Annotated in this window: 86 protein-coding genes, 10 tRNA genes and 1 pseudogene (1 of these 97 only partly in view); 74 read left to right on the forward strand and 23 right to left on the reverse strand. The window is 57.9% G+C overall.

Annotated elements, in window-relative coordinates:
- The 3 genes from AACY07_RS05620 to AACY07_RS05630 form a co-directional block, all read left to right on the forward strand.
- Nucleotides 1-1,885: the 3' portion of a hypothetical protein gene (locus tag AACY07_RS05620; protein ID WP_339473814.1), read on the forward strand. Its footprint begins 155 nt before the window's first position; only the last 1,885 of its 2,040 coding nucleotides appear in the window; its start codon lies off the left edge, out of view; the stop codon is at nt 1,883-1,885.
- A 135-nt stretch (nt 1,886-2,020) separates the two neighbouring features.
- On the forward strand, nt 2,021-3,172 hold the full coding sequence (locus tag AACY07_RS05625) for a TDT family transporter (protein ID WP_326425639.1): 1,152 nt from the start codon (nt 2,021-2,023) through the stop codon (nt 3,170-3,172).
- A gap of 135 nt (nt 3,173-3,307) precedes the next feature.
- Entirely contained in the window at nt 3,308-5,182 is a 1,875-nt protein-coding gene (locus AACY07_RS05630) for an MFS transporter (RefSeq protein ID WP_339473816.1), read from the forward strand.
- 108 nt (nt 5,183-5,290) lie between these two features.
- On the opposite strand, the gene sugE is transcribed toward AACY07_RS05630, so the two are convergent.
- The 3 genes from sugE to rdgC all read right to left on the reverse strand — a co-directional run bounded on the left by sugE (nt 5,291) and on the right by rdgC (nt 7,757).
- Nucleotides 5,291-5,605, reverse strand: coding sequence for a quaternary ammonium compound efflux SMR transporter SugE (gene sugE, locus AACY07_RS05635; protein ID WP_133075723.1), 315 nt, complete (start codon nt 5,603-5,605; stop codon nt 5,291-5,293).
- Nucleotides 5,606-5,723: 118 nt separating this feature from the next.
- A complete protein-coding gene (locus tag AACY07_RS05640; RefSeq protein WP_133075722.1) occupies nt 5,724-6,689 on the reverse strand; it encodes a bile acid:sodium symporter family protein in 966 nt (321 codons plus the stop codon).
- Between the two features lie 147 nt (nt 6,690-6,836).
- On the reverse strand, nt 6,837-7,757 hold the full coding sequence (rdgC, locus tag AACY07_RS05645) for a recombination-associated protein RdgC (protein ID WP_095037579.1): 921 nt from the start codon (nt 7,755-7,757) through the stop codon (nt 6,837-6,839).
- A gap of 160 nt (nt 7,758-7,917) precedes the next feature.
- Here rdgC and AACY07_RS05650 point away from each other — a divergent pair.
- The 4 genes from AACY07_RS05650 (at nt 7,918) to AACY07_RS05665 (ending at nt 8,478) form a co-directional block, all read left to right on the forward strand.
- Nucleotides 7,918-7,993 (forward strand) — tRNA-Val (locus AACY07_RS05650).
- Nucleotides 7,994-8,012: 19 nt separating this feature from the next.
- Nucleotides 8,013-8,089, forward strand: a tRNA-Asp gene (locus tag AACY07_RS05655).
- 217 nt (nt 8,090-8,306) lie between these two features.
- Nucleotides 8,307-8,382: transfer RNA gene (locus AACY07_RS05660), tRNA-Val, on the forward strand.
- Nucleotides 8,383-8,401: 19 nt separating this feature from the next.
- Nucleotides 8,402-8,478: transfer RNA gene (locus AACY07_RS05665), tRNA-Asp, on the forward strand.
- Nucleotides 8,479-8,631: 153 nt separating this feature from the next.
- Here the strand turns inward: AACY07_RS05665 and AACY07_RS05670 are convergent.
- The 8 genes from AACY07_RS05670 to rloA form a co-directional block, all read right to left on the reverse strand.
- Complete coding sequence (locus AACY07_RS05670; protein ID WP_339473820.1) at nt 8,632-11,070, reverse strand: TonB-dependent siderophore receptor; 2,439 nt, start codon at nt 11,068-11,070, stop codon at nt 8,632-8,634.
- A 76-nt stretch (nt 11,071-11,146) separates the two neighbouring features.
- Complete coding sequence (locus tag AACY07_RS05675) at nt 11,147-12,133, reverse strand: FecR family protein (protein WP_339473822.1); 987 nt, start codon at nt 12,131-12,133, stop codon at nt 11,147-11,149.
- Nucleotides 12,134-12,140: 7 nt separating this feature from the next.
- Nucleotides 12,141-12,659 carry a sigma-70 family RNA polymerase sigma factor gene (locus AACY07_RS05680; RefSeq protein ID WP_339473823.1) on the reverse strand — a complete coding sequence of 173 codons (519 nt, stop codon included), beginning with the start codon at nt 12,657-12,659 and terminating at the stop codon, nt 12,141-12,143.
- 168 nt (nt 12,660-12,827) lie between these two features.
- On the reverse strand, nt 12,828-13,562 hold the full coding sequence (locus tag AACY07_RS05685; RefSeq protein WP_339473824.1) for a phosphoadenylyl-sulfate reductase: 735 nt from the start codon (nt 13,560-13,562) through the stop codon (nt 12,828-12,830).
- A gap of 68 nt (nt 13,563-13,630) precedes the next feature.
- A complete protein-coding gene (gene pabB / locus AACY07_RS05690; RefSeq protein WP_339473825.1) occupies nt 13,631-14,974 on the reverse strand; it encodes an aminodeoxychorismate synthase component I in 1,344 nt (447 codons plus the stop codon).
- Between the two features lie 179 nt (nt 14,975-15,153).
- Nucleotides 15,154-16,137 carry an alpha-L-glutamate ligase-like protein gene (locus AACY07_RS05695; protein WP_339473826.1) on the reverse strand — a complete coding sequence of 328 codons (984 nt, stop codon included), beginning with the start codon at nt 16,135-16,137 and terminating at the stop codon, nt 15,154-15,156.
- The gene (rloB, locus tag AACY07_RS05700) at nt 16,137-17,669 is read right to left on the reverse strand and encodes an osmotic stress tolerance membrane protein RloB (RefSeq protein ID WP_133075715.1); all 1,533 of its coding nucleotides are present in this window, start codon (nt 17,667-17,669) and stop codon (nt 16,137-16,139) included. The genes AACY07_RS05695 and rloB overlap by 1 nt, the downstream gene beginning before the upstream one ends.
- A gap of 5 nt (nt 17,670-17,674) precedes the next feature.
- Complete coding sequence (rloA, locus tag AACY07_RS05705) at nt 17,675-18,211, reverse strand: retropepsin-like aspartic peptidase RloA (RefSeq protein WP_133075714.1); 537 nt, start codon at nt 18,209-18,211, stop codon at nt 17,675-17,677.
- 281 nt (nt 18,212-18,492) lie between these two features.
- Between rloA and AACY07_RS05710 the strand changes: the two genes are divergently transcribed.
- The 6 genes from AACY07_RS05710 to prpD all read left to right on the forward strand — a co-directional run bounded on the left by AACY07_RS05710 (nt 18,493) and on the right by prpD (nt 26,993).
- Nucleotides 18,493-19,215: a GntR family transcriptional regulator gene (locus AACY07_RS05710; RefSeq protein ID WP_339473829.1), complete on the forward strand. Its 723-nt coding sequence runs from the start codon at nt 18,493-18,495 to the stop codon at nt 19,213-19,215.
- Nucleotides 19,212-20,099, forward strand: coding sequence for a methylisocitrate lyase (gene prpB, locus AACY07_RS05715; protein WP_133075712.1), 888 nt, complete (start codon nt 19,212-19,214; stop codon nt 20,097-20,099). Before AACY07_RS05710 ends, prpB begins: the two co-directional genes overlap by 4 nt.
- Nucleotides 20,100-20,259: 160 nt before the next feature.
- The gene (gene prpC / locus AACY07_RS05720) at nt 20,260-21,387 is read left to right on the forward strand and encodes a bifunctional 2-methylcitrate synthase/citrate synthase (protein ID WP_326425647.1); all 1,128 of its coding nucleotides are present in this window, start codon (nt 20,260-20,262) and stop codon (nt 21,385-21,387) included.
- A 158-nt stretch (nt 21,388-21,545) separates the two neighbouring features.
- On the forward strand, nt 21,546-24,137 hold the full coding sequence (gene acnD, locus AACY07_RS05725; protein ID WP_339473832.1) for a Fe/S-dependent 2-methylisocitrate dehydratase AcnD: 2,592 nt from the start codon (nt 21,546-21,548) through the stop codon (nt 24,135-24,137).
- Nucleotides 24,138-24,184: 47 nt separating this feature from the next.
- On the forward strand, nt 24,185-25,375 hold the full coding sequence (prpF, locus tag AACY07_RS05730; RefSeq protein WP_339473834.1) for a 2-methylaconitate cis-trans isomerase PrpF: 1,191 nt from the start codon (nt 24,185-24,187) through the stop codon (nt 25,373-25,375).
- Nucleotides 25,376-25,508: 133 nt separating this feature from the next.
- Nucleotides 25,509-26,993, forward strand: a complete 1,485-nt coding sequence (gene prpD / locus AACY07_RS05735; RefSeq protein ID WP_339473836.1) for a 2-methylcitrate dehydratase — start codon at nt 25,509-25,511, stop codon at nt 26,991-26,993.
- 120 nt (nt 26,994-27,113) lie between these two features.
- On the opposite strand, the gene ppsR is transcribed toward prpD, so the two are convergent.
- Complete coding sequence (gene ppsR / locus AACY07_RS05740; protein WP_133075707.1) at nt 27,114-27,932, reverse strand: posphoenolpyruvate synthetase regulatory kinase/phosphorylase PpsR; 819 nt, start codon at nt 27,930-27,932, stop codon at nt 27,114-27,116.
- Between the two features lie 176 nt (nt 27,933-28,108).
- Between ppsR and ppsA the strand changes: the two genes are divergently transcribed.
- From ppsA to AACY07_RS05785, 9 genes are all read left to right on the forward strand, one after another.
- Nucleotides 28,109-30,484 carry a phosphoenolpyruvate synthase gene (ppsA, locus tag AACY07_RS05745; RefSeq protein ID WP_219260696.1) on the forward strand — a complete coding sequence of 792 codons (2,376 nt, stop codon included), beginning with the start codon at nt 28,109-28,111 and terminating at the stop codon, nt 30,482-30,484.
- A gap of 102 nt (nt 30,485-30,586) precedes the next feature.
- On the forward strand, nt 30,587-31,531 hold the full coding sequence (locus AACY07_RS05750; RefSeq protein ID WP_339473839.1) for an alpha/beta fold hydrolase: 945 nt from the start codon (nt 30,587-30,589) through the stop codon (nt 31,529-31,531).
- A gap of 49 nt (nt 31,532-31,580) precedes the next feature.
- Nucleotides 31,581-32,072 (forward strand): ribonuclease E activity regulator RraA, encoded by a 492-nt coding sequence (gene rraA / locus AACY07_RS05755; RefSeq protein WP_133075704.1) that lies wholly within the window; start codon nt 31,581-31,583, stop codon nt 32,070-32,072.
- Between the two features lie 24 nt (nt 32,073-32,096).
- Nucleotides 32,097-33,092: a CorA family divalent cation transporter gene (locus AACY07_RS05760; protein ID WP_133075703.1), complete on the forward strand. Its 996-nt coding sequence runs from the start codon at nt 32,097-32,099 to the stop codon at nt 33,090-33,092.
- A 63-nt stretch (nt 33,093-33,155) separates the two neighbouring features.
- Complete coding sequence (locus tag AACY07_RS05765; protein ID WP_019827671.1) at nt 33,156-33,401, forward strand: hypothetical protein; 246 nt, start codon at nt 33,156-33,158, stop codon at nt 33,399-33,401.
- 2 nt (nt 33,402-33,403) lie between these two features.
- Nucleotides 33,404-34,228, forward strand: coding sequence for a mechanosensitive ion channel family protein (locus AACY07_RS05770; RefSeq protein WP_016779913.1), 825 nt, complete (start codon nt 33,404-33,406; stop codon nt 34,226-34,228).
- Between the two features lie 91 nt (nt 34,229-34,319).
- Nucleotides 34,320-34,910 (forward strand): RNA polymerase sigma factor SigX, encoded by a 591-nt coding sequence (sigX, locus tag AACY07_RS05775; protein ID WP_029611289.1) that lies wholly within the window; start codon nt 34,320-34,322, stop codon nt 34,908-34,910.
- 106 nt (nt 34,911-35,016) lie between these two features.
- Entirely contained in the window at nt 35,017-35,994 is a 978-nt protein-coding gene (locus AACY07_RS05780) for an OmpA family protein (RefSeq protein WP_048358833.1), read from the forward strand.
- A 122-nt stretch (nt 35,995-36,116) separates the two neighbouring features.
- Entirely contained in the window at nt 36,117-37,142 is a 1,026-nt protein-coding gene (locus AACY07_RS05785) for a quinone-dependent dihydroorotate dehydrogenase (RefSeq protein WP_133075702.1), read from the forward strand.
- 116 nt (nt 37,143-37,258) lie between these two features.
- Here the strand turns inward: AACY07_RS05785 and rmf are convergent, their stop codons facing one another.
- Nucleotides 37,259-37,474 carry a ribosome modulation factor gene (gene rmf / locus AACY07_RS05790; RefSeq protein ID WP_095003125.1) on the reverse strand — a complete coding sequence of 72 codons (216 nt, stop codon included), beginning with the start codon at nt 37,472-37,474 and terminating at the stop codon, nt 37,259-37,261.
- Between the two features lie 540 nt (nt 37,475-38,014).
- Here rmf and rlmKL point away from each other — a divergent pair.
- Nucleotides 38,015-40,285: a bifunctional 23S rRNA (guanine(2069)-N(7))-methyltransferase RlmK/23S rRNA (guanine(2445)-N(2))-methyltransferase RlmL gene (gene rlmKL / locus AACY07_RS05795; protein WP_133075701.1), complete on the forward strand. Its 2,271-nt coding sequence runs from the start codon at nt 38,015-38,017 to the stop codon at nt 40,283-40,285.
- A gap of 82 nt (nt 40,286-40,367) precedes the next feature.
- Here rlmKL and dacB read toward each other — a convergent pair whose 3' ends face one another.
- Nucleotides 40,368-41,834, reverse strand: coding sequence for a D-alanyl-D-alanine carboxypeptidase/D-alanyl-D-alanine endopeptidase (gene dacB, locus AACY07_RS05800; RefSeq protein ID WP_339473844.1), 1,467 nt, complete (start codon nt 41,832-41,834; stop codon nt 40,368-40,370).
- A gap of 232 nt (nt 41,835-42,066) precedes the next feature.
- Here dacB and AACY07_RS05805 point away from each other — a divergent pair, with 232 nt between their 5' ends.
- Nucleotides 42,067-42,411, forward strand: a complete 345-nt coding sequence (locus AACY07_RS05805) for a YggL family protein (RefSeq protein ID WP_019827656.1) — start codon at nt 42,067-42,069, stop codon at nt 42,409-42,411.
- Nucleotides 42,412-42,629: 218 nt separating this feature from the next.
- Here AACY07_RS05805 and AACY07_RS05810 read toward each other — a convergent pair whose 3' ends face one another.
- Entirely contained in the window at nt 42,630-43,388 is a 759-nt protein-coding gene (locus tag AACY07_RS05810; RefSeq protein WP_339473846.1) for a hypothetical protein, read from the reverse strand.
- Nucleotides 43,389-43,720: 332 nt separating this feature from the next.
- On the opposite strand from AACY07_RS05810, the gene AACY07_RS05815 reads away from it, so the two are divergent.
- The 9 genes from AACY07_RS05815 (at nt 43,721) to AACY07_RS05855 (ending at nt 47,393) form a co-directional block, all read left to right on the forward strand.
- A tRNA-Glu gene (locus AACY07_RS05815) sits at nt 43,721-43,796 on the forward strand.
- Between the two features lie 2 nt (nt 43,797-43,798).
- Nucleotides 43,799-43,874, forward strand: a tRNA-Gly gene (locus tag AACY07_RS05820).
- Between the two features lie 101 nt (nt 43,875-43,975).
- Nucleotides 43,976-44,051, forward strand: a tRNA-Glu gene (locus tag AACY07_RS05825).
- A 5-nt stretch (nt 44,052-44,056) separates the two neighbouring features.
- Nucleotides 44,057-44,132, forward strand: a tRNA-Gly gene (locus AACY07_RS05830).
- 101 nt (nt 44,133-44,233) lie between these two features.
- Nucleotides 44,234-44,309 (forward strand) — tRNA-Glu (locus tag AACY07_RS05835).
- 5 nt (nt 44,310-44,314) lie between these two features.
- Nucleotides 44,315-44,390, forward strand: a tRNA-Gly gene (locus AACY07_RS05840).
- A 280-nt stretch (nt 44,391-44,670) separates the two neighbouring features.
- Nucleotides 44,671-45,693 carry an ABC transporter substrate-binding protein gene (locus AACY07_RS05845; RefSeq protein ID WP_339473848.1) on the forward strand — a complete coding sequence of 341 codons (1,023 nt, stop codon included), beginning with the start codon at nt 44,671-44,673 and terminating at the stop codon, nt 45,691-45,693.
- Nucleotides 45,694-45,714: 21 nt separating this feature from the next.
- A complete protein-coding gene (locus tag AACY07_RS05850) occupies nt 45,715-46,566 on the forward strand; it encodes an ABC transporter permease (protein ID WP_339473850.1) in 852 nt (283 codons plus the stop codon).
- Nucleotides 46,563-47,393 (forward strand): quaternary amine ABC transporter ATP-binding protein, encoded by an 831-nt coding sequence (locus AACY07_RS05855; RefSeq protein WP_339473851.1) that lies wholly within the window; start codon nt 46,563-46,565, stop codon nt 47,391-47,393. The genes AACY07_RS05850 and AACY07_RS05855 overlap by 4 nt, the downstream gene beginning before the upstream one ends.
- 14 nt (nt 47,394-47,407) lie before the next feature.
- Here AACY07_RS05855 and AACY07_RS05860 read toward each other — a convergent pair whose 3' ends face one another.
- Complete coding sequence (locus AACY07_RS05860; RefSeq protein WP_339473852.1) at nt 47,408-48,034, reverse strand: alanyl-tRNA editing protein; 627 nt, start codon at nt 48,032-48,034, stop codon at nt 47,408-47,410.
- An 87-nt stretch (nt 48,035-48,121) separates the two neighbouring features.
- On the opposite strand from AACY07_RS05860, the gene AACY07_RS05865 reads away from it, so the two are divergent.
- Nucleotides 48,122-49,078 carry a LysR family transcriptional regulator gene (locus AACY07_RS05865; RefSeq protein ID WP_339473853.1) on the forward strand — a complete coding sequence of 319 codons (957 nt, stop codon included), beginning with the start codon at nt 48,122-48,124 and terminating at the stop codon, nt 49,076-49,078.
- Nucleotides 49,079-49,130: 52 nt separating this feature from the next.
- Here the strand turns inward: AACY07_RS05865 and AACY07_RS05870 are convergent, their stop codons facing one another.
- On the reverse strand, nt 49,131-49,547 hold the full coding sequence (locus AACY07_RS05870) for a PA2817 family protein (protein ID WP_339473855.1): 417 nt from the start codon (nt 49,545-49,547) through the stop codon (nt 49,131-49,133).
- Between the two features lie 63 nt (nt 49,548-49,610).
- Nucleotides 49,611-52,058: an acyl-CoA dehydrogenase gene (locus tag AACY07_RS05875; RefSeq protein ID WP_339473858.1), complete on the reverse strand. Its 2,448-nt coding sequence runs from the start codon at nt 52,056-52,058 to the stop codon at nt 49,611-49,613.
- 151 nt (nt 52,059-52,209) lie between these two features.
- On the opposite strand from AACY07_RS05875, the gene AACY07_RS05880 reads away from it, so the two are divergent.
- The 3 genes from AACY07_RS05880 (at nt 52,210) to AACY07_RS05890 (ending at nt 54,678) form a co-directional block, all read left to right on the forward strand.
- Nucleotides 52,210-52,836 (forward strand): glutathione S-transferase family protein, encoded by a 627-nt coding sequence (locus tag AACY07_RS05880; RefSeq protein ID WP_339473860.1) that lies wholly within the window; start codon nt 52,210-52,212, stop codon nt 52,834-52,836.
- Nucleotides 52,837-52,969: 133 nt separating this feature from the next.
- The gene (locus AACY07_RS05885) at nt 52,970-53,902 is read left to right on the forward strand and encodes an ABC transporter ATP-binding protein (protein WP_339473862.1); all 933 of its coding nucleotides are present in this window, start codon (nt 52,970-52,972) and stop codon (nt 53,900-53,902) included.
- Complete coding sequence (locus AACY07_RS05890; RefSeq protein WP_339473864.1) at nt 53,899-54,678, forward strand: ABC transporter permease; 780 nt, start codon at nt 53,899-53,901, stop codon at nt 54,676-54,678. Before AACY07_RS05885 ends, AACY07_RS05890 begins: the two co-directional genes overlap by 4 nt.
- 89 nt (nt 54,679-54,767) lie before the next feature.
- Here AACY07_RS05890 and AACY07_RS05895 read toward each other — a convergent pair whose 3' ends face one another.
- The gene (locus tag AACY07_RS05895; protein ID WP_339473866.1) at nt 54,768-55,283 is read right to left on the reverse strand and encodes a DUF2062 domain-containing protein; all 516 of its coding nucleotides are present in this window, start codon (nt 55,281-55,283) and stop codon (nt 54,768-54,770) included.
- Between the two features lie 133 nt (nt 55,284-55,416).
- Here AACY07_RS05895 and AACY07_RS05900 point away from each other — a divergent pair, with 133 nt between their 5' ends.
- The 7 genes from AACY07_RS05900 (at nt 55,417) to murB (ending at nt 61,775) form a co-directional block, all read left to right on the forward strand.
- Nucleotides 55,417-57,633, forward strand: a complete 2,217-nt coding sequence (locus tag AACY07_RS05900; protein ID WP_339473868.1) for a DNA internalization-related competence protein ComEC/Rec2 — start codon at nt 55,417-55,419, stop codon at nt 57,631-57,633.
- Between the two features lie 83 nt (nt 57,634-57,716).
- Entirely contained in the window at nt 57,717-58,352 is a 636-nt protein-coding gene (locus AACY07_RS05905) for a MotA/TolQ/ExbB proton channel family protein (RefSeq protein ID WP_339473933.1), read from the forward strand.
- Entirely contained in the window at nt 58,349-58,777 is a 429-nt protein-coding gene (locus tag AACY07_RS05910; protein WP_326398312.1) for an ExbD/TolR family protein, read from the forward strand. The genes AACY07_RS05905 and AACY07_RS05910 overlap by 4 nt, the downstream gene beginning before the upstream one ends.
- Nucleotides 58,777-59,787 carry a tetraacyldisaccharide 4'-kinase gene (gene lpxK / locus AACY07_RS05915; RefSeq protein WP_339473870.1) on the forward strand — a complete coding sequence of 337 codons (1,011 nt, stop codon included), beginning with the start codon at nt 58,777-58,779 and terminating at the stop codon, nt 59,785-59,787. The genes AACY07_RS05910 and lpxK overlap by 1 nt, the downstream gene beginning before the upstream one ends.
- Nucleotides 59,788-59,812: 25 nt before the next feature.
- Nucleotides 59,813-59,998 (forward strand): Trm112 family protein, encoded by a 186-nt coding sequence (locus AACY07_RS05920; RefSeq protein ID WP_019827923.1) that lies wholly within the window; start codon nt 59,813-59,815, stop codon nt 59,996-59,998.
- The gene (kdsB, locus tag AACY07_RS05925; protein WP_339473872.1) at nt 59,995-60,759 is read left to right on the forward strand and encodes a 3-deoxy-manno-octulosonate cytidylyltransferase; all 765 of its coding nucleotides are present in this window, start codon (nt 59,995-59,997) and stop codon (nt 60,757-60,759) included. Before AACY07_RS05920 ends, kdsB begins: the two co-directional genes overlap by 4 nt.
- Entirely contained in the window at nt 60,756-61,775 is a 1,020-nt protein-coding gene (gene murB, locus AACY07_RS05930) for a UDP-N-acetylmuramate dehydrogenase (protein WP_339473874.1), read from the forward strand. The genes kdsB and murB overlap by 4 nt, the downstream gene beginning before the upstream one ends.
- A 79-nt stretch (nt 61,776-61,854) precedes the next feature.
- Here murB and rne read toward each other — a convergent pair whose 3' ends face one another.
- Nucleotides 61,855-65,100, reverse strand: a complete 3,246-nt coding sequence (gene rne, locus AACY07_RS05935) for a ribonuclease E (RefSeq protein WP_339473875.1) — start codon at nt 65,098-65,100, stop codon at nt 61,855-61,857.
- A 721-nt stretch (nt 65,101-65,821) separates the two neighbouring features.
- Between rne and rluC the strand changes: the two genes are divergently transcribed.
- The 3 genes from rluC to AACY07_RS05950 are packed head-to-tail and all read left to right on the forward strand — an operon-like array spanning nt 65,822 to nt 68,443.
- The gene (gene rluC / locus AACY07_RS05940; RefSeq protein ID WP_019827927.1) at nt 65,822-66,781 is read left to right on the forward strand and encodes a 23S rRNA pseudouridine(955/2504/2580) synthase RluC; all 960 of its coding nucleotides are present in this window, start codon (nt 65,822-65,824) and stop codon (nt 66,779-66,781) included.
- Nucleotides 66,768-67,433, forward strand: a complete 666-nt coding sequence (locus tag AACY07_RS05945) for an HAD-IA family hydrolase (protein WP_339473877.1) — start codon at nt 66,768-66,770, stop codon at nt 67,431-67,433. The genes rluC and AACY07_RS05945 overlap by 14 nt, the downstream gene beginning before the upstream one ends.
- Nucleotides 67,434-67,453: 20 nt before the next feature.
- Nucleotides 67,454-68,443 carry a S49 family peptidase gene (locus tag AACY07_RS05950; protein WP_133075681.1) on the forward strand — a complete coding sequence of 330 codons (990 nt, stop codon included), beginning with the start codon at nt 67,454-67,456 and terminating at the stop codon, nt 68,441-68,443.
- A gap of 210 nt (nt 68,444-68,653) precedes the next feature.
- On the opposite strand, the gene AACY07_RS05955 is transcribed toward AACY07_RS05950, so the two are convergent.
- Entirely contained in the window at nt 68,654-69,232 is a 579-nt protein-coding gene (locus tag AACY07_RS05955) for a Maf family protein (RefSeq protein WP_339473879.1), read from the reverse strand.
- Between the two features lie 105 nt (nt 69,233-69,337).
- Between AACY07_RS05955 and AACY07_RS05960 the strand changes: the two genes are divergently transcribed.
- From AACY07_RS05960 to AACY07_RS06080, 25 genes are all read left to right on the forward strand, one after another.
- Nucleotides 69,338-69,865, forward strand: coding sequence for a YceD family protein (locus AACY07_RS05960; protein ID WP_019827935.1), 528 nt, complete (start codon nt 69,338-69,340; stop codon nt 69,863-69,865).
- A 13-nt stretch (nt 69,866-69,878) separates the two neighbouring features.
- Nucleotides 69,879-70,061, forward strand: coding sequence for a 50S ribosomal protein L32 (gene rpmF, locus AACY07_RS05965; RefSeq protein WP_003442519.1), 183 nt, complete (start codon nt 69,879-69,881; stop codon nt 70,059-70,061).
- Nucleotides 70,062-70,065: 4 nt separating this feature from the next.
- On the forward strand, nt 70,066-71,076 hold the full coding sequence (gene plsX, locus AACY07_RS05970; protein ID WP_133075679.1) for a phosphate acyltransferase PlsX: 1,011 nt from the start codon (nt 70,066-70,068) through the stop codon (nt 71,074-71,076).
- A 126-nt stretch (nt 71,077-71,202) separates the two neighbouring features.
- Nucleotides 71,203-72,141: an ACP S-malonyltransferase gene (gene fabD / locus AACY07_RS05975; RefSeq protein WP_133075678.1), complete on the forward strand. Its 939-nt coding sequence runs from the start codon at nt 71,203-71,205 to the stop codon at nt 72,139-72,141.
- Nucleotides 72,142-72,157: 16 nt separating this feature from the next.
- Nucleotides 72,158-72,901, forward strand: coding sequence for a 3-oxoacyl-ACP reductase FabG (gene fabG / locus AACY07_RS05980; RefSeq protein WP_133075677.1), 744 nt, complete (start codon nt 72,158-72,160; stop codon nt 72,899-72,901).
- 191 nt (nt 72,902-73,092) lie between these two features.
- Nucleotides 73,093-73,329, forward strand: coding sequence for an acyl carrier protein (gene acpP, locus AACY07_RS05985; RefSeq protein ID WP_016779952.1), 237 nt, complete (start codon nt 73,093-73,095; stop codon nt 73,327-73,329).
- 111 nt (nt 73,330-73,440) lie between these two features.
- Nucleotides 73,441-74,685, forward strand: coding sequence for a beta-ketoacyl-ACP synthase II (fabF, locus tag AACY07_RS05990; protein WP_133075676.1), 1,245 nt, complete (start codon nt 73,441-73,443; stop codon nt 74,683-74,685).
- A complete protein-coding gene (pabC, locus tag AACY07_RS05995; RefSeq protein ID WP_339473884.1) occupies nt 74,685-75,503 on the forward strand; it encodes an aminodeoxychorismate lyase in 819 nt (272 codons plus the stop codon). Before fabF ends, pabC begins: the two co-directional genes overlap by 1 nt.
- Before the next feature lie 3 nt (nt 75,504-75,506).
- Nucleotides 75,507-76,601 carry an endolytic transglycosylase MltG gene (gene mltG, locus AACY07_RS06000; protein ID WP_326398306.1) on the forward strand — a complete coding sequence of 365 codons (1,095 nt, stop codon included), beginning with the start codon at nt 75,507-75,509 and terminating at the stop codon, nt 76,599-76,601.
- Nucleotides 76,602-76,613: 12 nt separating this feature from the next.
- The gene (tmk, locus tag AACY07_RS06005; protein WP_219262524.1) at nt 76,614-77,246 is read left to right on the forward strand and encodes a dTMP kinase; all 633 of its coding nucleotides are present in this window, start codon (nt 76,614-76,616) and stop codon (nt 77,244-77,246) included.
- Nucleotides 77,239-78,225 (forward strand): DNA polymerase III subunit delta', encoded by a 987-nt coding sequence (locus AACY07_RS06010; protein WP_339473886.1) that lies wholly within the window; start codon nt 77,239-77,241, stop codon nt 78,223-78,225. The genes tmk and AACY07_RS06010 overlap by 8 nt, the downstream gene beginning before the upstream one ends.
- A gap of 32 nt (nt 78,226-78,257) precedes the next feature.
- A complete protein-coding gene (locus AACY07_RS06015; RefSeq protein ID WP_339473887.1) occupies nt 78,258-79,049 on the forward strand; it encodes a TatD family hydrolase in 792 nt (263 codons plus the stop codon).
- A 431-nt stretch (nt 79,050-79,480) separates the two neighbouring features.
- Nucleotides 79,481-80,122, forward strand: a complete 642-nt coding sequence (locus tag AACY07_RS06020) for a TetR/AcrR family transcriptional regulator (RefSeq protein ID WP_019827947.1) — start codon at nt 79,481-79,483, stop codon at nt 80,120-80,122.
- Between the two features lie 125 nt (nt 80,123-80,247).
- Nucleotides 80,248-81,216: a GTP 3',8-cyclase MoaA gene (locus AACY07_RS06025; RefSeq protein WP_133075643.1), complete on the forward strand. Its 969-nt coding sequence runs from the start codon at nt 80,248-80,250 to the stop codon at nt 81,214-81,216.
- 101 nt (nt 81,217-81,317) lie between these two features.
- Nucleotides 81,318-81,923 (forward strand): DUF4823 domain-containing protein, encoded by a 606-nt coding sequence (locus AACY07_RS06030; RefSeq protein ID WP_219262522.1) that lies wholly within the window; start codon nt 81,318-81,320, stop codon nt 81,921-81,923.
- Nucleotides 81,924-81,938: 15 nt separating this feature from the next.
- On the forward strand, nt 81,939-82,499 hold the full coding sequence (locus tag AACY07_RS06035; RefSeq protein WP_339473889.1) for a DUF1285 domain-containing protein: 561 nt from the start codon (nt 81,939-81,941) through the stop codon (nt 82,497-82,499).
- A 254-nt stretch (nt 82,500-82,753) separates the two neighbouring features.
- Nucleotides 82,754-83,572, forward strand: coding sequence for an SDR family oxidoreductase (locus AACY07_RS06040; protein WP_219262521.1), 819 nt, complete (start codon nt 82,754-82,756; stop codon nt 83,570-83,572).
- Nucleotides 83,573-83,632: 60 nt separating this feature from the next.
- On the forward strand, nt 83,633-84,637 hold the full coding sequence (locus tag AACY07_RS06045) for a substrate-binding domain-containing protein (protein WP_133075639.1): 1,005 nt from the start codon (nt 83,633-83,635) through the stop codon (nt 84,635-84,637).
- Nucleotides 84,628-86,148 (forward strand): L-arabinose ABC transporter ATP-binding protein AraG, encoded by a 1,521-nt coding sequence (araG, locus tag AACY07_RS06050; protein WP_339473891.1) that lies wholly within the window; start codon nt 84,628-84,630, stop codon nt 86,146-86,148. The genes AACY07_RS06045 and araG overlap by 10 nt, the downstream gene beginning before the upstream one ends.
- Before the next feature lie 25 nt (nt 86,149-86,173).
- Nucleotides 86,174-87,142 (forward strand): L-arabinose ABC transporter permease AraH, encoded by a 969-nt coding sequence (gene araH / locus AACY07_RS06055; protein ID WP_339473894.1) that lies wholly within the window; start codon nt 86,174-86,176, stop codon nt 87,140-87,142.
- A 257-nt stretch (nt 87,143-87,399) separates the two neighbouring features.
- Nucleotides 87,400-88,389, forward strand: coding sequence for a 2-dehydro-3-deoxygalactonokinase (locus AACY07_RS06060; RefSeq protein WP_339473896.1), 990 nt, complete (start codon nt 87,400-87,402; stop codon nt 88,387-88,389).
- Nucleotide 88,390: 1 nt separating this feature from the next.
- Entirely contained in the window at nt 88,391-89,020 is a 630-nt protein-coding gene (locus AACY07_RS06065) for a 2-dehydro-3-deoxy-6-phosphogalactonate aldolase (protein ID WP_339473898.1), read from the forward strand.
- Nucleotides 89,021-89,060: 40 nt separating this feature from the next.
- Nucleotides 89,061-90,209: a galactonate dehydratase gene (gene dgoD, locus AACY07_RS06070; protein WP_019827958.1), complete on the forward strand. Its 1,149-nt coding sequence runs from the start codon at nt 89,061-89,063 to the stop codon at nt 90,207-90,209.
- 147 nt (nt 90,210-90,356) lie between these two features.
- Nucleotides 90,357-91,667, forward strand: a complete 1,311-nt coding sequence (locus tag AACY07_RS06075; protein WP_133075634.1) for an MFS transporter — start codon at nt 90,357-90,359, stop codon at nt 91,665-91,667.
- Nucleotides 91,668-91,730: 63 nt separating this feature from the next.
- Nucleotides 91,731-92,516, forward strand: a complete 786-nt coding sequence (locus AACY07_RS06080; protein ID WP_339473900.1) for an IclR family transcriptional regulator — start codon at nt 91,731-91,733, stop codon at nt 92,514-92,516.
- A 10-nt stretch (nt 92,517-92,526) separates the two neighbouring features.
- On the opposite strand, the gene AACY07_RS06085 is transcribed toward AACY07_RS06080, so the two are convergent.
- Complete coding sequence (locus AACY07_RS06085; RefSeq protein WP_339473901.1) at nt 92,527-93,591, reverse strand: NAD(P)-dependent alcohol dehydrogenase; 1,065 nt, start codon at nt 93,589-93,591, stop codon at nt 92,527-92,529.
- Nucleotides 93,592-93,770: 179 nt separating this feature from the next.
- On the opposite strand from AACY07_RS06085, the gene AACY07_RS06090 reads away from it, so the two are divergent.
- Entirely contained in the window at nt 93,771-94,676 is a 906-nt protein-coding gene (locus tag AACY07_RS06090; RefSeq protein ID WP_339473902.1) for an AraC family transcriptional regulator, read from the forward strand.
- Nucleotides 94,677-94,816: 140 nt separating this feature from the next.
- On the opposite strand, the gene AACY07_RS06095 is transcribed toward AACY07_RS06090, so the two are convergent.
- Complete coding sequence (locus AACY07_RS06095) at nt 94,817-96,481, reverse strand: electron transfer flavoprotein-ubiquinone oxidoreductase (RefSeq protein ID WP_339473904.1); 1,665 nt, start codon at nt 96,479-96,481, stop codon at nt 94,817-94,819.
- Nucleotides 96,482-97,028: 547 nt separating this feature from the next.
- Between AACY07_RS06095 and AACY07_RS06100 the strand changes: the two are divergent.
- Nucleotides 97,029-97,206, forward strand: a pseudogene (locus AACY07_RS06100) (electron transfer flavoprotein subunit beta/FixA family protein); the annotation flags it as partial.

Genomic DNA, 97,206 nt, shown 5'->3' on the forward strand with positions numbered 1-97,206 from the left:
CCGCTTCTTATTGTTGGGGGCTGATGACGATATTGAGATCCATGAAAATGGTGTTCGGCTGAGCAAGGCTTATGTAACGGGTATTCTCGACTTAAGGTATGCGACTGTCGATTATATTTTCAGTCTTGGTGCATCTACGCTTGAGAGAATTACAGTTTTTTCAAATGTGCAGTTCAAACAGGCTGTGAGCCTGGCGGGGTCGCGTTTAAAGGGGCTTAAGGCGCGGGGCATGTCTGTGCGCGGTGATTTCAAGGCAACTAAAATTCAATCCAGTCACCCTGTCGACCTTAATGGTATATCGGTTAGAGGTGGTGTGGATTTCTCTGGCGCTGTTCTCCAGAGTAGTTCCACACATTCCTTGACGGCCATTGACGCAAAAATACAAGGTGGTTTGTTTTTTGCGGACGGTTTCACGGCCGAGGGTCTGGTTAGAGTGGTGGGCGCGGAAGTAGGAGGGCAGTTCAACTGCCGGGGCGGAGCGTTTTTGAATGACGAGAAGTCTTTGGATGCAGGCAACATAAAGGTCGGTAGAGGTGTCTTCCTGATTGGTGGGTTCAAGTCTTGCGCAGAAGTTTCATTTATTGCTGCCACCGTAAAAGCCCAATTCTGCGTGCAAAACGCCACGCTGTCCTGCAAGAAAGGCGTAACGCTCACCGCGGACAGAATTCGTGTGAATGGCAATTTGTATATGGACAAAGGCTTTGTCAGCGAAGGGTGTGTGTCGTTGAATGGCGGTGAAATCCTTGGGCAGTTGAATTGTGCAGGAGCCAGATTTGTCGGGAAACAACCATTCTCCTTGGCCGGTAATAACTTGCACGTTACAGGGGCCGCTAACTTGGGCGGTGGTTTTTCCTGTGAAGGAATTGTCAGCTTTCATGCCGCGAAATTTGAGAGTGACCTCAGTTTTAGTGGGGCTGAGAGTATCGCTGAACTAAGAGCTAATCGTGCCTGTATAAAAGGTGCTCTTATTATTTCGAAAGTAAAAAAAACCGTGCATAAAGTTTCGTTGGCGGGCGCCTATGCTACCGCGCTTAACGATGATGCCAGCTCTTGGGGCAAGCAATTGGTGCTTAATGGTTTTGTGTATGACTTTCTGGATGTGCACAACACCATGTCGGTGAGCGAACGTGTTAAATGGCTTAAAAAGCAGTGGGTGAAATCGCCCCGTCCAAATACTGAAAATCCTAGTGTGCCGACGGCATTCGTACCGCAGCCATGGTTGCAACTCAAGAATGTTCTGGAGAGCATGGGCCGTGCAGAAGAGTCCCGCGAAATTGGCATTGAATACGAACGCCATCGTGCAAAATGCGGACAGATAGGGTTGAGCCCTGCCACGTGGAACCCTGTGCGTCGTGGTCTCAATTGGGCCGTCGCGAATGCTTTGCATATTAGCTATGGCAAATTGATCGGTTACGGCTATCGTCCCTTGCAGCTCCTGCCGTGGTTTTTAGGGGTATGGTTTCTCACTACCGCACTTTATTGGTACGCCGCCATCCAAGGCGCGGTATTTGCCCCCAGCGACCCGTTGATTTTTCAAAATCAGGCTTATATGACGTGTCAGCCTTCCAGTGATGAAACCTTCGAGCCTGCTCCCGGGACTGGCAATTGGTATCTGTGCAACGCTCTGCCCCAGGAGTACACAGGTTTCAGCCCCGTAGCGTTTTCTCTTGATCTGTTGCTCCCCTTGGTGGATCTGCATCAAGAGAAGGACTGGGCGCCCTTGATCGAAACCCCCAAGGCGAATATTGGCGAGGAAATGTTGGGCATCCTTACTCTCAAACGCTTTGTGCGGTTCATCATGTGGTTTGAAATTTTAGCGGGGTGGGTGTTCAGCCTGTTGTTTGTGGTCATCGTGTCCGGCCTGGCGCGTCGCAAGGAGCAATAGCGGGTCCGAATCCTTGAACTGTGCAAGTCGTTCAATATCTGTAAAGTAGATAACAGTTAGAGAAATTACCCGTTATATAGATATTCGATTTGGTTCTACTCTAGTCCTACCTCACTTGAGGAACAGGAGGAACCCATGACTTGCCCTAACAAAGCCAATGCCGGTTTTCGGCCATTCAGCCACTTGCAGCACCCTCGCGAAGTGATCCGCCAGTTCACCCCGAACTGGTTTGCCGCGACCATGGGGACGGGGGTGTTGGCGTTGGCCCTGGCCCAGTTGCCGGTGCATATCCCTGGCCTGCGTGCCTTTGCCGAGGGGCTATGGCTGTTCAATATCGGTTTGTTCATTCTGTTCAGCGTGCTGTATGGCGCGCGCTGGATGCTTTACTTCGACGAGGCGCGACGTATTTTCGGGCACTCCACGGTGTCGATGTTCTTCGGCACCATCCCTATGGGCCTGGCGACCATCATTAACGGCTTTCTGGTGTTCGGCGTGCCGCGCTGGGGCAGCGAGATGGTGCAGGTGGCCGAGGTGCTGTGGTGGATTGATGTGGCCATGGCGCTGGGCTGCGGCGTGCTAATCCCTTATCTGATGTTTACCCGCCAGGATCACAGCATCGACCAGATGACCGCTGTCTGGCTGTTGCCGGTAGTCGCAGCAGAGGTCGCGGCGGCCAGTGGCGGGCTGTTGGCGCCCTATCTGACGGATACCGCCGCGCAGTTCCACGTGCTGATTACCAGCTATGTGCTGTGGGCATTTTCGGTGCCGGTGGCGTTCAGTATTTTGACCATTTTGATCCTGCGCATGGCGCTGCATAAGTTGCCCCACGAGAGCATGGCGGCTTCCAGCTGGCTGGCTTTGGGGCCCATTGGCACCGGCGCCCTGGGCCTGTTGCTGCTGGGGGCCGATGCTCCGGCGATTTTTGCCGCCCATGGCCTGGCGCGGATCGGTGAAATCGCGGAAGGTCTGGGGCTGATCTCAGGGGTTATTTTGTGGGGCGTTGGCTTGTGGTGGATCGTTATCGCGGCGCTGATCACGATTCGTTACTTCCGCTCGGGTATCCCGTTCAATCTGGGCTGGTGGGGCTTTACCTTCCCGCTGGGGGTGTACTCGCTGGCCACCTTGCGCCTGGGCAGCATGTTGCAGCTGACCTTCTTTGATGTGGCCGGTTGTGTGCTGGTGGTAGCGCTGGCGCTGATGTGGCTGCTGGTAGGGACTCGCACGGTGCAAGGCGCTTATCGTGGTGAGCTATTTGTGTCGCCGTGTATTGCAGGCTTGAAGAAGTAAAACGTGTGCTCGGGTTCTGTGGGGAAACGCTGAAAAAGGTGTAGCCGCAAACAGAACCCGAGCAAGGTTGTGTCCTGAGTGTTACAACGGCCCTCCAAAGAGAAAGCCTATCAGCGCAACGTGAGTACATGGACGATGAGCCACCCCTCGCAATTCAGTTTGCTAAGCAAGCGCCGCTTCCTGCCTTTCTTCGTGACCCAGTCCCTGGGCGCTCTCAATGACAACCTGTTCAAGCAATCCCTGATTCTGGCCATCCTTTATAAGTTGAACATCGAGGGTGATCGGGGAATTTGGGTCAACCTCTGTGCGCTGCTCTTCATCGTGCCGTTTTTTCTGTTCTCGGCGCTGGCTGGCCAGTTCGGTGAAAAATACCCCAAGGACCGCCTGATTCGTCTGATCAAGTTGGGTGAGATTGCGATCATGATCGTCGCGGCCATAGGGTTTGCCTTCGATCATCTGGTCCTGATGCTGATTGCCCTGTTTGCGATGGGCACACATTCGGCACTGTTCGGACCTGTGAAGTATTCGATCCTGCCGCAAACCCTACGTGAAGAAGAGTTGGTCGGGGGGAATGGCCTGGTCGAGATGGGCACTTTTCTGTCGATTCTGGCGGGCACCATAGGGGCCGGGATCATGCTGTCGTCGAGCAATTACACCGTGGTTGTTTCAGGGGTGATCATTGCCGTGGCGGTGCTGGGCTATGTGGCCAGCCGCGGTATTCCGCCCGCGCCGGCGGATACACCACAACTGCGGCTGAACTGGAATATCTTCAGCGAATCATGGGCGACGTTGCGCATGGGGCTAAATCAGACCCCAGCCGTGTCGCGTTCTGTAGTGGGTAACTCGTGGTTCTGGTTTGTCGGTGCGATTTACCTGACGCAGATCCCGGCCTATGCCAAAGACTGGCTGTATGGCGATGAGACCGTGGTGACGCTGATCCTCACGGTGTTCTCGGTGGGCATCGCTCTGGGATCGCTGCTGTGCGAGAAACTGTCGGGGCGCAAGGTCGAGATTGGTCTGGTGCCCTTCGGCTCATTTGGCCTGACAGTGTTCGGTCTGCTGCTGTGGTGGCATTCGGGGCAGATGCCGCAAAACATTCAGGCCAACGATTGGCTGGGTGTCCTGGGGTTCAGCCAGGCCTGGTGGGTGCTGTTCGATATTCTCGGGCTGGGGGTGTTTGGTGGTTTCTATATAGTGCCGCTGTACGCGCTGATTCAGTCGCGCACCTCGGAAAGTGAGCGGGCGCGGGTCATTGCCGCCAACAACATTCTCAATGCGCTGTTTATGGTGGTGTCGGCGCTCGTCACCATCCTGTTGCTCAGTGTGGCCAAGCTGACGATTCCCGAGTTGTTTCTCGTGGTGTCGTTGATGAATATCGCGGTCAACACTTACATTTTCAAAATCGTTCCTGAATTCAGCATGCGTTTCATGATCTGGCTGTTGAGCCACTCTATGTACCGCGTGCAGCACAAACATCTGGAACTGATCCCCGATGAGGGGGCGGCATTGTTGGTCTGCAACCATGTGTCATTTGTAGATGCCTTGCTGATAGGCGGGGCGGTACGTCGTCCAATTCGCTTTGTGATGTATTACAAAATCTACAATCTGCCGGTGCTCAACTTTATCTTCCGCACTGCAGGCACGATTCCCATTGCCGGGCGTGCTGAAGACGAAGCTATTTATGAGAAGGCGTTCGACAAGATTGCCCAATATCTGAACGATGGCGAACTGGTGTGCATCTTCCCGGAGGGCAAACTCACTACGGATGGGCAGATCAATGAATTCAAGGCGGGAGTGAAGCTCATTCTGGAGCGCACGCCGGTGCCGGTGATTCCGATGGCGTTGCAGGGGTTGTGGGGCAGCTTTTTCAGTCGCGACCCGAACAAGGGGTTTTTCCATCGACTGTGGTCGCGGGTAACGCTGGTTGCCGGTGCACCGATAGCGCCCGGTGACGCCACGCAAAAACTGTTGCGTGAACGGGTGATGGCGTTGCGCGGGGCGGTCAAATAGGGAACACAAATGTGGGAGCGGGCTTGCTCGCGATGCAGGCGCTGCGGTTTGTCAGTAAAACCGCGTCGATTGCTATCGCGAGCAAGCCCGCTCCCACAGTTTATTGCGTTATGCGCTGATCTTGAGGCCAACCAGGCCGGCAATGATCAGTGCAACACTGGCCAGTCGGAACAGCGCCATCGATTCACCAAACAGGATGATTCCTGCGATGACCGTACCGACTGCGCCTACACCCGTCCAGATTGCGTAGGCAGTGCCCAGTGGCAGTTCTTTCATGGCCAGGCCCAGCAAGCCAAGGCTGATAATCATGGCGCCGACGGTCAGGGTTGTAGGTAGCGGGCGGGTAAAGCCTTCGGTGTATTTCAGGCCGACGGCCCAGCCAACTTCAAACAGGCCGGCGAAAAACAGAATGATCCAGGACATGGTTATCTCCATCAACTGACGGGGTCGTCCCCAGAATAATCACTCGATGAGTCGCGAGGTCGTCCTCGCAGTGCGCAGTATATTGCACATGATTAATCCGTCAGGCAACCCCGAAATTTCACTCAGTTGCAGCCTTGGCTGCTGCCAGGCGATCTTCTTTCTCGCTCATGCGACGGAAATACGTCGACAGCAACGCCCCCGAAATGTTGTGCCATACACTGAACAGCGCGCTGGGTACGGCCGCCAGCGGTGAGAAGTGTGCGCTGGCCAGTGCCGCGCCCAGCCCGGAGTTCTGCATACCGACTTCCAGGGCCAGGGATTTACGCTGGGCCAGCGGCAGCTTGAACAGACGACCGGTAAAGTAGCCGAGCAAATAGCCGAAGCTGTTATGCAGCATGACCACGGCCATGATCAGCAATCCTGACTTGGCGATCTGAGCCTGACTGGCCGCTACGACGGCGGCGACGATGATCACGATGCTGACCACCGAGACCAGGGGCAGTACGTCGACGGCAAAGCGCACCCGTGCGCCGAGCAAGCGTTGGGCCAGTACCCCCAGCACAATGGGTAGCAGCACAACTTGCAGGATCGACCAGAACAACTCCATAAATGAAACCGGCAACCAGGCGGAAGCCAGCAACCAGATGAGCGCCGGGGTCAGCAATGGTGCGAGGAGGGTGGTCACGGCGGCAATCGCAACAGACAGTGCAAGATCGCCGCGTGCCAGCCAGGTCATGACGTTGGACGATGTGCCGCTTGGGCAGCAGCCGACCAGAATCACGCCAACGGCGATTTCGGGTGGCAAGTGGAACACTTGGCAGAGCAACCACGCCACGCCGGGCATGATCACGAAATGAGCGACCACGCCCAGTGCCACGCGCCACGGATGGCGGGCGACTTCTGCGAAGTCTTCGAGTTTGAGTGTCAGCCCCATACCGAACATCACGACACCCAACAGGGGCACGATGTAGCCTTTAAGGCCGACAAACCAGGCAGGTTCAAGAAACGCCAGCACGGCGAAAATCAGCACCCAGTAAGCAAAGGTATTACCGACAAAGCGGCTTAAAGCAGCAAGTGCGCGCATGGTGGTCCTTTTTATAGTTGTGTTGAACCTGTAGTCGCTGCCGCAGGCTGCGATGGTTTCGAAGCGACACCCCGCTTCCATTTATAGAAAGCGAAGGTCCTTCGGCCCTTTTCGCAGCCTTCGGCAGCTGCTACGGGAGGAGAGCTATTAGATCCCTTGTGGAATCTCTTCGCCGCCCAATGCTTCGAACAGCTGCGGCAAGAACTCGCCGAAGGTCAGCATCATCAAGGTGAAGCTGGCGTCCTGCTGGCCCAGATCGTCGTCACCGCCGTCCTGTTCAGCCTGGTCTTGCAGCAAGTCTTCGAACTTGAGGCGTTTGACCACCAGTTTGTCGTCCAGCACGAACGACAGTTTGTCCTGCCACGCCAGCGACAGTTGGGTAACCACTTTACCGGTGCTCAAGTGCAGCTGGATTTCGTCGCTGGTCAGGTCCTGACGCTTGCAGCGAATGATGCCGCCGTCTTCATGGGTATCGCGCAGCTCGCATTCGTCGAGGACGAAGAAGTTGTCGGCGGCTTTTTGGGTCTTGACCCATTCGGTCATAACGGCGCTAGGTGCGATTTTGACTGCGAGAGGGCGAACGGGCAGCGAGCCGATCACTTCACGCAAGGTAGACAGCAGGTCTTCCGCGCGTTTTGGGCTTGAAGCGTTGACCAGGATCAGGCCCTGCTTGGGAGCGATGGCGGCAAAGGTCGCCGAGCGGCGAATAAAGGCACGCGGCAGAAAAGCCTGGATGATTTCATCCTTGAGCTGATCGCGCTCCTTCTTGTAGACCTTGCGCATTTGCTCGGCTTCGATCTCTTCGACCTTCTCCTTCAAAGCATCACGTACAACGCTGCTCGGCAGGATACGTTCTTCTTTACGGGCGGCGATCAGCAGGAAGTCCTGGCTGACGTGAACCAGTGGCGCGTCTTCGCCTTTGCCGAACGGGGCAACGAAACCGTAGGTGGCTACTTCCTGGCTTGAACACGGGCGGGCCAATTTGGTGGCCAGTGCAGTTTCCAGCACCTGCGCATCAAAAGGCAGATCTTGGGTCAGGCGATAGATAAGCAGGTTTTTGAACCACATGGGGTGAATCACTCCTTTATACAAAGACGCATTATTCGCTTGATAGCCTTAATAGGCCAACCCTGCGCTAAGCCTTTGTCACCGTTAGAAAAATTATTTTAAAAAGTGCTTGCCAGACTATAGGTCGCTACGTAGAATGCGCGCCACACCGAGAGTGAAAGGGTGATTAGCTCAGCTGGGAGAGCATCTGCCTTACAAGCAGAGGGTCGGCGGTTCGATCCCGTCATCACCCACCATTCGCTCACAGTGTTACGCGCAGCGGTAGTTCAGTCGGTTAGAATACCGGCCTGTCACGCCGGGGGTCGCGGGTTCGAGTCCCGTCCGCTGCGCCATTTTTTGTACCACAAGCCCCTTGAACGCTTGTGGTTGGGTAAGCTCGCTGAATGCAGGCTTTCCTGAAAGGCTTCGATTTTGCAGTTCGCTGCAAAATCAAAGATGCAGGGCGTTGGAAACGGAAGTTTTTACCGGGTTTTGAAAAAAACTTGAATAAAAACAACCACTTACACAAAAAGTGTGAGAGAATGCGCCCCGCAACGAAAGTGAAGTAAAGGGTGATTAGCTCAGCTGGGAGAGCATCTGCCTTACAAGCAGAGGGTCGGCGGTTCGATCCCGTCATCACCCACCACTTACTTTCAATGTTACGCGCAGCGGTAGTTCAGTCGGTTAGAATACCGGCCTGTCACGCCGGGGGTCGCGGGTTCGAGTCCCGTCCGCTGCGCCATATTTTGAACACAAGCCCCTTGAACGCTTGTGATCAGCAAGAAGCCTGCCTAGTGCAGGCTTTTTTGTGCGTGTGTGTTTTTGTTGAAGGTCAAAAACCCGTAGCAGCAGCCTCGTTCCTACGGCAGCTGCTACGAAAATTGCATTTGCCCTCTTAGAAATCCCAGCGCGTTGTCACCATGACGTTGCGCGGGTCTCCGTAGTACGACGAGTTGTAAAAACCGATGTTGGTGTAATACGCCTTGTCGAACACGTTGTTGAGGTTGACGGTAGTCGAAAGATTTTTTGAAATCTGATAGCGCGCCATCAAATCAACCAGCCAGTACGGATCCTGGGAAAACTTTTCCTCGACGCCGCCTTTGTTCCAGTTGGTCAGCACCTGCCAGCCCGTGCTTTGCCACCGAACGCCGCCGCCCAGGGTCAATTTGTCGAGATCACCGGTCAGCTTGTAGCTGGTGTACAGGTTGATCTGGTCCTCAGGCTCCCATGTCGAAACCTTTTTCCCGCTCTGGTCACGCACCACCTTGTGTGTGTAGCCCGCCTGCAACTGCCAGCCCGGCATCAGCTCCCCGGAGATTTCTGCTTCGTAACCCTTGGTCGTGGCTTTGATGCCTTTATAGGCGTAGTCAATGTCCGGGTTGGTTGGATTGCCGTTGTAGGCCGTATCTGCTTCAGGGCGGTTGTCCTGATGCACTTCGAAATACGCGAGGCTTGAGTTCAGGCGGCCATCAAAGAATTCGCCTTTCAGCCCCAGCTCGTAGTTGGTGCCTTCATCGGGTTCAAGCATCTTGTTGTCGCGATTGCGGTAGTACGACTGTGGCAAGAAGATTTCTGTATAGCTTGTGTAGGCAGAAATAGTGTCGTTGATGTCGTAGATCAAGGCGGCATATGGAAGCACTTTGCCAGTGTCTTTGGCGTGGCTGGTACCGGTCAGTGTGTAGTTGGCCACGCGGGTGCCCAGCATCAGCTTCAAGTCGTCGGCCAGGCTGAAGCGGCCGGTCATGTAGGTGCCGACCTGGCGCGTGGTTTCATCATTGTATGAAGTCACGTTGCGCCAGTCCGGTTCAGGCGCGTCGCCTTTCCAGTTGTAGTAGTCGTAGGCGTTGTTGCCCATGTTGGCATTGGTGTAATCCTTGCCGGTCCAATGGGATCTGGATACCGAGCCGCCGACCACCAGTTCGTGCTCGCGCCCCAGCAGGCTGAAAGGGCCGGTGGCAAAGAGGTCGCCGCTGTCGCTGACGTATTCGCCGGTGTACTTGCGCGCAAGGATCGGCGCCAGGCCGGTGGTGGCGTCCGGGTCGAGCAGTGCGCCCAGTGGAGCGTTATAGCCGTTGATCTGGTGGTTGTACTGACCTTTGACGACCCAGCCATTGTCGAAATTGTGCTCCAGGGTCGAGAACACGGTGCGGGTGTACTGCTTCCAGCTGCTCCATTTGGTGCCGTTGTTGAACGAGCGTGGGGTGCTGATGCGATCCCCTTTGGAGTTGAACAGCGATGCGCTGCCCGACCAGCTCGAGCCTTTTGGGTTGTTGTCCTGATAGTCGGCGCCAAGGGTCAGTAAGGTGTCAGGGCTCAGATCTACCTCAAGAATCCCGTAGTAGACCTCGCTGTCGCGCTTGTAATGGTCCATGAGCGAGTGTTTGTCCTGATAGGCCGCCACAGCCCGGCCACGGACATTGCCGCTCTCGGTCAAAGGGCCGCTGACATCGATCTCGGAGCGGTAGTTGTTCCAGGAGCCAGCGCCTACGTCGATGTGTGCCTTGAATTCCCGGGTGGGTTTTTTGCGCACCATATTGATCGTGCCGCCCGGCCCTCCAGCGCCAGTGAGCAGTCCGGTTGCCCCCTTGAGGATCTCGACCCGGTCATAGATCGCGGTGTCGGTCAGGGTGTGCCCGGCTGAATATTGCGGGTCTTGCAGAATCGGGATGCCATCGTATTGAAAGTTCTTGATCGCAAAACCGCGGGAGTAATAGCTGGTGCGATCACTGTCGTAGGTGGCCACGGTGATGCCGGGGGTGTGGCGCATCACATCATCGATCGAGTTGAGGCCAAAGTCGTCCATTGCCTGGCGCGTCACCACGGAAATCGACTGCGGTGTTTCTCGCGGTGTCAGCACCATGCGTGTTGCGGTGGCGATGGAGCCTGGGGTGTAGGAACCGGAACCTTCGGTAATAGTGCCCAGCTGATTGGCGCTGACCTGTGTGGCGCCCAACTCCAGCGAGCCGCCTGCAGCCGGTAGAGCGTCGAGCATATAGCCATTGGCGCTTTTAACCGCGGTGTAGCCGCTGCCACGCAACAATGCTTCGAATCCGCTTTGTTCGTTGTAGGCGCCATGCAGGCCGGGAGTCGACAGGCCTTCCAGGTTGCTTGACTGAAAAATGATTGCCACACCGGCCTGTTGCGCGAAGCGATTGAGCGCGTTGCTCAGTGGGCCGGCTGGAATGTCATAGGTTTGCACGGCCGCCGATTGTGCCTGAGCGGTCGAGGTGCAGAGCACTCCGGTCGCCGAGGCGACAATCAAGTGAATTGCCAGGGCCAGCGGCGTGCAGGTACGCGGGCCAAAGCGCCCGCGCAGGTTGGAGGAAGTCAGCATGGAAAGCGCAGTCCTTTATGAGTCGTTGTACCTACCTTGACGGCTGACTCGGAAAAAGCGGAACGAATGGGAATTATTATTTTTTAGGCGGCTGCAGCTGGCTGATCACAATGAGCCACGGGGTATAGGTCTTTATCTGCAGGGGCAGGGTTTCGGCGATCAGTTGCAGTGCCTGGTCGGTATCGTCCAGAGGCAGCACGGCCGAAACGCGCAAGCTGGCCAGGGCCTTGCGATCAAACTGGAGATGGCCCCGTCGATGGCGGGAAATTTCGTCAAGAACCTGGGGCAGGGGCTGGTTTTCAACCACCAGTTGATGGCGCTCCCAGGCTTGATTGATGCTCGCGGCAGAGACCGTTCCCGAGAGCTCGACCGAGTCGCTGCGAATCAATGCCCGGGAACCGGCACCCACTTCCAGGGTTTGCTGCTCGTTTGCGCTCTGCGCTGCGACTCTCGACTGCAACATGCTCAAGACGGTGGTATCACCCTGGCGTTTGACCACGAAGCGGGTGCCCAGTGCGCGCATGCTGCCTTGAGCCGTCTGTACGAAAAAGGGGCGGGCGCTGTCGTGCGCAACGTCGACCAGTACTTCACCCTGCAGCAATTCAATACGCCGCTCTTGACCATCGAAATGCACGTTGACCGCGCTGGTGCCGCTGAGGGTAAGGGTCGAGTTGTCGGCAAGGCGCTGGGTCTTCCAGTCGTTGGGGCCGGTGCTGATATCGGCCATCCATTGTTCGGGATAAGGGCTTTTCATGACCAGCGTGACGGGGACTGCCAGGCAGCCGGCAATCAGCAGTGCGCGCAGGACCTGCTTGCGTTGGGTTGCAGGTTTGCGCCGGTTGAACCCTGCGTTGAGGGCCGCTTTTGCCGGAGCCGAGTGTTCGCGCAAGGACTGCAGGCGGTTGATCACATCCTGCATGCGCAGGGCGGCGCCAGCGTGTTTCGGGCTTTGTTGCTTCCAGCGCTCGAACTCCAGGCGCAGCGATTCACTGAAGCCTTCTTCGTGCAGGCGCAAAATCCATTCGGCGGCTTGCTCGTCTATCGTCTGGCGCGGCTCTGGCATGGCGGTTTCAGGTATCCAGGCTGTGACTGCAGTGCAGCAGGGCCTGGATCAGATACTTGCGCACCGTACGATCAGATAACCCCAGTTGTCGGGCAATCTCACACTGGGTCAGGCCGTCCAGGTAATACAGCACAAACGCCTGGCGCGCCTTGTCTTGCATGCCCTCAAGGATAAACGCTATCTGCTCGAGGGCTTCCAGGGTGGCAAGGATCTGCTCGGGTGACTGAAAGTTCTCGAGTGTTTCTGCCGTAAGGGCCAGCTCCTGGAGGTAGGCGTTCTCTATTTGTTTGCGGCGCACTTGATCGATGATCAGTCGGCGTGCCGTAGTGCTCAAGAAGGCGCGGGGCTCACGCAGGGTCGCCACCGACTCGCGGGCATTGAGAATTCGGCTGAAGGTGTCCTGTGCCAGATCCGCCGCATTGTGCGCGCAACCAAGCTTTCTGCGCAGCCAGCCAAACAGCCAGCCGTGATGTTCGCAGTACAGCTCGGTAATAGTTGCCTGGTAAGGGGGTTCACCCGAAGACATAGGACTTTGCCCAAACGTTATTGAGAATAATTACCAATTCTTAACGAAAGTCTGGGGTAAACGCAAGGTGGACGGCAGAAGATGTAGTCGCTGCCGCAGGCTGCGAGCTTTTGACTCAATCACCCAATCAAAAGCTCGCAGCCTTCGGCAGCGACTACGGGAAGCGGATCAATTCTTGGCGATCAAATTGCCGGCATGCAGCCCGCATTCTTTCTGCGTGGCTTCTTCCCACCACCAGCGGCCTTCGCGCTCGTGCTGGTTGGGCAGGACCGGACGGGTGCAGGGTTCGCAGCCGATGCTGATAAAACCGCGCTCATGCAGGCTGTTGTATGGCAGTTCCAGCATGCGGATATAGCCCCAGACCTCTTCGCTGGTCATCTGTGCCAGCGGGTTGAACTTGTACAGGGTGCGTTCCGGCGTCGAGAACGCGCCGTCGATTTCCAGTGCTGCGACCTGGCTGCGGGTACCCGGGCTCTGGTCGCGGCGCTGGCCGGTCGCCCAGGCTGTGACTGTCGACAGTTTGCGGCGCAACGGCTCGATTTTGCGCACGCCACAGCATTCGCCATGCCCGTCCTTATAGAAGCTGAACAGGCCTTTTTCCTTCACGAACGGTTCAAGCCTGGTTTGATCCGGCGAGATCAGCTCGATCTGAATCTTGTAGTGATCGCGCACTTGCTCGATGAACCGGTAGGTCTCGGGGTGCAGGCGGCCGGTGTCGAGGCTGAAAACCTTGACGTTCTTGTTGAGTTTCCAGGCCATGTCCACCAGCACCACGTCTTCGGCGCCGCTGAAGGAAATCCAGAGTTCGTCGCCAAAGTGTTCGAAGGCGAGTTTGAGTATGTCTTGCGGGGACTTGCTGGCGTATGTCGCGGCGAGTTCAGCGACGTCGAACGGATGGCTCATCAGGCGGCTTCCTACAGTAAATGGCGCTTGGCGCTCTCTAGTGACGCGATCTTAGCAAAAAGCGCGGGCTACAGGGTTCGCAGCGTATCGAGCAGTACCTTCACTTTGGTGATGGATTCCTGGTACTCGTCCTGCCAGTCGGAGTCGGCAACGACTCCGCCGCCGCCCCAGCAGCTGACCCGTCCGTCCTTGATCAGCAGGCTGCGGATTGCGATGGAGCTGTCCATTTCTCCGCGCACATCGAGGTACAGCAGTGAGCCGCAGTAAATGCTCCGGCGCGTAGGTTCCAGCTCATCGATGATTTGCATCGCGCGGATCTTCGGGGCCCCGGTAATCGAGCCGCCCGGGAAGCTGTCGCCGATCAGGTCCAGGGCGTCTTTGCCGTCAGCCAGCTCGCCGATGACGCTGCTCACCAGGTGGTGGACATTGGGATAGCTTTCGAGGGTAAACAGCTGCGGCACGCTCACTGAACCGGTACGGCACGTGCGCCCCAGGTCATTGCGCAACAGGTCGACGATCATCAGGTTTTCTGCGCGATCCTTGGGGCTGGCGAGCAGTTCGGCGGCGTTCGCAGCATCTTCGGCGCTGTCTTTGCCCCGTGGGCGGGTGCCTTTGATCGGGCGCGTTTCCACATGATTGTGGCTGACACGTACAAAGCGTTCGGGGGACAGGCTCAAAATGGCGTTGCCGTCAGGCAGGCTCGCAAACCCGGAAAAAGGCGTTGGGCAGGCAGCGCGCAAAGCGCAATAGGCGGTCCAGGCATCGCCCTCGCACTGGGCGCTGAAACGTTGGGTGTAATTGACCTGGTAACAGTCGCCGGCCTGAATGTAGCGATGGATGCGGGCCAGGGCCTGCTCGTACTGGCTGGCGCTGATGTCAGGCTGCATCGGTGTTTTGAGCGAAAACGGGCCGTTGTGTAACGCTGCGGGCTGAGAGAACAGCTGGATCAGATGTTCACGCTCCAGAGGCTCGCAGCCTGGGTGAAACACCAGTTGGCTGGTGGATGCCTGATGGTCGCTGATCAGTGCCCAGGTATACAGGCCCAGTCGCGCATCTGGCAGGTTCAGGTCGTCAAGGGCGTGGGCGGGCAGCTGTTCGAGCTGTCGGCCAAAGTCGTAGCTCAAGTAGCCGATTAACCCGCCGGCAAAAGGCAGGTCGTATTCGGGCGGGAGTGTGGCATTGCCCATTTGCGTGAGGTTGTCACGCAGGCGCTGTAAGAAAGCGCGCCCTGATTCGCCGGGTTGCAGGGTCAGTTCTGCCTGTGGCCGGGCACTCATCAGGTCGTAGCGTCCGCGGTCTGCGGTGGGGCGGCCACTGTCGAGCAGTACGGCGCCAGGCGCATGACGAATCACCGCGAAATAGTCAGCGGGATTGGCGAGATAGGGCAGCGGGTGTACAGAACAGGTCAACATGCGAAGCAAATCAGCCATCGGAGCGAGGTGCCGATTGTAGTCCTGTGCAGGACTGCAAATCTATGTGGCTTGTGGGAACTGTGGGAGCGGGCTTGTTCGCGATGGCGTCGATGCGGTCTGTCAGGCAAACCGAGTTGATAGCATCGCGAGCAAGCCCGCTCCCACAGGTTTTGAAACGCTTATTCGGGCTGGTGAATATGCCCGAACAGTTCCTGGGCAAAGCGCACGCGCTCTTCCGGGGTTTCCTTGATGCCTTTGGCTGCCAGCTCTTCTAGACGAGCCTCGACCGCATGGGTACGCAGGGTCAGGCCACAGTCGTTGGCGATCTGGATATTCAGGCCCGGGCGGGCGTTGAGCTCCAGAATCAGCGGGCCTTTGTCCTGGTCAAGCACCATGTCGACACCGATGTATCCCAGGCCGCACAGCTCGTAACATCCGGCCGCCAGTTTCATGAAACCGTCCCAGTTGGGCAGTTGCACGCCATCCACCGCATTGGTGGTGTCGGGGTGTTTGCTGATGATGTTGTTCAGCCAGGTACCGCGCAGGGTCAGGCCAGTGGCCAGATCCACGCCCACACCGATGGCGCCCTGGTGCAGGTTGGCCTTGCCGCCCGATTGACGGGTCGGCAAACGCAGCATGGCCATCACCGGATAGCCCATCAGTACGATGATGCGGATATCCGGCACACCTTCGTAGCTGATGCTTTTGAAGATCTGGTCCGGCGTAACACGGTACTCGATCAGCGCCCGGTCACGGTGGCCGCCCAGGGAGTAGAGGCCGGTCAGGATGCTGGAGATCTGATGCTCGATTTCTTCATGGCTGATGATCTTGCCCGAGACCGTACGAAAACGGTCTTCGAAACGATCGGCGATCACCAGAATGCCATCACCGCCCGCACCTTGTGCAGGCTTGATCACGAAGTCGCTGCGATCACCGATGATTTCATCGAGCTTGTCGATTTCTTTCTCGGTGGAAATCACGCCGTACATTTCGGGCACGTGAATGCCCGCTTTGATGGCGCGTTCCTTGGTGATGATCTTGTCATCCACAATCGGGTACAGGCTGCGTTTGTTGTACTTGAGTACGTAGTCCGCATTGCGCCGATTGATGCCCATGATGCCCTTGGCTTCCAGGGCCTTCCAGGTCTTCCAGAAGCCGAACATCAGGAGTCAGCCTTCAAGAACGCTTTGAAACGCACCAGCTCGGTCAGGCGGTAGCCGCGATAGCGACCCATTGCCAGCATAAAGCCAACCATGATCAGCAGGACTGCCGGGAAGGTAAACACGAAGTAGACCAGTTCCGGAATGCTCATCACCAGGTACGCCAGTGTGGCGGCGAACAGTGTGCCGATTGCGACTTTCATCGCATGCCCGCCCCCTCGTTCTTCCCATGTGATCGACAGGCGCTCGATGGTCATTGTCAGAATCACCATCGGGAACAGTGCCACGGAAAGTCCGCGCTCCAGGCCCAGCTTGTGGCTGAACAGGCTGATGGCTGCGATCAATATCACCACGAACGTCAGCACCACTGACAGGCGCGGCAGCATTTGCAGTTTCAAGTGTTCAAGGTAGGAACGCAGCGTCAGCCCGAGTGCGGTGATCACTGTAAACAGGATGATCCCGAAGCCCAGCTGGGTTTCGCGGAAGGCTAGGGCGATCAGTACCGGGGTAAATGTACCCAGGGTTTGCAGGCCGATCAGGTTGCGCAGAATCAGGATCACCAGCACGCCAATCGGGATCATCACCATGATCATGAAGGTTTGCTGGGTCTGCAGCGGCAAGCCGTAGAGCGAGTACTCAAGGAAGTTGGCGTCGGTGTTTTCGTCTGTCAGCTTGGCCAGGCGAATGGCGTTCATTTCGCTGTTGTTCAGGCTGAAGGTGACGTTGGGTTTTTTACCGCCATCGACCGTGACCATCGGCTCGTCACCGATCCACCACAACAGGCGGTCATTCGGCAGGCCTTGCTCGCCGGTCTCGGGGTTGAAGTACAGCCAGTCGTTGCCGTTAAAGCTGCGCAGCCACAATTCCGGGTTTTGCGGCTGATCGGCCACCAGGCGGATGGTGTGAACCTTTTCCATCGGTACGTGGGCAATCGACAGCAGCAACTCGATGACCTGAGCCTTGTGTGCGGTCGACGGATCGCCAGCCAGCAGCAGCTTTACATTGTCATCATTGGGGTTGCTGACGCGCTTGATGGTCTCGCTGATAAAGGTTTCGACATCGGCAGAGTGCTGGCGGATCGGTGCGAGCAATGCTTCGGCAGCGATTTTTTCCGGGCCTTCCACGGCAATGCTGTCGCGGAATACCGGCCCTTTGATCTTGGTCTTGTCGCCCGAGTAACGCTTGGTCAGCACCAGGCGATAGTAGAGGGTCTGCTTGCCACTGACCCGGCGTGCGGACCAGGTAACTTTGCGGTTGCCATCAACCCGGTTGACGCTCACCCCGTAGTTGTTGGAGATGAAACTCTCGTTGAGGCTGACGTAGTCGCGGTTCAGCGGCGGTACGAACATCTGGATCTTGACCGGGTCCTTGGAGCTGGCAACGAATTCGACCTTGGCGTCGATGTTCCAGAGGTCATCCGTAGCATCCTCGGTCACAGGAATGCCGAGGGCAAAAATCTGGTAGGCCGTAATCGAAATGCCCAGCACCACAAGGATGGTGATCAAGATTTTCAGGTGAAGGGTAAGAGCGCGCATTTCAATTACTCTGCGGTTTGAGCGTTAGCGGCGCAGGCAGGTTTGCCAGCAGCATATTTAAGACTTGGGTCAACCAGCGCATCAAAGCGTTTCAACGCTTCGGAGCCGATCAGCAGCGGGTATTGGAACGCACTTCTATCGGTCAAGTTCACTTCGATGGTGCGTAAAGCCTTGCCCATGCAGATTTCCAGGGAAATGACCGGGCGTGAGGTGTAGTTCTTGTCGGCCTGCGGGTCGTAGTCGCCAGAGCGGCGCTTGATCTTGCTGACCCGGGCCAGCGGGCGTTCGATGGGGTGCGAGTGAGCATCATCGATGGCCAGGTAAAAGCGTACCCAGCTCTCTCCGTCACGCTTGAAACGCTTGATGTCCCGTGCGCTGAGAGACGCGGTCTTGGCGCCGGTGTCGAGTTTGGCAGCCACCTGCAAGTTGATGCCTGCGAGTTCGGCGTATTCATTGAGGCCGTACACTGTTTTTTCGGCGCCAAGGCTCAAGCCCGGTACGCACAGCAGGCAAGCGAGGATGTAGATGGTGGGAAATTTCATAAATCGGGGCACGTCTCTTGCAATCTTCAGTTCAAGGCACTGGCAGTACAGAGCAAGTTTCCTCGTGCGGCTGCCCGGTGGATGGGGGCAGGGCTGATGCGGTCGGCATTCTAACATGATGGTTTTATGGCGCCAGCGCCGGGGTGCTTTGAACCGGGGGCAAGTCCTGTCGATTAAACCAAGGTCGTATTAGACGATTGTCGACAATATCTATTTATTCTTTGACTCCTTGCGGCTAAATGGCTAATTTTGGCGCTATTGATTTGCAAGGTGTCGACAATATGCTGCAAGCACTGGAACCTGTCCCGATCACCCAAGACGACTCGGAAACCCTCTCCGAGAACGTGTTTCGGCGTATTCAGGCGGCTATTGTCAAAGGCGAGATCGCCCCGGGCAGCAAGATCTCCGAGCCTGAACTGGCACGCACCTACGGCATCAGCCGTGGGCCATTACGTGAAGCCATTCATCGTCTTGAAGGCCAGCGTTTGCTGGTACGCATCCCCCATGTAGGTGCGCGGGTCGTGTCGCTGAGCCACGCCGAGCTGATCGAACTCTACGAAATTCGCGAGTCCCTTGAAGGCATGGCCTGTCGACTGGCCGCCGAGCGCATGAGCGATGAAGAAATCGCCGACTTGCGCCGGGTGCTCGAAACCCATGAGCGCGATGAAGCGTTTCAGGCGGGTGTCGGCTACTACCAGCAGGAAGGCGACTTCGATTTTCATTACAAGATCATTCAGGGCAGCGGCAACCGCACCCTGACGCAAATGCTCTGCGGCGAGTTGTATCAATTGGTGCGCATGTACCGCATCCAGTTTTCAACGACGCCCAATCGCCCGCATCAGGCGTTTGCCGAGCATCACCGCATTCTCGATGCCATTGCCGATCGCGACGGCGAACTGGCCGAGTTGTTGATGCGCCGACATATCGGCGCCTCGAAACGCAATATTGCGCGTCACTACCAAGACGACGCCCAGCAGACAGCCACTCCACGAGGTGAGTCATGAGCAATAAGAACAGTCCAGGCCAGCGTTTCCGTGATGCAGTCGCCAGCGAACATCCCTTGCAAGTGGTGGGCGCAATCAATGCCAACCACGCGTTGCTGGCCAAGCGTGCCGGCTTCAAGGCGATCTACCTGTCGGGTGGCGGCGTCGCTGCCGGGTCCTTGGGCGTGCCGGACCTGGGTATTACCGGCCTGGACGATGTATTGACCGATGTTCGCCGCATTACCGATGTATGCGACCTGCCGCTGCTGGTGGATGTGGACACCGGTTTCGGCTCCTCATTCTTCAACGTGTCGCGCACCGTGAAGTCGATGATCAAGTTTGGCGCGGCGGCGATTCATATCGAAGACCAGGTTGGCGCCAAGCGTTGCGGCCATCGTCCAAACAAGGAAATCGTCTCGCTGCAAGAGATGGTCGACCGTATCAAGGCCGCCGTCGATGCCCGCACTGATGACAGCTTTGTGATCATGGCGCGCACCGATGCACTGGCCGTTGAAGGTCTGGAGTCTGCCCTGGAGCGTGCAGCGGCCTGCGTTGAAGCGGGCGCGGACATGGTGTTCCCCGAAGCCATCACCGAACTGGACATGTACAAGCTGTTCGCCAACCGGGTGAAGGCGCCGATTCTGGCCAACATCACCGAGTTCGGCGCGACACCGCTGTACACCACAGAGCAGTTGGCTGGCGCTGATGTCTCGCTGGTGCTGTACCCGCTGTCGGCATTCCGGGCGATGAACAAGGCGGCAGAAAACGTCTACACCGCCATCCGCCGCGACGGTACCCAGCAAAACGTGATCGACACCATGCAAACCCGCATGGAGCTATACGACGCCATCAACTATCACGAGTTCGAACAGAAGCTCGATGCGTTGTTTGCCTCAAAGAAATAACAAGACGCTGTGATCCTGTGGGAGCGGGCTTGCTCGCGACAGGGTCAGCGCAATGATTCAGGCAAACCGTGTTGCCTGAATCGCGAGCAAGCCCGCTCCCACCTGTACATTGAATAAAGAACTTGCCGAATCCCTAACAAATTCAAGATTGGAGAGCGCAATGGCCGAAGCAAAAGTATTGAGTGGTGCCGGATTACGCGGCCAGGTTGCCGGGCAAACAGCCCTGTCCACCGTAGGTCAAGAAGGTGCGGGCCTCACTTATCGTGGTTATGACGTACGTGAACTGGCAGCCGATGCCCGCTTCGAAGAAGTGGCTTACCTGCTGCTGTACGGCGAACTGCCAAGCCAAACCGAGCTGGCTGCCTATACGGCCAAGCTGCAAAAGCTGCGTGATTTGCCTCAGGCATTGAAAGAGGTGCTGGAACGCATCCCTGCCGACGCCCACCCGATGGACGTGATGCGCACCGGTTGCTCTTTCCTGGGCAATATCGAGCCGGAGAAGGACTTTTCCGAGCAGCACGACAAGACCGACCGTCTGCTGGCAGCCTTCCCGGCGATCATGTGCTACTGGTACCGCTTCAGCCACGACGGCAAGCGCATCAACTGCGTAACCGACGAAGAGTCCATCGGCGGCCACTTCCTGCACTTGCTGCACGACAAGAAACCGAGCGAGTTGCACGTCAAAGTGATGAACGTGTCGCTGATTCTCTATGCCGAGCACGAATTCAACGCTTCGACCTTTACCGCACGGGTGTGCGCATCGACCTTGTCCGACCTGTATTCGTGCATCACGGCGGCCATCGGCTCGCTGCGCGGCCCGTTGCACGGTGGTGCAAACGAAGCAGCGATGGAAATGATCGAGCGCTTCGGCTCGGCGCAAGAAGCGGTCGAAGGCACCCTCGGCATGCTGGCGCGCAAGGACAAGATCATGGGCTTTGGCCACGCGATCTACAAAGACAGCGACCCGCGTAACGAAGTGATCAAGGGCTGGTCGAAAAAACTGGCTGACGAAGTGGGCGACACCGTGCTGTTTCCGGTCTCCGAAGCCATCGACAAAACCATGTGGGAGCAAAAGAAGCTGTTCCCCAACGCCGATTTCTACCATGCCTCGGCGTACCACTTCATGGGAATCCCGACCAAGCTGTTCACTCCGATCTTTGTCTGCTCACGCCTGACCGGCTGGGCGGCGCATGTGTTCGAGCAGCGTGCCAATAACCGCATCATCCGTCCGAGCGCCGAATACATCGGCGTAGAACAGCGCAAGTTCGTGCCAATCGAGCGTCGCTGATCAAGCAGGCAGAGAGCCGACTGAAGGGTGGGAGCGGGCTTGCCCGCGATGGAATCAACGCGGTTTGACTGATAAACCCAGCGTCGGCATCGCGAGCAAGCCTGCTCCCACATAAGTCCTTTGCCCTTTTGTAACTACCGTGATCGAGTCCTGCGCCAATGAATACTGAATTTCGCAAAACACTACCGGGCACCCGGCTGGATTATTTCGACACCCGTGAGGCAGTCGACGCGATCAAGCCCGGTGCTTACGACACACTGCCTTATACCTCTCGCGTACTGGCCGAAAACCTGGTTCGCCGCTGCGATCCTGCCACCCTGAATGCATCGCTGAGCCAGTTGATTGATCGCAAGCGCGATCTCGACTTTCCATGGTTCCCGGCACGTGTGGTGTGCCACGACATTCTGGGCCAGACCGCGCTGGTTGACCTTGCCGGCCTGCGTGACGCCATCGCCTTGCAGGGCGGTGATCCGGCCCAGGTCAATCCGGTCGTGCCGACCCAGCTGATCGTTGACCACTCGCTGGCTGTCGAGTGCGGTGGTTACGACCCCGAGGCGTTCGAAAAGAACCGCGCCATCGAGGACCGTCGTAACGAAGACCGTTTCCACTTTATCGAGTGGACCAAAAAAGCGTTCAAAAACGTCGATGTGATCCCGCCGGGCAACGGCATCATGCACCAGATCAACCTGGAGAAAATGTCTCCGGTGATCCAGGTGCGCGACGGTGTGGCATTCCCGGATACCTGCGTGGGCACAGACAGCCACACGCCTCATGTGGATTCACTGGGCGTAATCGCCATCGGTGTGGGCGGCCTTGAAGCCGAAAGCGTGATGCTTGGCCGTGCGTCGTGGATGCGTTTGCCGGAAATCGTCGGCGTGGAGCTGACCGGCAAGCTGCAGCCGGGCATTACCGCCACCGATATGGTGCTGGCGCTGACCGAGTTCCTGCGCAAGCAAAAAGTAGTGGGTGCCTGGCTGGAGTTCTTCGGCGAAGGCGCTGCGGCACTCACCCTGGGCGATCGCGCGACGATCTCCAACATGGCCCCGGAATACGGCGCCACGGCCGCGATGTTCTACATCGACCAGCAAACCATCGACTACCTCAAACTGACTGGCCGTGAAGACCAGCAAGTGCAGTTGGTGGAGAACTACGCCAAGGTCAGCGGCCTGTGGGCAGACAGCCTCAAGGGCGCGCAATACGAGCGCAGCCTGAGCTTTGACCTGTCATCGGTCGTGCGCAACATGGCTGGCCCGAGCAATCCTCACGCCCGTGTGGCCACCACTGACCTTGCCGCGAAGGGCATTGCCGGACAGTGGGACGAAGTACCAGGTCAAATGCCCGACGGTGCGGTCATCATCGCGGCCATTACCAGTTGCACCAACACCAGCAACCCGCGCAACGTGATTGCGGCGGGGCTGATGGCGCGCAACGCCAACAAGCTCGGCTTGAGCCGCAAACCGTGGGTCAAGACCTCTCTGGCACCGGGCTCCAAAACCGTTGCCCTTTACCTCGATGAAGCCGGTTTGACTCACGAACTGGAAAAATTGGGCTTTGGCGTCGTGGCGTTTGCCTGCACGACCTGCAACGGCATGTCCGGTGCGCTGGACCCTGCCATTCAGCAGGAAATCATCGACCGCGACCTGTACGCCACTGCCGTACTGTCGGGTAACCGCAATTTTGACGGGCGTATTCACCCTTACGCCAAACAGGCGTTTTTGGCCTCCCCGCCGTTGGTGGTGGCCTACGCGATTGCCGGAACCATCCGTTTTGATATCGAAAAAGATGTGCTGGGCCTGGATGCCCAAGGCAAGGAAATCCGCCTGAAAGATATCTGGCCCAGCGACGAAGAAATCGACGCGGTGGTCAAGGCAGCGGTCAAGCCCGAGCAGTTCCGTCAGGTTTACATTCCGATGTTTGCCATTCATGAAGACACCGGCCCGAAAGTCGAGCCGCTGTATGACTGGCGCCCGCAAAGTACTTACATCCGTCGTCCGCCCTATTGGGAAGGTGCGTTGGCCGGTGCGCGTCCACTCAAAGGCATGCGCCCGCTGGCGGTGCTGCCGGACAACATCACCACTGACCATTTGTCGCCGTCCAACGCCATCATGCTCGACAGCGCCGCGGGTGAATACCTGGCGAAAATGGGCTTGCCGGAAGTCGACTTCAACTCCTATGCGACTCACCGTGGCGACCACCTGACGGCACAGCGGGCAACCTTCGCCAACCCGAAACTGTTCAACGAGATGGTGATCGAGGACGGCAAGGTCAAACAGGGGTCGCTGACCCGTCTCGAGCCGGAAGGCCAAGTGATGCGCATGTGGGAAGCCATCGAGACCTACATGGACCGCAAGCAGCCGCTGATCATCATCGCCGGTGCCGACTATGGCCAGGGCTCGTCCCGCGACTGGGCTGCCAAAGGTGTGCGTCTGGCGGGTGTCGAGGCCATTGCTGCCGAAGGCTTTGAGCGTATTCACCGCACCAACCTGGTGGGTATGGGTGTATTGCCGCTGGAGTTCATGCCGGGTACCAACCGTAAAACCCTGCAGATCGACGGCAGTGAAATTTACGATGTGATCGGCGAGCGCACCCCGCGAGCCACCCTGACACTGGTGATCACCCGCAAAAATGGCGAGCGCGTCGAAGTCCCCGTGACCTGCCGCCTGGATACCGCTGAAGAGGTCTCGATCTATGAGGCGGGTGGCGTGTTGCAGCGCTTTGCCCAGGACTTCCTGGAATCAGCCACCGTTTGATCACTGCGCCGGGGTCACGCGCCCCGGCCTCAACAGGACTGTGTGTTATGGCCTATGCAGCGCAAATCAGAATTCCCGCGACTTATATGCGTGGCGGCACCAGCAAGGGCGTGTTCTTCAGCCTCCTGGACCTGCCTGCCGCGGCTCAGGTGCCGGGTGCAGCCCGTGATGCCTTGCTGCTGCGAGTGATCGGCAGCCCCGACCCGTACGAAAAGCAGATCGACGGCATGGGGGCTGCCACCTCCAGCACCAGCAAGACCGTGATCGTGAGCAAAAGCCTGCACGCCGATCACGACGTGGATTACCTGTTCGGCCAGGTCGCCATCGACAAGCCATTTGTGGACTGGAGCGGCAACTGCGGCAATCTGTCGGCGGCCGTGGGTTCGTTCGCCGTCAGCAGTGGCTTGGTGGATACGGCACGCATTCCCGATAACGGCACGGCCGTGGTGCGTATCTGGCAGGCCAATATCGGCAAGACCATCATTGCCCATGTGCCGATCACCGACGGTGCCGTGCAGGAAACCGGCGATTTCGAGCTGGATGGCGTGACCTTTCCGGCGGCTGAAGTTCAGCTGGAGTTTCTCAATCCGGCAGCGGATGAAGAGGGGGCGGGCGGCTCGATGTTCCCGACCGGCAATCTGGTGGACGACCTTGAAGTACCGGGCGTTGGCACCTTGAACGTGACGATGATCAATGCCGGGATCCCGACGATTTTTGTTAACGCACGGGACATTGGCTACACCGGTGCGGAGCTGCAAAACGACATCAACAGTGACCCAAAAGCCCTGGCCATGTTCGAAACCATCCGCGCCCACGGTGCATTGCGAATGGGACTGATCGACACACTTGAAGACGCCGCCAAGCGTCAGCACACGCCCAAGGTCGCCTTCGTTGCGCCGCCTGCGGCGTATGTGTCGTCCAGTGGCAAGCCGGTGGCTGCGCAGGATGTGGACTTGCTGGTACGGGCCTTGTCGATGGGCAAATTGCACCACGCGATGATGGGAACCGCAGCCGTTGCCATTGGTACGGCGGCGGCGATTCCGGGCACGCTGGTCAATCTGGCGGCGGGTGGTGAATTGCGCAGTGCCGTGCGTTTCGGCCATCCCTCGGGCACCTTGCGTGTGGGTGCGCAGGCGCGCCAGGTCAACGGCGAATGGACCGTGACCAAAGCAATCATGAGCCGCAGTGCGCGGGTGTTGATGGAAGGCTGGGTGCGGGTGCCGGGCGACTCGTTCTAAACCCGGTTGGGGCGGGCCTGCCCGCTCCCACTGACTGACATCAGTATTTCAGAGCAGGCATTCAGATCTGCCATGCAACGACCCTGACCCTGAGGATGGAACACGACACCTACCCACTCTTTGGAGACACCCCATGAGCGCCAACGTCGACCTCAACAACCGCCCCGACTATGACCGGGTTTTGCAGGACATTGCCGATTACGTCCTGACCTACACCATCTCCTCCCCCGAAGCCCTGAATACTGCGCGTAACTGCCTGATGGACACCCTGGGCTGCGGCCTGCTGGCGCTGCGTTTTCCGGAATGCACCAAGCACCTGGGGCCCATCGTCGAGGGCACCGTGGTGCCGTTTGGCGCTCGCGTGCCGGGTACGTCGTATCGTCTCGATCCGGTCAAGGCAGCGTGGGACATCGGCTGCATCGTGCGTTGGCTGGATTACAACGACACCTGGCTGGCGGCTGAGTGGGGTCATCCTTCGGACAATCTGGGCGGCATCCTGGCGGTGGCCGATCACCTGTCGCAAAAGCGTATTGCTCAGGGTGAAGCGCCGCTGACGGTACGGACTGTGCTGGAAGCCATGATCATGGCTCACGAGATTCAGGGGGTGATTGCCCTGGAAAACTCCTTCAATCGTGTCGGGCTGGATCATGTGTTGCTGGTCAAGGTCGCTTCTACAGCGGTATGCGCCAAGTTGATGGGCGCCAATCGCGAACAGTTGCTGTCGGCGCTGTCCCACGCCTTTGTGGATGGGCAGGCGCTGCGCACTTATCGTCATGCGCCGAATGCGGGGTCGCGAAAGTCCTGGGCGGCAGGGGATGCATCGAGCCGTGGCGTGCGTCTTGCCGATATTGCGCTGCGTGGCGAGATGGGCGTTCCCGGCGTACTCACGGCACCGCAGTGGGGTTTTTATGATGTGCTGTTCAGCCATACCAACAAGGATCTGGCGCTCAAGCCCGAAGGTCAGCGCGAGTTCAGCCTGAGTCAGCCTTACGGCACCTATGTGATGGAAAACGTGCTGTTCAAGATCAGTTTTCCGGCTGAGTTCCATGCGCAAACCGCATGCGAAGCTGCAGTGACACTGCATCCGCAGGTCAAGGATCGGCTGCATGAAATCGAAAAAATTGTGATTACAACCCATGAATCAGCGATTCGGATCATTTCCAAGCAAGGCAAATTGGCCAACGCGGCTGATCGCGATCACTGCATTCAATACATGACTGCAGTGCCGCTGGCATTTGGCAACCTGGTAGCGGAGCAATACGAAGATGACTTCCACGCCGCGAACCCGATCATCGATCAGTTACGGGAAAAAATGGTAGTGGTCGAAGACCCGCGCTACACGCGTGAATACCTGGAGGCTGACAAGCGCTCGATTGCCAATGGGATTCAGGTGTTTTTCAGTGATGGCACCCATACCGGGCACGTGGTGGTGGAGTACCCGATTGGCCATCGTCGGCGTCGGGCAGAAGGTATTCCGTTACTGGAAGACAAGTTCAAGGCCAATCTGGCGACGCGCTTTGCAGGCCAGCGTTGTACCGAGATTTTTGCGCTGTGCAAGGATCAGGCAGCGCTGGAAGCAATGCCGGTTAACAAGTTTGTGGATTTACTGGTGATCTAGGGTTTTGTAGTCGCTGCCGAAGGCTGCGATCGAGCGCGAAGCGGTCGCGCGCTCAGGGCCGCCGAAGGCGCTGCGGTCCTTATCGCAGCCTGCGGCAGCGACTACAGGTTGATGCAGAACTTACTTGAACCGGCGCTCCACGCCTTTTTCGACCAGGATCTTGGCCGAGATTTCTTCAACCGAGAAATGCGTGGAGTTGATGTGCGGGATGTTTTCGCGCTGGAACAGGCGTTCGACTTCTCGGACTTCAAATTCGCACTGGGCAAAACTGGAGTAGCGGCTGTTGGGCTTACGTTCGTTGCGAATGGCGGTCAAACGGTCCGGATCGATCGTCAGGCCGAACAGCTTGTGTTTGTGTTCACGCAGGGCCGCAGGCAGCTTGAGGCTTTCCATGTCGTCATCGGTCAGCGGGTAGTTGGCCGCGCGGATACCGAATTGCATGGCCATGTACAGGCATGTAGGGGTTTTGCCGCAGCGCGACACGCCCACCAGAATCAGGTCGGCCTTGTCGTATTTGTGGGTGCGGGCGCCGTCGTCGTTGTCGAGGGCGAAGTTCACCGCCTCGATACGCTCCATGTAGTTGGAGTTGTGGCCAATGGAGTGGGATTTGCCCACCGAATACGAGGAATGCTCACCCAGTGCCTGCTCCAGCGGGGCCAGGAAGCTGGAGAAGATGTCGATCATGAAACCATTGGACGTGGCGAGGATCTCGCGAATGTCCTGATTGACGATAGTGTCGAAAATTATCGGGCTATAACCGTCTTTTTCGGCGGCGATATCGATTTGTTGTACCATTGCCCGCGCTTTGTCCACGCTGTCTATATAAGGGCGCGTGAACTTGCTGAAGGTCACATTTTCGAATTGAGCCAACAAACTTTGGCCCAGGGTTTCGGCAGTTATGCCCGTGCCATCGGAGATAAAGAAAGCAGATCGTTTCATTTGCGCCTGGGGCCTTAAGCTGGTGACGATTCTTGGATATGATAGGCGCGCTTTTGTCGCGCTACATGACAGGCAGTGTCACTTATTTTCCGGGTCCAGGCCACAATCGCTGCGATGACTCATGATGAGTATTCAGCGCCCTGAGCTTTTCCAACACAGTTAGTGGAGAGATCACCTTGGTAGAGTACGTAGTTTCCCTCGATAAGCTCGGCGTCCATGATGTAGAGCACGTAGGGGGCAAGAACGCATCCCTCGGCGAGATGATCAGTAATCTTGCAGGCGCTGGTGTTTCAGTTCCAGGTGGCTTCGCCACTACTTCTCAGGCATATCGTGATTTTCTTGAACTGAGCGGTTTGAACGACCAGATCCATGCTGCGCTGGATGCGCTCGATGTTGATGACGTTAATGCCCTGGCCAAAACCGGTGCCCAGATCCGTCAATGGATCATGGAAGCCGAGTTCCCGGAGAAGCTTAACGCCGAAATTCGTACCGCCTTTGCTGCTCTGTCCCAGGGCAATCCGGACATGGCCGTTGCCGTGCGTTCCTCGGCCACCGCCGAAGACTTGCCGGACGCGTCCTTTGCCGGTCAGCAAGAAACCTTCCTGAACATCCGTGGCGTTGAAAACGTGATTCGTGCGGCCAAGGAGGTTTTTGCCTCCCTGTTCAACGACCGTGCGATTTCCTACCGCGTGCATCAGGGCTTTGACCATAAACTGGTCGCTCTGTCGGCCGGCGTACAGCGCATGGTGCGCTCTGAAACCGGCACTGCAGGCGTGATGTTCACCCTGGACACCGAGTCGGGCTTTCGCGATGTAGTGTTCATTACCGGCGCCTACGGCCTGGGTGAAACCGTCGTACAAGGCGCGGTAAACCCGGATGAGTTCTACGTTCACAAGCAAACCCTCGAAGCTGGCCGCCCTGCGATTTTGCGTCGCAACCTGGGCAGCAAAGCCATCAAGATGATCTACGGCGACGAAGCCAAGGCCGGCAAGTCGGTCAAGGTGATCGACGTTGATAAAGCCGACCGCGCACGCTTCTGCCTGACCGACGCTGAAGTCAGCGAACTGGCCAAGCAAGCGATGATCATCGAGAAGCACTACAAGTGCCCGATGGACATCGAGTGGGCCAAAGACGGCGATGACGGCAAGCTGTACATCGTTCAGGCACGCCCTGAAACCGTGAAGAGCCGCAGCGCCGGCAATGTCATGGAGCGCTACCTGCTCAAGGAAACCGGTACCGTACTGGCTGAAGGCCGTGCCATTGGCCAGCGTATTGGCGCGGGCAAGGTTCGCATCATCAAGGACGTGTCGGAAATGGACAAAGTCCAGCCAGGCGACGTGCTTGTTTCGGACATGACCGACCCGGACTGGGAACCCGTGATGAAGCGCGCAAGCGCCATCGTGACCAACCGTGGCGGTCGTACCTGCCATGCGGCGATCATCGCTCGCGAACTGGGTATTCCGGCCGTGGTGGGTTGCGGCAACGCCACCCAACTGCTGAAAGACGGCCAGGGCGTTACCGTGTCGTGTGCTGAAGGCGATACCGGGTTCATCTTCGAAGGCGAACTGGGCTTCGATATCAAGAAGAACTCCGTGGATGCCATGCCGGATCTGCCGTTCAAAATCATGATGAACGTCGGTAACCCGGACCGCGCCTTTGACTTCGCTCAGCTGCCGAACGCCGGTGTGGGCCTGGCCCGCCTGGAGTTCATCATCAACCGCATGATCGGTGTGCACCCTAAAGCGCTGCTGAACTACGATGGCCTGCCTCAGGAAATCAAGGACAGCGTCGACAAGCGCATTGCGGGCTACAACGATCCGGTTGGCTTCTATGTAGAGAAGCTGGTTGAAGGCATCAGCACCTTGGCTGGCGCGTTCACACCGAAGAAAGTGATTGTGCGTCTGTCGGACTTCAAGTCCAACGAATACGCGAATTTGATTGGCGGCAAGCTGTACGAGCCGGAAGAAGAAAACCCGATGCTGGGCTTCCGCGGTGCTTCGCGTTACATCAGCGAAAACTTCCGTGATTGCTTTGAACTCGAGTGCCGTGCGCTCAAGCGTGTGCGCAACGAGATGGGCTTTACCAACGTCGAAATCATGGTGCCGTTCGTACGTACCCTGGGTGAAGCGAGTCAGGTCATCGACCTGCTGGCTGAAAACGGCCTCAAACGCGGCGAAAACGGCCTGCGCATCATCATGATGTGCGAACTGCCGTCCAACGCGATTCTGGCTGAAGAGTTCCTCGAGTTCTTCGACGGTTTCTCCATTGGCTCCAACGACCTGACTCAGCTCACCCTGGGCCTGGACCGCGACTCGGGTGTGATCGCGCACCTGTTTGACGAGCGCAACCCTGCCGTCAAAAAGCTGCTGTCCAACGCCATTCAGGCGTGCAACAAGGCTGGCAAATACATCGGTATTTGCGGTCAGGGCCCATCCGATCACCCGGATCTGGCGCTGTGGTTGATGGAGCAGGGCATCGAAAGCGTGTCGCTGAACCCGGACTCCGTGCTGGAAACCTGGTTCTTCCTGGCAGAAGGCCAAGCTCAGGCTTGAGTCGTTGAGCGAGGAGCAGGGTAGCCGTCAGGGCTGCCCTGCTCTTTATAGGCGGTAGGGCGAGTTCCTGTGTGAAGTCGCCCTTTTTTGTGCAAGAGCATTATGCAAAGCAGCAGTCTCCTTTTTCCCGTTGCCCTGATCAGCGCTGAGCGTCGGGGCGATCTGAGCGAAGATGTTTATCGCTTGAAGCCTGCCAACAGCCCGGATATTTCCGTTGAGCTGGTGGTCACTCGACTGGGCATGGCCGACGACACTCAGGTGCGTGGTGTGCCGGTCATCCTGTTACATGGCAGCTTTTCCAATCGGCGTTTTTGGTACTCGCCCAAAGGCGTAGGGTTGGGGGCATTTCTGGCCCGTGCCGGTTTTGATGTATGGCTGCCTGAAATGCGCGGTCACGGCCTTTCGTCGCGCAATATTGCCTGGAACAAGAACCGTGTTGCGGACTACGCCCGGTACGATTTGCCGGCCATTGCAGCGTTTGTCCGTGAACAGAGCGGGCAAGTTGCGCACTGGATCGGCCACTCCCAGGGCGCCATCAGTTTGGCGGCAGCCCTTGGCGGACAGTATCTGGGCGATAAGGACGTCGCGTCGGCAGCGTTTTTCGGCTGTCAGATCAATCGTCGTTATTGGTCGCTGAAAATCCCGCCGGTGCAGTGGGGGGCTTATTTGTTGTTGAAGCGATTTGCGCAACTGTCGGGCACACGACTCAAGCGTGGCCCGGAAGACGAGCCGATCAGCATTGCCCTTGAAACACTGCGCTGGAACGGCTTTATGGGGCGTTTCAAGGACGCCGAGCGAGATTGGTGGGCCGGGCTGGCCGAAGTTCAGATCCCGTCGCTGGTGGTGGCAGCCGTGGGCGATCGGCAAACGCCGCAATGGGCTTGCCGCAAATTGTTCGATCAGTTGGGTGGCGAGCAGCGCAGGTTCGTGGCGCTTGGCCGCGAACATGGCTTCAGCTCTGACTTCAGCCATGTTGAAATGCTGGTCAGCCAGCCTGCCCAGCAGGAAGTGTGGCCGTTGGTGCGCAGTTGGTTGAACGAACTTTAGTGCTATCGTTGTTCTCTCTGCTGTGCCCACTCTGAACAGGAGCTTTCTCGTGAATCACTACATCACTCCCGATCTGTGCGATGCCTACCCTGAGCTAGTGCAAGTGCTTGAACCGATGTTCAGCAACTTTGGCGGGCGCGACTCCTTTGGTGGCGAGATCGTGACCATCAAGTGCTTCGAGGACAATTCGCGCGTCAAGGAGCAGGCCGAACTCAACGGGCAGGGCAAAGTACTGGTAGTTGATGGCGGTGGTTCTCTGCGCCATGCCTTGCTGGGCGACATGATTGCCGAGAAAGCCGCGAAAAATGGCTGGGAAGGGATCGTGATTTACGGCTGTATCCGCGATGTCGATGTGCTCGCGCAAACCGATCTGGGCGTGCAGGCTCTGGCCAGTCACCCGCTCAAGAGCATCAGGCGCGGTGTGGGGGATGTGAATGTGCCGGTCACGTTTGCCGGTGTCACGTTCCGCCCCGGAGAATTTATTTATGCCGACAACAATGGCGTTATCATTTCGCCCACGGCTCTGAAAATACCGGCCTGAAGGCAATACCACTAAGGATCACGGATGTTCGAGGACGAAAACGCTCAATGGGGGCTGGTGCATGCACTGGTATTGGATGGGGAAGGTGGTGCGCGGCCGATTGCACGTACCGAGCTGAACGATCTGCAGTTGCAGGCCCACGAAAGCATCTGGTTGCACTGGGATCGCAGTCATCCGCAGACCCAGAGCTGGTTGCGTGATTCGAGTGGTTTAAGTGATTTCAGCTGTGACTTGCTGCTTGAGGAAAACACCCGTCCGCGTTTAGTGCCTGTCCCCAACAATGAGCTGCTGCTGTTTATGCGCGGGGTCAACCTGAATCCGGGTGCCGAGCCTGAAGACATGGTTTCGCTGCGTATCTTTGGCAGCGCGCAGCGGGTGATCTCGCTGCGCATGCGTCCACTTCGGGCCACTGATGAACTGCTCGGTGAATTCTCCCAGGGCGAAGGTCCGAAAACCCCCTCTGAACTGATTCTTTATCTGGCACAGCACCTGACGTTAAAGGTGCAGGATTTGATCGGAGATCTGTCAGAAATCGTCGATGACGAAGAAGATAAGATAGATGCCGACGAACGGTATACCCCTGACCACAACTCCATTTTGCAGGTTCGACGACGGGCTGCCGCCTTGCGTCGTTTTCTGGCCCCGCAGCGGGATATTTTCGGTCAGCTCACGCGTACCAAATTACCGTGGTTCAGCGCCGATGATGCCGACTACTGGAACGAACTGAACAACAGCCTGACCCGTTATCTGGAGGAGCTTGAACTGACCCGCGAGCGCGTGGGGCTGGTGCTTGAGTCCGAAGACCGACGTTTGAACGTGCGCATGAGCCGCATCATGTATCGCTTCGGCGTGCTCACCGGGATCTTTCTTCCGATCACGTTTATTACCGGTTTGCTGGGGATCAATGTGGGGGGCGTTCCGTTCTCCAATGACTCTTATGGGTTTGCTGTGACGTGCGGTGTGATGCTGCTCATCGGGGTGGGGCAGTGGTGGTTTTATCGCCGATTGCAGTGGCTGTGAGTGAGCCTGATGTGACCTCGATAAATGTGCCTTCGTCTTTTACTGACTTACCGAGAGGTGCTTATGCACGATCCGTTTGAACAGTCCTTACGTGAAATGCTCAAGGCTCCTACGTCCAATCGTGACGACGACGCCTGCCTGGGTCGCGTACTGAAAACCGCCAACCGTCAGGTCGGTGCGGGAGATCTTTTCAGTCTGCTGGGGCGCTGGATGCAAGCACTGATGATTGCTTTGAATAGCGGTTCAGCTCATATTGCGCCCGTTTCGCGGCGCAAACCTGCTGCTCGCCCTGTTGATAAGGCTGATTGAACATGGAATTGAATGTCTGGACCCAGAGCCTGGTCGCGGCAATGACTGCCTTGTGGACTAAGATTGCGAACTTCATTCCCAACCTCTTCGGGGCGTTGGTGGTAGTACTGCTGGGCTTCGTGGTTGCAAAACTGCTCGATGCCCTGCTGTCCAAGCTGCTTGCCAAATTGGGCCTTGATCGCCTGATGGGTGGCACGGGCCTGACCAAAATATTGGCACGGGTCGGGATTCAAGTGCCGATCTCGACGCTGATCGGCAAGATCGTGTACTGGTTTGTGCTGTTGGTGTTCCTGGTTTCGGCGGCTCAGTCGCTGGGTCTTGATCGCGTTTCATCTGCGCTTGACCTGCTGACAGTGTATCTGCCCAAGGTGTTTGGTGCGTTGCTGGTCCTGTTGGCCGGCGTGCTGCTGGCACAGGTACTTAACGGCCTGGTTCGTGGCGCTGCCGAAAGTGTCGGTTTTGATTACGCCAGCGGGCTGGGCCGGGTGACTCAAGGCCTGGTCATTATCATCAGTATTTCGGTTGCCATCAGCCAGCTGGAGGTCAAAACCGACCTCCTGAACCATGTGATTGTGATTGTGTTGATTACCGTTGGTCTGGCCATTGCCTTGGCAATGGGGCTGGGCAGTCGGGAAATCGCGGGGCAGATACTTGCCGGCATCTATGTGCGTGAGCTGTATCAAGTTGGGCAGGAAGTCCGTGTGGGCGAGGTTGAAGGGCAGATCGAAGAGATTGGCACGGTTAAAACCACGTTGCTGACCGATGAGGGTGAGCTAGTCTCCATCTCGAATCGGATCTTGTTGGAGCAGCACGTAACCAGTCGCTGAGGCGGCAAACCCTGCTAATGTACGCCGCCGCAAAAAAGCCATGATTGATAGGCTGCGGCGGACATTGACCTGACTGCTGGCACAACTCGTTTTGAATAAAGCCCAATCGCTATCCATGCGCTACGATCCCCGCGAGCTCTCTGATGAGGAGCTGGTGGCGCGCTCGCATGATGAGTTGTTTCACGTGACGCGTGCTTATGAAGAGCTGATGCGGCGCTATCAACGTACTTTGTTCAACGTTTGTTCAAGGTATTTAGGGAACGATAGGGACGCTGATGATGTCTGTCAGGAAGTCATGCTGAAAGTGCTGTACGGTTTGAAGAATTTTGAAGGGAAGTCGAAATTCAAGACATGGCTATATAGCATCACTTACAACGAATGCATTACACAGTATCGGAAGGAACGGCGAAAGCGTCGCTTGATGGACGCATTAAGTATTGACCCCCTCGAGGAAGCGTCCGAAGAAAAGGCGCCGAAACCTGAGGAAAAGGGCGGACTTGATCGCTGGCTGGTGCATGTAAACCCGATTGATCGGGAAATTCTCGTGCTGCGTTTTGTCGCAGAACTGGAATTTCAGGAAATCGCGGACATAATGCATATGGGTTTGAGTGCGACAAAGATGCGTTACAAGCGCGCTCTAGATAAATTGCGTGAGAAATTTGCAGGTATTGCTGAAACTTAGTTCAGCGCAAATGGCTCTACGTGTAGGCAAGGTCTGATAGACTTGCCGCCGAGTTGTCCCCCGGTATGTGGGACTGCTTTACAATCACCAGATGGGGATTTAACGGATGAAACTGAAAAACACCTTGGGCATTGCCATTGGTTCCTTTGTAGCCGCAACTTCGTTCGGTGCCCTGGCACAAGGCCAAGGCGCGGTCGAGGGTGAACTGTTCTACAAAAAACAGTACAACGACAGCGTCAAGCACGTAGAAGACGGCTACAACCCAGGCGCATCGATCGGTTACTTCCTGACCGACGACGTTTCGTTGAACCTGACCTACGACAAAACCAACCACACCCGTTCGAATGACGGCACTGGCAACCAGAAAATCAAAGGCGACAACTTTGGTCTGAACGCTCAGTACCACTTCGGCACCGTAGGCGACGCTCTGCGTCCATACGTTTCCGGCGGTGTTGCTCACAAGAGCATGACCAACGTGATCGCAGACGGCCACAGCGGTCGTGACCAGTCGACTTTCCTGACTGCAGGCGCTGGTGTTAAGTGGTACATCACTGACAACCTGTTCGCCCGTGCTGGCGTTGAAGCTGACTACAAACTGGACAACGGCAAGTGGGACTACGCTCCTACCGTTGGTCTGGGTGTGAACTTCGGCGGCAACGGCGGTAAAGTCGCTCCTGCTCCAGTTCCAGCTCCAGCACCAATCGCTGAGCCAGAACCAGAAGCTCCAATCGCTGAAGTTGTTCGCGTTGAACTTGACGTGAAATTCGACTTCGACAAATCCAACGTTAAGCCGCAGTACGCAGCTGATATCAACAACGTTGCTGATTTCATGAAGCAGTACCCAGCTACTACCACCACTGTTGCTGGTTACACTGACAGCGTTGGTACCGATGCCTACAACCAGAAACTGTCGCAGCGTCGTGCTGACGCCGTTCGTGCAGCCCTGGTTAACCAAGGTGTTGCAGCTAACCGTGTAGACGCTGTCGGTCACGGTAAAGCCAACCCAGTTGCAAGCAACGCAACTGCAGAAGGCCGTGAACTGAACCGTCGCGTAGAAGCGACCGTTCAAGCAGAAGCTAAGTAATTATTTAGCTCGGCTGTTCAGAAAAACCCGGCTTAGGCCGGGTTTTTCTTTGCCTGTGATTTAGCGGTCCGCGCAGCTATAATCGCGCACTCTTCAAGTACCCCTTTGAGTCCAATCAGCCCATGTATAACCTGGCCCGCCAGTTGCTCTTCAAACTCTCCCCTGAAACCTCTCACGATTTGTCTCTGGACTTGATCGGTGCGGGTGGCCGTCTTGGGCTCAACGGTTTGTTGTGCAAGGCGCCAGCAAGGCTGCCAGTGAAGGTCATGGGGCTCGATTTTCCGAACCCGGTCGGGCTGGCCGCAGGTCTGGACAAAAACGGTGCAGCCATTGATGGTTTTGCGCAGTTGGGTTTTGGATTTGTCGAGATCGGCACGGTGACGCCGCGCCCTCAGCCAGGCAATCCCAAGCCACGCATTTTCCGACTGCCTGAAGCGCAGGCAATCATCAACCGCATGGGTTTTAACAACCTTGGGGTTGATCATTTGCTGACGCGGGTTCAGGCGGCCAAGTACACCGGTATTCTGGGGATCAACATTGGCAAGAACTTCGACACGCCGGTAGAGCGCGCGGTCGATGACTACCTGATCTGCCTGGATAAGGTGTATGCCCACGCCAGTTATGTCACCGTAAACGTGAGTTCGCCCAATACTCCAGGCCTGCGCAGCCTGCAATTTGGCGATTCGCTCAAGCAGTTGCTTGAAGCCCTACAAGTGCGTCAGAACGAACTGACACAGCGCCACGGTAAACGCGTACCGCTGGCAATCAAGATCGCACCTGACATGACCGACGAAGAAACCGTGCTCGTGGCTCAGGCGCTGCTTGAGACGGGTATGGACGCGGTCATTGCGACCAACACTACCCTGAGTCGCGTAGGTGTTGAGGGCATGGAGCATGGCGACGAGGCTGGCGGCCTGTCGGGCGCGCCGGTGCGTGACAAGAGCACCCATACCGTGAAGGTGCTGGCAGGAGAGCTGGCAGGTCGTATGCCGATCATTGCGGCGGGCGGAATCACCGAAGGCAAGTACGCGGCTGAGAAAATCGCTGCGGGTGCGAGCCTGGTGCAGATTTACTCGGGTTTCATCTACAAGGGCCCGGCCTTGATTCGCGAATCCGTCGATGCCATTTCCGCCTTGGCGCGGTCATAAATCGGCAGGCAATAAAAAGGGCTCCCTGAGGAGCCCTTGGGCCGGAGCCCGCCGCCCGGATAGGACGGCATGGTTGAGTCATTGCATCTTCGAGGTGATGTCGGATTTGCCCAGAGTTAGCCGACGGCGTGAAGTTCGTTGAGTCTGTGGATGCCCGCAGTGCCAGTCATACCGTCCCAGTTGTCGCCGCGTCCTTCGCGCCAGCCGTTAATCCAGGCTTGGCGTACCGACGGTAGAGTAAAAGGGCAAAGCTCGCGGGATTTTCCATTAACACCGTATTGATATCCGCGTAAGAAAGCTTTTTCCAACGGATCACGCTTAAGTCTTCTCATAGGGTATTGCCCTCACTTGTTGACTGTTTTATTTAGCGTCGACCTTCTGAAGGTCGGGGCAGAGTGTTCTGCCGTTGGTGTGCTCGCTGCCGGCGTGGCGAGCATTTCGTTATGGCCTGTGCGGCGATAACCTGAGTTGAGTTCTAACCAATGCGCCAAGGCGTGTGAATGATCGTTTTGTCATAAGCACGTAACGATATTGGTGTTATGGCCATAAGTAAGGTCGCTTTTCTGCTGCGAAATGCGACCAAAGCCTGTCAGGGCGAGTGTTTACAAATATGATGCGTTTCATTCTCCGCTGCGAATATCCCCCTGTTTTGCTGGGGCACTATTCGACGAAGGGTCTGAATATGACCAATTGTTTCTCGATGAATGACCTGCCTCTGCGTCTAAACTCTTCGTGCCTCAGGGCATGAAAAACGCATCGGTGGAACGGCACATTTTCGTGCCACACGAGCGCTCTTCAAGAAAAGCGCTTGATTGAAAACGGAGCAGGCAATGCGTTGCCTCTTCACTGATAGCTAAAAGCTCAGGAATCCCATGTCGGATCGTTACGAACTCTTCCTTACCTGCCCTAAAGGCCTTGAAGGCCTTCTCCTCGAAGAGGCCACCGGCCTTGGCCTTGAGGAAGCTCGCGAGCACACCTCGGCCATTCGTGGCATGGCAGATATGGAAACTGCCTACCGCTTGTGTCTATGGTCGCGCCTTGCCAACCGTGTGTTGCTGGTGCTCAAGCGTTTTCCGATGAAAGATGCGGAAGACCTGTATCACGGCGTTCTGGACATTGACTGGCATGACCACATGGTCCCGGATGGCACGCTGGCTGTTGAATTCAGCGGTCATGGTTCGGGTATCGACAACACGCACTTTGGTGCGTTGAAAGTAAAAGACGCAATCGTCGACAAGTTGCGTACGCCGTCTGGCGAGCGTCCGTCCATCGACAAGATCAGCCCGGACATTCGTATCCACCTGCGACTGGATCGCGGCGAAGCCATTCTGTCCCTGGACCTGTCAGGTCACAGCTTGCACCAGCGTGGCTACCGTCTGCAGCAAGGTGCTGCACCGCTGAAGGAAAACCTCGCGGCTGCCATCCTGATTCGTTCGGGCTGGCCACGTATGGCAGCCGAAGGCGCTGCCTTGGCTGACCCGATGTGTGGTGTGGGTACGTTCCTGGTTGAAGGCGCAATGATTGCTGCCGACATGGCGCCTAACCTGAACCGCATTCACTGGGGGTTTGATGCCTGGCTGGGTCACGTGCCGGCTATCTGGAAAAAACTTCACCAGGAAGCCACTGAGCGTGCAGAAGTCGGCATGGCCAAGCCACCTCTGTGGATTCGTGGTTATGAAGCCGACCCGCGCCTGATCCAGCCTGCGCGCAATAACATCGAGCGCGCCGGTCTGAGCCACTGGATCAAGATTTACCAGGGTGAGGTTGCGACCTTCGAGCCGCGTCCGGACCAGAACCAGAAAGGCCTGGTGATCTGCAACCCTCCGTACGGTGAGCGTCTGGGCGACGAGGCGAGCTTGCTCTATCTCTACCAGAACCTCGGCGAGCGTCTGCGTCAGGCTTGCTTGAACTGGGAGGCCGCGGTGTTTACCGGTGCTCCGGATCTGGGCAAGCGCATGGGAATTCGCAGCCACAAGCAGTACTCGTTCTGGAACGGCGCGTTGCCGTGCAAGCTGCTGTTGATCAAGGTTGTGCCGGATCAGTTTGTGACGGGTGAGCGACGTACGCCTGAGCAGCGTCAGATTGATCGCGAGCAGGCTGAGTCCGATCTGCCGTCGAACATCGAAGCGCCAGGTAAATACGAGAAGTTCAACAAGAACGGCAACCCGATCAAGCCAGTGCCGGTGGTGATCGAACAGCCGCGCTTGAGCGAGGGCGGGCAGATGTTTGCCAACCGCCTGCAAAAAAATCTCAAGGCGCTGAGCAAGTGGGTCAAGCGTGAAGGGATCGATTGCTATCGAGTCTACGACGCCGATATGCCGGAATATGCGATGGCGATCGACCTGTACCACGACTGGGTTCACGTTCAGGAGTATGTGGCACCGAAATCCATTGATCCTGAAAAAGCTTCGGCGCGCATGTTCGATGCCTTGGCAGCCATTCCCCAGGCGCTGAACATCGACAAGAGTCGTGTGATCGTCAAGCGTCGTGAGCGCCAGAGCGGCACCAAGCAGTACGAGCGTCAAAGTGCCCAGGGCAAGTTCACCGAGGTCAATGAAGGCGGTGTGAAGCTGCTGGTGAACCTCACGGACTATCTGGATACCGGTCTGTTCCTGGATCACCGCCCAATGCGCATGCGCATTCAGAAAGAGGCTGCAGGCAAGCGCTTCCTCAATCTGTACTGCTACACCGCGACCGCCAGCGTCCATGCTGCCAAGGGCGGTGCTCGCAGCACCACCAGCGTCGACTTGTCCAAGACTTATCTGGACTGGGCGCGCCGTAACCTGTCTCTGAACGGTTTTTCGGACAAAAACCGCCTGGAGCAGGGCGATGTGATGGTGTGGCTGGATGCCTGTCGTGAAGAGTACGACCTGATCTTTATTGATCCGCCGACCTTCTCCAACTCCAAGCGCATGGAAGGGATCTTCGATGTGCAGCGCGATCACGTGCAGTTGCTGGATCTGGCCATGGCGCGTCTGGCGCCGGGTGGGGTGCTGTACTTCTCGAACAACTTCCGCAAATTCATCCTCGATGAAAATCTGGAAGCGCGTTATGCCGTGGAAGAAATAACCGCCAGCACCATCGATCCGGACTTTGCCCGCAACAGCAAAATTCACCGTGCCTGGAAAATCATGGCCCGGTAATACCGGTGCTGTAAGCCCGCCCCCATAAAAAAACGCCCCTGATCGCAAGATCAGGGGCGTTTTTTATTGCCTGGTCAACGCCTTACTGGGCTATGGAGACCGCACTGTTGGGGACTTGTGGCTGGCGATACAGATCGAGTAGCACTTGATCGAGAATGGCCGAGGCGCCCCACGGGCGAGGGTCGTTGAGGATGGCGACCACCGCCCAGGTATTGCCGTTGCTGTCGCGGCTAAACCCGGAAATGGCGCGCACTGTATTGAGTGTGCCGGTCTTGATGTGAGCCTGGCCGTTCATGGCGGTGGTTTTCAGGCGTTTGCGCATGGTGCCGTCTTTGCCGGCAATCGGCATGGAGCTGATGAATTCGGCAGCGTAGGGGCTTTGCCAGGCGGCCTGGAGCATCTGCGCCATTTCACGTGCGCTCACGCGTTCGGCCCGGGACAAGCCGGAACCGTTTTCCATGACCAGATGGGGTGCGGTGATGCCTTTTTTGGCCAGCCATTGGCGTACTACACGCTGTGCAGCTTTGGCATCGTCACCGTCGGCGTCGTTGCGAAACTGTGCGCCCAGGCTCAGGAACAGCTGCTGGGCCATGGTGTTGTTACTGTATTTGTTGATGTCGCGAATGATTTCGGCCAGATCCGGAGAGAATGCCCGTGCCAGCAGTTTCGAGTTCTTCGGCACGCTGGCCTGACGGTCCTGGCCTTGAATGGTGCCGCCCAGCTCTTTCCAGATGGCGCGTACAGCGCCGGCGGTGTAGGTCGCGTGATCAAGCAGGGACAAGTAGGTTTGCGAGTTGCAGCCGTCGGCCAGCTGTCCGCTCACGGTGACGAGTACCGAGCCGTCGGCTTGGGGTACCGGGTTGTAGCGCACGTCACCTGTGCATTGCTTGGCATTGACGGCCTTGACCTGATTGTCGATTTTGATGCTGGCAATCGGTGGTTCGACTGATATCAGAACTTTGCCCCCGTCGTTGCGGGCCACGAAGCGCAAGGCTTTAAGGTTGACCAGCAGCGAGTCGGGCTTGACCAGGAAGGGTTTGTTTTTATCGTTGCCGTCGTCGTTGAAGACGGGCAATTGCGGTTGATTGAAGAAGTTGCGATCAAGTACCAGGTCGCCGGTTACCTGTTGCACGCCATTGGCGCGCAGGTCGCGCATCAACAGCCATAGTTTTTCCATGTTCAGCTTGGGATCGCCGCCGCCCTTGAGGTAAAGGTTACCTTGCAGGATGCCGTTGTTCAGGGTGCCATCTGTGTAGAACTCGGTTTTCCACTGATGGGTGGGGCCGAGCATTTCCAGGGCCGCGTAAGTAGTCACCAGCTTCATGGTGGAGGCCGGGTTCATGGATACATCGGCATTGAATACGGTTGGAATGCCCGGGCCGTTGAGCGGCAGAAGGACCAATGACAGTGCATCGTTCTGCAGTTTATTGGTTTTGAGTGCTTGCTGAACTTTGGGCGAGAGCGTTGTGTTGACAGGGGCGGCGTTGGCGCCGAAGGCCAGTGGCAAAAAAAGACTGGCAAGAAGCAATGGCCGTAAAGATTTGATCATAAGAAGTAAAACCCTGCAGGCGAGGGAAAAAAATAAGAGGGATGATGAAAAGTTCCCTCAATGGTCTTAAAAGTGTTGGCATTATGCCCCAAGGTTGTTGGGCTTGTGCATCCACCTGTAACAGGGTTTGGCGGATTAAGTATAGAAAACGATGAACCGTTCACACGGAACCGGGCAAGCGTTGCCTTAAGCTGCTAAAGTGCCGCCCGTTATTACTTAAGAGGATTGTTCAATGGCTACTAATCGTTCCCAGCGTCTGCGCAAAAAACTGTGCGTTGATGAATTTCAGGAGTTGGGTTTTGAGCTGAACCTGGATTTCAAAGAAGACCTGTCGGAAGAGGCTATCGATGCATTCCTGGCAGACTTCCTGGCGCAAGCCATGGAAGCTAACGGCCTGGGTTATGTTGGCGGCGACGACTACGGTCTGGTTTGCCTGCAGAAGCGCGGCTCGGTCAGCGAAGAACAGCGTGCAGCTGTTGAATCCTGGTTGAAAGCGCGCCCAGAGCTGAGCAGCGTTGAAGTTAGCCCGCTGTTGGACGTGTGGTACCCGGAAAAGCCAATCAATCCGGTAGCCTGACGTCAAACGCAAAGGCGGCCCGAGCGGCTGCCTTTGTGTGTTACGCCCTCTGACCCGTCCCGGGTTTTGCAGCACATCCTTCCACTTTATTGCCCGCACTGATCTGCGTGATTTTTCGTGGGTGCCATTAACGTGTTCGGTCAGACACGTCGCCTCGCTTTTGATCGCGAGCAAGCCCGCTCCCTCAAGAGCGGTATTGATCACCCATTTTGGGTGCCTCAGTCGTAAATGGCTTTCTTCTTCCAGTCAGCATCCGCTTCGTCGGTTTTCAAGCCTTCAGTCAGTTCATTGACTTCACCCGTGGTCGGCTCAAGTGCGTTGAGCACCTGTGCGTTGGCGCGTGCAAGCTGGGTCTCGAAGTCCTTGATTTGTGCGTTGTACATGGCGGGTACCGGCTGCTTGCGCAAGTACTGCACCGCGCGTTCAAAAGCCAGGCGCGCCTGTGCGGGCTGATTCTTTTGCAGGGCGAGCTTGCCCAGGTTGTTGAAAAATTCGATATGCAGCACGACCAGCAAATTTCGAATCTCTTTGATCCACTGCTTGGCTTCGTTGGTCGGTAAAAAACCATCCTGGGCCGCCCGGGTAATTTGCCCGTGCAGGGTTTCAAGCAAAAAGCGCACGTCTTTGGCTTTTGCTTCGGTCAGGACAGGGTTTGGCGGGTTGTTGACGGGGATAGACTCGCCTTTGGCAATCAGCCCGTTAAGCTCTGCAACTTGTGCCTTTAAAGCTGCACTGGATTTTTGCAGGAGCAGCAGGCGTTGCGTGGCATTGAGCTCAAGGCGCGTGAGCAGCAGCTTGAGGGCAGGGAACATCAGCTGGCCGGGAAAGGTCTCGTTGACTTCGCTGCAGCGACGTATGCGGTCGTTGAGTTCGACCTTGAGTCGGGCTTTTTCCAGTTTATTGTTTTCCACTACATGGTTCATGTAGACGATTGCGATCAGCAGTGCGATCCCGACGACGACAAGCAGGGCGATCATGGAGGGCGTCAACGTTAAAACCTCTTCTGAATGTGGGTGCGCTGTCTCGGTGAGGTCGGCGTGCCTGTCTATATAGAGAGGCTGGGAATAGGCGGGCAGCAATCTGCCATCACTGAGGTCGGGCCATCATAACCCCTTGTAGGGTGACGGAATATAGGCGCCAAGAGTTGGTCGACATACTGCGTAGGAAAGCGCCGAGAGAAGAGGGAAGTCATTGATTTCAATATATTTTCATATTGGGGTTGACGACTTTCAAATCCATCCCTAGAATGCGCGCCAATTGCAGCGTAAAGCGAACAGCTAAACGCATGTAACCAGTGAAGTTGTAGCGTGTCCCCTTCGTCTAGTGGCCTAGGACACCGCCCTTTCACGGCGGTAACAGGGGTTCGAGTCCCCTAGGGGACGCCATTGCGGGAATAGCTCAGTTGGTAGAGCACGACCTTGCCAAGGTCGGGGTCGCGAGTTCGAGTCTCGTTTCCCGCTCCATTTTTAAGCAGCTTCGCTTTCGGGCGGAGTTGAGTGAAAGCCAAGACATTAGCGTTAGTTAGTGATCTGGCACTGAAATGTACGTGTACATTTCGGGCAACGTCCCCTTCGTCTAGTGGCCTAGGACACCGCCCTTTCACGGCGGTAACAGGGGTTCGAGTCCCCTAGGGGACGCCATTATTGCGGGAATAGCTCAGTTGGTAGAGCACGACCTTGCCAAGGTCGGGGTCGCGAGTTCGAGTCTCGTTTCCCGCTCCATTTTTAAGCAGCTTCGCTTTCGGGCGAGGTTGAGTGAAAGCCAAGACATTAGCATTAGTTAGTGATCTGGCACTGAAATGTACGTGTACATTTCGGGCAACGTCCCCTTCGTCTAGTGGCCTAGGACACCGCCCTTTCACGGCGGTAACAGGGGTTCGAGTCCCCTAGGGGACGCCATTATTGCGGGAATAGCTCAGTTGGTAGAGCACGACCTTGCCAAGGTCGGGGTCGCGAGTTCGAGTCTCGTTTCCCGCTCCAAATTTTGTTTTTTGGAGCTACGCAGTTTCAAAAAACACTCAGAAAGCAGCCCTAGGGCTGCTTTTTGCGTTTCCGGGTTTTGATTTCTGGCCCGCCCCTCGCAATACATCTGCAACAAGGCTACGACCCGCATCCGTGGGAATGTTTGTGCCGCTCTCTTGAATTCAGCAGCTACGCTGAAAACATCGCAACTCATATTTTCTCCGGCATTAAGCACTCTCGCAGGGAGGCGACAGGCAAATTGCGTGCTCGGCGGCCCCTCCACAACCAGAGAATGCATATGTACAACCTTAAAAAGTGGCTCGTTGGATCACTGCTGGCATTTGGACTTGTTACCCAGCCAGTCTTGGCAAACAACTCGGGCGATCCCGTTCACTTTGGTGATATCACTTGGGAAAGCGGCAGCTTGATCACCGAAGTACTGCGTCTGATCACCGAAAAAGGCTACGGCGTAGCAACCGACACCTTGCCTGGCAGCACCGTAAGCCTGGAGGCTGCGCTGGCCAAGAATGATATTCAAGTGATCGGCGAAGAGTGGGCAGGGCGAAGCCCCGTGTGGATCAAGGCGGAGGCCGAAGGCAAGGTTTTCGGTCTGGGCGATATCGTCAAAAACGCCAGTGAAGGCTGGTGGGTGCCCGAGTATGTGATCAAGGGTGATCCGGAAAAAGGCATCAAGGCATTGGCCCCGGACCTGAAGTCGGTCAGCGATCTGGCCCGCTATAAAGAGGTGTTCCGTGATCAGGAAGATCCGACTCGTGGCCGCTTCCTTAACAGCCCCAGCGGTTGGACCTCCGAGACCGTCAACAGCCAAAAGCTCAAGGCCTATGGCCTGGACAAGGACTTCGTTAACTTTCGCACCGGCTCGGGCGCTGCGCTGGATGCCGAGATCAGCTCCTCGATCCGTCGTGGCAAACCGGTGCTGTTCTATTACTGGTCACCGACTCCGCTGATCGGGCGCTACAAGCTGATCAAGCTTGAAGAGCCGCCTTTTGATGCCGAAGCCTGGAAGACCCTGGCTGACGCCAATAACCCTGCTCCAAAGGGTACGCGCTCATTACCGGCAAAACTGGCCATTGGCGTATCGGCACCTTTCAAAGCCCAATACCCGCAGTTGGTCGAGTTCTATGAAAAGGTCGATTTTCCTATCGATTTACTCAACACCACCTTGGCCCAAATGAGCGAAAAACGCACCGAGCCGCGAAAGGCTGCTGAGGATTTCTTACGTGAGCAGCCGCAAATCTGGCATGCCTGGGTGACCCCGCAAGCGGCTGAAAAAGTCGATGCAGCGCTCAAATCCAAATAACTCACGGAGTACGGGCATTGCATGTTTCCTGACAATCTGACGTTTTCCATCGCAGGGTGGGTCAATGACGGGGTTGATGCACTGGTCAGCAACTACGGTGATGTGTTCCGGCATATCTCCGAGACCCTGCTGTGGGCCATCATCCACCTTGAGAACCTGCTGCGCATCACGCCGTGGTGGCTGATGCTGGTCATCGTTGGGGCAATTGCCTGGCATGCCACACGCAAGATCCTCAGCACTCTGTTGATCGTCGGCCTGCTGTTTCTGGTAGGAGCAGTTGGGTTGTGGGACAAGCTGATGCAAACCCTGGCGCTGATGATGGTGGCCACGGTTATTTCGGTATTGCTGGGCATTCCCCTCGGGATTTTGGCCGCGCGCAGCAATCGCCTGCGCTCGGTGTTGATGTCGCTGCTGGATGTGATGCAGACCATGCCCAGTTTCGTGTACCTGATTCCTGTCCTGATGTTGTTTGGCCTGGGCAAGGTTCCGGCGATTTTTGCCACGGTCATTTATGCCGTACCGCCGCTGATCCGCTTGACCGATCTGGGCTTGCGTCAGGTTGATCGCGAGGTGATGGAGGCGATCAACGCATTCGGTGCCAACCCCTGGCAGCAACTGTTTGGCGTGCAATTGCCACTGGCCATGCCCAGCATCATGGCCGGTATTAACCAGACCACCATGATGGCATTGTCGATGGTAGTGATCGCTTCGATGATTGGTGCCCGGGGCTTGGGTGAGGATGTGCTGGTGGGTATTCAAACGCTCAATGTCGGCAAAGGCCTGGAAGCCGGACTGGCCATTGTCATTCTGGCAGTGGTGATCGACCGTATCACTCAAGCCTATGGCCGGCCTCGGCGCGGAGGCCCGGAATGAGTGAGGTGGTGATCAACAAGATCGAAGTACGTCATGTATTCAAGGTGTTTGGCGGCCGTGATATAGAAGTGATGGCTCTGATTCGTGAGGGTCGGACCAAGGACGAAGTCCTGGCAGCAACCGGTTGCGTTATCGGTATCAACGATCTGTCGTTGTCGATCCGAGCCGGTGAAGTGTTCGTCATCATGGGGTTGTCCGGCTCGGGCAAGTCCACTCTGGTGCGCCACCTAAACCGCTTGATCGACCCTACCAGCGGGCAGATTCTGGTGGATGGCGAAAACATCCTTGAGTACGGCATGACTGCCTTGCGCCAGTTTCGTCGGCAAAAAATCAGTATGGTGTTTCAAAATTTCGGCCTGTTACCCCATCGCAACGTGATCGAGAACGTCGCTTATGGTTTGAAGGTGCGGGGCGAGAGCAAGGTGCAATGCGAGGGGCGAGCCCGGCACTGGATCTCGATGGTCGGGCTGGAAGGCTATGAGCAAGCCTTTGTTCATCAACTGTCGGGGGGGATGCGCCAGCGTGTCGGGCTGGCCCGGGCGTTGGCGACGGATACCGACATTATTCTGATGGACGAAGCTTTCAGTGCCCTCGATCCGCTGATCCGTGCCGAGATGCAGGACCAGTTGCTGGAACTGCAACGCACGCTGCAAAAAACCATCGTGTTCATCACCCATGACCTGGACGAGGCGTTACGTATCGGAAATCGCATCGCCGTGCTCAAGGACGGGCGCTTGATTCAGGTCGGCACCCCCCGGGAAATCCTGCAGTCCCCTGCGGATGACTACGTGGACCGCTTCGTCCAGCGCCGTCGCACCCGCATTTAGGCTGCTTGAAACGATCAGTTCAGATCGTAACGCACGGACAGCACGCCTTTCTTGAGGGTGACAGAAAGCACGTTGACCGCCACTAACTCGCCCAGAGAGCGAACATGGGTGCCGCCGCACGGATAGCTTGGCAAGTTTCCAAAGCCGACGGCGCGTTGACTGGCGTCCAGATGAAGCTGGCGGGGTAAATCGGCATTGATCCAGTGCTCCAGTTGTTGCTGGATCGCTGGGGCTTCCAGTGGTTGGGCATCATCGCCGGGTGTGAAGCTGACCCGGCATTCGCCCGGCCAGTGATGTGCCTTGGTCGGCAGCCAGCCGGCCTGTTCACCGATCACTCCAATCAAGTGCCCGGCGCTATGCAGCCGTGCGTTGAGATGGCGGCGCGACGGGTCCACTTGCGCACGGGCAGGGCCAGGAGCAATGGCCCGGGTGACGTAATGCACGATGTTGTCTTGTTCTTGCAGCACCTTGACCACTTCACTGTCACCGATCAGGCCCAGGTCGCACGGCTGACCGCCGCCTTGCGGGTGAAAAGGGGTCGCTTGCACGGTAACGGCAAATCCGTCCTCGTGGGCGATGCAACTGATCACGTTAATGTCTGCAGTCAGTGCGTCATCGGTAAAAAAGAGGCGTTGGGTCATTGCGGTGTCCTGGTCGGTGTCTTTTTTTAGTATAGAGTTGCGCCTTGGTCGTGATAATCCGCCTGAATTTCAATGGACCTGTGCGCTGTGAGCATAAATCTGCCGTTATCGTTGTTGGCCGAAATGGTGATGTTTGTGAAGGTAGTCGAGGCCGGGAGCTTCTCGGAAGTGGCGCGCCAGCTCGGCACCTCACCTTCTGCGGTCAGTCGCAGCGTATCGCGTCTGGAAAAAGCCCTGGCGATCCGCTTGCTGCAACGCACCACACGCAAATTACGTTTGAGCGATGATGGCGAAGAAGTATTCAAGCGGTGTTGTGAGGTGGCGGGTGCTGCCCAATCGGTGATGGATCTGAGCGGGCGTTTTACCCGCAGCGCCGAGGGCTTGATTCGGGTCAGTGTGCCCAAGGCCGTTGGGCGTTATGTGATTCATCCGCACATGCCCGAGTTTTTACGGCGCTACCCACAGGTCGATGTTCAGTTGATTCTGGAAGACCGCTATGTCGACCTGATTGATGACAACGTTGACCTGAGTATTCGTATCACTGACCAGCCACCACCCGGCCTGGTGGGGCGTCAACTGTTCCCGATCGAGCATGTGTTGTGTGCCACGCCTGCTTATTTGGCGGAGCACGGCACGCCGGCGCAGCCCGAGGATTTGCGTGGGCATAGCTGTATTTATCTGGGAGAGACACCTGCCGATGCGCGGTGGAAATTCAAGCAAGGCGCCAGGTCGGTGACCGTTGGAGTGCGTGGGCGCTATGCGGCCAATCACACCGGGGTACGGCTGGATGCGGTGTTGCAGGATATCGGGATTGGTAGCCTGCCGTATTTCACGGCGCGTCAGGCTCTGGACCAAGGGCTGGTTGTTCGCGTATTGCCGGAATGGAGTTTTATTGCTTCGTACCATGGCGGTGCGTGGCTGTTGCATGCCCCGTCGCGTTATTTGCCGCCAAAGATTCGTGTATTCATCGATTTTTTGGTCGAGCGACTGGCCCGGGAGCCGACCCTGGACATGTGGCAGGCACAGGATTCTGGCCACTCATAAAAAAGCCCGCCAGGTAAACCGGGCGGGCCTTAAGTATTATTGTGCGTAGGAATCAGTGCTGTGTGCTGTCGTCGGACACAGGCATCGCCATCAGTTGTTTTTCCTGATTCCAGTCGAACGGTTCGTCGTTCATTTCTGCTTCATGACGACGCTCTTCCAGCGCCTCATACATGTCCAGCTCTTCATCCGACAGGAAGTTGAAGCACGCACCGCCGAAGTACCAGAGCAGGTCACGCGGGACCAGGTGAGCGATCTGCGGGTAGCGCTCGATGACCTGGCACATGAGGTCCTGGCCCAGATACTGGCTATTGATGGGGTCAACCGGCAGCGATTTGCGCATGTCGTCAAAGCGTTCCAGAAACAGGGCGTGGCTTTCCTCGGGGATCTGCTCAGCGTCACCGACAGCAACCAGGATGCTGCGCAGAATGTCGAGCAAGACAAGGTTGTGGTTCAGATCATTGGTGGCCATTGCGGGTGTCCTCTAGAGCAAAACGGGCGCGGGAGTATAAAGCCCCCGGCGCCCGCTGTCCCGTTATCGAATCTTTCCCTCGCTGTGGGTGAGTTCCTCTTTGGAGAAGTCATCCACATCAATCACCTTGCGTCGGGCAGCTTCAGCGGTGTGTAGCGCGTGTGCCTCGGCCGGTTGCAGTACACCGGCTTGCAGTGCGGCATCGATTGCCGATTCTCCCGCCCCCGGTTTGACCTGACCGCTTTTCAAGCCTTCATGGAGTTTTTTGTGCAGCGCACGTGCTTCGTTCAGCAGGTCGCTGGCATGTTGCAGGGCGCCCACGGCGTCGTCTGGCGATTGCGGGCGATAGCAGCCCGCAAGCACTGCCTCGAGCGTTGGGTCACCCTTGGCGCGACCCAAGACTGCGGCAACTTCGGCATCCAGCGCGTCCGACGGCCCGGTGTGGCGGCGGCCGAACGGGAACACGACGCCGCGCAGCAAAAAGCCCAGCGCGCGGCTCGGGAAGTTCTTCAGCAGTTCGTCCAGGGCGCGTTCGGCGTGGCCCAGGCTTTCTTCCATGGCCCATTTGAACAATGGGTTGAGGTGCTCCGGTGAATCCAGATCGTGATAACGCTTGAGCGCGGCGCTGGCCAGGTACATATGGCTCAGCACATCACCCAGGCGCGCCGACAGGCGCTCGCGACGTTTCAGTTCGCCGCCCAGCAGCATCATGCTCAGGTCGGCCAGCAGGGCAAAGGCTGCCGCCTGGCGGTTCAATGCCCGGAAGTAGCCCTGGCTCAGGGCATTGCCCGGCACATGCTCAAACCGCCCAAGGCCCAGGTTCAATACAAAGGTGCTGGCTTTATTGCTGATGGCAAAACCGATGTGCTTGAGCAACAGGTCGTCAAACTCCAGCAGCGCCTGATCCTTGTCTTCACGGCTGGCCAGGGCCATTTCCTTGAGTACAAAGGGGTGGCAGCGAATGGCGCCCTGACCGAAGATCATCAGGTTGCGCGACAGGATGTTCGCGCCTTCCACGGTGATGAAAATCGGCGCCCCCTGCCAGTTGCGCCCCAGGTAGTTGTTGGGCCCCATGATGATGCCCTTGCCGCCATGAACGTCCATGGCGTGGCTGATGCATTCACGGCCGCGCTCGGTCAGGTGGTACTTGAGTATCGCTGACAGTACCGAAGGTTTTTCCCCCAGGTCCACCGCGTTGGCGGTGAGCATGCGCGCGCTGTCCATCAACCAGGCGTTGCCGCCAATGCGCGCCAGTGCTTCTTGAATGCCTTCGAAGGCGGCCAGTGGCACATTGAATTGTTCGCGCACCTGGGCGTACTGCCCGGTCACCAGGCTGGTGAACTTGGCTGCGCCGGTGCCGACGGCCGGTAACGATATCGAGCGCCCGACCGACAGGCAGTTCATCAGCATCATCCAGCCCTTGCCGAGCATTTCCTGACCGCCAATCAGGTAATTCAGGGGGATAAATACGTCTTTGCCCGAGTTCGGGCCGTTCATGAACGCTGCGCCCAAAGGCAGGTGGCGGCGGCCAATCTCAACCCCGGGGGTGTCGGTGGGGATCAGCGCCAGGCTGATGCCAAGGTCTTCCTTGTCGCCCAGCAGGTGTTCCGGGTCGTGGGCCTTGAAGGCCAGACCAAGCAGGGTGGCGACGGGCCCCAGGGTGATGTAGCGCTTCTCCCAGTTCAGGCGCAGGCCGATCACTTCTTCGCCTTGCCAATGACCTTTGCAAATGATCCCGGTGTCGGGCATTGCCCCGGCATCGGAACCAGCCAGTGGACCCGTCAGGGCAAAGCAGGGGATGTCATCGCCACGGGCCAGGCGTGGGAGGTAGTGGTCACGTTGCTCGTCGGTGCCGTAATGCAGCAGCAGCTCGGCGGGGCCGAGGGAGTTGGGCACCATCACGGTGGAGGCGAGGTCGCCGCTGCGAGTGGCCAGCTTCATTGCGACCTGGGAGTGGGCGTACGCCGAGAAGCCCTTGCCACCGTAGGCTTTGGGGATGATCAGGGCGAAGAAACCGTGTTCCTTGATGTGCGCCCAGGCCTGCGGCGGCAAATCCATGGCTTGGCCGATCTCCCAATCGCTGACCATTGCGCACAGCTCTTCGGTGGGCCCGTCAATAAAGGCTTGTTCTTCTTCCGTGAGCTGAACTTTGGGATAGGCCAGAAGCTGATTCCAGTCGGGGCGGCCGCTGAACAATTGGCCATCCCACCATACTGTGCCAGCGTCGATGGCATCACGCTCGGTTTGCGACATGGGGGGCAAGGTCTTCTGGAACCACTTGAACAGCGGAGCGGTAAACAGTTTGCGCCGAAGGTCTGGCAACAGCAGCAGGGCAGCAGGCGCTGCCAGCAACAGCCAAAGGATTGCCAGCAACCAGCCGGGCACATGGCCGATGACCCCCATGGCCAACAGGTAAACCGCGACAACAGCCAGGGTCGTCAGAGGGGGGATGCGGCGATGGGCCATATAGGCGATGCCAACAATCAGAACCAGTATCCACAACAACAGCATATTTAATCCTCCATGAAGCCAGGGGCGATAACTCTTGTGAGCTTAGTCGCAACTTCCGATCAAGGTTGTAAGGATAGTGACCTTGCGCTGGAGGCAGAGTTCGACATCCCGGCGTAGACTCCTTCGGCGTCTATCAACCAGGAGCCAGATCATGCTGAAAGTGTGGGGTCGCAAGAATTCGTCAAACGTGCGCAAGGCGTTGTGGTGTGTCGAAGAGTTGGCGTTGCCGTATAGCCGCGTAGAGGCGGGCGGTGCATTTGGAGTGGTCGACAGTCCTGAGTATCGATCGCTGAATCCTAATGGCCGGGTACCCATGATCGAAGAGGACGACGGCTTTGTGCTGTGGGAATCAAACGCCATCGTGCGTTACCTCACTGCCAGATATGGGTCAGACACGTCCTGGTATCCAACCGATGCCCGTGTGCGGGCTCAGGCTGACAAGTGGATGGACTGGACCAGTACCTCGTTTGCGGTCGAATTCCGTGCCGTGTTCTGGGGCGTTCTACGCACGCCTGCCGAGGAGCAGGACTGGGTGAAGATCAACGCGGCAATTAAAGCCTGCGATCAATTGCTGGCTGTTGCGGATCAGGCGCTGGCTGAAAAACCCTACCTGTCGGGTGATGAAATCGGCATGGGTGACATCCCGCTGGGTTCCTTTATCTATGCCTGGTTTGAAATGCCCATTGAACGTGCGCACCTGACGCACTTGAGTGCCTGGTATGAGCGCTTGAAGCAGCGTCCGGCCTATCGAAATGCAGTGATGACTGCGTTGACTTAATAGCCACTATTAATACGGGCGACTGTACTTGTGCGGCGAGGCCAAGCACCATAAGGCCTTGTCGGACTTGCCCTACAGGTAGTTCGCCCTTACTTATACCTCCCTATTTCCCCATCTTGGTGCGTAATCCGATATGAGTTCCGCTCTGTCCATACGGCAGCTAACCAAAACCTACGGCAACGGTTTCCAGGCCCTGAGTGGTATCGATCTGGATGTTGCTGAAGGTGACTTTTTTGCCTTGCTGGGCCCTAACGGCGCCGGCAAATCCACGACCATCGGCATTCTCTCGACCCTGGTAAACAAAACCAGCGGTACGGTGAATATCTTTGGCCATGACCTTGATCGCAATCCGGCAGCCCTTAAGCGCTCGATTGGCGTGGTGCCGCAGGAGTTCAATTTCAACCAGTTTGAAAAGACCTTCGATATCGTCGTGACCCAGGCGGGTTACTACGGCATTCCGGCCAAAATCGCCAAGGAACGCGCTGAAAAGTACCTGACGCAGTTGGGGCTTTGGGATAAGCGCGACACACCTTCGCGCTCGTTGTCCGGTGGCATGAAGCGCCGCCTGATGATCGCCCGGGCCTTGGTGCATGAGCCGCGCCTGTTGATTCTTGATGAGCCTACTGCTGGCGTGGATATTGAGTTGCGTCGCTCGATGTGGAGTTTTCTCACCGAGCTGAACGAGCAGGGCACGACCATCATCCTCACCACTCACTATCTGGAGGAGGCTGAGCAGTTGTGTCGCAACATCGGGATCATCGATCACGGCACCATTGTTGAAAACACCAGCATGCGCCAGTTGCTTGGGCAACTGCATGTCGAGACCTTTTTACTCGACCTGAAGTACCCATTGCAGGCGGCCCCGCAGTTGATCGGCTATCCGAGTCAATTGCTCGACGCCAGTACGCTGGAAGTACAGGTCGACAAAGCCGTGGGCATTACCGGTCTGTTCACTCAATTGGCTGCGCAAAACATCGAAGTGGTGAGCCTGCGCAACAAAACCAATCGCCTTGAGGAGTTGTTCGTGTCGCTGGTCGAGAAAAATCTGGCAAAGGTGGCGATATGAGCTCGGAGCTGCGCCCCAATCTGATCGCGTTGAATACCATCGTTTACCGCGAAGTTCGCCGCTTCATGCGGATCTGGCCGCAGACACTGCTACCGCCTGCGATCACCATGGTTCTGTACTTCGTGATCTTCGGTAATCTGATCGGTCGACAAATCGGTGATATGGGTGGTTTCACCTATATGGAGTACATCGTTCCGGGCCTGATCATGATGTCAGTGATCACCAACTCCTACGGTAACGTGGTCTCAAGCTTTTTTGGTGCCAAATTCCAACGCTCGATTGAAGAGCTGATGGTGTCACCGGTATCGCCCCACACCATTTTGATCGGCTTTACCGTGGGCGGGATTTTGCGCGGGTTGATCGTGGGCTTGATCGTAACCTTGCTGTCGCTGTTCTTCACCCACCTGCAAGTCCACCATTTGGGCCTGACCATCGTGGTCGTGGTGCTGACGGCGACGATCTTTTCGTTGCTGGGGTTTATCAACGCCGTATTTGCACGCAACTTCGACGATATTTCAATTATCCCGACTTTCGTGCTGACGCCGCTGACGTACCTGGGCGGTGTGTTTTATTCGATCACACTGCTGCCGCCGTTCTGGCAGAGCGTATCGCTGGCCAACCCTGTGCTGCACATGGTCAACGCATTCCGCTACGGCATTCTTGGGGTTTCGGACATCAAGATCAGCGTGGCCCTGACCTTTATGGTCGTGGCAACCATCGTGCTGTACTTCGGCTGTGCGAAGTTGCTGGTTAGCGGTCGAGGCATGCGTCAGTAGCATCCTGCCGCTGACGAGGTGCCAGGCTGCGAAATGGCCGAAGGACCTTCAGTGTCAGCTCATAAGAAAGGCCCCTTTTGGGGCCTTTTTTATGGGTGCTTGTTTTTGCGTCCCTTCCATTTACGGCTGACCCACCAGCGCCAATAGAGCATGGTCAGGCAGTAGGCCAGCGCCCCCAGCACCACTCCGCACACCACAGAACCCAATAGAAAGGGCTGCCATACGGTCGACAATTGGCCGCTGATCCATTCCCAGGTCAGCTCATCCGGCAGGGTGCGTGCCGGTATGTTCATCAGCCAGGCACCTGTCTTGTAGGTGATGTAGAACACCGGCGGCATCGTGATCGGATTGGTCAGCCATACCAGGCCCACTGATATCGGCATATTGGCGCGCGCGTTTACCGCCAGAAAAGCTGCAAGCAGCATTTGAAACGGCATGGGGATAAAAGCTGCAAAAATCCCTACGGCCATTGCTCGGGCCACGGAGTGACGATTGAGGTGCCAGAGGTTGGGGTCATGCAGTAAAGTCCCTAAAAATCGTAAGGACTTGTGTTCCCTGATCAGGGCCGGATCTGGCATGAAACGTTTGATTAAACGCCGTGGCATGGGCCTCTCCCTAGGTCAAGAGGGCAGTATGCCCAAATTCGACAGGATGCCTATTCAGACTTTGTGACAATTTCTTAAGCGCGGGTCCCCAATAACAACTAATCCGAGTCAAAGGGATAAGTTGAGTATAGGCATGTACACAGGGATGTTTGCGTTGGCGACGGGGCTTATTGCACTGCGGTTTTTACCCGTGTTGCCGTCGCCGGGGTGGTTGCTGCTGATGTTCATGGCGGGGCTGTTGCTGTTGGCTATTCGTGCCTGGCCGGTGGGGCTTTTTGTGCTTGGGCTGACGTGGGCTTGCGTCCAGGGACAAAGGGCGCTGGATGATCGCTTGCCGGCCGCGTTCGACGGCAGGACGCTTTGGGTCGAAGGGCATGTCGTCGGATTACCGCAGCAGACTGACAACGCCGTACGTTTTGAATTGCAGGATGCACGCTCGCGCCACGGCGCATTACCCACGACCATCAGGTTGAGCTGGTATGGCGGGCCGTCGGTCAAGAGTGGGGAGCGCTGGCGGCTAGCGGTCAAGCTCAAGCGCCCCAAGGGCTTGCTCAACCCTCAGTCGTTTGATTACCAGGCCTGGCTGCTGGCGCAACGCATCGGCGCGACGGGCGTGGTCAAGGAGGGTCAGTTACTGGCTGCGGCGAGTCATGCCTGGCGCGATGGCTTGCGTCAGCGTCTGTTGCGTATCGATGGCAATGGCCGGGAACCGTGGCTGGCGGCGCTGGTCATGGGTGACGGCTCTGGTTTGAGCCGTGATGACTGGACGCTGCTGCAGACAACCGGAACCGTGCATCTGCTGGTGATTTCGGGGCAGCACATAGGGTTGTTTGCCGGATTGATCTACGGGTTGGTCGCCTTGCTGGCGCGCTATGGCCTGTGGCCGCGCTACTTGCCGTGGCTGCCTTGGGCCTGCGGCCTGGCGTTTGCGGGGGCCACGGGATATGGCCTGCTCGCCGGTTTTGAAGTGCCGGTGCAACGCGCGTGCGTGATGCTGGGGCTGGTGCTGATCTGGCGCTTGCGGTTTCGTCATATGGGGGTGTGGTTGCCATTCCTGCTGGCGCTCAATGCGGTGCTGATTGTGGAGCCACTGGCGAGTTTGATGCCGGGGTTCTGGTTGTCGTTCAGCGCCGTGGCGGTGCTGATTTTCACCTTCGGCGGTCGTCTTGGGGCCTGGGGGTGGAGGGCCGCGTGGCTGCGCCCCCACGGGCTGATCGCCCTGGGTTTGTTCCCGGTGATGTGGATTCTCGGACTGCCCATCAGCCTGACGGGGCCGTTGGCCAATCTGGTTGCCGTGCCCTGGATCAGCCTTTTGGTGTTGCCGACGGCATTGCTGGGAACGCTGCTGCTGCCCATGCCCTGGCTTGGGGAAAGCCTGTTGTGGCTGTCGGGCGGTTTGCTCGATCTGTTGATCAAGGGGTTGGCCCTGCTGGCCGATGTTTTCCCGCCCTGGCTGCCCCCGGTCGTGCCGATTTACATATGGCTGTTGAGCGCGCTTGGGGCGCTGATCCTGCTGCTGCCAGCCGGGATGGTGCTCAGACCGCTGGGGTGGCCGCTGGTACTGCTGGCTGTCTTTGTGCCCCGCGAACAGGTCCCCCACGGCGAGGTTGAGGTGCTGCAGCTGGATGTCGGGCAGGGGCTGGCGATTGTCTTGCGCACCCGTAACCACACGCTTTTGTATGACGCAGGCCCCAAGGTCCGGGATTTTGATCAGGGTGAACGGGTGGTGGTGCCTGTGTTGCGTTCATTGGGAGTTAGCGAGCTGGATGTCATGTTGCTGAGCCACGCCGACTCGGATCATGCGGGCGGTGCGCTGGCGGTTAAGCGGGCAGTCCGCGTTGCACGGGTGTTTGGTGGCGATGTGGCGGGGTTGCCAGAACCGTTGCGGGCGCAGCCGTGTGCGAGCGGGGAGGGTTGGGAGTGGGGCGGCGTGAAATTCTCACTCTGGCAGTGGCCGGGGGCGAGCAATAGCAATCAGAAGTCCTGCGTACTGCAGGTGCAAGCACGGGACGAACGGCTACTGTTGACGGGGGATATTGATACCCATGCCGAGCGGGCATTGCTGCAAAGTCCGCTGGCCGTTCCTGTCCGCTGGTTGCAATCGCCCCATCACGGCAGCAAGACGTCGTCGTCGATGGCTTTTCTCAAGGCGCTGGCGCCTGAAAACGTGCTGATTTCCCGTGGGCACGGTAATAATTTTGGTCACCCGCACCCGCAGGTCATGTCGCGTTATCAAGCCTTGGGGGTGCAGGTGTGGGATAGCGCCGAGCAAGGGGCTGTGTGGTTTCGTTTAGGGGCGTCGGCACAGGTTGAGAGCATGGGTGGCCAGCGTCGGTTCTGGCGCGATTGATAGTGCTTGCGCAGGCGTTGGCCCCACAAGGTTCAGGGCAATCCTGTGGTAGAGTGGCGCACTTTTTCGAGGGGATTGTCACTGTGTGGGAACTGGTCAAATCAGGTGGCTGGATGATGCTGCCGATCATTCTGAGCTCTGTTGCCGCGCTGGGCATTATTGTCGAGCGCCTGTGGACCCTGCGTGCCAGTCGCGTAACCCCGGAACATTTGCTCGGGCAGGTCTGGGTCTGGATCAAAGACAAGCAGATGGACAATGAAAAACTCAAGTTGCTGCGCGCCGACTCGCCGCTGGGTGAGATCCTGGCCGCGGGCCTGGCCAACTCCAGGCATGGTCGCGAGATCATGAAGGAGTGCATCGAAGAGGCCGCTGCCCGTGTGATTCATGAGCTTGAGCGGTATCTCAATGCGCTGGGTACGATTGCGGCAATGGCCCCGTTGCTGGGCCTGCTGGGTACCGTACTGGGCATGATCGATATTTTCAGCGCCTTCATGGGGACGGGCATGACGACCAATGCTGCCGTGCTTGCAGGCGGTATTTCCAAAGCACTGATCACTACCGCCGCCGGTCTGATGGTGGGTATTCCGGCAGTCTTCTTCCATCGCTTCCTGCAACGTCGTGTCGACGAGCTGGTGGTCGGGATGGAGCAGGAAGCGATCAAGCTGGTTGAGGTGATACAAGGCGACCGTGAAGTCGATATGGTCGGGAGCAAAGCGTGAAATTTCGCCGCAAGCCTCGGGAAACGGTTGATATCAACCTCGCGTCATTGATTGACGTGGTGTTTATCCTGCTGCTGTTTTTTGTCGTGACCACGACCTTTACCCGCGAAACCCAGTTGCGCGTTGATCTGCCAGAGGCTGTCAGCGGTTCGCCCAGCGAGGATCAAGGCGCCAGGCAACTGGACATCGCCATCAGCGCGGACGGAGTGTTTTCGGTGAACAACCAGTTGTTGCCGAAGAATGATCTGGCGAGCCTGATGGAGGCTCTGCAGAAAGAGTCTGGCGGCGATACCCGCTTGCCGCTGTCGATCAGCGCCGATGGCAAAACCCAACACCAGGCGGTCATCACCGCAATGGATGCGGCCGGGAAACTCGGCTTCAGCCATTTGCGCATGACCACTGTCGAGGCGCAGGCAGCTCCCTGATGGCCATGTCCGATCGCCTGTTGCGCGCCTGGTATGCCGGGCATCCGCTGCTGATCCTGTTGCGCCCGCTGGAGTGCCTTTACCGTCGAGTGGTTGAGCGCAAGCGGGCGCGTTTTGTGGCAGGGGAAGGCGAGATTTATCGTGCGCCGGTGCCGTTGATTGTCGTGGGCAACATCACCGTGGGCGGTACCGGCAAAACGCCTTTGATCCTGTGGCTGATTGCGCATTGCCAGCAGCATGGCCTGCGGGTCGGCGTGGTCAGTCGTGGCTATGGCGCTTCCCCCCCTCAATTTCCGTGGCGCGTGAACGCTGAGCAAAGTGCCGCGCAGGCGGGGGATGAGCCCTTGCTGATTGTGCAGCGCACCGGCGTACCCTTGATGATCGATCCGGATCGCAGTCGTGCGGTCAGGGCCTTGCTGGCCAGCGAGCAGCTGGACCTGATTCTGTCCGATGACGGCATGCAGCATTACCGCCTGGCCCGGGATCTTGAGCTGGTCCTGATCGACAATGCCAGAGGCTTGGGTAATGGTCGCTGCCTGCCGGCCGGGCCGCTGCGTGAGCCGGCTGAGCGCCTGCAGAGTGTCGATGCGGTGCTGTATAACGGCGCTGCCAGCGACCCCCAGGGCGGTTTTGCCTTTCAGTTGCAGCCCACTGCGCTGGTCAATTTGATCAGCGGTGAGCGTCAGGCGCTGGACTATTTTCCTGCTGAACAAGCGCTGCATGCGGTCGCCGGGATCGGCAATCCGCAGCGTTTCTTCACGACCCTTGAAACGCTACACTGGCGGCCAATCGCCCATGCTTTTGCCGATCACGCGCCCTACAGCGCCGAGGTGCTGAATTTTACGCCGCCCTTACCCGTGGTCATGACTGAAAAGGATGCGGTGAAGTGCCGTGACTTTGCGTCACCCGACTGGTGGTATCTGGCCGTTGATGCAGTACCCTCAGAGGCCTTTGTCCTGTGGTTTGATCAACAGTTGCTGGGTCTTTTGCCCGATCGTCTTTTGACTTGATCCATCTTTATCCAGGGGAACCCTAATGGACACCAAATTGCTCGATATCCTTGCTTGCCCTGTTTGCAAAGGCCCGCTCAAGCTCAGCGCCGACAAGACTGAGCTGATCAGCAAGGGCGCAGGTCTGGCCTACCCGATCCGCGATGGCATTCCAGTGATGCTGGAAACCGAAGCCCGTACCCTTTCTGCTGATGAGCGTCTGGATAAATGATTCCGGTTTTTACAGTCGTTATTCCGTCGCGCTTTGCCTCAACCCGTTTGCCAGGCAAGCCGCTGCAAATGATTGCCGGCAAGCCAATGGTCCAGCACGTCTGGGAGCAGGCCTGTAAAAGCAGCGCGCAGCGTGTGGTGGTTGCCACTGACGATGCGCGTATTGTCGACGCCTGCAAGGCGTTCGGCGCCGAGGTGCTGTTGACCCGTGCCGATCACGAGTCAGGCACCGACCGTCTGGCCGAAGTTGCCACGCAACTGGGTTTGGCCAGTGACGCCATCGTGGTCAATGTTCAGGGCGACGAACCCATGATCCCGCCACAGGTGATCGATCAGGTTGCCGTCAACCTGGCCGCCCACAGTGAGGCGAGCATGGCGACCCTGGCCGAGGCGATCGATGATGTCGAGACGCTGTTCAATCCCAATGTGGTCAAGGTCGTCAGTGACATCAACGGGCTGGCGCTGACATTCAGCCGGGCCACGTTGCCGTGGGCGCGGGATGACTTCGCCAGTGCCCCTGACACCTTGCCGGCGGGCATACCTTATCGCCGCCATATTGGCATCTACGCCTATCGTGCAGGCTTCCTGCATGACTTCGTGAGCTGGGGCCCTTGCTGGCTCGAAAATACCGAGCGCCTTGAGCAGCTTCGGGCGCTATGGCATGGCGTGCGCATTCACGTGGCGGATGTGCTTGAAGCTCCGCCAGCCGGCGTTGATACCGTTGAAGACCTTGAACGCGTTCGGCGTTTGCTGGAGTCATGAGTTTGGACGTGCAGGTCAATGCGTCGCTTAAACCGTTCAACAGCTTTGGCGTTGATGTTAAGGCGAGCCTGTTTGCGCAAGCCCACAGCGATGCCGATGTGCGTGAGGCGTTACTGTGCGCGGTTGAGCACCAGTTGCCGTTGCTGGTCATTGGTGGCGGCAGTAATTTGCTGCTGACCGGTGATGTTTCAGCGCTGGTTTTGCGCATGGCCAGTCGCGGCATCCGTTTGCTGGCGGATGACGGCGACCGGGTTGTTGTCGAGGCCGAGGCGGGGGAGGTATGGCATGCCTTTGTGCTGTGGACTCTGGAACAGGGTTTGTCGGGGCTTGAAAACCTCAGCCTGATCCCCGGCACCGTTGGGGCTGCCCCGATGCAGAATATTGGCGCCTACGGCGTTGAGATCAAGGACGTATTCGCCGGGCTTACGGCCCTTGATCGACAGACTGGCGAGTTGCGTGAATTCAGCCTTGCAGAGTGCAACTTCGCCTACCGCGACAGTCTCTTCAAGCAGCAGGCCGGGCGTTGGTTGATTCTGCGGGTGCGGTTTGCCCTGAGTCGTGCCACACGTCTGCATCTGGAATACGGCCCTGTACGTCAACGTCTTACCGAGCAGGGCATTGACCGGCCGACGGCCAGCGACGTCAGTCGGGCGATCAGCAGTATTCGCAGTGAAAAGCTGCCAGACCCGGCGGTGCTGGGCAATGCCGGCAGTTTTTTCAAAAACCCGTTGGTATCGGCTGATCAGGCTGATGAGTTGCGCCTGGCTCACCCGGGGTTAATTGGCTATCCGCAAGCGGATGGCCAGGTGAAGCTGGCGGCAGGCTGGTTGATTGAAGCGGCGGGCTGGAAAGGCTTCCGGGAAGCCGACGCAGGCGTGCACCGTTTGCAGTCGCTGGTGCTGGTCAATCATGGCTCGGCCACCGGCCTGGAGTTGCTGGCACTGGCGCAGCGCATTCAGGCCGATATCCTGCAGCGCTTTGCCGTAGAGCTGGAGATGGAACCCAACGTTTACTGACGTATCAACCGGTTATCAAGCTCCATAAAAAAAGCCCCGCCAGTTCAGAACTGGCGGGGCTTTTTAGTGGCCTTGGGAATTAGGCGAGAGGTTTAGACTCGTGTTCCTCTTCCTGGGCTACGGCTTCGCTTGCAGGTGCAGGTGCATGAGCTGCAGCAGCGGCGGCTGCAGCAGCCTCTTCACGCTTGCGACGACGGACTTCGCGCGGGTCGTTAGGAGCACGACCGTTGCTTGGAGCGCTGACAACCGGGGCAGCAATCACGACTTCAACCACTTCAGACGCCACAACAACTTCAGCTTCAACTGGAGCCGGTTGTGCGGTGACTACGGTCTCGACTACAGCTTCAACCGCTACCACTTCAGGGGTGGCTGGTTCTGCTGCAGGCGCTGCTTGAACAACGGCAGGCTCGGCAACTGGCTCGCGAACAACTCGGACTTCCTTGGCAGGCTCCGGTGCTTTTTCGAAAGCAGGTGCTTCGACTGCTGGCGTCTCAACGACCGGGGTTTGCGCCACGACTTCGACTACAGGCTCTGGAGCCGCTACAACTGGCTCGGCAACAACCTGGACTTCAGGGTGTGCTTCTTGAGCCGGTGCAACTTCAACTTCCGGTGCCTTGATCGCTTCGATCGGCGTTACGGCTTCGACAACCGGTGCTTCTGCAACTGGCGTTTCAACAACCGTTGCTTCTACAGCGGCGGTGGCTTCAACCACTGGAGCTGGAGCGGCAGGTGCTTCTACAACAGCCACTTCCTGCGCAGCTTCAACGGCAACCACGGTTTCAGCCGGGGCCGATTCCTGGGTTGCTTCAGTCGCACGCTCTGCCTGTTGGTGAGCCTGGGCTTCAGCGGGGGCGCTGATGACCGAGCTGGCAACGGCTTCTGTCACGGCCAGACCGGCAGCGATTTCAAGGGTGGTAGCAGGAGCGTTTTGGGCGTTGCCTTCTTCGCTGTTTTCTTCCGAGCCTTCAATCACGTTGCCGTTTGCATCACGCTGACGTTCACGACGGTTGCTGCGACGACGCTGACCACGGGAGCGGCGACGTGGACGATCGCCTTCGGCGTTGTCCTGTGTCTCGTCCTGGGATTGCTCTTCGCTGGACAGCACTTCTTCGTCTTCAGCAGCAGCCACAACTTGCTCTTCACGTGGAGCGCGTTCTTCGCGAGGGGCGCGAGGCTGGCGTTCTTCACGAGGCGGGCGGGCCGGGCGTTCTTCGGCTACGACTGCAGCTGCGGCGCCGGCAACGACAGCAGGCGCTGCGTCCAGAGGCTCACGCAGTTCGCGTACGCGCTCTTCACGGCCTTCGCCACGAGGTTTGCGGTCTTCACGCGGTGCGCGTGGAGCGCGCTCTTCACGAGGTGGACGCGGTGCGCGCTCTTCGCGAGGTGCTTGAGCAACAACCGGAGTTTCTTCGCGGGATGTACGTTCTTCACGAGGTTCACGAGCAGCACGTTCTTCACGTGGTGCGCGCTCTTCGCGTGGCTTGCGTTCTTCGTCACGACGACCGTTGCGGTTACGGCTTTGCTGGCGGCCGTTGCGACGCTCTTCGTTGCGTGCAGGGCGCTCAGGGGTGGCTGGCTTCTCTACCACGGTCGGAGCAACAGGCTCTTCCTTGGAGGCGAACAGGCTCACCAACGACTTGACCAGACCTTTGAACAGGCTTGGCTCGGAGATGGTTGCCGCGGGTGCAGGTGCGGCCGGGGCAGCTACGGCTTCGGCAGGAACCGGGGCCGAGGTGCGTGGCGGTGCAGTTTTAACCGCGGCTTCCTGGCGAACCAGAGTGCGGGTAGCAGCAGCAGGCTGGACTTCTTCCACTTCAGCGGCAGCGGCAGCAATTTCATAGCTGGACTGGTTGGTGTGGGCTTCCGGGCTGTCATCACGCAGGCGCTGAACTTCGAAGTGCGGCGTTTCGAGGTGGTCGTTCGGCAGGATGACGATGCGGGCACGGGTACGCAGTTCGATCTTGGTGATCGAGTTGCGTTTTTCGTTGAGCAGGAATGCAGCAACCGGGATTGGCACCTGGGCGCGTACTTCGGCAGTACGGTCTTTCAGGGCTTCTTCTTCGATCAGGCGCAGGATGGCCAGCGACAGCGACTCAACGTCACGGATGATGCCGGTGCCGTTGCAGCGTGGGCAGACGATGCCGCTGCTTTCGCCCAGGGATGGACGCAGGCGCTGACGGGACATTTCCAGCAAGCCGAAGCGCGAGATACGGCCGACTTGTACGCGGGCACGGTCTGCTTCCAGGCATTCGCGGACTTTTTCTTCCACAGCGCGCTGGTTTTTGGCAGGGGTCATGTCGATGAAGTCGATGACGATCAGGCCGCCGATGTCGCGCAAGCGCAACTGACGGGCGATTTCTTCAGCCGCTTCAAGGTTGGTTTGCAGTGCGGTTTCTTCGATATCGCTGCCTTTGGTGGCGCGGGCCGAGTTGATGTCGATGGACACCAGGGCTTCGGTCGGGTCGATAACGATGGAGCCGCCGGAAGGCAGTTCAACGACACGCTGGAAGGCGGTCTCGATCTGGCTTTCGATCTGGAAACGATTGAACAGCGGAACGCTGTCTTCGTAGAGTTTGATTTTGCTGGCGTACTGCGGCATCACCTGGCGAATGAAAGTCAGGGCTTCGTCCTGGGCTTCAACGCTGTCGATCAGTACTTCGCCGATGTCCTGGCGCAGGTAATCACGGATGGCGCGGATGATCACGTTGCTTTCCTGGTAGATCAGGAATGGCGCGGAGCGATCCAGCGAGGCTTCTTTAATGGCGGTCCACAGTTGCAGCAGGTAGTCGAGGTCCCACTGCATTTCTTCGCTGCTGCGGCCCAGGCCGGCAGTGCGTACGATCAGACCCATGTCGGCAGGGGCAATCAGGCCGTTCAGCGCTTCACGCAGTTCGTTGCGCTCTTCGCCTTCAATGCGACGGGAGATACCACCGGCACGCGGGTTGTTCGGCATCAGAACCAGGTAACGGCCGGCGAGGCTGATGAAGGTGGTCAGGGCTGCGCCCTTGTTGCCACGTTCTTCTTTCTCGACCTGCACGATAACTTCCTGGCCTTCGCTCAGGACGTCCTTGATGTTTACGCGGCCTTCGGGAGCCTTCTTGAAGTACTCGCGGGAGATTTCCTTGAGGGGCAGGAAGCCGTGGCGCTCGGAGCCGAAATCGACAAAGGCAGCCTCAAGGCTTGGTTCGATGCGAGTAATACGGCCTTTGTAGATGTTGGCTTTCTTCTGCTCGCGTGCACCCGACTCGATGTCCAGGTCGTAGAGGCGTTGGCCATCTACCAGTGCAACGCGCAACTCTTCAGGTTGAGTTGCGTTAATCAGCATTCTTTTCATGTTGTACCGTCGGTTTCCGGGCTACCGGAAACGGCGTTCGGCACACACGACTTCTCATGGTCGGTGTCAGGTGCGTCAGGAGTTGTTGGCCACTCCTGTGTACAGCGAGGTTCGAACCTTGGGGTCGAAGTCGCGACTTACGCTTCCTGCTTGCTGTGGTGCTAAAGCACCTCTTAAGCAAAAGTCTGGTCAGGAGGAGGAATCAACCGGCGGCTGTGGACGAGATGAAGCGTCTTGATAAAGCCTATTGCTACACAGTCCGGCGGTTGTGCGTCTCCACCCTACACGTATCCCTGATAATTCGGGTGCTGCCGCGCGCAGAATCCGCAGCGGGTTGGCATTTACCGTGTTCTCCAAAAGGGGAGTTCACGCATCATGGCTAATAAAGGCAATGTTTCTGAAGCTTTCGCCCGAAATTCCCGAAGCTGACTGCACTTTGTGAACTGGCCGTGAATATCGGCGTAGAAGGGGAGTTTGCACTCTGCTTTCCAGGCTCGCTTCAGGCCTCATGTCACCTGCGCTTGTTACAACTCCAGGTCTTGCGTGTGTAGCGAAAGCCCCGTGGGACGGCCTCGCGTCCTTGTTAAGAGCGTTGGTCAGGGCCGGTGATACACCGTTAATCCTCTGTCCAGGCCGCTTTTGGCGGCGTTCGCGACTATAGCAGCAATGATTAAGTGCTTCAATTCCATAAAAAATTGTTATCATCGGCGCCATGACGACGACTACCCCCCCGACCCCCAGCGTCCAGCTGCTTGAGGTCTCGCCGGAATATGCCGGCCAACGCATCGACAATTTCCTGCTTGCTCGACTCAAGGGTGTTCCCAAGACCTTGATTTACCGCATTTTGCGTAAAGGCGAAGTGCGCGTGAACAAGGGCCGGATCAAACCCGAGTACAAGCTGCAGGCGGGCGACATCGTGCGCGTGCCGCCGGTTCGCGTGCCTGAGCGCGACGAGCCTGTGCCTGTGGCCCAAGGTTTGTTGTTGCGCCTTGAGGCGGCGATTGTCTATGAAGACAAGGCGCTGATTGTCTTGAACAAGCCGGCAGGCATCGCCGTGCATGGCGGCAGCGGTTTGACATTTGGCGTGATCGAAGCCTTTCGTCAGATGCGTCCTGACGTCAAGGAATTGGAATTGGTGCACCGCCTGGACCGTGACACGTCCGGCCTGTTGATGATTGCCAAAAAACGCAGCATGTTGCGCCATCTTCATGAGGCGCTTCGCGGCGACGGTATCGACAAACGCTACATGGCGCTGGTACGCGGCAACTGGGCGGCTTCGATCAAGCAGGTGCGTGCGCCGCTGATGAAGAGCAACTTGCGTTCGGGTGAGCGCATGGTTGAAGTCAACGAAGAAGGCAAAGAGTCCGTCACCGTGTTCAAGGTGCTGCGCCGCTTCGGTGATTTTGCAACCATGGTCGAGGCTCGTCCGATCACTGGCCGTACTCACCAGATTCGCGTGCATACCCTGCATGCGGGCCACTGCATTGCCGGTGATACCAAGTACGGCGATGAAGGCTTCTCCAAGGAGATCCGTGATCTGGGCGGCAAGCGGTTGTTTCTGCATGCCTACATGCTGACTGTGCCGATGCCCGATGGCGGTGAGATGAAATTCCAGGCCCCGGTAGATGAAATGTGGGCCAAGACCGTGGAGCGACTGAGTGTCCCCTACTGACTACAAGCTGCTGATTTTTGACTGGGACGGCACGTTGGCCGACTCCATTGGTCGGATTGTCACTGCAATGCAGGTTGCAGCGCAGCGGGCGGGTCGCCCTGAGCGTGATGCGCCGGCAGTCAAGGGGATTATCGGGTTGGGCCTGCCCGAGGCGATTCTGACGCTCTATCCCGACATGACGCCAGAGCAGGTGATTGCCTTTCGTCAGCACTACGCCGATGTCTACATCGCCATGGATGCCGAGCCTTCGCCGTTGTTCGCCGGGGTCAGGGAGTCGCTTGAGGTGTTCCGTGAGCAGGGCTATCGCCTGGCGGTTGCTACGGGCAAGGCGCGTCGCGGGCTGGATCGTGTGCTCAAGGCTCATGGGTGGGAAGATTTTTTCGATATCACCCGTGCAGCAGATGAGACTGCCAGCAAACCCGATCCCTTGATGCTCAATCAGATTCTGGCTCATTGCGATGTGCGCCCGGATCAGGCGTTGATGGTGGGTGATGCTTCCTTTGATTTGTTGATGGCGCGCAACGCGGGTATCGACTCTGTTGCGGTAGGCTATGGTGCTCAGTCAATGGAGCGCTTGCTGGCGTTTGAGCCTCGGTTGGCGATTGACAGTTTTCCCGAGTTGCGCGCCTGGCTGGATCGTCAGGTTAATTAAAGTCTTTGCTGGGGTAGTGCATGGTTGATCAATGGAAAGCGCCCTCTGCGGCTGAGTCGACTGTCGGTGATGCAAAAAGCTGGCAACTGCTGGAAAAAACCTTGTTGGCGGGTATTCAGGAGCAGCGCCGTTCGCGCCGCTGGGGGATTTTCTTCAAGGTCCTGATGTTCTGTTACCTCATTGCGGTGTTGCTGCTGTTTACTCCGCTGCTGAGCATGGAGCGAAGTGCGGTGGGCGGTTCGAGCTATACCGCGTTGATCGATGTGCGCGGCCCGATCGCAGATAAAGAGCCTGCCAGTGCCGATAACCTGGTTACCAGTCTGCAGGCTGCATTCGATGATCCAAGGGTCAAGGGTGTGGTATTGCGCATCAACAGTCCGGGCGGCAGTCCGGTGCAGTCGGGTTATGTCTACGATGAGATTCGTCGTTTGCGCGGCCTTCATCCCGACACCAAGGTGTATGCGGTGATCTCCGATTTGGGAGCTTCCGGTGCCTATTACATTGCCAGTGCTGCTGACGAGATTTACGCCGACAAGGCCAGTCTTGTCGGGTCGATTGGCGTGACGGCGGCGGGCTTTGGCTTTGTCGGGGCGATGGACAAGCTGGGGATTCAGCGTCGTGCGTACACTTCGGGTGACCACAAGGCATTCCTGGATCCGTTTGAGCCGGAAAAGCCGGACGAAACCAAGTTCTGGCAGGGTGTCCTGAATGTGACTCACCAGCAGTTCATTGACAGCGTCAAGCAGGGGCGTGGTGATCGCCTGAAAGACAAAGAACATCCTGAGTTGTTCTCGGGGTTGGTCTGGACCGGTCAGCAGGCGCTGCCTCTGGGGTTGATTGACGGGCTGGGCAATACCAGTTCGGTTGCCCGTGATGTGATCGGTGCAAAGGATCTGGTGGATTTCACTGTCCAGGAGTCGGCTTTCGATCGCTTCTCGAAAAAGCTCGGTGCCAGCGTGGCTGAGCAATTGGCGATGTGGATGGGCTTTCAGGGGCCGACACTGCGCTGATTGGTCTCTCTGCTCACAAAAAAAACGGCCTTCGGGTCGTTTTTTTTTGTGGTGTCGAGCGTTCTGTAGTCGCTGCCGAGGAGCGAAGGCTGCGACCGAGCGCGAAGCGTTCGCAAAATGGAACACCCGAATATGTCAGGTTCTACGCCCGCTTCGCGGCCGATCGCAGCCTTCGTTCCGCGGCAGCGACTACAGAGTATTGCGGCTTATTCAGGGCAGGTGTACGCCTTCTGCAAGCAGCATGTCCACCAGGCGTATCAGTGGCAAGCCGACCAGGCTGGTGGCGTCATCGCCTTCTGTGCGTTGAAACAGGCTCACACCAAGGCCTTCGGCTTTAAAGCTGCCAGCGCAGTCGTAGGGCTGTTCTGCGAGCAGATAGCGTTCGATCTGTTCGGCACTTAGCGTGCGCATGTGCACGGTGAAGGGAGTGCAATCGGTCTGGTGGTGGCCCGTCTGGCTGTTGAGCAGGGTCAGGCCGGTCAGGAAGCTCACGCTGGCACCACTGGCGCTCATCAGTTGTTGGTGGGCCTTGTCGTGGGTGTGGGGTTTGCCGATGATCTGTCCGCCGAGTACGGCGACCTGGTCGGAGCCAATGATCAGGTGGTCTGGATGGCTGTTGGCGAGTGCTTGTGCCTTTTCCAGGGACAGGCGCTTGACCAGTTCAATGGCGGTCTCGCCGGGGCGGTGGCTTTCGTCGATGTCGGGTGAGCTGCAGCTGAAAGGCAGGCGCAGGCGAGTCAGTAATTCGCGGCGGTAAACCGAGCTTGAAGCGAGTAATAAAGGTAGCATGCGCGGCTCCTGTGGGTGGTTGGCGATTCTAGCGGGCGTACGGGATGTCGCACAGGCACAATTTCCTTTGACAGGTGAAGGGGTCGTCCCTAGAATGCTGCGCCTATGTTGAATGACCCGATTCCACCTCACGTTGACCCGCGCAAATTAGCTGATCGTGGCACTACCCTTCAAGGTGAAGTGCTGCTGGCTGATTTGGAGAGACTCTGCGACCCGCTTTCCGACAATGTCGGTACGGTCCAGGCTAAATTTGTTTTTGAGCGAGACGAGCGAAGATCTGTGGTAATACACAGCTCCATCGACGTTGAGGTCAAGATGGTTTGCCAGCGTTGTCTTGAGCTGGTCACCCTGCCGATTCACAGCGAGTGCAGTTATGCTGTGGTGAAGGAGGGTGCAAATACCCAGTCGTTACCGAAAGGTTATGACGTGCTGGAACTGGGCGAAGATCCATTGGATCTGCAGTCACTGATCGAGGAAGAGCTTTTGCTTGCCTTGCCCATTGTGCCTGCTCATCATCCGGAAGAATGCCAGCAGCCGGCGGGTCTCGATGAGCCCGAGCCAGGCGAGGACGAGGTAACGCGGTCCAACCCGTTCAGTGTATTGGCGCAGTTAAAGCGTGACCCAAACGTTTAGGAGTTAATTAATTATGGCTGTTCAGCAGAACAAAAAATCCCGCTCTGCCCGTGACATGCGTCGTTCGCACGATGCTCTTTCGGCTAGCACTCTGTCCGTAGAAAAAACCACCGGTGAAATTCACCTGCGTCACCACGTATCGCCAGAAGGCGTATACCGTGGTCGTAAAGTGATCGACAAGGGCGCTGACGAGTAATCACTTGTCCGCTCAGGTCATCGCGATCGACGCAATGGGCGGGGACTTCGGTCCCCGCAGCATTGTTCAGGCCTGCATTGCTTGCCTGTCTGCAACTCCCTCGTTACACCTGACCCTCGTCGGTCAACCCTCCATACTTGAAACCTTGATCGCTGGCCATTCGGCTGTGGATCGCTCGCGCCTGACGATTACTCCTGCTTCTGAAGTGATTGCCATGAATGAGCGGCCTTCCAATGCCTTGCGCAGCAAGCCTGACTCTTCCATGCGTGTGGCGCTGGAGTTGCTCCGTGATGGCAAGGTGCAAGCCTGTGTCAGTTCCGGCAATACCGGCGCACTGATGGCGTTGTCCCGGCATGTGCTCAAGACCTTGCCGGGGATCGATCGTCCGGCGATGGTGGCGGCGGTGCCGACCCAGACGGGCTACTGTCAGTTGCTGGACTTGGGCGCGAATGTCGATTGCACGGCCGGGCAGTTGTTCCAGTTTGCAGTCATGGGGTCGGTGGCGGCGCAGGCGCTGGGCGTGCTTCGTCCACGGGTTGCCTTGCTCAATATCGGCACCGAAGACGTCAAGGGCAATCAGCAGGTCAAAGAGGCGGCTGCGTTGTTGCAGGCGGCGTCCGGACTGCACTACATCGGCTTTGTCGAGGGTGATGGTGTGTACCGTGGCGAGGCTGACGTGGTGGTGTGTGACGGGTTTGTCGGCAATATCATGCTCAAGTCCAGCGAAGGCCTTGCCACCATGATTTCGAGCAGGCTTGAGGCGGTGTTCAGGCGTAACCTGTTCAGTCGCTGTGTAGGTGCGCTGGCGTTGCCGTTGATGCGGCGCCTGCAGGCCGACCTGGCGCCCGCGCGTCATAACGGTGCGAGCTTTCTCGGGCTGCAGGGGATTGTGATCAAGAGTCACGGTTCGGCAGGTGCTCAGGGCTTTCAGAGTGCGATAGAGCGGGCATTGATTGAAATCCATGAAGACCTGCCAAAGCGTTTGTATGGACGCCTTGAAGGGTTGTTGCCGTAGGCGTTTTGCCGGGCGGATGCTTAAATGTGACCGCTCAGTCCAATCAGCCATCCAACTGTCAGTTTCTTGCGTCCACTACGGTAGGACGTCAATTCTCCGACGACAAGATCATTAGGGGCTTGTTACATGTCTACATCCCTCGCATTTGTCTTTCCAGGGCAGGGTTCGCAGTCCCTCGGCATGTTGGCCGAGCTGGGCGCGGAGCATCCGCTGGTCCTGGAAACATTTAAAGAAGCTTCCGCTGCTCTGGGTTACGACCTGTGGGCGCTGATCCAGGAAGGTCCTGCAGAGAAGCTGAATCAAACCGATATTACCCAGCCTGCCATTCTGGCCGCCTCGATTGCCCTGTGGCGCCTGTGGCTGGCCGAAGGCGGCAAGCGCCCTGACTTTGTTGCAGGCCATAGCCTGGGCGAGTACAGCGCGTTGGTTGCTGCCGAATGCCTGACATTGGCTGAGGCGGTCAAACTGGTTGAGCGTCGCGGTCAACTGATGCAAGAAGCCGTACCGGCCGGCCAGGGTGCCATGGCGGCAATCCTGGGCCTGGAAGATGCTGACGTGCTGGCGGCCTGTGCCGAAGCGGCGCAAGGTGAAGTGGTCAGCGCAGTGAACTTCAACTCGCCGGGCCAGGTCGTGATCGCTGGCGCCAAGGCTGCTGTTGAGCGCGCCATGGAACTGTGCAAGGCCAAAGGCGCCAAACGTGCATTGCCGTTGCCGGTGAGCGTGCCTTCGCACTGCGAGCTGATGCGTCCTGCCGCTGAGCGTTTTGCCGAGTCCATCGAGGCGATTGACTGGAAAATGCCGACCATTGCCTTGGTGCAGAACGTCAGTGCCGCTGTTGCAGCCGATTTGCCAACCCTCAAGCGCGACTTGCTCGAACAGTTGTACAAGCCAGTGCGCTGGGTAGAGTCGGTACAGGTGCTTGCGGCTGGCGGCCCGGTTGATCTGGTTGAGTGCGGTCCGGGCAAGGTCCTGGTAGGCATCAGCAAGCGTTGCGCTGAAGGCGTGACGACCCACAATTTGAATACCCCGGATGCCTTCGCCGCTGCGCGATTGGCTCTGGTCTGAATCAGGAGAAGCCTGCATGAGCTTGCAAGGTAAAGTTGCACTGGTAACAGGCGCAAGCCGTGGCATTGGCCAGGCTATCGCATTGGAGTTGGGTCGTCAGGGCGCCGTTGTCATCGGCACTGCGACTTCGCAAGCCGGTGCCGAGCGTATTGCTGCCACCCTGAAAGAAAACGGTGTTCAGGGCACTGGCATGGAACTCAATGTCACCAGCAGCGAATCGGTTGCTGCGGTGCTGGCGAGCATCCAGGAGCAGTTCGGTGCTCCGGCGATTCTGGTCAATAATGCCGGGATCACCCGCGATAATCTGATGATGCGCATGAAAGATGACGAATGGCATGACGTTATCGATACCAACCTGAACAGTCTGTATCGCCTGTCCAAGGGGGTTTTGCGTGGCATGACCAAGGCCCGTTGGGGACGAATTATCAATATTGGCTCTGTTGTGGGTGCCATGGGCAACGCAGGCCAAGTAAACTACGCCGCCGCCAAGGCAGGCCTTGAAGGTTTCGGTCGTGCGCTGGCACGTGAAGTGGGCTCGCGCTCGATCACTGTCAACTCGGTAGCTCCGGGCTTTATCGATACCGATATGACCCGTGAATTGCCAGAGGCACAGCGCGAAGCCTTGCAGACGCAGATTCCGCTGGGCCGTTTGGGCCAGGCTCAAGAGATCGCAAACGTGGTCGCTTTCCTGGCATCTGACGGTGCAGCCTACGTGACAGGGGCTACAATCCCGGTCAACGGCGGGATGTACATGAGTTAAATGTGACGGGTTGCTTCAAAAAAATGTCATACGAGCTGTCTAAAATCCGTTATAAAGCTGCAATCTATTTATAGGCAGCCGGTTGTTGCGGTGTGAGTGCAAAGCTTTCAGTTGAAAAACTGAAAAGGCTTTCGATACACTTGCCCACTGGCCAGCTGCCTGAATTTGTCCATTAGGAGTGAAAACAAGGTATGAGCACCATCGAAGAGCGCGTCAAGAAAATCGTTGCCGAGCAACTGGGCGTTAAAGAAGAAGAAGTGACCAATGCCGCTTCCTTCGTTGAAGACCTGGGTGCCGACTCCCTTGACACCGTTGAGCTTGTGATGGCTCTGGAAGAGGAATTCGAGACTGAGATTCCTGACGAAGAAGCTGAAAAGATCACTACTGTACAAGCCGCTATCGATTACGTTACTAGCCACCAGGCGTAATAGTTTGTAATCGTTGCTCGCTGTCATGGAAAAACCGCACTGCCGCTCTGGCGTGCGGTTTTTTCTTTAGGCGTGATGCAAAGTGTCGTCAATAGAATAAAGGAGAGTGCTGTGTCGCGTAGACGCGTCGTAGTCACCGGTATGGGGATGTTGTCGCCACTGGGTGCGGATGTTCCGAGCACCTGGCAAGGCATTCTGGCAGGCCGAAGTGGCATTGGTCTGATCGAACACACGGATCTTTCTGCCTATTCCACCCGTTTTGGCGGCTCGGTACAGGGCTTTAACGTTGAGGATTACCTCTCCGTCAAAGAAGCCCGAAAACTTGACCTGTTTATTCAATACGGTTTGGCAGCTGGGTTTCAGGCTGTGCGTAATTCCGGCCTTGAAGTTACCGACGCCAATCGTGAGCGCATCGGTGTGGCAATGGGTTCGGGTATTGGCGGTCTGACCAATATCGAAGAAACCAGCCGTACCTTGCACGAGCAAGGCCCGCGACGGATTTCTCCGTTTTTCGTGCCCGGTTCGATCATCAACATGATTTCCGGTTTTCTGTCTATCCATCTGGGTACACAGGGGCCTAACTATGCCATCGCGACTGCCTGTACCACCGGTACGCATTGCATTGGCATGGCAGCTCGCAACATTGCTTACGGCGAAGCCGACGTGATGATTGCCGGCGGCGCCGAAATGGCCGCCTGCGGCCTGGGCATGGGCGGCTTTGGTGCCTCCCGTGCGTTGTCGACCCGCAACGACGATCCAACCCGTGCCAGCCGTCCGTGGGACAAAGGCCGTGATGGATTTGTATTGTCTGACGGTGCCGGTGCGCTGGTGCTCGAAGAGCTTGAACATGCCAAGGCGCGTGGTGCGACCATCTACGCCGAGCTGATCGGTTTTGGGATGAGCGGTGACGCTTTCCACATGACCTCGCCTCCGGCCGATGGTGCAGGTGCGGCCCGCTGCATTACCAATGCCCTGCGTGACGCCCAGCTGAACGCTGATCAAGTGCAGTACATCAACGCCCACGGCACCTCGACCCCTGCTGGCGATCTGGCAGAAGTGTCGGCGATCAAGTCGGTGTTTGGTGATCACGCCTACAAACTGGCGGTGAGTTCGACCAAGTCCATGACCGGTCACCTGTTGGGTGCAGCGGGCGCGGTCGAGGCGATTTTCAGCGTATTGGCCATCAACAGCCAGATTGCCCCGCCGACCATCAACCTCGACGAGCCTGATGAAGGCTGCGATCTGGACTTCGTGCCGCACACCGCGCGTGAAATGCCGATCGACGTGGTGCTGTCCAACTCATTCGGTTTTGGCGGCACAAACGGTTCGTTGGTGTTCCGTCGGTACGCCGACTGATGCAAAGCTGGGTCGACGGTCAGCCGGCGAACGCTCTTGCGTCGCTCAAAGACCGTGGGCTGGCCTACGGTGATGGTCTGTTTGAGACCATCGCCGTCAAGGCTGGCACACCGCTGCTGCTGGAACTGCATATGCAGCGTCTGGCGCTCGGTTGTTCCCGGCTGGCGATTGTTGCGGATCAGGCATTGATCCGCAGCGAATTGCTGGCATATGCGCAAGCGATGGGCGAGGGCGTCCTCAAGCTCATCCTGACCCGTGGCGATAGTCAGCGTGGTTATGGCGCGTCCACCGGGGCTTTGCCTCGACGAATTCTTCAGGCCAGTCCGGCTGCGGCTTATCCCCAAGCGTACGCGCTGCAAGGGATAGCGCTGTTTGATTGCGCCACCCGTCTGGCTGAACAGCCGTTGTTGGCGGGGCTCAAGCATCTCAATCGACTCGAACAGGTCATTGCGCGATCCGAATGGCAAGACCCGGCCTACGCCGAGGGCTTGATGCGCGACACGTCGGGACGGGTGATTGAAGGTGTGTTCAGCAATCTGTTCATGGTGCGTGACGGGGTTCTGATAACCGCCGACCTGCACCGGTGTGGCGTGGCCGGCGTGATGCGGGCTGCACTGCTGGTCGAGGCCGAACGCCTGGCCATTCCTTGTCTGGTTACTGACATCAGCCTTGCGCAGCTGCAACAGGCCGATGAACTCTTCCTCTGTAACAGCGTGTATGGCGTTTGGCCCGTGCGCGCATTTGCAGACCTGAGCTGGCCGGTGGGGCCACTCACCCGTAAACTGCAAGGCATTGCTCGCACCCTACTGGATGTTTGATTCGTGAAACGTAAATTCTTGGTGCTGCTGGAGACAGGTCTGGTGCTGGCGGGCTTGCTGCTGGGCGCTAGCGCCTGGAAGCTCAATTCTGCGCTCGACCAACCGCTCAATCTGACGCAAGAACAATTGCTCGATGTACCGGCTGGCGCCACGCCGACCGGTACGTTCAATCGTCTGGAAGCTGACGACACGCTGCGTGACGCGTTCTGGTTGCGCGTGTACTGGCGCTTCAACCTTGAAGGCCAGCCGTTGCACAGCGGTGAATACCGCATGACCCCGGGCATGACCGCTCAGGACCTTATTGGTCTGTGGCAGCGTGGCGAAGTGGTGCAATACAGCCTGACTCTGGTTGAAGGCTGGAATTTTCGCCAGGTGCGCAGCGCTCTGGCCAAGCATGAAAAAATCGAACAGACCCTCGATGGCCTGAGCGATAGCGAAGTCATGGCCAAGCTGGGTCATGCCGGGGAATTTCCGGAAGGTCGATTCTTTCCAGACACCTATCGCTTTGTGCGCGGCATGACCGATGCCCAGTTGCTGGAAAAAGCCTACGACCGTCTTGAGAAAGTGCTTGCCCAGGAGTGGGAGCAGCGTGATCCGAGCGTGCCTTATGCCAACCCTTATCAGGCGCTGATCATGGCGTCACTGGTGGAGAAGGAAACCGGTGTGCCACAGGAGCGCGGGCAAATTGCCGGGGTTTTTGTGCGCCGGATGAAAATCGGCATGCCGCTGCAAACCGATCCTACGGTGATCTATGGGCTGGGCGAGCGTTACAACGGCAAGCTGACACGGGCCCACTTGCGCGAACCCACGCCGTACAACACCTATACGATTCCTGGCTTGCCGCCAACGCCCATCGCTATGGTGGGGCGTGAAGCGATTAATGCCGCCTTGCACCCGGTCAGTGGCTCCAGCCTGTACTTTGTGGCCAAGGGCGATGGTAGCCATACGTTTTCCGATGACCTGGATGCGCACAACAATGCGGTGCGCGAATTCCAGATCAAGCGCAGGGCCGATTACCGTTCGAGCCCCGCGCCGACCCCTGCTGCCGAGCCGGAGAGTCCCCCGGCCGAGCCGCAAGGCCCGAAAGACACTGATTAAGGATTGCTGCCTGTGACTGGCTTGTTTATTACCCTGGAAGGCCCCGAAGGCGCAGGAAAAAGCACCAACCGTGAGTACCTGGCAGAGCGCTTGCGCGCCGAAGGTATCGACGTGGTACTGACCCGCGAACCCGGCGGCACGCCGCTGGCCGAGCGTATCCGCGAGCTGCTGCTCACGCCCAGTGATGATGCGATGTGTGCCGACACCGAGCTGTTGCTGGTCTTTGCAGCCCGCGCCCAGCATCTGGCCGAAGTCATTCGCCCGGCGTTGGTCAGGGGTGCGGTGGTGCTGTGTGATCGCTTTACCGATGCCACTTATGCGTATCAGGGCGGCGGTCGGGGGTTGTCCTTTGAACGCATCGCGACTCTAGAGACCTTTGTCCAGGGTCCATTGCGTCCTGATCTGACCCTGGTGTTTGATCTGCCGATTGAAGTCGGCATGGCCCGGGCCAGTGCCCGGGGTCGACTTGACCGCTTCGAGCAGGAAGGTCGCACGTTTTTCGATGCGGTGCGCAGCACCTACCTTGAGCGCGCCAAGGCAGAGCCTGCGCGTTATCGCCTGATCGATGCCGCGCAGACGCTCGAACAGGTTCAAGGGCAACTGGACGCCTTGTTGCCAGAATTGCTGGGCTTGCACCGTGGCTGAGGCCTATCCGTGGCAAGACAGCCTGTGGCAGCAAATGGCAGGGCGCGCGCAGCATGCCCACGCCTATTTGCTGCACGGGCCGGCGGGCATCGGCAAGCGGGCTCTGGCCGAACGACTGATGGCCAGTCTGCTGTGCAAGCAGCCGGTTGGGCTTGAAGCCTGCGGTACATGCAAATCCTGCTCGTTGCTGGCGGCGGGAAGTCACCCCGATCATTACATTCTTGAGCCTGAAGAAGCTGACAAGGCAATCAAGGTCGACCAGGTGCGCGATCTGGTCAGCTTTGTGGTGCAGACCGCCCAGTTGGGCGGGCGCAAGGTGGTACTGGTCGAGCCGGTAGAGTCGATGAATATCAACGCCGCCAACGCCTTGCTCAAAAGCCTTGAAGAACCCTCCGGCAACACCATCCTGCTGCTGGTCAGCCATCAGTCCAGTCGACTGTTGCCGACCATCCGCAGTCGCTGCGTGCAGCAGGCGTGCCCGTTGCCGAGCCAGGCATTGAGCCTTGAATGGCTGGCCAAGGCCCTGCCTGATACTGGCGAAGCTGAACGGGTCGAGTTATTGACCCTTGCCGCCGGATCGCCTCTGGGAGCCGTCAAGTTGCAGGCCCAGGGTGTTCGCGAACAACGGGCAGCGGTGGTGGAGGGCGTCAAGAAGGTGCTCAAGCGCGAGCTGTCGGCCAGTCAACTGGCGGAAAGCTGGAAAGCCATCCCGCTGCTGTTGCTGTTTGACTGGTTTTGCGACTGGTCGAACCTGATCCTGCGCTATCAACTGACCCAGGACGAAGCCGGGCTCGGGTTGGAAGACATGCGCAAAGTGCTGCAATACCTGGCGCAGAAAACCCCGCAGGACAAGGTTCTGAGCATTCAGGACTGGATTCTTGCCCAGCGCCAGAAGGTCTTGAGCAAGGCCAACCTTAACCGTGATCTGTTGGTCGAGGCGTTACTGGTGCAGTGGGCAAGCCTGCCCGGCCAGCGCTGATTTGATTGAATTGATAAGCAGGTAATTTTTGTATGTTGGTTGACTCTCATTGTCATCTCGATCGTCTTGATCTGAGCGCCCATGACGGCTCGCTGGACGCGGCTCTGGAGGCCGCGCGTCAACGCGGTGTCGGGCATTTTCTGTGTATCGGCGTAAGCGCCGACAACGCGGCCGATGTCAAAGCCCTGACCGATCGGTATGCCGATGTGGATTGCTCGGTGGGCGTCCACCCCCTGGACGTACAGCCGGGAGCGGCGCCAGCGCTGGACTGGCTGTTGAGCGAGCTGAATCACCCCAGGGTAGTGGCGATCGGTGAAACCGGTCTGGACTACCACTACGAGCCTGAAGCCGCCGAGTTGCAGCAATTGTCGTTCCGGGTGCATCTGGAAGCGGCGCAACAGACCGGCAAACCGGTGGTTATTCACACCCGTGGCGCCCGCGCCGATACCCTGAACTTGCTGCGTGAGGCGGCATTGCCCCAGGCTGGCGTGTTGCACTGCTTCACTGAAGACTGGGACATGGCCAAGGCGGCGCTGGACATGGGTTACTACATCTCGCTGTCGGGGATTGTGACCTTTCGCAATGCCGATGCCCTGCGCGATGTGGCCCGTCAGGTGCCTGCAGATCGCCTGCTGGTCGAGACCGATTCGCCTTACCTCGCCCCGATTCCCTATCGCGGCAAACCGAACCTGCCGCAGTACGTGCGTGAAGTCGCCGAGTTCCTGGCCATGTTGCGCGGTGAGTCTTACGAGCGCTTTGCAGAGCAAACCACCGAAAACTTCAAGCGTCTGTTTCCGCTGGCTCGGGTTGCACAGTCAATCTGACGTGGGAGCGGGCCTGCTCGCGATAGCATCACCGCGCGCATCCATTCAGGCCGCAGCGCCAGCATCGCGAGCAAGCCCGCTCCCACAGTTTTTAAAGTAAACAGGCAGGCAAAAAAAACCCGAACTCTGGGGAATTCGGGTTAAGACCATTAGGAGTAAAACAAAGGCACACATTCCGTTGCTGCCTAAATCGGCGAGACACTTTGGGGGGGATGTCACGCCGACACGTTAAGTATTGGCCAGCTTTGTCGAACGTCCAGCCAGGATTGATCGTTTTTTAAACAGATTTGGAATACCCGAGCTTCGCTTGAGTGCTCTGCGAGCCGCGGGTAAATCGTTTGAACACATCGATATGCAGGATGATCCGTGCAATTTAGTGTGACTAATGCATAATACTCCGCTTCGATTTTGACCCGAACAGACCTTTTCTTATGCACAAAGAACCCCGTAAGGTCCGTGAGTTTCGTCGCCGCGAGCAAGAAATTCTCGATACCGCGCTCAAGCTGTTCCTCGACCTGGGTGAAGACAGTGTCACCGTCGAGATGATTGCTGATGCCGTGGGTATCGGCAAAGGCACGATCTACAAGCACTTCAAGTCCAAGGCCGAGATCTACCTGCGCCTGATGCTCGACTACGAGCGCGATTTGAACGAGCTGCTGCATTCCGCCGACGTGGATAAAGACAAAGAGGCGCTGTCCCGTGCCTACTTTGAGTTTCGCATGCGTGATCCGCAGCGCTACCGGTTGTTTGATCGCCTTGAAGAAAAGGTGGTGAAGGGCAACCAGGTGCCAGAACTGGTCGAAGAGCTGCACAAGATCCGCGCCTCGAACTTTGAACGCCTGACCCTGCTGATCAAGGGGCGTATCAGTGAAGGCAAGCTCGAAGACGTACCGCCATACTTCCATTACTGCGCAGCGTGGGCTCTGGTGCACGGCGCCGTGGCGCTGTATCACTCGCCGTTCTGGAGCAATGTGCTGGAAGATCAGGAAGGCTTCTTTCAGTTCCTGATGGACATTGGCGTACGCATGGGCAACAAGCGCAAGCGTGACACCGATACCCCGGCTGTAGAGTAACCCCGGCCAGTATTTGCCTTCATGGCTTATGGCCTTGAGGCTTATAATCAGGCTTGGGTCTTGCCAAAACCTGATTTATGAGTCAGGTTTTGCGGCGGCCCATTTCCCCCGCGCCGGAGTCATCCATGATCGTTGATCGCCAAGGCAGACGTTTTCGCAACTTGCGTATCAGTCTGACCTCCGCTTGCAACTATGCCTGCACCTATTGTGTGCCTAACGGCAAGCGGTTGGTTGCCGCGCAGGATGAGCTGTCGGCCGAAGCGATGGTGCGCGGGGTGGCTTATCTGATTGAGGCTGCTGGCATCGAGCGCTTGCGCATTACCGGCGGCGAACCGCTGGTCAGCCCCAAGCTTGAAACCTTTATGCGTGAAGTCGGGCAGTTAGGCTTGAGCGACATCAGCCTGACCACTAACGGCCAATTGCTTGCACGCAAGTTGCCGTTGCTGCTGGATGCGGGCATCCGGCGTCTCAATGTCTCTCTCGACACCCTTGATCCAGAAGCGTTTCGCAGCATTGCCCGTGGCGGTGATCTGCCGACGGTGCTCGATGGCATGCAGCGGGCCCGGGAAGCGGGGATCAAGATCAAGGTCAATATGGTGCCCTTGCGCGGGCAGAACCTGGATCAGGTGATGCCGCTGCTGGAGTACTGCCTTGAGCGCGGTTATGAACTGCGTTTTATCGAGCTGATGCGCATGGGCCACCTGGCCAGTGACAGCAATGCCTTTCTGCAGCAGTTCGTCAGCTTGCAGCAGCTGTTGTCGCTGATTGGCGAGCGCTACGAATACTTGCAGGCCGATGCGCCAATCGATGCCACGGCGGTGCGCTACCAGATCCCGGATCATGGTTATTTCGGGGTGATCGCCAACGAGAGCGTGCCGTTTTGCCGTACGTGCTCACGGCTGCGACTGTCTTCCACGGGATGGCTACATGGTTGCCTGTCGTCGAGCAATCGCCATTATGTGGGTGATCTGCTCAACAAGCCTCGCCACCAGGCGCTGCCTGCGCTGCAAGGCCTGCTGATGAAAGCCCTGGGTGACAAACAGGACGTGGCTTTCTCCGGTGGTGCCACGGTGATGAAGATCATCGGCGGCTAAAGCCCGTCTTCACAGCCAAACAGTGACCTGCTAAAACTGGCGCGCAATCTGCATTACGGGACTATTCGCCGGTTTTTTGTCACCGGCATCGGGAGAACGGGATGCGTGGTCTGATTGTTTGGCTGGCTTTATTGGCGCTCGGCGGCTGCATGAAGCTCAGCGATCTGGGTGAGGGCGCGCGTTATCAGCTGAGTGACGCAGGCATGCTCGATCACAGCAACACCCGGCGCAGCAACTCGCTGCGCATTCAGCCAGACTCCTTTATCTACATCGCCCAAGGGCCATTTGCCCCTGTCGGCGATCCGTACGTGCGCCCCAATGTGGTGGCCGAAGAGGCGTTCAACGGTTTTGTCGAATACTTTCCCATGGTGCGCCGTGCCAAAGCGCCGCTCGGGCTCGATCAGGCAATGACCGAAGCCAGGGGCTTTGGCGCTCACTACTTGCTGTTCACCCGTTTTGCCCGGGCCGATGACCGCATCGGCAACAGCGACGAATGGCTCGACCAGGAAGAGATCAGCCGACTGGGGATCGACAGTGGCGTGATCCAGGTGATGCTGATCGAGACCAGTACCCAGTATTTGATCGATACCGCCACCATTCGCAGCCGCGGCGGTTTGCTGACGTTCCATGACAACAAGCCCGCAGACCTGATCGGACCGCCGCTCGCCAAGTACGCTCGCAGCTTGATAGGCTTGAGCGATCAATAAGTCGAGGAGAGCAACATGAGCGAGCCGGTAGACGTCAGCAACCTGTTGGCGCAAATTCCCAGGGCCGACAAAGGCCTGCCGCCCGTTCACTTGTGGGATACCGCCTTTTGCGGCGATATCGACATGCGTATTGCCCGCGATGGCACCTGGTACTACATGGGCACACCCATTGGCCGCAAACCCATGGTCAAGCTCTTCTCGACGATCATTCGCCGCGACGGCGATGATTACTTTCTGATTACCCCGGTTGAAAAAGTCGGCATCAAAGTCGATGACGCGCCTTTTGTCGCGGTGGCGTTGGACGTGGCGGGGCAGGGCGAGCAGCAAGTCCTGCGTTTTACCACCCATGTCGACGAGTCGATCAATGCCGGCTCCGAGCATCCGCTGCGTTTCGTCATTGACCCCCAGACCCAGGAGCCCGCGCCTTATGTGCATGTGCGGCGCAATCTTGAAGCCCTGATCCACCGCAATGTGTTCTACCAGCTGGTAGAGCTGGCGGTGGAGCGCAAGATCGACGGGCGGAACTGGCTGGGCGTGTGGAGTGGTGGGGAGTTTTTCCCGATCGGGCCTGCCTAGGCCATCCCGCGAACAATAATCTCCCACAATATGGGATGTTAAATTATATATTGAGATTTAATTAGCCCTGGGTTTATAGTCGGCCTCAGCTCTACGCACTCACACTTAAAAAAACAAAACAGGTGAAGTGATGCCGAACTATCCCAGGGTGCTCCTGCGCACTAGCGCGTCTGCACGTCCCGCCCAATCCCCCATGCTTTTTAACCGGTCATCGACAGATGCCCGGTTTTTGTCGTGTCCAGGAGTCTTGATCAATGGCTGAACCTCTTGCATTGCCACCCGTAGCCGAACCACCTCGTGGTGAGCGCCTGAAGAACAAGGTCGTACTGTTGACCGGCGCCGCCCAAGGTATTGGGGAAGCCATCGTGGCCAGCTTCGTGGCGCAACAGGCGAAAATGGTCATCAGCGATATCCAGGCCGAAAAGGTGGAGAAAGTTGCCGCCCATTGGCGTGATCAAGGCGCGGATGTGCGGGCAATCAGAGCCGATGTGTCTTGCCAGGCAGACCTGCATGCCCAGGCCGCACTGGCGTTGCAACTGCACGGTCGGGTCGATGTGCTGATCAATTGCGCCGGGGTCAACGTGTTCCGCGACCCTCTGGAAATGACCGAAGAAGACTGGCGCCGTTGTTTCGCCATCGATCTGGATGGCGCCTGGTACGGCTGCAAGGCGGTTTTGCCGCAGATGATCGAGCAAGGCATCGGTAGCATCATCAACATTGCCTCAACCCATTCGAGCCACATCATTCCAGGTTGTTTCCCGTACCCGGTGGCCAAGCACGGCCTGATGGGCCTGACCCGTGCCCTGGGCATCGAATACGCACCCAAGGGCATCCGGGTGAACGCCATCGCGCCGGGGTATATCGAGACGCAGCTCAACGTCGATTACTGGAACGGTTTCGCCGACCCCCATGCCGAGCGTCAGCGTGCACTCGACCTGCACCCGCCACGGCGCATCGGCCAGCCGCTTGAGGTGGCAATGACTGCCGTGTTCCTGGCCAGCGATGAAGCACCGTTTATCAATGCCTCGTGCATCACCCTCGATGGTGGGCGCTCAGTGATGTACCACGATTGATCGCTTGCCCGGACACAACTGGTTCTGCAGACCGTTAAAAATAAAAACAAGGAGTCAGCCATGAAACGTCGTCACGGTATCCGTTCCCTGTGTTGTGCGGCCCTGGCCGCTACCGCCTTCAGCCTCAGCAGTGGGCTGCAGGCGGGCGACCCGGTGAAGATCGGCTTTTTGGTCAAGCAGGCGGAGGAACCCTGGTTCCAGACCGAATGGGCCTTCGCTGAAAAAGCCGCCCAGGATAAAGGCTTTACCCTGATCAAAATCGCCGTGCCGGACGGCGAGAAGACCCTGTCAGCCATCGATAGCCTGGCGGCCAACGGCGCCCAGGGTTTTGTGATTTGTCCGCCGGATGTGGGCCTTGGCCCTGCCATCATGGCCAAGGCCAAGCTTAACGGCTTGAAAGTGATCGCCGTGGATGACCGCTTTGTCGACGCCAGCGGCAAGTTTATGGAAGAGGTCCCGTACCTGGGCATGGCGGCGTTCGAAGTGGGCCAGAAACAGGGCAGTGCGATGGTCACTGAAGCGAAAAATCGCAATTGGGACTGGAAAGACACCTATGCGGTGATTAACACCTTCAACGAGCTGGATACGGCTAAAAAGCGCACGGATGGCTCAGTCAAATCCTTGAAGGACGCGGGCTTGCCAGACGATCACATTTTGTACTCCGCGCTTAAAACCCTCGACGTGCCCGGCAGTATGGACGCCACCAACTCGGCGCTGGTCAAACTGCCCGGCGGCGCGAAGAACCTGATCATTGGCGGGATGAACGACAGCACTGTGCTCGGCGGAGTGCGTGCCACGGAAAGTGCCGGGTTTGCGCCCGCCAATGTGATCGGCATCGGCATCAATGGCACCGACGCCATTGGTGAACTGAAAAAGGCCAACAGTGGCTTTTTCGGCTCCATGCTCCCCAGCCCGCATATTGAAGGCTACAAGACGGCGACCATGATGTTTGAGTGGATCACCGAGGGTAAAGAGCCGCCGCTGTACACCGCGATGGATGAGGTAACGCTGATTACCCGTGACAACTTCAAGGAAGAACTGACCAAGATCGGTCTGTGGAATTGAACGCGCCGGGGAGTGGCGCCGCCAGCTTGCGCTTCAACGGCATCGGCAAGCAGTTTCCCGGTGTACAGGCGCTGGCCAATATCAGTTTCGTCGCTCACCCGGGGCAGGTTCATGCGCTGATGGGTGAGAACGGTGCCGGTAAATCAACCCTGCTGAAGATTCTCGGTGGCGCCTATCAGCCCAGCAGCGGACATTTGCAAATCGGTGAGCAGGCGCTGACCTTCAAGTCCACTGCTGAAAGCATTGCCAGCGGGGTCGCGGTCATCCATCAGGAGTTGCATCTGGTACCGGAAATGACCGTGGCCGAGAACCTGTTTCTGGGGCATTTGCCTGCGCGTTTTGGCTTGATTAACCGCCGCTTGCTGCGTCAGCAGGCCCTGGATTTGCTCAAGGGCCTGGCGGATGAAATCGATCCGCAGGAGAAAATTGCACGTCTGTCACTGGGGCAGCGCCAATTGGTGGAAATCGCCAAGGCGCTGTCCCGTGGCGCCCACGTGATTGCCTTCGATGAACCCACCAGCAGCCTTTCTGCCCGCGAAATCGATCGGTTGATGGCAATCATTGCCCGCCTGCGTGACGAAGGAAAAGTGGTGCTCTACGTCTCGCACCGGATAGAGGAAGTGTTCCGTATCTGCAATGCGGTCACGGTGTTCAAGGACGGCCGCTACGTGCGCACCTTCGAGCAGATGAGTGACCTGACCCACGACCAGTTGGTGACGTGCATGGTCGGTCGCGATATTCAGGATATTTATGACTATCGACCTCGCGAGCACGGCGCGGTCGCGCTCAAAGTCCAGGGGTTGCTCGGTCCGGGCCTGCGTGAGCCGGTGAGTTTCGAAGTGCGCCAGGGCGAAATACTGGGCCTGTTCGGGCTGGTGGGAGCGGGGCGTACCGAACTGTTGCGCCTGCTCGGCGGGCTGGCCCGCAACAGCGCCGGTCGCCTTGAATTGCAGGGGGCCGAACTGACGTTGCGCTCGCCCCGTGATGCGATCGGTGCGGGGGTCTTGCTGTGCCCGGAGGACCGCAAGAAGGAAGGCATCATCCCCCTCGCCAGCGTCGCCGAGAACATCAATATCAGTGCCCGTGGCGCTCATTCGACCCTGGGTTTGCTGCTGCGTGGCAAGTGGGAGCGCGCCAATGCCGACAAGCAGATCAAGGCGCTGAAAGTGAAGACACCGAGCGCGGCGCAAAAAATCATGTACCTGTCCGGCGGCAATCAGCAAAAGGCCATTCTCGGGCGCTGGTTGTCGATGCCCATGAAGGTGCTGCTGCTCGACGAGCCGACGCGAGGCATCGATATCGGCGCCAAGGCCGAGATCTACCAGATCATCCACACCCTGGCGGCCAATGGTATAGCGGTCATCGTGGTGTCCAGCGACCTGATGGAGGTGCTGGGCATCAGCGATCGCATTCTGGTGCTGTGTGAAGGCGCGGTGTGCGGCGAACTGCCTCGCGACCGGGCCAATGAATCCAACCTGTTGCAGATGGCCTTGCCCCGCCAGCGCGGTTGAAGGCGTGATCCCTTGAGAGGTTTACATGACAATTCAAAACACATCACTGCCGCCTGTGCGTAAGCCCCTGGACGTGCGTCGCTTCCTCGACGACTGGGTGATGTTGCTGGCGGCGCTGGCAATCTTCCTGCTTTGTACCTTGCTGATCGACAACTTTTTGTCGCCGCTGAACATGCGGGGCCTGGGGCTGGCGATTTCCACCACCGGGATTGCCGCCTGCACCATGCTTTATTGCCTGGCGTCGGGTCATTTCGACTTGTCCGTGGGCTCGGTAATCGCCTGCTCCGGCGTCGTGGCTGCGGTGGTGATGCGTGACACAGACAGTGTCTTTCTGGGTGTCAGCGCTGCGTTGGGCATGGGCCTGATCGTTGGCCTGATCAACGGAATTGTCATCGCCAAGCTGCGGGTCAACGCGTTGATCACCACGTTGGCGACCATGCAGATTGTGCGTGGTCTGGCCTACATCTTTGCCAACGGCAAGGCGGTGGGGGTGTCCCAGGAATCGTTCTTTGTCTTTGGCAACGGCCAGTGGTTCGGTGTACCGGTGCCGATCCTGATCACCCTTGTGTGCTTTGTGTTTTTCGGCTGGCTGCTCAACTACACCACCTATGGGCGCAACACCATGGCCATTGGCGGCAACCCGGAAGCGGCCCTGCTGGCGGGGGTCAATGTTGATCGCACCAAAATCATCATCTTTGCCGTACACGGGCTGGTAGGTGCACTGGCCGGTGTCATCCTTGCCTCTCGCATGACCTCTGGCCAGCCGATGATCGGCCAGGGCTTCGAGTTGACCGTGATCTCGGCCTGCGTGCTGGGCGGTGTATCGCTAAGCGGTGGGGTAGGGATGATTCGCCACGTGATTGCTGGCGTACTGATTCTGGCCATTATCGAAAATGCGATGAACCTGAAGAACATCGACACGTTTTACCAGTACGTGATTCGCGGTTCGATCCTGTTACTGGCAGTGGTGATCGATCGCCTGAAGCAACGCTGAGTCCTGTCTCTGTAGTCGCTGCCGCAGGCGGCGATAAGGGCCGAAGGGCCTTCATTCCTGATCAAAAGATTAAGGACGCTACGTCGCAGTGGCGCACCAACCCATCGCAGCCTGCGGCAGCGGTTACAGAGTTTAAAGTGTATTAAATCCCTATATATGAGATGCATATTTATATATTGAGATTTACAGCGCTGGCGGTTTATAGTCTCCTGCACGGACTCACAGCATTCACTGCTAAAAACAAAACAGGTGAAGCGATGCAGGCGCAATTGATCGCGCTCGATTGGGGTACGACCTCCCTTCGTGCTTATTTACTCGGCCCCGCCGGGCAGGTGCTGAAAATGCGCTCGCTGGCTTGCGGGATCATGCAGTTGCCGGACACCGCCCGGTTAATTGCAGGTCACTGGTGTACCGACGGCTTTGAGCTGGCGTTCGATGAGGCATGTGCCGACTGGCTGCAAGCCAACCCCGGCATCCCGGTCATTGCCTGCGGCATGGTCGGTAGCGCCCAGGGCTGGATTGAGGCGGCTTACCGCGAGACACCTGCCAGCCTCGCGGACTTGAGCACAGCCTTGCAGACGGTACGCAGCGTGCAGGGAGTTGATGTCCATATCGTGCCGGGCGTGATCCAGCATTCAACCCTGCCCAACGTCATGCGCGGCGAAGAAACCCAGGTACTGGGCGTCCTGCAAACCCATCCTCATCTCAACGATTGCTTGATCGGCCTGCCAGGCAGCCACTCCAAATGGGTGCAGGTGCAGGACGGCTGTCTGGTGCATTTCGATACCTTCATGACCGGCGAGTTGTTTGCCGCCGTCTGCGAGCACACGATTCTGGGCCGTACCCAGCAGCCTGCTGCGCAGTTTGACGCCGCTGCATTTGCCCGTGGCGTAGAGGTGGCGCTGTCCCCGGACGGCGAGCGCGGCCCGCTGTCGACGCTGTTCAGCGCACGTACCCTGAGCCTTACCGGGCAGCTAAGCCCGGTGCAGCAGCCTGACTATGTGTCCGGTCTGCTTATTGGTCATGAGCTGGCCGCGCTGGGCAATGTGTTACGCCGACGCCGGGGCGGGAAACCGCTGCCCGCGATCATTCTGATTGGCAATACGCAACTCTGTGAGCGCTACCGGCGTGCACTGGGTGCCTGCGGATTCGCCGATGTGAGCCTGGCAGAACAGGCTACCGAGCAAGGTTTATGGCACCTGGCCCAGGCGGCCGGGTTGCTCCAACACACTGATCTGGAGGCCTGAGATGCTCAAGCAAGCACTGGCAAAAAACGGACTGATCGCGATTCTTCGCGGTTTGCGTCCACACGAGGCGCAAGCTATCGGCAAAGTGCTGTATGAAGAGGGTTTTCGTACCCTGGAAGTACCGCTCAATTCTCCACAGCCCTATGAAAGCATCCGTATCTTGCGCAGCACCTTGCCTGCCGACTGCCTGGTCGGCGCGGGCACGGTGTTGACGGCGCAACAGGTCGAGCAGGTGAAAGCGGCGGGGGGGCAGGTGATTGTCATGCCCCACAGCGATCCCACCGTGCTGCGTGCGGCCAAGGCGGCGGGCTTGTACCTGTCGCCGGGTGTCGCCACGCCCACCGAAGCCTTTGCTGCGCTGGCCGAAGGTGCCGATGTGCTGAAGATGTTCCCGGCCGAGCAAATGGGCCCGGCCGTGGTCAAGGCCTGGCTGGCCGTGTTGCCCGCCGGTACGCTGCTGATCCCGGTTGGGGGCATAACCCCGGACAACATGCAGGTGTTTGTCGATGCCGGGGTATCCGGGTTCGGTTTGGGCTCCGGCCTGTTCAAGCCCGGGATGAGCCCGGATCAAGTGGCGGTTAACGCCAAAGCCTACGTGCACGCCTGGAATGCCCGGCGTCAGGCCAACTGACTGGCGCTGTGGCGCCCCATCGAACAAGAGAGACAACACGATGAAAATCACCAAACTCACCACCTATCTGGTTCCGCCGCGCTGGTTGTTCCTGAAGATCGAAACCGATGAAGGCGTGACCGGCTGGGGTGAACCCGTGGTCGAAGGCCGCGCCCACACCGTGGCCACTGCGGTGGATGAACTGTCGGACTACTTGATCGGCAAGGATCCGCGCAATATCGAAGACATCTGGACCGTGCTCTATCGCGGCGGTTTTTACCGTGGCGGGGCGGTACACATGAGCGCCCTGGCCGGTATCGACCAGGCACTGTGGGATATCAAGGGCAAGGCGCTGGGGGTGTCGGTCAGCGATTTGCTGGGTGGCCAGGTGCGGGACAAGATCCGGGTCTATTCGTGGATCGGCGGCGACCGTCCGGCCGACACGGCCAGGGCAGCCAAAGAGGCCGTGAGCCGGGGTTTTACCGCGATAAAAATGAACGGCACCGAAGAGCTGCAGTTTGTCGACAGCTTTGAAAAGGTCGATCTGGCGCTGGCCAACGTGGCGGCGGTGCGTGATGCGGTGGGCCCCAATGTCGGCATTGGGGTGGATTTCCATGGTCGTGTCCACAAGCCGATGGCCAAGATCCTGATGAAGGAGCTGGACGCGTACAAACTGATGTTTATCGAAGAACCGGTACTGAGCGAAAACTACGAGGCGCTAAAAGAGCTGGCGCCGCTGACCAGCACACCGATTGCCCTGGGCGAGCGGCTGTTTTCACGCTGGGATTTCAAGCGGGTGCTCAGCGAAGGTTATGTCGACATCATCCAGCCGGATGCGTCCCATGCGGGCGGGATCACGGAAACCCGCAAAATCGCCAACATGGCCGAAGCCTATGACGTGGCCCTGGCCTTGCACTGCCCCCTGGGGCCGATTGCACTGGCAGCCTGCTTGCAACTGGATGCGGTCTGCTACAACGCCTTTATCCAGGAGCAAAGCCTGGGCATCCACTACAACGAAAGCAACGACCTGCTGGACTACGTCAAAGACCCGGCGGTATTCGATTACGACAAAGGCTTTGTAAAAATCCCCAACGGTCCGGGCCTGGGTATCGAGATCAACGAAGAGTATGTGCAGGAGCGTGCGTTGATTGGCCACCGCTGGCGCAACCCGATCTGGCGCCATGCCGATGGCAGTTTTGCCGAGTGGTAATGCCACTCATGTAGTCGCTGCCGAAGGCTGCGAAGGGTTGCGTAGCAACACGTTATATCGCAAGCACCGATGGCCCCTTCGCAGCCTGCGGCAGCGACTACAGGTTCTGCCCCACGACCTCAATAAACATAAGAAAGAGGCATGCCCATGTCATCTGCAAGCACTGTCGCGCCCGCGATTTTAGTGGCGCCTAGCCGCAAGCGTTTTTTCATCATGGTGCTGTTGTTCATCACCGTGGTGATCAACTACCTGGACCGCAGCAACCTGTCGATTGCCGCCCCCGCACTGACCACCGACCTGGGGCTGGACCCGGTGCATGTGGGGCTGATTTTTTCGGCTTTCGGCTGGACCTACGCCGCCATGCAAATCCCCGGCGGCTGGCTGGTGGATCGGGTGCCGCCGCGTATTCTCTACAGCGTCGCCTTGCTGCTGTGGTCGGTGGCCACGGTGATGCTCGGCTTTGCCGCGAGCTTTATCGCCCTGTTCGTCTTGCGCATGGCGGTGGGTGCCCTGGAAGCCCCGGCGTACCCGATCAACAGCCGGGTGGTGACCACCTGGTTCCCGGAGCGCGAGCGCGCTACGGCCATCGGTTTTTACACCTCAGGGCAGTTTGTCGGCCTGGCGTTTCTGACGCCGGTACTGGCCTGGCTGCAGCATCACTGGGGCTGGCATATGGTATTTGTCAGCACCGGTGCGGTGGGGATTGCCTGGGCCGCTATCTGGTACGCGGTGTACCGCGAACCCCGGGACTTCAAGGGCGTCAATCAGGCTGAAATCGATTTGATCGCCGAGGGGGGCGGGCTGGTGGATATCCAGAGCCAGACCGCCAAACGCAAGGCGGCGTTCAGTTGGCTGGACCTGGGGATCGTGCTCACCAAACGTAAACTGTGGGGCATTTATCTGGGGCAGTTCTGCCTGAATTCGACGCTGTGGTTTTTCCTGACATGGTTCCCCACCTACCTGGTGAAATACCGCGGCATGGACTTTATCAAGTCCGGTTTGCTGGCTTCGTTGCCGTTTCTGGCGGCGTTTGTGGGCGTGCTGTGTTCCGGGTTCTTTTCTGACTGGTTGATTCGTCGCGGCTACTCGGTGGGCTTTGCCCGCAAGCTGCCGATCATTGGCGGGTTGCTGATTTCGACCTCGATCATTGGCGCCAACTTTGTCGACTCGACGCCGCTGGTGATTGCGTTTCTGGCGCTGGCGTTTTTCGGCAACGGGCTGGCGTCGATTACCTGGTCCCTGGTGTCGACACTGGCACCGGCGCGGCTGCTGGGGCTTACCGGCGGGGTGTTCAATTTGATCGGTAACCTGTCGGCGATTACCACGCCCATCGTGATCGGCTTTTTGGCCACCGGCGACTCGTTTGCCCCGGCAATCACCTATATTTCGGTGCTGGCGCTGCTGGGGGCGTTGTCCTACATCTTGCTGGTGGGCAAGGTCGAGCGGATCGAGCTGTAGCCGTCAGTCAGCCGGGCGACCATAATGCTGCCCGGTTCTCACCTATCAATGGAAAGGCTGGCTATGCAGGACGACTCCACGAAAATCGCTCCGACCGGTACTCAAACCTTGCTCCGCGGCCTGGCGGTGGTTCAGGCCGTGGCCAATGGCGCGCGTGACCTCAAGGACATCGCCCGGGTGATCGGGACCACGCGCAGCACCACCCATCGCCTGGCCAGTTGCCTGGTGGATGAGCGTTATTTGCGGGTGTTGCCCAAAGTGGGATATTTGCTGGGGCCCAAGCTGATCGAGCTGGGTTTTCAGGCCCGTGAAGAGCTGCCGTTGGTGACGCTGGCCGAGCCGTATCTGGATCAATTGTCAGCCTTGACCGGCGATACCATTCATTTGGCGGTGCGCGAGGGGGATGAGGTGCTGTACCTGCACAAGAACCCGGGGCGAAATGGCCCGGAGATGCGTTCGCGGGTGGGGCACCGGATGGCGATGGCACGTACCGGCATTGGCAAGGCCATGTTGCTGGATGCGTCCCTGGACGAATGGCGGCGCCTGTATGAAGCCGGCCAGAGCGCAGGCGGCAAAAATCCGTTGTGGCCCGATCATCAGGAGCCGTCGTGGGAGCAGTTCGAGGAGCGCATGCGCGGGTATGTGGCGGGAGGGTATGCGTTTGATCTGGAAGACAACGAACCGTCGATCCGCTGTGTAGCTGCGCCCATACGTGATGCCAGCGGGCAGATCGTCGCGGCCATCAGTATCGCCAGCACTGTGCCGTATATGCCCCATGAGAAAATGACCGGGTTGATCCCGGTCATTACCCATGCCGCACAACAGATATCGGCGGAGTTGGGCGGCTAAAACCCTTGGCTTAGGCTTTCAGGGTTTTCATGTCGATCACGAAACGGTATTTCACGTCGCCTTTAACTACACGCTCAAAGGCTTCGTTGATGTTTTTGATGTCGAGCATTTCGATGTCGCAGGTAATCCCGTGCTCGGCGCTGAAATCCAGCATCTCCTGGGTTTCGGCAATGCCGCCGATCAACGAACCGGCCAGCACGCGGCGCTTGAATACCAGGTTGAAGGCGTTGAGTGCCGGTTCAACCGGTTCGATCAGGCCCACCAGAATGTGCACGCCGTCAAACGTCAGGGTTTCGAGGTACGGGTTCAGGTCGTGCGGCACCGGAATGGTGTCCAGCAGGAAGTTGAAGGTGCCTGCAGCGGCCTTCATCTGCTCGACATCGGTGGACACGATCACGTGGTCTGCACCTTGGCGGTAGGCTTCTTCGGCCTTGGCCTGGGAGCGGGTGAATAGCGTCACTTCAGCGCCCAGGGCCTTGGCGAACTTGATGCCCATGTGGCCCAGGCCGCCCATGCCCAGAATCCCGACCTTGTCGCCCGGCTCAACACCGTAATGAACCAGTGGCGAGTAGGTGGTGATGCCGGCACACAGCAGCGGTGCGGCGCTGGCCGGATCGAGGTTTTTCGGGATGCTCAGCACGAAGTGTTCGCTGACCACCATGTTGTTCGAGTAACCGCCCATCGTCAGCGTGCCGTCGATACGGTCCGGGCTGGCGTAGGTCTGGGTCATGCCTTCCAGGCAGTATTGCTCAAGATCTTCCTTGCAGGCCGAGCAGGTACGGCACGAGTCGACCATGCAGCCCACGCCGACCAGGTCACCGACCTTGTGTTTGGTGACTTTGTCGCCAATGGCCGTCACCTTGCCGACGATTTCATGGCCAGGCATCAGGGGGTAAGTCGCGAAGCCCCAGTCATTGCGCGCCTGGTGGATGTCGGAGTGGCAAACGCCGCAGTACAGCACTTCGATGGCGACGTCGTCCGGGCGGGGGGCGCGACGGTTGAACTGCATCGGCGCCAGTGGGGCCTTGGCGTTCTGAGCGGCATAACCGATAGCGTTATAAGTGACAGTGGACATGAGAACCTCGCGAAACGTTGACTGTGTAGAGGGGGGGATTTTGCGCCTGGATGCTTTGCAGGACTATGACGATTCCTCCGTGTGTCATGCCTAATACTCCGGAGTAACAGGTCTGCTGTCGCTTTATTGACCAATTCTGCGAAGATGCAGCTGTCTATTCCTCCTGTGAAAATTTCTCCATGCTTTTGACCCGTCACCGGGACGAGAACGCCATGCTGGTGTCTCTGATCGAACCGCTGGCGACACAAACCGGTTTTGTGTCCACCTTGTTACCTGAAGTTCGGGTTGTTTCTGCGTGCCGGGTAGTGGCCCGTATGCCGCAGATCTATGAGCCTAGCCTAATGGTGATTGCCCAAGGCAGTAAGTTGGCCTATCTGGGGCAGCGCACGATGGAATACGGTGCAGGGCATTATCTGGTGCAGGCGCTGTCAGTGCCTTTTGAGTGTGAAACCTTTGCCTCCGAGGACGCGCCTCTGCTGGGGGTGGCAATCAGTATTGATCGCGCCGTGCTGGGGGAGTTGGTGCTGGCGATGGGGCTGGCCCCGGATCGCAGTGCCGTGGCGCAGACGCCTGAGTCGATGACGTCGGCGGTACTGGATGACGACATGCGCCACGCCGTCGAGCGCCTGCTGCGTTGCCTGCATGATCCGATGGAGTGCCGGATCATGGGCCAGGCACGGCTGCGCGAAGTGTTGTTCGCGGCATTGCGCGGGCCGCAGGCGGGTGTGTTGCGGGCATTGGTCGAGCAGCAAGGGCAGTTTGCTCGGGTGGCGGCATCGTTGAGTTACTTGCATGAGCATTTCGCGCAGCCGCTGAATGTCGAGACCCTGGCCCGTTGCGCGAACATGAGTGCATCCACGTTTCACGAGCATTTCAAGCGCAGCACTTTGCTGTCGCCGGTGCAGTACCTCAAGCGTTTGCGGCTGTTGCGGGCACAGCAATTGTTATTGAGCGAGGGGCTGGGTGTGGCGCAGGTGGCGGAGCGCGTGGGCTATCAAAGTACTTCGCAGTTCAGTCGCGAGTACAAGCGCTACTTCGAGCGCAGCCCGGGGCATGAAGGGGTGGGTGCTAGCCAGCCGGTGTGACGGGCCTGTTGTGGGAGCGGGCTTGCTCGCGATGCGGTCAGCGCAGTCTGTCAGGCAAATCTGGGCGATCCCATCGCGAGCAAGCCCGCTCCCACAAATCCGGGGGCAATAAAAAAGGCCCCCGAAGGAGCCTTTTTGACTTACATGTTCGGGTAAGTCGGCCCGCCGCCACCTTCCGGGGTTACCCAGGTGATGTTCTGCGATGGGTCCTTGATGTCACAGGTTTTGCAGTGAACGCAGTTTTGCGAGTTGATCTGGAAGCGTTTTTCGCCGCTTTCCTGGGTGATCACCTCGTACACGCCCGCCGGGCAGTAGCGCTGTGCCGGCTCGTCGTAGAGCGGCAGGTTGACGCTGATCGGGATGCTCGGGTCGCGCAGCTTGAGGTGGCACGGCTGCTCTTCTTCATGGTTGGTGCTGGAGATGAACACCGAGCTGAGCTTGTCGAAGCTGAGCTTGCCGTCGGGTTTCGGGTAGTCGATTTTCTTGCAGTCTTTGGCCTGTTTCAGACACGCATAGTCTGGCTTGGTGTCGTGCAGGGTGAACGGCAGTTTGCCGCCGAAGATGTTCTGATCCATCCAGTTGAAGCCCGCGCCCATGATCGGGCCGAACTTGTGCATCGCCGGGCCGAAGTTACGGCTGGCGAACAGTTCGTCGAACAGCCAGCTGGCTTTGAAGGCCTCAACGTAAGTGTTGAGCACGTCACCGCCTTCGGAGTCCGCCAGCAGTGACTCGGCCACAGCTTCTGCTGCGAGCATGCCGGACTTCATTGCAGTGTGGCTGCCCTTGATCTTGGCCACGTTCATGGTACCCAAGTCGCAACCAATCAGTGCGCCACCGTTGAAAACCATTTTTGGCAGGGAGTTCAGACCGCCTTTGGCCAGGGCGCGGGCGCCGTAGCTGATGCGTTTGCCGCCTTCGAGGTATTGCTTGAGCACCGGGTGATGCTTGAGGCGCTGGAACTCGTCGAACGGTGACAGGAACGTGTTGCTGTAGGACAGGTCAACGATCAGGCCGACAACGACCTGGTTGTTTTCCAGGTGATACAGGAAAGAGCCGCCGGTGTTTTCGCTGCTGATGATGTCCAGCGGCCAGCCAGCGGTGTGGACGACCAGGCCTGGCTGATGTTTGGCCGGGTCGATTTCCCAGATTTCCTTCAGGCCAATACCGTAATGCTGGGCGTCGGCCTCACTGTCGAGCTTGAAGCGTTCGATCAGTTGCTTGCCCAGATGGCCACGGCAGCCTTCTGCGAACAGGGTGTACTTGCCACGCAGCTCCATGCCCGGGGTGTACAGGCCTTCTTTAGGGTTGCCTTCACGGTCAACGCCCAGGTCGCCGGTGATGATCCCGCGAACCACATTGTTTTCGTCGAACAGGACTTCTTGAGCAGCAAAGCCGGGGTAGATTTCTACGCCCAGGTTTTCGGCCTGTTGCGCCAGCCAGCGGCACAGGTTGCCCAGGGAGATGATGTAGTTGCCTTCGTTGTGCATGGTTTTAGGCACAAAAAGGTCAGGCACCTTGGTCGCAGTGCTATCGCTGCGCAGTACATAGATGTCGTCGCGGGTCACTGGAGTGTTGAGCGGAGCGCCCAGTTCTTTCCAGTCCGGGAACAATTCGGTCAAGGCACGGGGTTCGAAAACAGCACCAGATAGAATGTGAGCACCGACTTCGGAGCCTTTTTCAACCACGCAGACGCTGATTTCTTTACCGGCTTCGGCGGCCTTCTGCTTTAAGCGGCAGGCGGCGGACAAACCGGCAGGGCCGGCGCCGACGATGACCACGTCGAATTCCATGTATTCGCGTTCCACAGGTTCTCTCCTACTCAAGGCTCAACGGTATTTTTCTAATTGGAGGTTTGGCACTTCATCCATTACGCCCTCGACCCCGAGGTTGAAGAATCAATGGATGACGCACCGCTCTCTCTGATGGGCGGGCATTATATCTACACCACTAGCAGCGTCCAATACAAACGTTTGTTTGAATCCGCTGCAAGCCAGATAAATCAAAGACGCGCGGCTCAAAACTGGCCCATTTGCTGTATTGACCGCAAAAGGCGTTCCGGTCAAGATACGGGCGGTTTTGCGCTCGCCGTAGGCTGATTGTTGGTTTCAAGAGCACCTCTAAAGACAGGGCATAGGCACAAGCCTGTAGGAGCCTGCCATTTTTTGAGCGGAGTTTACACGTCCTTTCGGTGTATGACTTGTTAGTCACATCGGACAGACGGTCGCACGGGGAATCGTCGGTACTCGTCTATAAGCAAAGCAACGATCTTTGGAGGTGCCCTTGTGCTGATGAGCATCAACCGCCAGGTTCGCCTAGGCGACTTTCTTTTCACCGGAGAGTAACGAGGAATCCATGAAGGTTCTTGTAGCTGTCAAACGAGTGGTCGATTACAACGTTAAAGTACGCGTCAAAGCGGACAACTCCGGCGTTGACCTCGCCAACGTCAAGATGTCGATGAACCCCTTCTGCGAAATCGCTGTGGAAGAAGCCGTACGCCTGAAAGAAAAAGGTGTTGCGACTGAAATCGTCG

The organism is Pseudomonas sp. RL_5y_Pfl2_69, from assembly GCF_963970465.1.
In the GTDB taxonomy this organism is placed as follows: Bacteria; Pseudomonadota; Gammaproteobacteria; order Pseudomonadales; family Pseudomonadaceae; genus Aquipseudomonas.

Bases quoted from the DNA above. Each gene is read 5' to 3' on its own strand.
- AACY07_RS05625 (WP_326425639.1), top strand. From the start codon at position 2,021: ATGACTTGCCCTAACAAAGCCAATGCCGGTTTTCGGCCATTCAGCCAC.
- AACY07_RS05630 (WP_339473816.1), top strand. From the start codon at position 3,308: ATGAGCCACCCCTCGCAATTCAGTTTGCTAAGCAAGCGCCGCTTCCTG.
- sugE (WP_133075723.1), bottom strand. From the start codon at position 5,605: ATGTCCTGGATCATTCTGTTTTTCGCCGGCCTGTTTGAAGTTGGCTGG.
- AACY07_RS05640 (WP_133075722.1), bottom strand. From the start codon at position 6,689: ATGCGCGCACTTGCTGCTTTAAGCCGCTTTGTCGGTAATACCTTTGCT.
- rdgC (WP_095037579.1), bottom strand. From the start codon at position 7,757: ATGTGGTTCAAAAACCTGCTTATCTATCGCCTGACCCAAGATCTGCCT.
- AACY07_RS05670 (WP_339473820.1), bottom strand. From the start codon at position 11,070: ATGCTGACTTCCTCCAACCTGCGCGGGCGCTTTGGCCCGCGTACCTGC.
- AACY07_RS05675 (WP_339473822.1), bottom strand. From the start codon at position 12,133: ATGCCAGAGCCGCGCCAGACGATAGACGAGCAAGCCGCCGAATGGATT.
- AACY07_RS05680 (WP_339473823.1), bottom strand. From the start codon at position 12,659: ATGTCTTCGGGTGAACCCCCTTACCAGGCAACTATTACCGAGCTGTAC.
- AACY07_RS05685 (WP_339473824.1), bottom strand. From the start codon at position 13,562: ATGAGCCATCCGTTCGACGTCGCTGAACTCGCCGCGACATACGCCAGC.
- pabB (WP_339473825.1), bottom strand. From the start codon at position 14,974: ATGTTGACCTGTTCTGTACACCCGCTGCCCTATCTCGCCAATCCCGCT.
- AACY07_RS05695 (WP_339473826.1), bottom strand. From the start codon at position 16,137: ATGTTCGGCTTCTGGAAGACCTGGAAGGCCCTGGAAGCCAAGGGCATC.
- rloB (WP_133075715.1), bottom strand. From the start codon at position 17,669: ATGCGCGCTCTTACCCTTCACCTGAAAATCTTGATCACCATCCTTGTG.
- rloA (WP_133075714.1), bottom strand. From the start codon at position 18,211: ATGAAATTTCCCACCATCTACATCCTCGCTTGCCTGCTGTGCGTACCG.
- AACY07_RS05710 (WP_339473829.1), top strand. From the start codon at position 18,493: ATGCTGCAAGCACTGGAACCTGTCCCGATCACCCAAGACGACTCGGAA.
- prpB (WP_133075712.1), top strand. From the start codon at position 19,212: ATGAGCAATAAGAACAGTCCAGGCCAGCGTTTCCGTGATGCAGTCGCC.
- prpC (WP_326425647.1), top strand. From the start codon at position 20,260: ATGGCCGAAGCAAAAGTATTGAGTGGTGCCGGATTACGCGGCCAGGTT.
- acnD (WP_339473832.1), top strand. From the start codon at position 21,546: ATGAATACTGAATTTCGCAAAACACTACCGGGCACCCGGCTGGATTAT.
- prpF (WP_339473834.1), top strand. From the start codon at position 24,185: ATGGCCTATGCAGCGCAAATCAGAATTCCCGCGACTTATATGCGTGGC.
- prpD (WP_339473836.1), top strand. From the start codon at position 25,509: ATGAGCGCCAACGTCGACCTCAACAACCGCCCCGACTATGACCGGGTT.
- ppsR (WP_133075707.1), bottom strand. From the start codon at position 27,932: ATGAAACGATCTGCTTTCTTTATCTCCGATGGCACGGGCATAACTGCC.
- AACY07_RS05750 (WP_339473839.1), top strand. From the start codon at position 30,587: ATGCAAAGCAGCAGTCTCCTTTTTCCCGTTGCCCTGATCAGCGCTGAG.
- AACY07_RS05760 (WP_133075703.1), top strand. From the start codon at position 32,097: ATGTTCGAGGACGAAAACGCTCAATGGGGGCTGGTGCATGCACTGGTA.
- AACY07_RS05765 (WP_019827671.1), top strand. From the start codon at position 33,156: ATGCACGATCCGTTTGAACAGTCCTTACGTGAAATGCTCAAGGCTCCT.
- AACY07_RS05770 (WP_016779913.1), top strand. From the start codon at position 33,404: ATGGAATTGAATGTCTGGACCCAGAGCCTGGTCGCGGCAATGACTGCC.
- AACY07_RS05780 (WP_048358833.1), top strand. From the start codon at position 35,017: ATGAAACTGAAAAACACCTTGGGCATTGCCATTGGTTCCTTTGTAGCC.
- AACY07_RS05785 (WP_133075702.1), top strand. From the start codon at position 36,117: ATGTATAACCTGGCCCGCCAGTTGCTCTTCAAACTCTCCCCTGAAACC.
- rmf (WP_095003125.1), bottom strand. From the start codon at position 37,474: ATGAGAAGACTTAAGCGTGATCCGTTGGAAAAAGCTTTCTTACGCGGA.
- rlmKL (WP_133075701.1), top strand. From the start codon at position 38,015: ATGTCGGATCGTTACGAACTCTTCCTTACCTGCCCTAAAGGCCTTGAA.
- dacB (WP_339473844.1), bottom strand. From the start codon at position 41,834: ATGATCAAATCTTTACGGCCATTGCTTCTTGCCAGTCTTTTTTTGCCA.
- AACY07_RS05805 (WP_019827656.1), top strand. From the start codon at position 42,067: ATGGCTACTAATCGTTCCCAGCGTCTGCGCAAAAAACTGTGCGTTGAT.
- AACY07_RS05810 (WP_339473846.1), bottom strand. From the start codon at position 43,388: ATGATCGCCCTGCTTGTCGTCGTCGGGATCGCACTGCTGATCGCAATC.
- AACY07_RS05845 (WP_339473848.1), top strand. From the start codon at position 44,671: ATGTACAACCTTAAAAAGTGGCTCGTTGGATCACTGCTGGCATTTGGA.
- AACY07_RS05850 (WP_339473850.1), top strand. From the start codon at position 45,715: ATGTTTCCTGACAATCTGACGTTTTCCATCGCAGGGTGGGTCAATGAC.
- AACY07_RS05855 (WP_339473851.1), top strand. From the start codon at position 46,563: ATGAGTGAGGTGGTGATCAACAAGATCGAAGTACGTCATGTATTCAAG.
- AACY07_RS05860 (WP_339473852.1), bottom strand. From the start codon at position 48,034: ATGACCCAACGCCTCTTTTTTACCGATGACGCACTGACTGCAGACATT.
- AACY07_RS05870 (WP_339473855.1), bottom strand. From the start codon at position 49,547: ATGGCCACCAATGATCTGAACCACAACCTTGTCTTGCTCGACATTCTG.
- AACY07_RS05875 (WP_339473858.1), bottom strand. From the start codon at position 52,058: ATGCTGTTGTTGTGGATACTGGTTCTGATTGTTGGCATCGCCTATATG.
- AACY07_RS05880 (WP_339473860.1), top strand. From the start codon at position 52,210: ATGCTGAAAGTGTGGGGTCGCAAGAATTCGTCAAACGTGCGCAAGGCG.
- AACY07_RS05885 (WP_339473862.1), top strand. From the start codon at position 52,970: ATGAGTTCCGCTCTGTCCATACGGCAGCTAACCAAAACCTACGGCAAC.
- AACY07_RS05890 (WP_339473864.1), top strand. From the start codon at position 53,899: ATGAGCTCGGAGCTGCGCCCCAATCTGATCGCGTTGAATACCATCGTT.
- AACY07_RS05895 (WP_339473866.1), bottom strand. From the start codon at position 55,283: ATGCCACGGCGTTTAATCAAACGTTTCATGCCAGATCCGGCCCTGATC.
- AACY07_RS05900 (WP_339473868.1), top strand. From the start codon at position 55,417: ATGTACACAGGGATGTTTGCGTTGGCGACGGGGCTTATTGCACTGCGG.
- lpxK (WP_339473870.1), top strand. From the start codon at position 58,777: ATGGCCATGTCCGATCGCCTGTTGCGCGCCTGGTATGCCGGGCATCCG.
- AACY07_RS05920 (WP_019827923.1), top strand. From the start codon at position 59,813: ATGGACACCAAATTGCTCGATATCCTTGCTTGCCCTGTTTGCAAAGGC.
- kdsB (WP_339473872.1), top strand. From the start codon at position 59,995: ATGATTCCGGTTTTTACAGTCGTTATTCCGTCGCGCTTTGCCTCAACC.
- murB (WP_339473874.1), top strand. From the start codon at position 60,756: ATGAGTTTGGACGTGCAGGTCAATGCGTCGCTTAAACCGTTCAACAGC.
- rne (WP_339473875.1), bottom strand. From the start codon at position 65,100: ATGCTGATTAACGCAACTCAACCTGAAGAGTTGCGCGTTGCACTGGTA.
- rluC (WP_019827927.1), top strand. From the start codon at position 65,822: ATGACGACGACTACCCCCCCGACCCCCAGCGTCCAGCTGCTTGAGGTC.
- AACY07_RS05950 (WP_133075681.1), top strand. From the start codon at position 67,454: ATGGTTGATCAATGGAAAGCGCCCTCTGCGGCTGAGTCGACTGTCGGT.
- AACY07_RS05955 (WP_339473879.1), bottom strand. From the start codon at position 69,232: ATGCTACCTTTATTACTCGCTTCAAGCTCGGTTTACCGCCGCGAATTA.
- AACY07_RS05960 (WP_019827935.1), top strand. From the start codon at position 69,338: ATGTTGAATGACCCGATTCCACCTCACGTTGACCCGCGCAAATTAGCT.
- rpmF (WP_003442519.1), top strand. From the start codon at position 69,879: ATGGCTGTTCAGCAGAACAAAAAATCCCGCTCTGCCCGTGACATGCGT.
- fabD (WP_133075678.1), top strand. From the start codon at position 71,203: ATGTCTACATCCCTCGCATTTGTCTTTCCAGGGCAGGGTTCGCAGTCC.
- fabG (WP_133075677.1), top strand. From the start codon at position 72,158: ATGAGCTTGCAAGGTAAAGTTGCACTGGTAACAGGCGCAAGCCGTGGC.
- acpP (WP_016779952.1), top strand. From the start codon at position 73,093: ATGAGCACCATCGAAGAGCGCGTCAAGAAAATCGTTGCCGAGCAACTG.
- pabC (WP_339473884.1), top strand. From the start codon at position 74,685: ATGCAAAGCTGGGTCGACGGTCAGCCGGCGAACGCTCTTGCGTCGCTC.
- AACY07_RS06015 (WP_339473887.1), top strand. From the start codon at position 78,258: ATGTTGGTTGACTCTCATTGTCATCTCGATCGTCTTGATCTGAGCGCC.
- AACY07_RS06020 (WP_019827947.1), top strand. From the start codon at position 79,481: ATGCACAAAGAACCCCGTAAGGTCCGTGAGTTTCGTCGCCGCGAGCAA.
- AACY07_RS06025 (WP_133075643.1), top strand. From the start codon at position 80,248: ATGATCGTTGATCGCCAAGGCAGACGTTTTCGCAACTTGCGTATCAGT.
- AACY07_RS06030 (WP_219262522.1), top strand. From the start codon at position 81,318: ATGCGTGGTCTGATTGTTTGGCTGGCTTTATTGGCGCTCGGCGGCTGC.
- AACY07_RS06035 (WP_339473889.1), top strand. From the start codon at position 81,939: ATGAGCGAGCCGGTAGACGTCAGCAACCTGTTGGCGCAAATTCCCAGG.
- AACY07_RS06040 (WP_219262521.1), top strand. From the start codon at position 82,754: ATGGCTGAACCTCTTGCATTGCCACCCGTAGCCGAACCACCTCGTGGT.
- AACY07_RS06045 (WP_133075639.1), top strand. From the start codon at position 83,633: ATGAAACGTCGTCACGGTATCCGTTCCCTGTGTTGTGCGGCCCTGGCC.
- araH (WP_339473894.1), top strand. From the start codon at position 86,174: ATGACAATTCAAAACACATCACTGCCGCCTGTGCGTAAGCCCCTGGAC.
- AACY07_RS06060 (WP_339473896.1), top strand. From the start codon at position 87,400: ATGCAGGCGCAATTGATCGCGCTCGATTGGGGTACGACCTCCCTTCGT.
- AACY07_RS06065 (WP_339473898.1), top strand. From the start codon at position 88,391: ATGCTCAAGCAAGCACTGGCAAAAAACGGACTGATCGCGATTCTTCGC.
- dgoD (WP_019827958.1), top strand. From the start codon at position 89,061: ATGAAAATCACCAAACTCACCACCTATCTGGTTCCGCCGCGCTGGTTG.
- AACY07_RS06075 (WP_133075634.1), top strand. From the start codon at position 90,357: ATGTCATCTGCAAGCACTGTCGCGCCCGCGATTTTAGTGGCGCCTAGC.
- AACY07_RS06080 (WP_339473900.1), top strand. From the start codon at position 91,731: ATGCAGGACGACTCCACGAAAATCGCTCCGACCGGTACTCAAACCTTG.
- AACY07_RS06085 (WP_339473901.1), bottom strand. From the start codon at position 93,591: ATGTCCACTGTCACTTATAACGCTATCGGTTATGCCGCTCAGAACGCC.
- AACY07_RS06090 (WP_339473902.1), top strand. From the start codon at position 93,771: ATGCTTTTGACCCGTCACCGGGACGAGAACGCCATGCTGGTGTCTCTG.